We start from the raw sequence: 115,343 nt of genomic DNA on the forward strand, positions 1-115,343 counted from the left end.
TGTAAAAATTGGGCGTTTAAGCGGTATAGAAGTGGATCTTTTTAAGCGTTGTTTTGAAACTTTTAAAGAAAACTCAAATATTTGTAAAAATGCTAAACTTTTTATAGAACTTGCCCCACTTGAAATTTTATGTTTAAAATGCGATCAAACAAGTATTTTAGAAGAAAATGTTTTTAAGTGTCCTAAATGTCAAAGTATAGAATATAAAATCACACAAGGTGAGGACTTACATCTTATGCGACTTGTGATGGAGTGAAAGTAAAATCAATAAATGATTTTACTTTCTGCTTTCAAATGCTTTGATAATATCTGCTTTATATTGATAAATATCTTCTAATTTTTCTATATTATAACTTGCTCCATCCGGAAAACTAATAGATTTTTTGCTTGTATTAAAATATAATCTACATATCCACTTAGTAACTTTGCCTTGATATAAAATACTAAAATAGCTTAAAGTATCTTTGTAACTTACATCTTCAAGATTGGCGCTGACACTAGCAAGAATTGATTTTACTATATAGAAACCTTGTAATTCTTCTTCTGTTGTGACAATATCTTTACTTTCATCAATTTGCTCATCATTTTCATCATCGTTTATGTTTTGAAGATTGTTTTTAATACTTGTGATTTTTTCATAAGCTAAATCATTAATAATTTCTTTAAAAGATTTTTTAATGTAATTTTTGAATTCTTCTAAAACAGCACTAGTCATTCTTTTTTCTGTCATTTGTTTAGCAAAAAAACTTGTAAATTCATCGCTTGGATTTTCTATTTCACTTTTAAAAATTTCTTGTATACTTCGGTAATATTTTTTCTCCATAGCAATGCTTAGAATTTCATCTAAGTTTAAGTCAGTGCAAATAAAACGTTTTAGATCTTTAATATCTCTAGGTTTAAGTTTTTCAAGATTAACAACTAAAAATGGTATTTTATCCATAAGATTTTGTTGTTCAATATCTGTAAAAAATCTATATTCAATACCATTGGTAAGAATGGCAAATTTAATACTAGGATTAGTGTTAAAATATCTTACAAGCTGATTGTTATGATTATCTAAATTTTCAGTATGATTTTTAGCTTCAATTAAAATAAAAGGTTTTGAATCTTTGAAAATAGCATAATCCACTTTTTCGCCTTTTTTAGTTCCTATATCTGCTGTATATTCTGGCACAACAATACTAGGGTTAAAAACATCATAACCCAATGTTTTTAAAAAGGGCATTATAAAAGTCATTTTTGTAGCTTCTTCAGTATTGACAAGTGTTTTGCGTTCAGCTATTGTTTCAACGATAGCATTTATATTGATTTTCAAAATCCATTTTCATTCCTTTTGTTTTTATTAAAAGTATTATAGCAACATTTTTTAGTTTTATAATAAAAAAAGTGATTTTAATTTTTATAATTTTACTATTTAGCTTTTCAAAATCCTTGCAAGTTTAAGCAAATTTGAAATCAAAAATTCTTTTTTTACGAGCTTAGAATTGGTTTTAAGCTCGTATTCGCTTTTAAGCAAAAGAGTGAAAATTTCTTTATATTGTTCGATTTTTAAACTAAAGGCTTGAGAGCTTAAATTTTGTCCCACTTGAGGAGGTGGAGTATAGCCTAAAAGATCTTTAAAATCAATTTTACCATTGACTTTAGCATAAAGTGCGATTTTAAACAAACGATAAAAAGAATTATACAAAGAGTTGATTAAAGCAATTTCATTAAAATTATCTAAAATTTTTTCAAGTTCGCTTTTAAAGTCTTGTTTTTTTAAAATTTTCTCAAAAAAGCTTTCAAAACTTCCTGTATTCAAACTATAGCAGTATTGTTCTATGGTTTTTTCATCTACTCTTAAACCACTAAATTTATTAAGCTCACTCGCAGCAAGATATAAGTTTTCATCAAAACTTGTAAAAAGAGTAAATAAAGCATTTTGAGTGATTCCAACCCCTAGTTGTTTTGCTTTTATGCTTAAAAGCTCCACGCCTTCTTTAGCTCCGTTAGCTTTAAAAAATCTTACAAAATGAGGAGAGAAAATTTTTTCTATATCGCTTTGTTTAGAACTTTCATCATAAAGCTCTAAAAGAAAGAAATTGTCCGTATTGTTTTTACAAAGTTCGACTAAAATTTTAAGATCTTTTGTTGGAATTTTTTTAGAAGTTTTGATTTCTAGTAATTTTTTTTCGCTAAAAAGCGATCCTGCACTTAAAAAATCACTCGCACGAGTGAAGTTGTATTCTTCAAAAAAAAGTTTTAAAGTTTCATCGGGCTTATATTTTTCTTTTATAAATTCAGCATAAAGTTCGCTTTGAAAATTATCTGCTCCATAAAGAAAGAAAAAATTAGGTATTGAATCTTTAGAAAGTAGGGTTTGAAGCTCTTTTCTATACATTTTCTTCCTTTATAAGTCTTTGGGTGATTTTAGCATAAATTTTTGCCATAACTATATCCGCTTCCATGATTTGTACTTCAACATTTTCTAGCAAATTTACACGCGTATCATAAAGGATTATATCCGCTCCTTTGATTTCATCATCTAGTTTGGCTATGCAAACTCCATCATTTTGGACAACTAAAGCTTTAAATTTTTTGCCTATATTTTTAGCTGCCCATCTAGCAAATTTTCTATCCATAAAATCAAAAGCAACCTTATCCGCCTCTCTTTCAAGTGTGCTAAGATTCTCACAAGTGCTTTCTATGTTTAAAAGCAGATAGTTAAAAAGTTTTTCATCGTTTTTTTGCTTGGCTTTTAAAAGTCTGTGCAAAATAAGATCAGAATACCTTCTTATAGGGCTTGTAAAATGTGAGTATTTATCAAAACCTAAGCCAAAATGTCCCGCATTGACGCTAGAATATTCCGCTTTTTTTTGTGCTTTGATGATGAGTTTATCTACTTCTGCTCTTAAATTTAACTCATCGGCTAAAGCTTGTATGTCGCGTATGAGCTCAGGAAGATTGGGCTTAAAATTTACATCGATGCCTAGTTCGCGTAATTCATTTAAAAGCTTATCGATTTTTCTTACATCAGCACTTAAGTGATTTCTAAAAACACCTATATCTATGAGTTTTGCTGCGGCTTTATTGGCTAAAAGCATACAATCTTCGATCAAATTATGCGAAGGCGTGTCTTTTTCAAAAACTGTGCTTTTTAGACTTAAATTTTCATCTAAGTTCATTCTTAATTCTTCGGTGCGAAATTCAAAGGCATTTTTAAGACGCATTTTGCGTAAATTTTTTGTGATTTCAAAAAGCTCATAAAGCCATGAAAGCTCTTTTAAATCAGGTTTTTGTATCAAAATTTCATCAACTTCATCATAATTAAAACGGCGTTTTGAGTTGATAATACCTTCAAAAAGTTCTTCTTTTATGACTTTATTTTCATGATCGAGTGTGATTTTAAAACAATACGCTAAGCGATCTAAATGAGGTTTTAAAGAACAGATATTTTCACTTAAAGGACGAGGTAACATAGGTATAGCAATATGTGGAAAATAAATAGAAAATCCACGATTTCTTGCTTCTTTATCTATAGCACTATAAGCATAAACATATTCGCTAACATCAGCAATAGCTACATAAATTTCTCGTTTTTGAGTGTCAAAATAAATCGCATCATCAAAATCTTTTGCATGTATAGGATCTATAGTGCAAAAAGGCAAGGCTCTTAAATCCATGCGATTTTCATACATACTCGCATCAACGCTATCACCGTTTGCTAGAGCTTCTTTGATACAAGCGTCGCTAAATTCGTTATTTTTATTAAAAAGAGCTAAGGAGATTTTTTCATCTACGCTTTCATCATCGATATGTCCTAAAACTTCTATGATATTGTTATTTTCATTTTCTATTTTTAAAATTGTCCCTAAAGGTAGTGCTTTTAAGGATTTTTGAGAAGTTTTTAAGGCAGTGCTTAATCCTGTTTTGATATTCATTCCAAGCACGGCTTGGCCATACCTTTTGGTAATCACTAAAGAGGTTTCATTGGCTCTTTTTAGAACTAAAATCACCTTTGCACTGGGGCGTTTTTTCTTTAAAGGTAGAAGTTTTACTGCGACTATATCTTTATAGTTTGCACCTTTTAGGTTTTTGTTTTCTATCAAAAGATCTTTTTTGAAACTTTCATCAAAGCATTGTAAAAAACCTGTGCCTTTGCTCGAAATATCAAGTACTCCAAAGGCAAAACCATTGTTAAGATAATATTTGTTTTTGTGTTCTTTGATGATATGATTGGCTAAAAGCTCTCTTAAAATTTGTTTAAATTCATTGCTTACTTCATGAGAGTTAATGCCATAACTAAGACTGTTTAAAAATTCTTTCACTTTTGATACTTTATGATTTTTTGTAAAATTCTTACATAAAGTTTATAAAAAAAATATGAAATTTATACTTTAATTGCTATAATAATACCTTTAATTTTTGAATTTTTAAGGAGTGAATATGGCTATTACAGTATATTATGATAAAGATTGTGATTTAAATTTAATCAAATCAAAAAAAGTAGCAATTATAGGCTTTGGCTCTCAAGGGCACGCTCATGCGATGAATTTAAGAGATAATGGCGTAAATGTAATTATCGGACTTCGTGAAGGTAGTGTAAGTGCTGTTAAAGCAAAAAATGCTGGTTTTGAAGTAATGAGTGTAAGTGAAGCTTCTAAGACAGCAGATGTGATTATGATTTTAGCTCCTGATGAAATTCAAGCAGATATTTTTAATGTCGAAATAAAACCAAATTTAAGCGAAGGCAAGGCTATAGCTTTTGCGCACGGTTTTAATATCCATTATGGTCAAATTGTTGCTCCAAAAGGTATAGATGTTATCATGATAGCACCTAAAGCACCAGGACACACAGTAAGAAATGAATTTACTTTAGGAGGTGGAACTCCTTGCTTGATAGCTATTCATCAAGATGAAAGTAAAAATGCTAAAAATTTAGCCTTAAGTTATGCAAGTGCGATTGGGGGCGGACGCACAGGTATTATAGAAACAACCTTTAAAGCCGAAACAGAAACAGATCTTTTTGGTGAACAAGCCGTGCTTTGTGGTGGACTTAGTGCTTTAATTCAAGCAGGTTTTGAGACTTTGGTTGAAGCAGGTTATGAACCTGAAATGGCTTATTTTGAGTGTTTGCATGAAATGAAACTTATTGTGGATTTGATTTATCAAGGTGGTATTGCAGATATGCGTTATTCTATCTCAAATACTGCAGAATACGGCGATTATATTACAGGACCAAAGATTATCACCGAAGAGACTAAAAAAGCGATGAAAGGTGTTTTAAAAGATATACAAAATGGTGTTTTTGCAAAAGATTTTATCTTAGAACGCCGTGCAGGTTTTGCTAGAATGCATGCAGAACGCAAAAATATGAATGATTCTTTGATAGAAAAAACAGGGCGTAATTTGCGTGCTATGATGCCTTGGATCAGTGCTAAAAAATTAGTAGATAAAGATAAGAACTAAACATTGTCAAAGAAAAAATTAGTTCAAATTCAGCGTTATTTAATCATAGCTATACTTTTTTTACTTTGTATAGCTTTAGCTTTGGGAATTTTAGTAAAATATCAAAATTCCCAAGATGTTTCTTCTGTTAAGTCGGATTATTTTATTGATAAACAAGAAGACTTAATGTCATCAAACAAAGATCATTATGAAATTGGTATTTTTCAAGAGAATGAGTTTGATAATAATAAATCTGTAAGTATTTTAGAGCAAAAAATTCAAGAAATTGATGATTTAAACACAAGTTTAAATGAGCAAAATTTAAGCAATGTAGAGCAGAATTTAAGTTTAGGGCAAAATCAGAGTTTAGAACAAAATTTTATTCCAAAAGATACAAATTTAACCCAAGATCAAAATTTAACTTTTGATGAAGATATTCATTTAAATAAAATTTCTAAAAAACCAAAACTTGCTATTATTATCGATGATATGGCAAATGCAAGTCAGGTTAGAGGTTTAAAAGCTTTAAATTTAAAGTTAAATCCTTCTTTTTTTCCGCCAGATAAAAACCATAGTGAAACGCCAAAACTTGCTTTAAAATTTGATTTTTATATGGTGCATTTACCTTTAGCAGCGATTAATTATAATAAACCAGAAATTGATACTTTAAATCCAAATGATAGCAAAGAAAGAATTTTTAAAAAAATCAAGCAAATTAAAAAAGATTTTAAGGATTTAAGATATATCAATAATCACACAGGAAGTTTATTTACAAGCAATGAAGAAGCTATGAGAAAGCTTTATGAGGCTTTAAAAAATCAAAATATATTTTTTGTAGATTCTAAAACTATAGGCAATTCTAAGGCAAACAAAATCGCTAAAGAACTTAGTATCCCTTATATACAAAGAGATGTGTTTTTAGATAATGAAGATGATGTTAATTATGTTAAAAAACAACTCGAAAGCGCAGTAAAACTCGCACAAAAAAAAGGTTTTGTTATAGCCATAGGACATCCTAGGAAAAATACTTTTAAAGCCTTAGAGCAAAGTAAAGATTTGTTAAAAGGCGTTGATCTTGTGTATTTGAGTGAAATTTATGGCAAGTGAAATTTTGCCTGATGAATTTTTAGAACTTTTTAAAGATTTAAAAAAGCCTCCTAAAAAATTGCACTATAAAGGAAATTTATCTTTATTAAAACAAGATAAAATCGCTATTATAGGTTCAAGGCGTATGAGTGTTTATACGAGAAATTGTGTTTTTTCTTTAGCGAGTATGCTTAAAAATGCTCATCTTTGTGTGGTAAGTGGCGGTGCTTTGGGTGTGGATATCACCGCAAGTATGGCGGCTATGCCAAATACTATAGGTATTTTTGCCAATGGTTTAGATCAAATTTATCCAAGAACTAATGAAAAAATCATTAAGCAAATTTATGAAAATGCTTTAGCTTTAAGCGAATACGAAGATGATTATTTGCCAAAAAATTATGACTTTTTACTAAGAAATCGTTTGGTTATTGCTTTAAGTAAGGCCGTTGTGGTTGCACAAGCAGATATAAAAAGTGGTTCTATGCAAAGTGCAAAACTTGCTTTAGAACTCAATAAGCCTTTATATGTTTTACCGCAAAGACTAGGAGAAAGCACAGCAACTAATTTACTTTTAAAGGAAAATAAAGCAAAGTTAATTTGTGATTTTAAAGAATTTGTAAGTGAATTTGCAAGTATAGATATGAATCAAGATGAGTTTTTAGAGTTTTGTAAAAAAGGTGTGAGTGTTGATGAGGCTTTAAAAATTTATGGACAAAAAGTTTATGAATATGAACTTGAGGGAAAAATTTCCATAGAAGGGCTTTTTATAAGGGTTTTAGTATGAGAGCTTTGGCTTTAGATGTAGGTTTAAAACGCATAGGTGTAGCGCTTTGCATAGATAAAAAGATCGCTTTGCCTTTAGATGCAGTTTTAAGAAAAAATCGCAATCAAGCCGCTAATGAAATCAAAAATTTACTTAAAATACATGAAATTTCTTTACTCATTGTAGGCATTCCTAAGGGTGGATCAAGCGAAGAAGAAATGACAAGACGCATTAAGCATTTTGTTTCTTTGCTTGAATTTGATAAAGAAATTTGTTTTGTAGATGAAAGCGGAACAAGTAAAGAAGCTTTAGAATACGGCATAGCCGATACGCGCAAAAAAGATGGTAAATTAGATTCTTTAGCTGCTTTTATCATGATAAAGGATTATTTTGCTCTCTAGAATAGAAAAACTTTATACTAAAGATGAAATGCAAAATATTTTATCTTCTTTTGCTCAAGAAAAAAATGTTTGTGTATTTGCAAATACTTTAAAAACTAGCATTGAAGAATTAGAAAAAGAATTTTTAAAACAAAATTTAAAATTTAAAAAGATCAATGTTTATTGTTATTTGTTTGATGCCAAAGATAAGGCTATCTTAAGTTCTATGAAAGCTTTTAATGAGGCGCACTTTTATATACAAAATTATTCTTCTTATTTGTGTGCTTTAAATTTAGAGGTCAAAGCAGGGCAAAGTGTTCTTGATATGTGTGCAGCTCCGGGTGGCAAAAGTATCAATCTTGCAAATTTTATGCAAAATACAGGTTATTTAGCTTGTAATGAGATAAGTAGGGATAGATTTTTTATTTTGCAAAAAAATCTTAAAAATTACGGCGTGAATGCTAAAGTTTTTATGAAAGATGGTAAAAATATAGGCAATTTATGCCCTTTAAAATTTGATAAAATCTTACTTGATGCACCTTGTTCAACTTTTGCTAAAATAGGTTTTGATTTGGAAAAAAGTTATAAAGAAATCAAAAATATTGCAAAAACTCAAAAAAAACTTCTACATTCTGCTTTAAAGGCATTAAAAATAGGCGGAGAGCTTGTATATAGTACTTGCACCTTTACCAAGGAAGAAAATGAAGAAGTGATAGAGAATGCTTTAAAAAGCGAGTTTAAATTAGAGCTTTTAGATATTGATTTGGAAAATGTTGAGGCTAAAGCAGGGCAAAGTGAAGAATTTGCTGAAATTTCAAAATGCAGACGGATTTTACCAAGCTTAGACTATGATGGATTTTTTATAGCTAAGCTTAGGAAATTATGTTAATTGATAAAATTATTCACATTTAAATACAAATTCATAAAAAAACTTAAAAAACAATAAATAATTTTTTCTTTATTTTAAAGCTTAAAGTTCTATTTTTAAGTACTTTGAAAAGAAAATCACAGCGTGAAAAGGCTGTGAATAAAGTTGAAATTTTTTTAACCTTAAAAAGATGAAATTAGTCTGATTGTATTTTTTGCAGTTTTGGAGCTATTACAGCTTGACAATATCCTTGATTGGGATTATTTATAAAATAATGTTGATGATAGTTTTCAGCTTTGTAATAAGTTTGCAATCTTGAAATTTTAGTAACTATTTTTTTGCTAAATATTTTTTGCTGTTCTTCGATGAAATTTTGAGCTAAAATTTTATCTTCTTCATTTTCGTAAAAGATTATTGATCGATATTGTATACCAATATCTCCACCTTGTTTATCTATACTTGTTGGATCATGAATTTTAAAAAAGAGTGTTAAGATTTCAAGAAGAGAGATTTGTTTTTCATCGTAATTTATTTTGACAACTTCTATGTTGCCATCACCATTACACACGCTTTCATAGCTAGGATTTGGATTTCCTCCGCTATATCCAACTTCAGTATCGATTACACCTTTTAGGCGTTCAAATACGGCTTCAACACACCAAAAACAACCACCACCTAAAACGATATTTTTCATTGCGAGTTTTCCTTGAGTTTAGCCCTTTGAAGGGCTAGGATTATTTGTAGTTTTTGATTGCTTTTTCTAAAATTTCAATTGCAGCTTTTTCATCTTTGAAATCTTGCACTTTAACCCATTTATTTGGTTCTAAAATTTTATAAGTTTCAAAGAAATTTTTGATTTTATTTAAAGTTGCTTGTGGTAAATCTGTGTAAGTTTTTATATTGTCATATCTTGCATCTATTTTTGAATTTGGAACCGCAAGAAGTTTTTCATCCATTCCGCTTTCATCTTCCATGATTAAAACACCGATTAAGCGGCAAGAAATCACGGCTCCAGCTTGGATAGGATATTCATTAAGCACTAAAATATCCACAGGATCACCATCATCAGCCAAAGTATTGGCAATAAAACCATAGTTTGCTGGGTAAAACATCGCACTAGCCATAACGCGATCTACCATGATAGCACCACTATTTTTATCGATTTCGTATTTGATATTTGAGCCGTATGGAATTTCGATTACGGCATTGATTTTATTTGGAATATCTCCGATTTTGATTTTGCTTAAATCCATTTTTTCTCCTTATATACTTTGAATTTTTTTAATCAGTTCTTTCATGTCTGCAACGATAGGTTCGATAGTGCGTTCCCCGTCGATAATAAAATGAAGTTTTTTCTTTTGATAAAAATCTAAAATTTCATTTAAAGGTTCTGTATAAACTTTCATTCTATTATAAAACACTTCTTCATTATCATCTGCACCACGATTTCTGCCTAAAACTCTTTCTTTGGCAACTTCTTCGCTTACTCTTACTTCTATGACACCTTTAAGACAAATTTCATTTTGCTCGCTTAAAACCTTGTCAAATTCCATCATTTGTTCTACGCTTCTTGGATAGCCATCGATGATGATAGTTTTAGTTGGAGCAGCTTTTAGAGCATAAACTATAGTATTTACAACAACATCTAAAGGAACAAGATTGCCTTTGGAGATAAAACTATCTATAGTTTTTCCAAGCTCACTCCCACTTGCTACTTCAGCTCTTAAAAGATCCCCTGTTGAATAGTGTGTGATATTTGTCGCATCTGCTTGTGCAATTAAACTAGCATCGGTAGTTTTTCCACTACCTGGTGCACCTATGATTAAAAACAATTCTTTCATTTTATATTCTCCCTTAATTTGATTCCTAATTCTCTCATTGCTTCATTGCTAGCAGGCGATGGCGCATCTGTCATTAAGCATTGCGCTCTTTGGGTTTTTGGAAAGGCTATAACCTCTCTTATGCTGTTTGCTCCTGTAACTAGCATGATGAGTCTATCAAGTCCTATAGCGATACCTCCATGTGGTGGAGCACCAAAACTTAAAGCATCAAGTAAGAAACCAAATTTTTCTTTTTGTTGTTCTTCATCGATATTTAAAAGTTTAAATACTTTTTGTTGAATATCGTTTTTATGGATTCTTATACTACCTCCACCTAGCTCAATACCATTTAACACTACATCATAAGCAATAGATGAAATTTCTTCTAAATCATTTTCATTGATATTTTTTGGCATGGTAAAAGGATGGTGCATCGCAGAATAACTTCCATCATCATTTTGCTCAAACATAGGAAAATCAATAACCCATAAGAATTCTAAGGCATTTGGATCTATAAGATTTAACTCGTTGGCTAAGAAAATTCTAAATCTTCCCATATAATCAAGCACGGTTTTTTTAGCTCCTGCGCCGAAAAATACCACATCTCCTACTTCAAGTTCACAGCGTTTGCTTAGCTCATTTAAATCTTCTTCGCTAAAGAATTTACAAAGTGGACCTTTAAGCCCATCTTCTTTAACTTGTATAAAAGCTAAGCCTTGAGCACCAAATTTACGCACAAATTCTTCAAATCTTTGCATTTGTCTTTTTGAAAAAATAGTATCACCTTTTGGAACACGTATGGCTTTGATGCGATTTTTCTTTGTATCTTTGGCAATATTTGCAAAAATTTCATTATTTGACTTAGCGAAAATATCAATCACATCAATAAATTTAAGATCAAATCTTAAATCCGGCTTATCAGAGCCATAATTTTCCATAGCGTCTTTGTATTGCATTTGTCTAAAAGGGGTTTGAATTTCTTTGCCGCAAGCTTTGAAAATATCTTTTAAAAAAGTTTCAGCTACATTGATTACATCTTTTTGTTCGCAAAAACTCATTTCAACATCAATTTGTGTGAATTCAGGTTGGCGATCAGCTCTTAAATCTTCATCTCTAAAACATTTTGCGATTTGAAAATAACGATCAAAACCGCTACACATTAAAAGTTGTTTGAAAAGCTGAGGGCTTTGTGGAAGAGCATAAAATTCACCCTGATGCACACGAGAAGGCACGAGATAATCTCTTGCGCCTTCGGGAGTAGCTTTGGTAAGAATAGGGGTTTCAACTTCTAAAAATCCCATATTTGCCAAAGAATTTCTAGCTGCTATACAAGCTTTAGAACGCAAGGCAAAATTTTCATAAAGTTTAGGATTTCTTAAATCTAAAAAGCGATATTTTAAGCGTAATTCTTCATTTACACTTTCATCAGCGATAGCAAAAGGAGATACGGCACTTTCATTTTCTATGGTAAGTTTAGAAACAACTACTTCGATTTCTCCTGTTTTTAATTTAGGATTTACAAGTCCTTCGCCACGCGGACGAATAGTGCCTTCTGCAATAAGTACAAATTCATTTCTTGCATTGGAAGCGATTTCATGAGCTTCTTTGCTATCATTTGGATCACAAACAAGTTGGATAATACCACTTCTATCTCTTAAATCTATAAAAATAACTCCACCATGATCGCGGTAGCTATTTACCCAACCGCAAAGTTTAACGCTTTGACCAACATGGGAAATTCCCAAGTCTGTATTATAATGACTTCGCAAATTTATTCCTTGAAAAAAGATTTTTTAAGATAATGAGCAAAATTATAGTATTTTTATTCTTTTGCTTTGCTAAGATTTGATATAATTTTTTATGCAAAATAAAATAGATTATAAAAATATTAAAAAAATTGGACTTGTTACACGACCCAATGTGAGTTTAGATAAGGAAATTTTAAAACTTCAATCGATTTTATCTATATATAAAGTTGAACTTGTATTGTTTAAAGAAAGTTCTGAAATTTTAGATTTGCCAAAGTATGGATTGGATGATTTGTTTAAAATATCTGATTTTGTTATTTCTTTAGGTGGAGATGGAACTTTGATTTCTTTATGTCGTAAAGCTTGTGAATATGATAAAGCAGTTTTAGGAATTCATGCTGGACATTTAGGTTTTTTAACAGATTTTAAAGTTGATGAAGCTGAAAATTTTTTTCAAGCTTTTTTTCAAGGAGAATTTAGAATAGAAAAGCCTTATTTGTTAAGTGTTTTTTTAGAAGATAAGCAAGGAAAAATTTTAGAAAAATTAGCTTTTAACGATGTGGTCATCAGTAAAAACAATCAAGCTTCTATGGCTCATATAGAAGTTTTTAGAAAAGAAAAGAAATTTAATGAATATTTTGGAGATGGGCTTATTGTTGCAACTCCTGCGGGTTCAACAGCTTATAATTTAAGTGCAAATGGGCCCATAGTTTATACTTTAGCTCAAGCTTTTATCTTAACTCCTGTTTGTTCTCATTCTTTAACACAACGCCCTATTGTCTTACCAAAAGGTTTTGAAATAGAGATTATGGCAAAGGATTGTATACTTTGCATTGATGGGCAAGAAAATTATAAAATGAATGATTTTAAAAGTATAAAAGTGGGTTTAAGTGATAAAAATGTGGCTTTAATTCATCCAAAAAATAGGGATTATTTTCAAATTTTAAAAGAAAAATTACACTGGGGAAATTGATGATAAATAGAATTTTTATGAAAGAAAATCTTGGTTTTAAAAAGGCTGAGCTTGAAATTTCTAAAGGGCTTACCGTTTTTACAGGCCTAAGTGGAGCTGGAAAATCGGTCTTGTTTAAAGGAATTTTATCCGCATTTTCTTTGAGTGAAAGTGAGGCTAAAATTGTCGAAATAGAACTAGATGATAAGTTGGATTTAGAAAGTTTTGGTATAGAAAGTGAAGAGGAGAATGTTTTTAAGCTTTTAAAAGAAAAAAACACAAAATATTTTATTAACAATCAAAGCATAGCGAAAAAAAGTTTGCAAAATTTAAGTAAAACTTTTATTAAGTATTTAAGTGCAAAGGAAAATAACGAATTTGGAAATGAAAAATTTTTAAATCTCTTAGATGCCTTGGAGATGCAAGAAAATACAAATTTTGTTTCCTTTTTAGAAGATTTTAAAAAAGATTTTAATGCTTATAGTCAAATTTCTAATGAGTTTAATGTAATTTTAGAAGAAGAAAAAAAAGTAGAAGAATTAAAAGAATTAGCTAGAGTACAAATTGAAAAAATTTCAAGCATTAATCCTAAAATAGGTGAGTATGAAGAGCTTTTAATACTTAAAAAAAAGCTTTCTAAAAAAGATAAATTAGAAGAAGCTTGGAGTAAGACAGAGCATATTTTTGAGCTTGAAAAAGTTGTTATTGAAGCTTTAAATTTAAGCGAAGTTGATCCGAGTTTTTTTAGTGAATGTTTAAATGAATTGCGTGTGATTTGCGAAAATCAAAAAATGGAAGATTTGGATTTTGATGTGGAGACACTTTTAGATCGCATTGAAAATTTATCCTATCTCATCAAGCGTTATGAAAGCATAGAAAATGCTTTAGAAGTTTTAAAACAAAAAAAACATGAACTAGAACATTATGAAAATTTAAGTTTTGAAAAAAAAGAACTTGAAAAAAAATTTCAAGAATTAAAACAAAAATTAGAAGAAAAAGCACAAATTTTAACTCAAGCAAGAAAGAAAAACCTTAAAAAATTAGAAAAATGTTTAAATAATTATCTTAAAGATCTTTATATGAAAGACGCAAGTTTGACACTTAAAGAAAATGAAAAAATTTCAATTTTAGGTAAAGATGAGATAATACTAGATATTAATTTAGCTCATTTAAAAAATTTAAGTTCGGGTGAATTAAATCGCTTAAGACTTGCTTTTATAGCCACAGAATGTAAAATTTTAAATGCAGGTAAAGGGATATTATTTTTAGATGAAATTGATGCAAATTTAAGCGGAAAAGAGGCTATGAGTATAGCCAAGGTTTTAGAGGAGCTTTCTAAGTTTTATCAAATTTTTGCTATTTCTCATTTGCCTCAACTTTCCTCTAAGGCGCATAATCATTTTTTAGTTGAAAAAAATGGCGAAGAAAGTAAGGTAAAAAAGCTTGATCAAGAAGAAAGAATTAAAGAGCTTGCTAGGATGGTAAGTGGAGAGCTTGTTAGTTATGAAGCAATCGAATTTGCTAAGACCTTGTTTAAGAATTAAGCGGATTTTTTATTTTGCTATGTTAAAATATACAACTATAAAATTTCCTTTCTTTTGAAACAAATATATTAAAAATTTTAGATATAAAGGTATTTTACACACTATGAATAAGAAAATTTTAATTATTGATGACAATAAAATGCTCGGCAAACTTTTAGCTAAAAAAATTCAAATGACTTTAGATTATGAGGTAGATATTGCTTTTGGTTTTGCCGAAGCTAAGGAATTAATGAATAATGATTATTTTTTAGCTTTTGTGGATTTATGTTTGCCAGATGCCCCAAATGGTGAAGTTGTGGATTATGTTATTGAAAAGAAAATTCCTGCTATTGTTCTTACAGCTAGTGGCGATAAGGCTACTAAAGAAAAATTTATGGATAAAGATATATTAGATTATATTTTTAAAGAAAGTGAAACTTGCATTGATGAGATTATTAGTTCTATTGTAAAACTTAATCAATATGCAAAAACTAAAGTGATTTTAGCTATGAGCAAGCTACCTGAACGTAATGAAATTAAAAAAATACTTACTCAAAGACAATTTAATGTTTTAGCTGCAGCTCATGGTGAAGAAGCAATGAGTTATTTAAATGATAATAATGATGTTAAGCTTATTATAGCAGATGTCAATATGCCAGTAATTAGCGGTTTTGAGCTTTTGACTCAAGTAAGAGAACGTTTTAGTGATGATGAATTAGGTGTGATTCTTTTGGGGGATTATAATGATTCATTTGAAGCGAATTCTTTTAAAAATGGAGTTAATGAGTATTTGTTTAAGCCTTTAAGCAAGGAAAGTTTTAATTGTCGCTTAGATCGTTGTTTATCTTACATGGATGATAAAAAATTTTTAAGCACTTATAATGTTTTAGATCCTGTATCTGGGGTTAAAAATTATAATGCTTTAATCGATGGAATAGATGATTATTTTAACGAAATAGCAACAAAAGACGAGGAATTTGCTTTTGCTTTTTTAGATATAGATAATCTTCAAATGATTAACGATGAATACGGCCGTGAAGTTGGTGATGAAGTAATTAAAATCTGTGCTAATGAAATAGTTAATGAAACTAAAGGAAGAGATCTTGTAGGTAGATATAGTGCAGAAAAAATTTGCATTTTGCTTAAAAATATATCCCAAGAAAGAGCGATTAAAATCTTTTCTCGTATACGAGTAAATATAAAAAAGGCTGGTGTTTTAGTTAATTTAGATGAAGTCTTTTTTACAGCTTCTATAGGCGTGGTTTTTGGAAAAAGTGGAGATAAGATTGATTCTTTGGTTGATAAAGCAAGTAAAATATTGTCTCAAGCAAAAGATAATGGCAAGGATAGAGTTGAAGTATGTTCTTAAATCTTGATTTTCAAGATGGTTTAAGGATTGTTGATACACATTGCCATCTAGACAGTGAAGCATTTAAAGATGATTTAGATGAAACTTTAAATCGTGCTTTTAAAAATGGTATAGAGAAAATCATCATACCTGGTGCTGATATAAAAGATTTGCCCTATGCAGCTACAATTGCTCATAAATATAAAAATATTTTTTTTGCAGCAGGAGTGCATCCTTATGAAATTGATAATTATGATGAGAAAATTTTAAGGCAGTATTTATGCGATGAAAAATGTGTAGCTGTAGGTGAATGTGGGCTTGATTATTTCCGTTTTAAAAGTGATCTTGCTGAAGAAATTCAAAAAGAAAAAGAAAATCAAAAAAAGATTTTTATCGCACAGCTTGAACTTGCTATTGAATTTAAAAAACCTGTTATCATCCACTCAAGAGAAGCAAATCATGATACCTATGAGATTTTACATGGGTATTCTAAGGATCTTGTAGGAGGAGTTTTACACTGCTTTAATGCAAGCGAACATTTGCTAACTCTTTTTGAAGATGGATTTTATTTTGGTATTGGGGGAGTTTTAACTTTTAAAAATGCTAAGAAATTAGTTGAGATTTTGCCTAAAATTCCAAAAGATAGACTACTACTTGAAACTGATGCTCCATATCTTACTCCAGAGCCTTATCGCGGTAAAAGAAATGAACCTTTGTTAACTCAATTTGTAGCAAACAAAATGTGTGAAGTATTGAATTTATCAAGAAAAGAACTTCTAGAAATTTGTTTTAACAATTCTGAAAAATTATTTTTTAAAGGTTATTAATGAAAAAAATTTTATTGTGTTTTTTAATATGTTTTAATTTTCTTTTTGCACAAATTAATACTCCTGAATTTTATGAAAGACAAATGAATGTTTTAAGAAATTTAGATATTAATCCAAGTTTTATCAGTGATTTGATTTTTGTGCAAACTCAACAAGATATAAAATCAAAACATGCTCAAACTTTAATAGATAGCATGCAAAATTTTTCAAAAGTTACTCCTATGATAAGAAAAATTTTAGCCCAGCAGGAAGTTCCTGATGAGATTTTGTATCTAGCTATGGTTGAATCAGGCTTGAAAACTCATAGCGTTTCTAATGCCAAGGCTGTAGGGGTTTGGCAATTTATGCAACCAACAGCTAGAAATTTGGGTTTAAGAATCGATGCTTATGTTGATGAAAGGCGTGATCCAGTCAAGTCAACTTATGCCGCTACAAATTATTTAAAAGAGTTAAAAGAAGAATTTGGCAAATGGTATTTGGCACTTTTAGCTTATAATTGCGGAAATGGCAAGCTAAGACAAGCTATCAAGCAAGCAGGAAGTGATGATTTAAGTGTTTTATTGAACCCTGATAAGAAATATCTTTCTTTAGAAACTAGAAATTTTATAAGAAAGATTTTAACGCTTGCTTTTTTAGCTAATGATAGGGATTTTTTACTAGATAAAGATGCGTCTTTAATGAATTATGCTTTAAGCAATGAATTTGCAAAAGTTGATGTGCCTTCTTCTGCATCTTTAAAAGAAATAGCTAAAAATTTAAATATGGATCTTGCAACTTTTAAGAAATATAATCCACAATTTAAACATAATTTTACGCCTCCTGGTAAAGGGTATTATATGTATATACCACTTAATAAAGTAGCATTTTTTGATAAAAATTTTAAAGCAGAAAAACTTGCGAAGGTTGATACAACTATACCTATGACAAGAACTTATACCGTTAAGTCTGGTGACTCTTTATATAAAATAGCAAAAAATTATAATATAAGTGTTGATGAAATTCGAGAATTCAATAAAATAGCAAAAAATCATCTTAGTATTAATCAAAAATTAATTATACCAATCAAGGAGAATAAAAATGCAAATAAAAACAATTACACTAAAGTTGTCAGCCGTTAGTCTAGGGGCTTTATTTTTTAGTGGTTGTTTAGGCACTAGTTTTTTTTCTAGCTTGGATAATGCTCAAGTGTATTATCCTTCAAATGATTTTAAAAGCAGTCCTAGTTCTTCAGGGACTAAAGGAACGATGAAGCCTTATACTATCAATGGTAAAACTTATTATCCTACTGTTGTAGCAGTAGGCGAAACTGCTGATGGTATTGCGAGTTGGTACGGGCCAGGCTTTCACGGCAAGAAAACCTCTAATGGCGAAACCTATAATCAAAATGCTTTAACCGCGGCTCATAAAACTTTACCTATGAATACCATCTTAAAAGTAACCAATCTAAATAACAATCGTCAAGTTACCGTTCGTGTGAATGATAGAGGTCCTTTTGTAAATAATCGTATTATAGATTTATCAAAAGGAGCTGCTAGTCAAATTGATATGATTGCTTCAGGAATAGCTCCAGTAAGGCTTGAGGTTATAGGGTTTGGATCAAGTAATTCGGGTAATAATATTGTGCATTCTAATGTAAACTATGGAAATAGTGGAGAGATTGCAAATAATGGACAAATTTATGAAGGTGGAAATTTTATGGTTCAAATTGGAGCCTTTAAAAACCCAGCTGGAGCACAAACGATAGCAGCAAGATATAAAACTTATAGAACTTATAGCTCTACTATACGCACAAGCTCAGTAGATGGCTTAAATCGCGTTTTCTTAACAGGCTTTAGAAGTGAAGATGAAGCAAGAGATTTTGCTGCAAGTGGTGCATTTGTAGGTGCATTTGTTGTAAGAGAGTAGAAATTATGACAGAATTGATTTTTTTGGATGTAGATGGCTGTTTAACTGATGGAAAAATTATTTATACTTCTAATGGAGAATTTATTAAAGAATTTGATGTAAAAGATGGAGCGGCTATCGAGGCTTGGCTAAAGCTTGGTAAAAAAATTGCTATTATTACAGGTAGAAATTGTCCTTGTGTTGAAAAAAGAGCTAAAGATTTAAAAATAGAAATTTTATATCAAGGTATTAAGGATAAGTTAGCTTGCGCAAAAGAAATTTTACAAAAACTTAATTTAGATTTTTCTCAGTGTGCGGCTATTGGGGATTATTTTAACGATAAGGCTTTGCTTGAAAGTGTAGGACTTAGTTTTAAGCCAAAAGATGGTCATAAAGATTTAAATGTAGACATAATGCTTAGCAAAAAAGGTGGTAAGGCTGCTGTAGCACAGATGATAGAAATTTTAGTAGAAAAAAATCATCTAGAAGAAGAATGGAATAAGCTTTGGCTATAAAAATTTTTGGAATTTTAATTGCTCTTTTTACAATTACTTTTACGATTTTAAGTTTGCAAGATCCGTATTCTTTAAATTTGCAAACTAATGCTTTAAATTTTAAAAATATTGAGGCTAAAAATTTGAAAGCTTATGAGAGTAATGCTAGTACAATTAAGGCATATTATAAGGCAAATTCTTGGGTGAGATATGCAGATAGAGATGAATTTAATGATTTTATTACTTTAAATTTAGATTTTAATCTTAGTGCGAATCGTTTAGAGTTTTTCAATAAAGATATGAGCAAGGTTTTGTTTGAAGGAAATGTTACTTATATAGGTTCTAATAATGTCAAAATTATTTCTCAAGAGGTAGAATACCAACCTAAGGATAAAATTTTACACACAAATACTAATTTTAAAGCTCTGATCAATGGAAGTATTATTAACGGAAATACTTTAAACTATGATGTAAAAAACAAAATTTTAAATATCCAAGGAGTAAATGCGTGGTTGCAAGACAAATAATTTTATTGTTAGCTTGTGTAAGTGTAACTTGGGCAACTCAAATTGAAGTAAAAGCTTTAAATTTTTACTCAGATGAAAATAAGGGTGAAAGTATTCTTAGTGGAAATGTAGAAGTAATTAGAGGTGATGATATTTTAAATTCTGAAAAATTGATTATTTATACGGATAAAAATCGCAAACCTATTCGTTATGAAGCAATGCAAAATGCTAGGTTTAAGATTGTTTTAAAAGGTAAAACTTATAAAGGTAGTGGAGATAAATTTATTTATAATGTTATTAAAGATACTTACGAGATTAATGGTCATGCTTATATAAATGAGCTTGGAAGCAATCAAAAACTTTTTGGTGATAAAATAATAGTCGATAGAAAAGCTAATATTTATCGAGTGGAGAGTAAGGATCAAAAACCTGCTCGTTTTGTATTTGACCTTAAAGACAAATGATAATTAGTGCTAAATTTATCACTTCTTTAGTGAAATTTGATGAGAATTTGAGCTCAAATTTTAGTGAAGTAGCATTTTTGGGGCGTTCTAATGTCGGAAAAAGTTCTTTAATCAATTCTTTGTGTAAACAAAAAAATTTAGCCAAAAGTTCGGCAACTCCTGGAAAAACTCAGCTTATAAATTTTTTCGAAGTAATTTGCAAAAGAAATGAAGAAAAATTTAATATCAATTTTATCGATTTGCCAGGGTTTGGTTATGCAAAGGTTTCTAAAAATTTAAAAGAAATATGGAATCAAAACTTAGATGAATTTTTAAAATTAAGAACCTCGATAAAGTTATTTATACATTTAATCGACTCAAGACATACTCATTTAGAGATCGATGTAAATTTAAATGACTATTTGAAAAGATTTTTACGACCTGATCAAAAAATTTTAAAAGTTTTTACCAAATGCGATAAATTAAATCAAAGTGAAAAAGCTAAGTTAAAAAATGAATTTAAAGACTCTATTTTAGTTTCAAATTTGAATAAATTTGGCCTTGATTCTTTAGAAGATATTATTATCAATCAAACTTTAGGTCTTGATAAATGAGAAGAAATTTAAGTGCTTATAAAGCAAAATTTAATGGAGCTTATGTCTTTTTAGGATTTTTTTTTCTAATTTATCAGATTCTTGGTTCGACTTTTGTATATACCCCGTTACTTTATGGGATTTTTTTCTGTTATATGTTTTGCTTACTAGAAGAGAGAGAAAGAACTTTTTCAAAGCTTGATTTTAGATGGTATTTTTCTTTATTTTTTTTATTTTTTACTGATATAACTTATAATTTTTTTATTTTTTCATCTTGGTTGGCATTTTTTATTTTTTATTATCTTTGTGCAGATTGGATTAAGACAAATTTAAAAATTGGTAAATTTATCCCTGTTGTTTTTGTGCTTTGTGCTTACGGCATTATTTTGTTTTTGGATATGATATTGTCTTATATTGGAGATGAAAAAATTAAAATTTTAGGATGGGCGTATATTGTTTCAGTTTTTATAGAATGTTGTTTAGCTTATGTGTTTTTTAAAGGTAAAATTTAAATGAGAATGCGTTTAGTTGTTGGATTTATACTATTGTTTTTTATATTTTTATTAAGTCGTGTGTATTATTTGAGTATAAAATCAAATGTATATTATGAAGAACTTGCCAAACAAAATGCCATAAAAACCGAATTTTTAGCACCTGTTAGGGGTCAAATTACAGATAGAAATGGAACTTTATTGGCTATTAATGATTTGGGTTTTAGTATTTCTATTAAACCTTATTTAAGTATTAAAAAGTCAAATAAAGGAATTTTGGATAAAGAATTATCTGAACTTACAAATTTATTTCCCGATTTAAATGCTAGTAAATTAGCAGAAATTTATAAGAGAAATGATTCTTACTATAATCAAGATTTTATTAAAGTTGTAGATTTTATACCCTACGATGAGATTATTCCGCATTATTCAGAGTTAAATCTTAATAAAACAATAAAAATAGATCCTGTTGTAAAAAGAAAATATCCTTTTGGAAAATTAGCTTCGCATATTATTGGGTATGTAGGTAAGGCAAATTTGCAAGATGTTCAAGAAAATGAAATAGCAAAACTTTCTAACTATACGGGAAAAAGCGGTATAGAACGCTATTATAATGATATTTTACAAGGAGAAAAAGGAACTAGAGTTTATAAGGTTAATGCCTTAAATCAAGAAGTAGAACAGCTTTCTTACACTCCTGCTAAGTCTAATGATATAGAACTTACGATAGATATAGAGCTTCAGTCTTATTTAACTTCATTGTTTGAAGGGAATGCTGGGGCTGCTATAATTATGAATGTAAATGATGGATCTATTTTAGCTGCAGGGAGTTTCCCTGAATATGATCTTAATCCTTTTGTAACAGGGATTTCTTTTAAGGATTGGGATGAGCTTTCAAATAGTCTTGATCATCCTTTTACAAATAAACTTATAAATGGATATTATCCTCCAGGTTCTGTTGTAAAAATGGGAGTAGGGCTTTCTTTTTTAAATTCTAAAAATATTAGCCCATCGACTCAATATGTTTGCAATGGAAGCATTGAGCTTGGAGGCAGGTTTTTTAGATGTTGGAATCGATCAGGCCATGGACCTGTGGATTTAAAACATGCGATAAAATATAGTTGTGATGTTTATTTTTATAATGGCAGTTTGCAAGTTGGAATCGATCAAATAAGTGAAACTTTATCTCGCATTGGCTTTGGAGCGAAAACAGGGGTAGATTTACCTAGTGAATTTGTAGGGACTTTACCAAGCAAAGAATGGAAGATGCAAAGATATAGACAATCTTGGTTTCAAGGTGATACTTTAAATACAGCCATAGGTCAAGGTAATTTTCTTGCAACACCTATGCAAATTGCTAGATATACAGCTCAAATCGCAAAAGGTGGAGAGGTTATACCTCATTTTTTAAAAAGCATAGAAAATAATAATACAACCATAGAAAATCAAATGGATGAAAATAAAAAAGAAATTTTTACTTTGTTTGAAAAGAGTCAATTGTCTTATATAAGAGATGCAATGTATGCCGTTGCCAATGAGCAAGGAGGAACCTCTTATCGTTATTTGCATAATCTTGATGTGAAAGTTGCAGCAAAAACAGGAACCGCTCAGGTTGTGGGATTTTCACAAACAGATAAAAATAGAGTCGATGAAAAACAATTTGAGTATTATACTAGATCTCATGCGTGGCTTACTTCTTATGCTCCTTATTCTAAGCCAAAATATGTAGTTACCGTTCTTTTGGAGCATGGTGGGAGAAATATTACTTCAGGGGCAACTGTAGCTAAAATTTATCAAAAAATGATTGATCTTGGATATTTTAAATAATTTTTAGTTGTAAATTGAGTTTTTCAAAAAAAACTTTTTTAGCAATTGGTTTAAAAATCTTGTATTAAACAAATTATAAGTTTAATACAAGGAAAATTTATCTATGTTAACAAAAGTATCTTAAAAGATGGCTTTTGTTCTTTTTTCAAGCCAAACTAGAGCTTTTGGATAATCACCTAGCTTAGGAGAAAGTTTTTCAAATACTTCTTTGTGATAATTGTTTAACCATTCTTTTTCTTTTTCATCTAACATTTTTGTATCAATACAAGATATTTCAAAAGGACAAAGAGTAACAGGTTTAAAGTATAAAAACTCTCCAAAATCTTTATTTTTAGGATTTTCTACTTTGGTATGAATAACTAAATTTTCAAGTCTTATGCCCCATTTACCTACTTTATAAATACCTGGCTCTATGGAGGTTAGCATACCTTCTTTGGCTTTTGTTTTTTCAAGCACAGGGGATAGATAAGATAAAACTTGTGGACCTTCATGGACATTTAAAAAATATCCCACGCCATGTCCTGTGCCGTGTATATAGTCAATTTGTTCTTTCCATAAAGGTGCGCGTGTGATTGCATCAAGTAAGGGCATAGCTATATCTTTTGGAAAAATTGCACTGGAAATGGCAATATGTGCTTTTAAAACCAAGGTATAGTCATGAATTTGTTCTGCATTAGCCTTTCCTATTGGTACAACGCGTGTAATATCTGTTGTGCCGTTTTTATATTGTCCACCAGAATCAATAAGTAAAAGCCCATCTTTTTTAAGATAAGCAAAACTCTCTTTTGTGGCTTTATAATGTGGATATGCTGCGTTTTCGTTAAAACCTGCTATAGTGGCAAAACTATCACTTATGTAGTACTTGCTTTGTGCTCTAAATTCGCTTACTTTAGCATCTATGTCTAATTCGCTTATTAATTTTTTATTTTCTATTGCTTCTTCAAGCCATGCAAAAAATTTACATAAAGCCACTCCATCTTCTATCATAGCATCTTGTATATGCGCTATTTCTTTTGTATTTTTAGCTGCTTTTAAGTGAGTGCTTAGATTAATTTCTTGAATGATTTTTACGCTTTTATCTAAAGAATTTATGAGTAAAGCGGTCATTTTTGAAGGTTCAATAAGCAAATTTGTATTTGCAAGTTTTTCAAGCTCCATGATGATTTCATCATAATTTTTAAGCCAAAACCCATCTAAATTTAATTTTTTTTCAAGTTCTGAATTTACTTTTTTCTGATCAACAAAAAGCAAGGCTTTGTCTTCCAAGATTAGCAAATGACTTAAAAATACAGGATTATAATTTACATCATTCCCTCTTAAATTTGTAAGCCAAGCTATATCATCAAGGCTGGAGATTAAATGAGAGGTAACATTTAAATTTTTCATTTTTTGACGCACTAATGCTAATTTTTCTTTTCTTGAGTAAGAGCAGTATTCTAGTTCGTGTTCATAAATTTTTTCTTGTGGTAAAGTGGGACGATCTTTCCAAAGTGGACTTATCAAATCTATATGTTTTAAATTTGCCTTGCAATTAATCTTTAAATCTTTTTGCAAAGATAAAGGTAAAAGTGCAAAATCGATGCCTAAAATTTGATCTTCGCTTAAATTTTTTTCCAACCATTTGGTAAAAGTATTTTTAGCATCTTGCTTTTGTAAAAGTATGCCACTACCTTCTAATTCCTTTTGTGCTTGAAGCCAATATCTTCCATCTACCCACAAAAAGCCCTCTTCTTGTGTGATAAGAACTGTTCCAACAGAACCCTTAAAGCCACTGATAAAGACTCTGTTTTTGTAATATTCTGGTAAATATTCGCTCAAATGCGGATCCGCGCTTAAGATGAGATAGGCGTCAATATTATTTTCTTTCATTAATCTTCTAAGTTCTAATACTCTTTGTTTGTAAATACTCATATTTTCTCCTTAATATTAATTTTTTAGTATTTTATTGATAGGTTTTTTGAGTATAAGTAAAATTATAACAGCACCAAGTAATATCCACATACATTGGTAAAATAAATTTGGCAAATAAGCTATATTTTCTTCACTTGCTTTACCACCTATGAATCCAGCTAAAGCATTGCCTAATGCACTTGCTACAAACCAAAGTCCCATGACTTGAGATTTAATTAAATTAGGTGCAATTTTTGTCATTATAGAAAGTCCCACAGGGGAAAGACAAAGCTCTCCTAAAACCATAAGCAAAAAGCTACTGACAAGCCACCAAGGTGAAACTAAAATAATTTGTGATGAATTTTCTAAATTTTCTCTTAATGTATTAGCATCGCCATTTAAACTAATTGCATGATTTGAAGCTAAAGCCATTATTAAAAATGCCAAAGCTGCACCCAAAAGTCCTAATGCAAATTTAATAATAGATGAAATTTCTTTATTATTTTTGGCACATATAGTCCATATAAAAGCACTAAAAGGTGCAAAAAGTATAACAAATAAACCTCCAAGAGATTGAAACCATATTGTAGGAATTTCATAATTTAATATGGTTTTATCTGTTAATTTTTCTGCAAAAAAATTAAAAGAAGTGTATTGTTGCTCATATACTGACCAAAATAACGCAGCCGCTAAAAATAAAACAATAAAAATAATTAAATTTCTTTTTTCTTCTATTTTTAAAGAAGTAAAAGCGAAAAGATATAAAAAATAAATTCCAGCACAAGCTAAGATAGTTAGAATAATATTTTTATTAATAACTTGTGCATCTAATTTTATAAAACCACCAAGGATTAAAAATATTGCTCCAAGCAAAACAATACCTGATACAATGATGATGTAAAATGCGTTTTTGCTTTTTTTGCTTGGTCTATCCCAAGTAGAGTCTATGCCAACTTTTTCATCAAATTCTTTTAAATCAGGCATAGTTTTTAGGTAGAAAATAATTACCGCTAAAAGCATACCAATCCCACCTGCACCAAAACCAAAATGCCATCCGTATTCTTTTTGTAAAAAGCCGCAAATTAAAGGAGCTACAAAAGCACCAAAATTAAAGCACATATAAAAAAGAGTAAAACCAGAGTCACGCCTTGCATCATTTTTTTTATAAAGCATTCCAACCATTACAGAAGCACAAGTTTTAAAAAGTCCTGTACCTATAACCAAAAAAACCATACCAACAAAAATCATTTTATTGTTAAAATAAGAAAAGGCTATGCACAAATGTCCAAATGCTATAGTTAAAGCACCTAGTAAAATTGCTCTTTTTTGTCCTAAGTAATTGTCCGCAAGCCATCCACCTGGCAAAGCAGCAAGATATAAACAACTTGCAAAAATTCCCATAATTGCACTTGCTTCTTCAGGTTTTAAGTTCATTCCACTTTTTTCAAAACTTGCTATCATAAAAAGGTAAAGCAAGGGACGAATTCCGTAAAAAGAAAATCTTTCCCAAAGCTCAGTAAGTGAAAGAGATAAAAGTGGTTTTGGATGTCCAAAAAATGAAGTATCTAAATTTTTTACATTTTTACTCAATTTATATCCTTTGTGTATTTTTATTTATAAATTATAGACAAGAAATTAAAAAATATGTATAACTTTGTAATATTTTTAAATGATTTATATCATAATGTTACTTTTTTGCAAATATAAAAAAAAGAAATATTAAGATCAATTTTCAACTTTGGTGTATTTTGTATTTTAAGTTTAGTTAGATAATTGCTTATTTTTTTTGTTAAGATGGTTTTTTAGCAATAAAAAGCAAAAGTGCTACAACAAAAAGCATCCACATGCATTGTCCAAAAATATTAGGAAGTTGATCGATGTTTTTAATATTGACATTTCCTCCTATAAGTCCTGCAACAAAATTTCCAAGCGCACTTGCTACAAACCAAAGTCCCATGATTTGATTTTTGATTAAATCAGGGGCAACCTTAGCCATTATAGAGAGTCCAATAGGAGACACGCATAATTCCCCAAGTGTTAAAAAGAATATACTTATGATAATCCAAGCCATGGATATTGGCAAACCATTGTTGTTTATTAGATTTTGTGAAGCAAAGGTCATCATCATAAAACCAATACCGGCAAATAATATTCCTAAAGTAAATTTTCCAATGGAAGAAAAATATATATTTTTTTTCTCTAAAAATATCCAAATATAACTTGCTATAGGAGCAAGTATGATGATAAAAATTGGATTAAAAGATTGAAACCAGTTTGTTAGAATTTTCCAATCAAAAATATTTCTATTTGTAAAATCTTGCGCAAAAAGATTATAAGCAGTAGGTTTTTGTTCAAAAGCACTCCAAAAAAAAGTGGCTGCAAAGAATAAAACAATTAAAATTGTTAATTGCTGTTTTTCTCTTTTATTTAAAGCTTTAAAAACAAAAAGATATATGAAATAAATTACCAAACATAGTAAAATTACAATTAGAAGTTTTTTTGATAGTATTATATGGGATTAATATTTACAAGATTAATAAACATTAGAAAAAATCCAATAATACTTAACAAGCTTATACTTAGTATAAGAGTTAAATTTTTTACTTTTTTAAATGGTTATTCCCAGTTTTGCTTTAAGGTTCAATTTTTATGAAATTCTTCAAGCTCAAGGGCAGCTTTAAAATATAAAATAAGCAAAGAGATTAGCATACCTAAACCTCCTATGACAAATCCTAAATGATAATTCCATTTTGCTTGAACAAAACCACATATAAGAGGAGCAATGAATGCTCCAATGTTAATTCCTATATAAAAAATCGTATAGCCAGTATCGCATCTTGTATCATTTTGTTTATACAACATTCCAACTGTTACAGAAGCGTTAGTTTTAAAAAATCCAGTACCAATAACGATAAAAGTAAGCCCTAGGAAAAACATAGGTGTGCTTAAAATAGATAAGGCTATGCTAATATGTCCTAAAGCTATAATAAAAGAACCTAAAAATAAAGCCTTTTTTTGCCCTAAATAATTATCAGTAATCCAGCCTCCAGGAAGTGCTGCTAAATACAAGCATCCTGCAAAAATGCCATAAATTGCCGAGGCGTATTCAGTGCTTATTCCAAGTCTACCTTTGCTTATGGTTGTTGCCATGAAAAGCACAAGTAAAGATCGTATGCCATAAAAAGCAAATCTTTCCCAAAGTTCTACCATTGATAAAGAGAATAAGGGCTTGCGATGACCTAGGAAATTTGTATCGAGTTTTTGTATTTCTTGTTTAGTCACTTCCCAATACCTTTCTTTTTTTTATGCTTAAAATATTTTAACTAATAGTAATAGAAAAATAATTAAATTACAATATTTTTAAATATTTTTTTTATAATAATATTTAAAAATATAATATTTTAATATTATTATAAATTAACAAATTTAAACATTAAATCAAGCTTTAATTTTAAACCCTGTGTATTGTATAGTTTTATTTTATCAATTTTTAAAGCTATAGGAAGATTTTCTAAATTTTGTATAAAATTGAGTAAGTCTTTAAAGTTGCCATTTAAACTTAGAAAAACATAATTATAGTGGATAAAATTTTTGTTTTCTTGGGAAAATTTTATTTCATTAATGGTTAAATTTTTGGATAAATTATTGATTTTTTTATTGAAAAAATCTTTATCATAAAAAAATAAATGCAATTTTTCTTTATAGTATTTTAATTTTTCTTCCTCTGTTTTTATCTGTTTTGTTAGCTTTGTCTCTATTTCTTTAAGATGTGAATTTTCTATTTTTGCTTCATTTAATGCAAGGTAATTATGTTCTACTAATGTTTTTTGAAAAATATCTTCCAAAAAGCGATCATGAATTTTAAAAGCTAAAAACAAAGCACAAAGGCAGATAAAAGAAATAAAAAGAAATTTTTCCCTAGGATTTAAATTTTGCAAAAATACTTCTATTTTATTCATGTATGACTTCTAATATGATATTCAATGTTTCTTCATTTTTATCAAGGAATTTAAAAGTAGAATTTAGATTTTCTAATGCTCTTTTAAAGTGGTTTTCATCGATAAAAGAAAGAATGATTTTTGTTTGTTCAAATTCAAGATTTGTGATTTTAAGTTCATTGGAATTAAGCCATGATATGATTTGATTTAGAATGATTGCCTTATTTTTATCTAAATTGATTTCTTTTGTTATGGTGGATAAAATATGAAATTGTTGTTGTGTAGATGATATTTTATTGGAAAGAGTAAAGTTTAAATCTTGTATGTTTGTTAATAATTTTTGCTTATCTTGTTTTAGTTTAGAAATTTCTTCTTGTATGATAAAATTTTTATTTTGAATTTCCTTATTTTGTTTGTACTCTATAAAATCTTTAAATAATAAAATCATCATGCTAAGACTAAAGCTAAAAATAAATATTAATATAATTTTAAAAGAAATAGATATTTTTATTTTATTATGCTTGATAAAATTACAATTTTGATCTAGATTTTTTATACTATATGAACTTAATTTCAATAAACTATTTTTATCAAGAATATCATTTAGATTTAAACATTTTATTTGAGATGAGAAGTAATGTTTGATTGTATCCAAATCCTGATAAAGTAGCAATTTGCTTTCATAGTGTTTTAAAAGTTCTATAAATCGATTTTGTTTAAAAAATAAATCCATATTGCTTGGGTTGAAATTTTCGATTTTTTTAAGATTGATAAATTTTCCCTCTTGGTAAAAATATAAATATAAAGTTTGATCATATAAATTTAAAACACAATAATCACTTTCCTCAATAAATCTTTCATCAAATAAAGCTTGAAAAATTAAAGGCTCGGGAAAGCAAAAACGACTTTTTTTCAATTTGTAAACAGGTGCTAAAAAACAATGATAAATTTCATTATGTTTAAAAAAAGCTATTTGATAGTCAAAGGGTTTGCTTAGCTTAAAATCTGCAGTTAAATTGTTAAAAAGTTCGTCTTCTTTGGATATTCCCGTTCTTTGAGCATAAAGTAAATCTGTAGATTTTATAAAATTTATTTTATTTAATGAATTAATTTTCATCATTTAGAAGTTTTTTTAAAAATTCTTCATCTTTTTGCCAGTTTTTTTTCACTGTTACAAAAAGCTTTAAAAGTACCTTTTTTTGGGCAAGTTTTGAAATTTTAAAGCGTGCATCTTTGCCTATTCTTTTTAAAGTTGCCCCTTCTTTTCCTATAAGCATACCCTTGTGAGAGTTTGTATCTGTGATGATATTGGCTTCTAGGATTAAAAGATTAGGTGTGTCTTTGGTGCGATGGATAAGCACTTCGCTACTATAAGGAAGCTCATCGCTTAAATTTTCATAAATACTTTCAAGTATGAAATCTCTATAAATTTCTTTTTCGCTACTCGCACTTAAAAATTCAGGATCATAAAAATATTCATGTTCGTCAAGATATTTTACTATCTCATCTAACAAGCCTTTTTTATAGCTTTTTTTCTTAGAAGAATAAGGAATGATAGCCTTAAAATGTTGGCTAAATTTTGCATATTCGCTAAGTTTTTTTAAAAGTGTAGCATTGTCGGTTAAATCTACTTTATTTAAAGTGATGATATGTGGTACTTGTGGGTTTAGACTAAGAAAATTTTCATAGTCTTTTGTACTATCAAAAACACTCGCCACAAATAAAATCACATCACAATCCCCCATGGATTTAATAGCACTTTGGACAAGCAGTTGATTAAGCGTAGCACCGCTTTCGTGAAGTCCTGGGGTATCGATGAAAATGATTTGATTTTTTTCATGCATCACTATGGCTTTGATTTTACGCCTTGTGGCGTTTTGTTTGTGAGAAACTAGGGCGATTTTTTCTTCTAGTAAGGAATTGATTAAAGTACTTTTTCCTGCATTAGTACGCCCTATGATACTAACAAAGCCACTTTTCACAAAATATACCTTGCAAGATCTTTATTTTCTATGATATCTCCGAGTTTTTCTTCTACCATTTTTTTATCCACTACGAATTTTTTACCCGCATACTCATCAGCTTCAAAACTTAGATCTTCAAGTAATTTTTCTATCACAGTATGTAAGCGTCTAGCACCTATATCTTGCATTTCTTCATTGGCTCTTGAAGCTATTTTTGCTATTTCTTTAATGGCTTCATCATCAAATTCAAGTTCTAAATTTTCAGTTTTTAAAAGCTGAGAGTATTGTTTTAAAAGTGAATTTTTAGGGCGTGTTAAAATTTCATAAAGAGCTTTATCATCAAGACTATCTAATTCCACTCTTAAAGGAAAGCGTCCTTGCAGTTCAGGGATAAGATCACTTGGTTTGCTAAGATGAAAAGCCCCTGCAGCGATAAAAAGAATATGATCGGTTTTTAAAGTACCTATTTTTGTTTGTACATTTGATCCCTCGACTATAGGAAGTAAGTCTCTTTGCACCCCTTCTTTACTTGGATCTTGGCGGTTTGAATTTCCGCTTGAAACAGCGATTTTATCGATTTCATCAATAAAAATAATACCTTCATTTTCCGCTCTTTTTAAGGCTTCGCTTTTGATGCTTTCTTGGTCGAGGATTTTTTCTCCTGCTTCATTTTTTAAAGCATTTTTAGCGTCTTTGATTTTCATTTCTTTTTTGACTTTTTTACTGCCAACGCCTATAACCTTAACTATATCTTGCATTGCACCCATTTCAGGAGGTAGGTTGGGATTGGTATCAAACATATTTTGTGAAATTTCTATCTCTATGGTGCTTTCATCAAGATCGCCATTTCTTAGTTTAGTTCTCATTTTTTCAAGACTGTTTTTATATTCTTCTTGTTTTTCATCGCTGATACCCTTTGGTAAAGGTGGTAAAAGTTTTTCTAAAATTTTATTTTCTATAAATTCATCGATTTTATCTTTGTTTTTTTCTCTTTGCTCATTTTTTACCAAATTTAAAGCCGCATTGGCAAGATCTCTTACCATGCTTTCTACATCACGACCTACAAAACCTACTTCAGTATATTTACTTGCTTCGATTTTGATGAAAGGAAAACCCATCATTTTAGCTAAACGCCTAGCGATTTCTGTTTTTCCTACACCTGTAGAACCTATCATCAAGATATTTTTTGGCACTATATCATCTTGCAACTCAGGGCTAAGTTGCATTCTGCGGTAGCGATTTCTTAAAGCTATAGCTATGATTTTTTTAGCTTTTTTTTGTCCTATAACATAATCATCTAAAAATTTAACGATTTCTTTTGGAGTTAGATTCATTTCTCATCCTCAATTACATAAGTTTTGATATTGGTATTGGTATAAATGCAAATTTCACCTGCGATTTGAAGACTTGATTTTACAAGTTCTTCTTCATCTAAATCGGTATGTTTTGCTAAGGCTCTAGCAGCTGAAAGCGCATAGTTTCCACCACTTCCTATGGCTGCGATTTGTCCATCTTCAGGTTCGACCACATCGCCTGTACCAGAAAGTAGAAAAATGTGATTTCTATCAAGTACGAGCATCATGGCTTCAAGTTTTCTTAGGTATTTGTCTTTTCTCCATTCTTTAGAAAAGTCAATTGCTGCTTTTAAAAGATCGCCTTTAGAACTTTGAAGGAGATTTTCAAACATATCAAAAAGATTAAAAGCATCAGCTGTTGATCCTGCAAAACCTGCTAAAACTTTGCCATTGTTGAGTTTTCTAATCTTTACAGCATTGCCTTTTAGCACCGTATTTCCAAAGCTTACTTGTCCATCTCCGCCAATTACGGATTTATTTTTACCTTTGTAAGCTAAAATCGTTGTTGCGTGAAACATTATTCTGCCTTTATATTTATGTTAAATTTAGCATGGATTGCGTGTCCAAGTTTTACGCTTACTTCGTGGATTCCTAAGCTTTTTAAGGTATCACATTCTAAACTTTTTTTATCGATTTCTATATGGCTTTGTTCTTTTAGGGCGTGAGCGATTTCATCTTTGGTTACGCCACCAAACAAACTTCCATTTGCACCTACGGGTTTTGAAATTTCAAGAGTGATTTTGCTAAGTTCTTCTTTGAGTTTTTCTAAATTTGCGATTTCAAAGCGTAAATTTTCAGCCTCTTTTTTCTTGTCGCTTTCATATTTTCTTAAAACTTCATTAGTAGCTGCTTTAGCAAAGCCTTTAGCGATTAAGAAATTTTGTCCATAGCCGTCTTTTACTTCTTTTATTTCTCCTGCTTTTCCAAGTGCTTTTACATCTTTGATTAATAATACTTTCATTTCATTCCTTTATTAAAATTTTCTTCCATTTTTTCCTGCGATGATAAAACGCAAAGCATTAAGCTTGATAAAGCCTGCTGCGTCTTTTTGATTATACACTTCATCTTCTTCAAAAGTACAATAAGCTGCGTTAAACAAGCTATCGTTCGCACTTTCGCGTCCTATAACCATCACATTGCCTTTATAAAGCTCGAGCTTTACTCTGCCATTGGTGTGAATTTGAGACTCATCGATTAAGGCTTGAAGCATCATTCTTTCAGGCGAGAACCAATAGCCATTATAAATTAAACTCGCGTATTTTGGCATGAGTTCATCTTTTAAGTGTGCTGCTTCTCTATCAAGCGTGATGCTTTCAAGCGCTCTATGTGCTTTTAAAAGTATAGTACCGCCTGGAGTTTCGTAACAACCACGGCTTTTCATGCCTACATAGCGATTTTCTACTATATCAAGGCGTCCTATACCGTGTTTGCAGCCTAGTTCGTTAAGTTTGGTTAAAAGTCCTGCAGGACTTAGTTTTTCTCCATTTATCGCTACTAAATCTCCTTTTTGGAAATCAAGTTCTATAATTTCACTTTCATTTGGAGCGTCTTTTGGGCTTTTACTCCATCTCCACATATCTTCTTCAGGTGCGTGTGCAGGATCTTCTAAAACAAGTCCTTCGTAAGAAATATGAAGTAAATTTGCGTCCATAGAATAAGGGGATTTTCCTTTTTTCTTAGAAATATCAATGCCATGTTTTTGCGCATAAGCAAGGAGTTTTTCACGACTGTTTAAATCCCACTCACGCCATGGAGCGATGATTTTTAAATCGGGACTAAAAGCAAGATAACCAAGTTCAAAACGCACTTGATCATTTCCTTTGCCTGTGGCGCCATGACTTACCGCATCAGCACCTGTTTGCAGGGCAATTTGTGCTTGAGTTTTTGCTATGAGTGGTCTTGCTATACTTGTTCCTAAAAGATACTCTCCTTCATAAATTGCATTGGCTCTAAACATAGGAAATACATAATCTTTAACAAATTCATCTCTTAAATCTTTAATGAAAATATTTTCTTCTTTTATGCCTAAAGAAAGGGCTTTTTTTCTCGCAGGTTCGAGTTCTTCGCCTTGACCAATATCTGCTGTAAAAGTTACAACTTCACAATTATACTCATCTTGAAGCCATTTTAAAATAATGCTCGTATCAAGCCCCCCAGAATACGCTAAAACTACTTTTTTTACTTCATTTTTCATAAGATATCCTTTGTTAAAATAGATTTGAAAATTGTAAAATTGTATCCAAATTTCATTAAAGAAAAGTTTTTACTTGCTATTTTCTTAAAAAATAAAGCAAAGGCATAAGCAAATTTTGTTCCAAAAATTGATTTTTTTTGCTAAAATTGCTTTTATGAGAGTAGATAAATTTTTAAATGTAGTTAATATCACGAAAAGAAGAGCTATTTCTGAAGATATGTGTAAAAGTGGTGTAGTGGGGATTAATGGCGTTATTGTTAAGGCGAGTAAAGAGGTTAAGGTGGGTGATATCATCACTTTACATTTTACTGAATACACTCAAAAATATAAAGTCCTAGCTATACCTAGCACGAAAAGCATTCCTAAAAACGCACAAAATGAATATGTGGTAAAATTATGAAAGAATTTATTTTAGCAAAAGATGAGATCAAAACGATGCTTCAAATAATGCCTAAAGAAGGTGTTGTTTTGCTTCAAGGAGATTTGGCTAGCGGAAAAACAAGCTTAGTACAAGCTTGGGTTAAATTTCTTGGTCTTGATGCAAGGGTAGATTCTCCAACTTTTTCCACTATGCAAAAATATGAAAATCATGATATTTGCATTTATCATTATGATATTTATCAAGAAGGTTTAGAAGGACTTTTAGCGAATGGTTTATTTGAAAATTTTTTTGAAAAAGGTTTGCATTTGGTTGAATGGGGCGGTGAAAATTTGAAAAAAACTTTAATGAAATTTGGAATTTCTACTATCCAGATTAAAATTAGCATTAAAGACGACAAAAGAAAGTATGAAATTTATGAGTAAATTAGAAATTGTAAATTTAGAAAAAATTATTAAAAAAACTAAGATTATACATGGAATTTCTTTAGAGGTTAATAGCGGAGAAGTTGTAGGACTTTTAGGGCCAAATGGTGCAGGAAAAACGACAACTTTTTATATGATATGTGGACTTATTTCCCCAAGTAGTGGAAAAGTTCTTTTAGATGGTTTAGATGTGACAAAAGATCCTTTAAATAAAAGAGCTAGATCAGGGATAGGTTATTTACCTCAAGAAAGTAGTATTTTTAAGGATTTAAGCGTAGAAGATAACCTGCTTTTAGCGGCTCAGATTTTTTATAAAGATAAAAAAATTTTACATGATAAAGTTGAGCAAATGCTTGAACTCTTAAGTATAGAGCCTATTCGTTTAAGGAAAGGTTTAAGTTTAAGTGGAGGTGAAAGAAGGCGTTGTGAGATCGCTAGAAGCTTGATGTGCGAACCTAAGTTTTTGCTTCTTGATGAGCCTTTTGCAGGTGTTGATCCTATAGCAGTGGCTGAAATTCAAACTTTAATTAAAGAGCTTAAAAGATTGGGGATTGGGGTTTTAATTACCGATCATAATGTGCGTGAGACTTTGGCTATTTGTGATAGAGCTTATGTTATAAGATCAGGTTCTTTGCTTGCTAGTGGAAATGCTGATGAAATTGCAACCAATAAAGACGTGAAAAAGTATTATTTAGGAGCGGAGTTTAAACTCCTTGATTGATGTTAAAGCAAAAAATCACCCAAGCACCCAAGACTAAAATTTCTCAAACTTTACGCTCTTGGTTGCCGATTTTACAAGCAAATATAGAGGATTTAAAAGAAAATTTAGATAAATTTGCTGAGGATAATCCTTTCTTAAATGTTCAAGATTCGATACAAACTCATGATAAGGGTAAGAATTATTTTGATTCATTTTATAAACATAATGTAAATTCGGCTTTTGTGGATAGTAAAGGACTTGCCAAAAAAAGTGTTTATGAGCTTTTAAATGAACAGATTCTTCCTCCTTTGTTTCCTACAAACAAATCTCAAGAACTTGCAAAAAAAATTATAGAATGCTTAAATGAGGAAGGATATTTTGAATACGATGAAGAATTTTTAAAAGAGTATTCTTTGGAAGAAATTGAGCGAGTAAGAGCAAGATTTAAATTTTTAGATCCTGTAGGAGTGGGAGCTAAAGATTATAAAGAAGCATTTTTATTTGCTCTTGAAAATATGGAGTTAGATGAAGATATTGATGAGTTTTGTAGAATGTTGATTATGGATTTTGAAAATATACAAAACTATACCAAAGAGCCTTTATATAAAGAAGCATTGGCTGTACTTAAGCGTTTTAGCACTCCTCCTTTTTTGGAATATTTTGAAGATTCTCGTATAATTGTTCCTGATATTTTTGTTTATAAAGAAAATGGTGAAATTAAAGTAAAAATCAATGATGATTATTATCCTGAAATTTCAATCCAAACTGATGGTTTAGAGCATGATTTTTTAAGTCATTACATCAAAGAAGCAAAAAATTTAGTTGATGCTTTAGCGATGAGAAAAGCTACTCTTTATAAAATAGGGCTTATGATAGTAGAATATCAATATGATTTTTTCATGGGAAAAGAGATAAAACCTATGACTTTTAAGGATTTAGCACTTGATTTAGAACGCAATGCTTCGACTATATCAAGAGCTGTGGCAAATAAATATTTAAGTTGTGAAAGAGGACTTATCCCCTTGCGTGATTTTTTTGCTTTTGCTCTTGATGAAGAGGGAGAGACTTCAAATGTAGGTGTTAAAGAATTTGTAGCAAATTTAGTAAAGAATGAAGATCGCAATAAACCTTTAAGCGATAGTAAAATTTTAGAATTAATCAAAGAAGAATTTAAAATCGATATAGGGCGAAGAACTATTACAAAATATCGCAAACATCTCAATATAGCAAGTTCTACGGATAGAAAAAAATTATATGAACTTGAAGGATAAAATTCTATCAATCTATCAAACCCATTACACTTTTGTTTTATATTTAAATTTAATTTAAATAATATAAAAAATTATTGTTTTATTTTTAGAAATATTATTCTTTAATTTAAAAATGTGATACAATAATAACTGTTTTTAAATATCAATTTTCAAAGGAGTTAAAATGGACTTTTTAACAAGCCTTAGTGAGGGAGGGCAATTTGCAATCCAAATCATTATCGTTTTAATTTGTCTTTTTTACGGTGCAAAAAAAGGCGGCATAGCGCTTGGTTTACTTGGTGGTATAGGTATTTTAATGCTTGTATTTGCTTTTCATATAAAGCCTGGAAAACCAGCCATAGATGTTATGCTTACGATTTTAGCGGTAGTGGTTGCGAGTGCAACTTTGCAAGCAAGCGGTGGTTTGGATGTTATGCTTCAAATAGCAGAAAGAATTTTAAGACGCAATCCTAAGTTTTTAACAATACTAGCGCCTTTTGTAACCTGCTTTTTGACCATACTTTGTGGAACAGGACATGTGGTTTATACTATTATGCCTATTATTTATGATATAGCGATTAAAAACGGTATTCGTCCTGAGCGTCCAATGGCAGCAGCTTCTATATCATCACAAATGGGTATTATTGCATCTCCTGTATCTGTGGCTGTTGTAAGTTTGACTGCTTTGCTTTTAAATGCTAATCATAAATTAGCAGGTTTTGATGGTTATATTAATCTTCTTCAAATTACCATACCTAGTACATTATTTGGTGTATTGTGTATAGGAATTTTTTCTTGGTTTAGAGGAAAAGATTTGGATAAAGATGAAGTATTTCAAGAAAAACTTAAAGATCCTGAATTTAAAAAATATGTTTATGGGGATTCTAAAACACTTTTAGGTGTTAAACTCCCAAAAAGTAATTGGGTTGCAATGTGGATTTTCTTAGGAGCTATTGCTTTAGTGGCTTTATTAGGTGTATTTGATTTCTTGCGTCCAAACTGGGGGCAAGTTGTAAAAAATGGCATTCCTCAAGTAGATGCTTTAGGCAATCCTAAAATGGATGTTTTATCCATGGTTTCAGTTATTCAGATGTTTATGCTTTTAGCAGGTTCTTTGATTATCATCTTTACTAAAACAGATGCAAAGAAAATCGGCTCTAATGAAATTTTTAAATCAGGTATGATAGCACTTGTTGCGGTATTTGGAATTTCTTGGATGGCTGATACTATGTTTGCAGTTCATACTCCTATGATGAAAGCAGCGCTTGGAGATATAGTAAAAGAGCATCCTTGGACTTATGCTGTAATGCTTCTTTTAATTTCAAAATTTGTAAACTCTCAAGCAGCGGCTATTTCGGCTTTTGTTCCTTTGGCTTTAGGAATTGGTGTTGAACCTGGTGTAATTGTTGCTTTTGCGGCTGCTTGTTATGGATATTATATTTTACCAACTTATCCAAGCGATTTAGCTACTATACAATTTGACAGATCAGGTACTACTCACATCGGTAAATTTGTTATCAATCATAGTTTTATTTTACCAGGTCTTATAGGTGTAATCACTTCTTGTATAGCAGGATATTTTATCGCTATGGCAGCAGGTTATCTTTAACAATTTTTAGCAGGATTTTTCCTGCTAAATTCTTCATTTGTCTTTTTATTTAATATAGATAAAAATTATAAATAAATCATAAAATTAGTATTAATCAAAATATAAGCTTAACAAGGATAGAATAAATCCTATTTTGAATCAATGAGAAAGGGCTATCCTATGGATGTTATCTTTGCTTTGCTTCTGCTTTTAGCTTTTGGTAGTTTATGGTTTTTTATCCGTTTTTGTGAAATTCAAACTAGGACACGCGGATGATATTTTTACTAGTTTTAAGCTTAATACTTGCTCTTTATTTATTTTATGCTCTATTATATCCTGAAAAATTTTAAAGGAAAAATATGCTAGAAATTTTAATAACACTGATTATAGCTTTTATATTGGCTTTAATTTTTGGAAATTATCTTTATAAAATTGCAAGCTGTAAAAAAACTATTTTTGATTTTATTTTTAATCCAATTGATAACTTAATTTATAAAATTTGTGCAATTGATAGAAGAAATATGACTTGGCAAAAATTATTCTTTGCATTTAATTGCTTTTAATGCCTTAGTGGCTATTTTTTCTTTCGTGATTTTTTATTTACAAGATAAACTTTTTTAAATCCTAATTCGATAGATTCTATGAAAGGGGATTTGAATTTAAACACTGTAATTAGTTTTATTGCAAATACAAACCTTCAGCATTATAGTGGAGAGAGTGCTTTAAGTTTGCTTTCGCAAAATACAGGCATTTTACTTGCTATGTTTGTTTCAAGTGCGAGTGGATATTCTGCTTGTATGGCTTTTTGTCGTGCTTTATGTGGTATGCAAATGGGAAATTTTTATGAAGATTTTACGCGTATTATTACGCGTTTGATGTTGCCTTTAAGTTTTATTTTGGCTGTAATTTTTATCTCTGAAGGCGTGGTGCAAAACTATCACGCAAATTTTAGCGTGCTTACTTTAGAAAATAAATTTCAAAGCATTGCCACAGGTCCTGTTGCAGCTCTTGAGTCTATAAAACATTTAGGGACAAACGGGGGTGGTTTTTTTGGTGCTAATTCAAGCATGCCTTTTGAAAATCCTGCTTTACTTACAAATTTTTTGCAAATTTTATCCATGATGCTTATTCCTAGTGCCTGTGTTGTAGCTTTTGGATTGATGGTTTATCATAGAAAAGAAAGACAAGGTTTTGCTCTTATGGGAAAAGAAGGGGGAGTTATTTTTGGTGCAATGGGGATTATTTTTATCATTTCTTTGCTTTTAATTTATTTTAGCGAAAAAATGTCAAATCCAAATTTGGATTCTTTGGGTTTAAATGCAAATTTGGGAAATTTAGAAAGTAAAGAAATAAGATTTGGCACAGATGGTTCGAGTTTATTTAGTGCTGTAACTACTGCTTTTACTACAGGAAGCGTCAATAATATACACGATAGTTTAAATTCTTTTTTGCTAAATATGATGTTAAATGTGGCTTTTGGTGGCGAAGGAGTAGGGCTTATGAATATGATATTTATGTGCTTTTAACCGTGTTTATTTGTGCATTAATGATAGGCAGAACTCCAGAATTCTTGGGTAAAAAAATAGAAAGTGCACAAATGAAGCTTATAGCTTTGGTAATTCTTATCCATCCTTTATTAATCCTTGTTTTAAGTGCATTAGCTGTTGTTTTTGCAAAAGATAGTATAAGCAATCCTAGCTTTCATGGCTTGGCTCAAATTTTGTATGAATTTAGTTCTTCGGCAGCAAATAATGGTTCAGGACTTGAAGGTTTAAAAGATGATAATTTATTTTGGAATTTAAGTACAGCTTTTGCTATGTTTTGTGGGTGTTATTTGGTTTTAATAGCTCAGCTTGCTATAGCTGGATCGCTTTTGGTTAAAAATACACAAGAAAATACTGCAAATTCTTTAAAAACGGATAATTTAACTTTTATGTTTGTGCTTGTTTGTATTATATATATTTTTGCTGCACTTACTTTTTTTCCAGTGCTTACTTTATCAAGCGTTGCAGAATATTTATCTTTATGGCATTAAGGAGAGTCAATGTCTAAAAAACAAAATAAACTCATTACAAAAGAAATTTTAAATAATGCCATAAAAGGAGCATTTTTAAAATTTGATCCACGCTTTATGGTAAAAAATCCTGTTATGTTTATGGTGGAAGTTGGATTGATTCTTACTTTAATTTTAAGTATTTTTCCTACTTTGTTTAATGGAAATTCTGATGAAAGAATTTATAACATCTTAATCACTTTTATTTTATTTGTAACCTTGCTTTTTGCAAATTTTGCAGAAAGTATTGCAGAAGGAAGGGGTAAAGCCCAAGCAGCTACCTTAAGACAAAGTAAAAAGGATCCTAAAGCTAGACGCATAAAAAGTGATGGCAGTGAAGAAATGCTTAATTCTAGCGAGTTAAAAATAGGTGATATAGTTTTAGTTAAAGCAGGTGAACTTATACCTAATGATGGAGAAATTCTAGAAGGTGCTGCAAGTGTTGATGAATCAGCTATTACAGGTGAAAGTGCACCTGTTATGCGTGAATCGGGCGGTGATTTTTCTTCTGTTACAGGCGGGACTACGGTTTTAACTGATTTTTTAAAGATTAAAATTTTAGTTGGAGCTGGGGAAAGTTTTTTAGATAAAATGATCAATCTTGTAGAAGGTGCTGCACGTCAAAAAACTCCAAATGAAATTGCTCTTAATACTCTTTTAATTGTGCTTAGTTTGAGTTTTTTGGTGGTGGTTGTAAGTTTATATCCTTTTATGCAATTTTTAGGCGTGAGTTTGCCTATTTAGTGGTTAGTAGCATTGCTTGTATGTCTTATTCCTACAACTATAGGGGGCTTTTTATCAGCTATAGGAATAGCAGGTATGGACAGGGTAACGCGTTTTAATGTGATCGCACTTTCAGGCAAGGCTGTTGAAAGTTGTGGTGATGTTGATACTATTGTATCAAATTACAATACAAGTGATACAAATGAAAGCAGTGTAAGTTCAGGTGGATTTAATTATGCTATGTCAAATCCTGCTTTAAAAGAGCGTGTGCAAAAAGATTTGCAAAAATTTTTAGATGAAAATTCGCAAATTACAAAAGAACAAATTCCTTTAAGAGAAAACCTGCTTTGGTTTTAGTAGATGAGCTTGCACACACTAATGCTAAAGGCTTGCGTAATGAAAAGCGTTTTCAAGATATAGAAGAACTTCTAAAAGCAGGGATTGATGTTTATACTACTTTAAACATACAACATTTAGAAAGTTTAAATGATTTAGTAGCTAATATTAGCAAGATAGAAGTTAAAGAGTGTACTCCTGATAGTATTTTTGATGAGGTTGATCAGGTTGAACTTGTTGATATTGAACCTAATAAGCTTTTAAAAAGAATGCAAGATGGCAAAATTTATAAGGAAAAACAAGCTAAACTAGCACTTGAAAATTTCTTTTGTCAAGAAAGACTTATAGCTTTGCGTGAGATTGCCTTAAGAAGACTTGCTTCAAGAGTGAATTTAAGAGCAAGTGAACAAAGGCTTATTAATGATGATTTAGCTTATCATACTGGAGAGCATATTTTAGTTTGTATTAATGCTTCAAATGCAAAGGTTATTCGTGCAGCTGCAAGACTTGCTTTAGCTTTTCATGCTAAATTGAGTGCACTTTATATAAAAAATCCCAACTAAAAGTTTTGATGCTGAAATCATTAGCGTATATGATGATATAGCAAGACAAATTGCAGAGTATTCAAGCCTTAGCAATGTTTCTAAAATTGTTTTAGGTAAAAATAAAGATAAAAAAGTTTAAAGAAGAGATTTTTGAAGCTGTTGCTAAAAAAGCACCCAATATTGATTTATATCTTGTTAATGAAAATCAAATTTCTACTCCTAAAATACGAAGTAAAAAAGGTTTTGATTTTTTAGGTTTTTTAAAAATCACAGGAGTTTTGCTTTTAGTAACTTTTATAGCTTTTGTATTTCATAAATTTAATACTCAGCCAAGTAATATGGTTATGATTTTTATTTTAGCAGTTTTTGCTTCTTCTTTTATTTCTGATAATAAAATTTTCGCCTTTTATTCTTCTTTGGTAAGTGTTTTGATTTATAATTTTTTCTTTTTAGAACCTATTTTTAGTCTTAAAGTTCATGATAGTGGAAATATTATTACTTTTACAACCATGTTTATAGTTGGATTTTTAACAGCTGTTTTTACTAGAAGATTAAAATTGCAATCTAAAGAACTCACTAAAAGAGCTTATAGAACAGCTATTTTGCTTGAAAATAGTGAAAAGTTAGCAAGAGTGAAAAGCAAACAAGAGCTTTGGGAACAACTTGGAAATCAAGCTTTAAAATTATTAAATTTACCTATTATTATTTATCCTATAAATAAAAACAATATTTTATCAAAACCTTTGTTGTTTTTTAACGATGATAAGCAAATGTTAAAAAATTGTTTTAGTGCTGATGAGATTGCTATTGCTCAATGGGTTGCAACAAATAAAGAAAGAGCAGGTGTTTGTACAAATACCCTGCCTAATGCTAATGCTATGTATTTACCTATAGAAGATGGGAAAAAACTAAAGGGGTCATAGGTATAGTTTTAAAAGAAAAACGTCCCTTACAAGACTTTCAGTATGAAATTTTAAGTGCTTTACTTAATGAGGCAGGAGTTAGAACAAGGGATATATTTTTATTATAAATCCCTTAATTTATTAATCTCATCTCTAATTGCAGCAGCTTTTTCAAACTCAAGTGCTTTAGCTGCTTCAAGCATTTGTTTTCTTAACTCTTTGACAAGTTTTGCTCTTTCGCTAGCAGGCATTTTTTCTAGTTTTTTACCTTTGCGATAAATTTCACCTAAATCCTCTTCATTTTTCAAACTTTCTTCAATATGGCGTTTGACTGAAGTTGGCGTGATATTGTATTTTTTATTATAAGCCATTTGAAGTTTGCGGCGTTCATTGGTAGTATCCATAGCTTCTTGCATAGATTTTGTAATCTTTTTGCAAAAAAGCAAAACCTTACCATTGACATTTCTAGCTGCTCTTCCCATGGTTTGGATTAAACTTGTAGTACTTCTTAAAAAGCCTTCCTTATCTGCATCCATAATGGCAATGAGTGAAACTTCAGGCAAATCAAGTCCTTCTCTAAGTAAGTTAATGCCAATTAGCATATCAAAAGCACCACTTCTTAAACCTCTTATGATTTCATTGCGTTCTATAGCATCGATATCTGAGTGCATGTATTTGACTTTTATACCAAGCTCTAAATAATACCTTGTAAGCTCTTCAGCGAGTTTTTTAGTCAGTACAGTTACTAAAACCCGTTCGTTTCTTTGTATGACTTTTTTAGCCTCATCAAATAAAATTTCAACCTGATTATCACTATCTTTTAATTCTATTAAAGGATCAAGTAGTCCCGTAGGACGCATGATTTGATGAAAGATGTTTTCTTTACTCAGTTCAAGTTCTAAAGGTGCAGGTGTAGCTGAAACAAAAAGAAATTGACAATTTTTATGGATAAATTCATCAAACATTAAAGGACGATTATCCAAGGCTGAAGGCAAACGAAAACCATAATCCACCAAGGTTTGTTTTCTACTTCTATCTCCTGCAAACATACCTCTAAATTGCGGTAAAGATACATGGCTTTCATCGACTATGACAAGAAATTTTCTATTTTTAATCGCAAAATAATCAAAAAGCGTATAAGGAGTATCACCTTCTTTAAGCCCTGTTAAATGCCTTGCATAGTTTTCAACTCCTTTACACATTCCTGTGCTTGTAAGCATTTCAAGATCAAATTCAACCCTTTGTTTAAGGCGTTGATATTCTACGAGTTTATTTTCATGTTCAAAATAAGCAAGGCGTTCGTTAAGTTCTGCTTTTATGTCTTTTATCGCTTGTTTTAATCTTGTTTCGCCCACGCTAAACTGGCTTGTAGGATAGAGTATGAAGCGTTTTAAATCTTTACCTTTTTTATTTTCTAAAACATTGTAATGATACATAGCATCAAGCTCATCGCCAAAAAATTCAAGTCTTACTACTTCATCTTCATAATAAGCTGGATAAATGTCTATAATATCTCCTTGAACTCTAAAATCTGCACGATCAAAAAAATTATCATTTCTTTTATAACCCATATCTACAAGTTTTTTTAAAAGTTCTTTTTGTGAAATTTGCATACCTAGTTCAAAGATTAAAACCATGCCTATGTATTCATTTGGATTACCAAGTCCATAATTTGCCGAAACGCTAGCTATGCAAACTACATCTTCATAACTTAAAAGAGAAGCAGTGGCACTCAGTCTTAAACGCTCTAAGTCTTCATTAGTGGAGCTGTCTTTTTCTATGAAAACATCAGTGCGTGGGATATAGGCTTCAGGTTGATAATAATCATAATAAGATATAAAATATTCCACATGATTTTTAGAAAAAAAGCCTTTAAATTCGCTATAAAGTTGTGCACAAAGGCTTTTGTTGTGACTCATGATAAGAGTAGGTGTATTAAGTTCTTTAATGACATTTGCCATGGTAAAGGTTTTTCCACTTCCTGTAACGCCTAGTAAGGTTTGATATTTGTTGCCTTTTTTTATACTTTTTACTATGTCTTTTATGGCTTCTTGTTGATCGGGACTGGGTTTAAATTCGCTGGTAAGTTCTAACATTTTTCTACTTTATTTTTATTTTTGAAAAAATTTTAAAAGAAAATGCTTTAATTAAAAATTAATTGACAATAAAAACCTAAATTTAAATTTTTTTCTGCTACAATATCAAACAATATTTTCCATAAATTACAAATTTCTTAAGAAGGCAAAAATATGTTTGATGAAAAAATAATCAATACTATGACAGATAAAGTAAATGAATTAATTGAAAAGTATAACGAAGTTTGCGAAGCCAATGAGGCTTTAAGAAATGAGCTTGTAAGCGTTAAAGCACAAAATGAAGCAAAAAGTAATCAAATCATGCGTTTAGAAGAAGAACTTAAATCTCGCAATATAGAAAGCGAAGATATTTATAAGAAAATAGAGGCTGTTCTTGGCAGATAATCTAAAACAAGTCATTGTTAATGTTAATGCAAAAGATTTCATTGTTAAGTGCAGTGAAGAATTTGCAAATTTTTTAGAAGATGATATCGCTTTGATTTCTGGCGGCACTAAAAAAATAGAACTTAAACGCTTTGTAGATGCGTTTGTTAAAAGAAGTTATGAAAATTATATTTTAGAAAGAGAACTTAAGAAACTAATAAAAGCTATCAATGAAGAACTCCCGACAAAATGAGTAAAGCTTTTACTCTGCTTGAGCTTGTTTTTGTGATTTTGATTTTGGGAATTTTATCAAGCTTGTCTTTATCTTTTATCAATACTACAAAAGATGAGGTTAAAATTTTAAAATTAAAAATGGACTATGAAATGTTAAGCTCAGCTCTTGCTTTAATGCGTAGTCAAATGAGACTTAAAAATTTAAATTTTCCAGAAATTTTAGATAATGCACAAAACAATCAAGCCAAAGAAAAACTCTTTTATTGTTTAAATGATTGTGATTATTCTTTGCTTGATACACCTATTTATTCTGATTTTAAATCTTGGATAAAAATAGGTAAAAATCACTATAGATTTGCATTAAACGCCAAAGAGATGGTTGAATTTATTTATGATTCTAAAGAAGGTTTGTTAAAGTGTATAGGAAGTTCTAGATGCAAAGATCTGATATAAGATATTATGAACTTGCAATTTGTGGTTTGTATTTGGATAATTTAACTTTTCATAGTTTTGATGAAATCAAACCTTTAACACAAGTATTAGTGGATTTAAAAACTAAAAAAAACCTTAAAGCTATCGTGCTTAAAGAATGTCAAAAACCTGATTTTAAAACCGTAGAAATTAAAGAAATTACAGGGTATTTTCTAACTCCTTTGCAGTTTGAATTGGCAAATTTTATTGTTTATTATTATGCTTCAAAACTTGGTTTTGTTTTGGGTTTTTTTGAAACTAGTCCTAAGTATGAATGTCACAAAATGTTTTTTAAAGATACTCCTAAACTAAGCAATCAACAACAAAATGCCTTAAGTTTTCTTCAAAAAGAAAATAATTCCTTGCTTTTTGCTGATACGGGTAGTGGCAAGACTGAAATTTATATTTCTTTGATAAAAGAGTGTTTAGAACAGGGTAAGCAAGCTTTGCTTTTGATGCCAGAAATCGCACTTACTCCACAAATGCAAAAGCGTTTAGAAGTGTATTTTAAGGATAATTTTTTCCTGTGGCATTCTAAAATTTCAAAGAAAAAAAAGCAAGAATATTTAGAGCGTTTTTGCAAGGGAGAAGTGCTTTTAGTAGCGGGTGCAAGATCGGCTTTGTTTTTACCTTTTAGAAATTTAGGACTTATTGTAGTAGATGAAGAACATGATAATTCTTATAAGGCTTCTAACCAGCCTTTTATCAATGCAAGAGATTTAGCACTTTTTTTGGGTCAAAAAAATAATATTCAAGTGGTTTTAGGTTCTGCAACCCCATCTTTAACGAGCTTTTACAAACAAAAAAGTTTTAGATTAAAAGGAACTTTTTTTGAGAGTAAAAAACATTTTTTATATGATGAAAATGAGCTTGGTATAACGCCTATGCTTTTAAGTGAATTAGAAAAAAGTTTAAAACATCAAAAGCAAGCTATAGTGTTTTTACCTACAAGGGCTAATTTTAGGCAAATCATTTGTAAGGATTGCGGAGAAACGATAAAATGTCCTTTTTGTTCTATTGCTATGAGTATGCATAAAAAGAAAAATGTTTTAAAATGTCATTATTGTAATTATACTTCTTTAATAGAGCAAAATTGTCCAAGTTGCAAAGGAGAAATGTTAGAAGCTAGAAAAATGGGGACTGCTGAACTTTTAGAGCTTTTGCAAAATGCTTTGCCTTTAGCAAAAATAGCAAAATTTGATAGCGATGAAATCACAAGTGTTAAAAAGCTTAATACTATTTTAAAAGACTTTAATGAAAATAAGATCGATATACTTATTGGCACCTCTATGCTTGCTAAAGGGCATGATTATCATAGCGTGGATTTGAGTGTGATTTTAGGGCTTGATGAGTATTTGTTGCGTCCTAGTTTTAGAGCGAGTGAAGAAACTTTAGCTTTAGCTATGCAAGTTGCTGGTAGGGCAGGGCGTAAAGGCGAAGCAAGAGTGCTTTTGCAAACAAAAAATAGAGCTTTTTTTGAAAGGTATATAGAGGATTATGATGCTTTTTTAAAAGATGAGTTAGAAAATAGAAAAGATCTTTACCCCCCATTTAAACGCCTTTTAAGAGTTCTTATAGAAGATAAAGATCAAAAAAGTGCACAAAAACTTTGTGAAAAATTTGCTTCTCAATTTAGAAATATCAAACAGGTAGAATTGGTAGGCTATGGAATTTGCGGAGTTGAAATGCTGCATGGAAAATATCGTTTTTATTTATTGCTTAGAAGTGAAAATCATAAAGCTTTAGTGGCAATTGAAAATTATATTTTGCAATTTAAAAATGCAAGTGCGGATATTGATCCTATTGATTTTGCGTAAGCGATATAATTATTTATCTTTGCACATTTTTTCAAATTCTTGATAGTATTTCCAAGAGTCAATAATATGAGGATGTGTTTGTTTTAAATGATTTAGATCATTTTCAAAAATATTAAAAAAAGTGTGAATAAGTGATTTATTTTTTATAAAATAATCTATTACATCTTTTTCTTTCATCATTTTTGATTCTGTTTCATCTATAGTTATTTTAATTTGATATAAAAAATCATACAAATAATGTTTAATTGTTGAAAATAAAAGATTGTTTTGTTCTAATTGTTTAAAATCATTTTTGTCAATATATACACCCATATCATTACATAGGTCGTTTTTTATAATTTCTTGTATTATGTCTATTTTTTCATGATTGATATGTTTTCTGTCTAAAATTATGGGAATGCTAGAAGTTTTATCAATATTAAAATTTTTATTATTTTTAGGAGTATTAAGATAAAAGGTGTTATTAATATCTTTAGAATTTGCATAGAGCGTGATAGGAAAAAGATAGCGAATATAACCTCTAAATTCTTTAATTTTAAATAAATCTAATTTATCTTTATGGGGGGGGGGTAAAATTAAAATTTATAGCAAGTAAATTCATAGTATTGAAGGCCTTTGATTGGCGGATTTCTTCCATATCAAGATAGTATACATTGTCTTTGTTAAAATATTTTAATAAATAAGAGATGATAAAAACTCCTTGTTGTAGTTCGTTTATATCGATTTTAATTTTATGATTTTGATGAGTAAGATAGTCAATATAATAACGCCAATCATAAGTTAGATTAAATTCAGAGGGATAGTTTCTTAAAACTTTACTCCAATCTCTTCCCCAATTATGCTTTAAAATTCCTATTGGATCGCGAACTCCACAAATAATTTTAGAGTTAAAATCCAATAAAGATAGATATTTATCAAAATAAGGTAGATTAATTTCTGATATATTAATAGCATATTGAGTAATCGTATTGTCATTTAGACACATGTAATTAAGACAATATCTTTCTTTGGCATCAGGCGGTAAAACCCAGGAGGCAAAACAAGTTACATCGCAACATTGATTAAGGTATCTTAAAAATGCTGCTGCTCCAACGCCATGTGGAGAAATATAGATAAATTTATAGTGTTTAGGTAGGGGTAAATTTAAATCCCAAGCTAATTCTGCACAATGCCTACTTGCATCTATTTCTATAAAATTAGGATTGATTAAAGGTGGATAAGGATGTTTTATTGATAAATATCTATTCTTAAATTCGCTAGAATTGAGCCAAGTGCAAATTGTTTCAATATTTTCCAAAACAAAGGTAAAAAATTTTTCATTATTCGAATTTTTTAAAGCTTGTAAAAGAATTTGAGCTAGGGTTGGAGTTAGGTTATTTTTTATATAGAGTAAAAGATTTTGCATATAACCTCTTTTAATTGTATTTAATTTATATATAATTCATAAATATTTAAATGTCATGAAATTTAAATATATTATCAAAAATAAACTTTAATTAAAGCAATAAAAAGTTAAAATTTGATATTAAAATTTTTCAAAGAGTGAAGTTATGGAGTATAAAAGATTTAAAACCAGACAAATCAAAGTAGGAAATGTTTTAATAGGCGGTGATGCACCCATTTCAGTTCAATCTATGCTTTTTACTAAGACAAGAGACATAGAAGCTTCTTTAGAGCAAATCAATCGTCTTTATTTTGCAGGGGCAAATATAGTGCGTTTAGCATGTTTGGATATGGCAGATGCAAGGGCTTTAAAGGAGATTAAAGCAAAAAGCCCCCTGCCTTTAATCGTAGATATTCATTTTAATCATAATTTGGCTGTATATTGTGCTGAATTTATCGATGGAGTGCGTATAAATCCTGGCAATATAGGTTCTAAAGAAAATATCAAAGAAGTGGTAAAAGCATGTAAAGAACGTAATATCCCTATACGCATCGGTGTAAATCACGGCTCCATAGAAAAACAATTTAGCGATAAATTTGGCTATGGTGTCGATGCTATGCTAGAAAGTGCGATGTATAATATCAAGCTTTTAGAGGATTTAGACTTTTTTGATATTAAAATTTCCATGAAGACTTCAGATGCTCAAAAAACTATAGAAGCTTATGAGAGATTAAGACCGCTTTGTGATTATCCTTTTCACTTAGGGGTAACTGAAGCAGGAACCAAATTTCATAGCACTGTAAAAAGTTCTATAGCTTTAGGAAATTTACTTCTTAAAGGTATAGGCGATACTATGCGTGTTTCTATGACGGGCGAACTTGAAGAAGAAATTCGTGTAGCAAGGGCGATTTTACAAGATAGCGGAGTGCAAAAAAGCGGAGTAAATATCATCTCTTGTCCAACTTGCGGTAGGATTCAAAGTGATTTGTTAAGTGCGATTAAAATCGTAGAGGAAAAAACCAAGCATATAAAAGAACCTTTAAATATCAGTGTCATGGGTTGTGTGGTAAATGCTTTAGGTGAAGCTAAGGGCGCTGATGTGGCTATAGCCTTTGGGAAAAATCAAGGACTTGTTATAAGACATGGTGAAGTTGTAGCTAAACTGAAAGAAAGTGAACTTGTAGATAGATTTTTAGCTGAAGTTGAAGATGAGGTTAAAAGTAGGGCTGTAAAAGAATAAAAGCCAAGAAGCAAGTTTAACCTTGCTTTTAGAATGGCCATATCGCTTCTATAACTTTGCTACCCCAAGGTTTTCTTGTGCTTCTATCCACTTCACCTTCTGTTTTATAAAGAATTTTAGCATCTGCTATATATTTACTATCTATAGTATTGTCTTGACCGATGTCATAAGGACGAATAACACCGCTTAATTGTATGATTTGTTTCTCTCCGTTGATTAAAAGCTCTCTTGAGCCTTCGATAAAATAATTACCATTTGATAAAATTTTAATTACACGCGTTGAAATTGTAGTCTTGAAACTTTCATTTCTGCTTTGTGAGCCTGTTCCTGTGTAGTTGTTTGAACTATTGGTTTGAAAGCCTATATTAGAATAAGCATTGACTTTATTAAGAGCATTAGCTACCACTCCTGAACTTCCTGTTAAAGCACCTCCGCCTAAATTTGAGGTATTAGTTCTACTTGTTGCTTTATTAGCTTGTGTGCTTTGAGTGGTACTTTCTTGTATAACAACTGTAACTAAATCATTTACATTCATAGCTTTTTTATCTGAAAATAAAGGATTATCCCCTTTGCCAAAAAGCGATCCTGGTGCACTTTCTATATTATTACTTTGTTTTGGTGCAAGTTCTTCTACATAAGCAGGTGGTTTCATTGAAATTTGCGGATCAACCGTTGCAGAACAACCAAAAAATGCAAACGGTAACACATAAAATAAAACTTTTTTCATTTTCGTCCTTTAAAATATGAATTTTTATTTTTCTTTGTTAAAATTAGAAAAAGCAAAGAGTGTTCCACATTTATAAATTCAAGGAGAAAATGATGGCAAATCTTTATTTGATGAGATCTAGAAGTGATGAGTTAAATACTATTATTAGTACAAATTTGCTTAAAAATTATAGCAAAATTTACAAAAATATCGCAATTTATTGCCCTGTAATATACATACATCGCGTCCCTGTTTTGCAAGGTTGGTTGGAAGAATTTAATATCAATCAAACCGTAAAAAGCGCTTATGGTTTTACCTTTAGAGAGGCAATGGAGGAATTTAGCAAAGATCCTCATAATTTTTTTAATGTTATTTTAGAAGAATACGAAGAGTTAAAACGCAAATACGATTTTGTGCTTGTAAATAGTTTTTGCGAATTTGGAATACTTGATGGATTTGATCTTAGTATAAAATTGGCTAAAAATCTTAATACCCCTATCGCTGCTATTATTAACGATGAAGATAAACTTATAGCTCAAAAATATTTTGATCATGCTCTAGATGGTCGTAATTATGTTTTGATTAATGAAAATTTTAATTTTGAAGAAGTGCAAAAACTTAAAGAATATGATTTTATAACTCCTCATCGTTTTAAATATGAATTAATCAAACAAAGTATAAAAAATAAAAAAACCGTTGTTTTGCCAGAAAGTAATGATGAGAGAATTTTAAAAGCTGCTGAAATTTTATTAAAAAGTAAATTTGTTGATCTTATTTTATTGGGCGATGAAGAAAAAATCAAACAAGATGCTACTAGATTAAGTCTTGATTTAAGTGCTATGCAAATTATGAATCCACTTAATTCAGAATATAATCAAGAATTTACTTCTATTCTTTATGAAGCAAGAAAATCTAAAGGCATGAGTTTAGAAGAGGCTAAGATGCTAGTTCAGGATAAAACTTATTTTGGAACTTTGCTTATACATACTGGAAAAGCTGATGCTATGGTTAGTGGAGCATCAACTACTACAGCTGAAACGATTCGCCCAGCATTACAGCTTATTAAAACCAAAGAAGGTATTAGTTCCGTTTCAGGAATTTTCTTTATGGGGCTTGAAGATCAAGTTTTAGCTTTTGCTGATTGTGCTGTAAATCCAAGTCCAACTGCCGAACAGCTTGCAACTAGTGCTTATGTAAGTGCTATGACTGCTAAATCTTTTGGACTTGAACCAAGAATAGCTTTGCTTTCTTATTCTAGTGGCGATAGTGGTAAAGGGGAAAGCGTAGATCTTGTAAAAGAAGCATTAAAGATTGCTAAAGAAAAATACCCTGAGTTAAATATAGATGGTCCTATGCAGTTTGATTGCGCTTATGATCCAAAGACTGCAGCAAAGAAAATGCCAAATTCTAAGATAGCAGGCCATGCAAATGTATATATTTTTCCTGATCTTAACGCAGCAAATATTTGTTACAAAGCAGTTCAAAGAACTGCTAATGCTTTAGCAATCGGTCCTATTTTGCAAGGTCTTAAAAAACCTGTTAATGATTTAAGTCGTGGATGTTTGGTAGATGATATTGTAGATACTGTTATTTTAAGTGCTATACAAGCTCAATAGAAAGGAATAATAAATGAAAATTTTAGTTTTAAATTCAGGTTCTTCATCGATTAAATTTAAATTTTTTGATAATAAAATCATTAAAGCAAGTGGTTTAGTAGAAAAAATTGGAGAGCAAAATTCAAAGGTTGTATTAAAAAATACTTTAAATAACGAAAGTTTTGAAAGAGAATTAACAATAAATAATCACGAAGAAGGACTTAGTATAGTCAACGAGCTTTTTAAAGAATCAGGAATTTTAGCAGATTTAAATGCGCTTGATGGCTGTGGTCATCGTATAGTTCACGGGGGAAGAAATTTAAGTGAGCATTGTTTAGTAGATGATTATGTTCTTAAAGAGATAGATAGGGTTAGTATTTTTGCTCCTTTGCATAATCCTGCCCATTTAGCAGGTATAAAAACAATGATCAAAGCTGCACCTAGTGTTGCTAATGCAGCTATTTTTGATACAGCTTTTCATCGCACTATGCCTGATTTTGCTTATATGTATGCTTTGCCTTATGATTTTTATGATAAGCATAATATTAGAAGATATGGTTTTCATGGGACTTCTCATGCTTTTGTCAGTTCTAGAGCGGCAAAATTTCTTCAAAAAGATCAAAATGAATTAAATGTCATCTCTGCTCATCTTGGAAATGGTGCAAGTGTATGTGCTATAGAAAAAGGTAAGAGTATGGATACTTCTATGGGCTTTACTCCGCTTGAAGGACTTATTATGGGAACGCGTTGTGGAGATATAGATCCTGCTATTTTACCTTTTATTAGTCATCTTAAGGGTTTAACTATAGAAGAAATAGATACACTGATGAATAAAAAAAGTGGAGTATATGGAATTTGCGGTTATAATGATTTTAGAGATATAGAAAGAGAGATAGAACAAGGTAATGATAAAGCACGCTTGGCTCTTGATATGTTTTGTTATCGTCTTGTTAAATATATAGGATCCTACTTTGCTGTGTTGCCAAAAACCGATGCTATTATTTTTACAGGTGGTATAGGAGAAAATGATAGTTTGGTTCGACAAAAAGTATGCGAGAGATTAGTTCATCTTGGTATCGAGTTAGATTTTGAACTTAACAAACAAAGGATTTCGGGCGAAAGAATGATAAATCATGCAAATTCTAAAGTTAAAGTGCTTGTTATTCCTACAGATGAAGAATTAGAAATCGCTAGAATCACAGGAGAACTTATCGGTAAAAATTAAATTTTAAAAACTATATAAATCTTTCATTTATATAGTTTTTAGCAAGGTTGTATATTCACTTTGCTTTTCATTTAAAACTTTAAAAGTGCTTATTATGTAAGAAAATTCATCATCACTTAAATCATAAAGTTTTTTAACCAATAAATCATTTTTTGCTCTTAAGATATCATAAGCCTTTTTAGTTTTTGGAATTTCTTCATTTTTTATATTAAATTCTTGTTTTAGCTCATCAAAATGATGATTTTTATCATTGTAAAGCTGTAAAAGCAAAGCATTTTTAGCGAGGGTTTTATAAATTTCATTGTTTTGATTTTCTTCATCACTTGGTTGAGGCAGAGGAATTCTTTCTAGATAGGTTTTACTTACATTGATTTGCACCATATTTCTTATGATAAAATCAACCACTAAAGAATTTAACAAAGCCAAAACAAATAAAATCTTTTCATAAGGCATTATATCCATGCAAATTTCATCATCTTTTACAATATATTGTTTTGGTGCATTTGCAAACATACTATGTCCAAAACCACAATTTTTTGGCAATAAAGAAGCTATCAAAGTTCTTTCGTTAGTGTCACTTGCAACAGCTCTATATCCAAGTCTAAAAAATTCTCTATCGTATTTTATCAATTTAGGATTTAATTCTTTCCCAGTAGCTTTTTTAGCTCTTGAAAGTTCTTTACTTTTTAAACGCTCATCCAATTTAGCCTTTTCTAAAAAATAAGTAGCTTGGCTAAAATTTGCATTAAATTGATGTATCATTTTACCTTCATATAAGGGTAAAAGTCCTTCCCTAAACTCTTCTATAAACAAATCTTTATCACTAGTCATATTTAATTCTTGTCTAAAATCTATATAATCAAAAGACAAGTTTTGAAAAGCATTGTAGCATTTTCTTAGAATTTTTAAAGCCTGCTTGTCTTTTAACTCCATTAAAGCTAGGTGAGTTGGGCTTAGCTTTTTGATATCTTTTAAACTTAGAGTTAAAATTTCATCTTTGTTTTTTAATGAGTTCATATCTGTTTTATAAAACATCGTTTTGATTTTGTGAGTGTGATTTGCTTGTGTATTTTTTATAAGCATAAGAGCAAATTTATACCTTGAATCCACATCAGCAAATATAGCTTGTCTATTTTCAAAACTATAAAAATATTCTAAAGTTTTATTTTCTAAAATTTCTTTTCTTAAAGTTAAGCTTCCATCTTCAAACATCAAAGCACTAGGAAGTACATAAGCTAAATTTCCATCTTGTTTTAAAAGAGAAAGATTTTTTTCTACAAAAAGACGAAATAAATTAATATCTTTTGTTAAAGAATTAGACATAAATGTGTTTTTATAATAAACATTAATTGCATCTATATGTGCTTTTTGTTTTTCATAATTTTGCTTTATATAATCTTTCGCTAGCAAATTGTCTTGAATTTCTTTTTTCTTGCTAGCGATTAAGCTTCTATAATCGCTTTTATATTGTGGAAAGAAATCATTATCGCTAAATTCTGACTTATCCCAAGGTGGATTACCTATGATGATATCAAAGCCTTTAAAGACTTGATTTTCTATGATTTCAGGAAATTCTAACTCATAGTTAAAGAAGTTAAATTCTTTTTGATATTTGCTAATGATAGCTTTTGCTTGTTCATTTTGGCTTAAATTTTGTATATCATCTTGACTTAGGGCTTTTAGAATTTGTAATTCTTCTTTGTTGACAAAATGAAGCGTGTTGATATAGTTTAGATATAAATTTAGTTTCTTAAGTTTTGGTGTGATTTCATTTTGATAGATTTGTTTAGATTGTTTGATTTGTTCTTCGTTGGTATCTTTTAGATTATCAAGTTTTTCAAATACTTCTTGTAAAATTTCAAATTCTTGTGTTATGGAATTTGTAAAAAGGTTGCTTGAGTTTTGTTTTATCAAATCTTTAAAATCACTTAGATTAGAATTTATCAAAGCATTGCCGCACTTTATGTGGTGTTCTATAAAAGAAAGTGGGGTTCCAAAGATAAAACTATCTATCCAAAGGCTAAGTTTAGTAAGCTCTATGCTAAAAGGGTTTAAATCCACCCCATAAATAATGCGTTTTAGTAAAAGTCGTTTTAAAATATCACTCTCATCTACTTCATAGTCTTGCACAAAATCTTTTATATAGTTTAAAATATTTTCTTTTTCTTCTTCGTAAAGTTCTTTTAAATTTGTAAAATGATCAAAATCTGATAAAACAATGTGTGTAATAGCATTTAAAACTCCAACTAAAAAATGTCCACTACCGCAAGCATTGTCTAGTATTTTAAATTTCAAGATATTTTCATTGTTTAGTTTGTCTTTTAAAGCACTTTGGATTAAAAAATTAGCTATGGATTGAGGTGTGTAAAAGCTTGCGCTTGCTTTTCTTGAGTTGCTAGTATTTTTAAGGTAAATTTGTCCTTTTTTGTAAAAGGTGTATTTTTCTACTTTTTTTGATTTTTCTAAAATTTTGAAATCATAATTATCAAAATAACATTCTATTTCTTTTGATTTTTCTTTATAGCTTACATAGTAAATATCTTCATTTGCTATTTCAAAAAAATAAGAAAGCAAGCCTTCATAAATCGTGCCTAAATGTTCTACACTTAAAGTTTTGTAATCTCTTTTAAAGCTTAGATTTTTATCTTTAAAATTTAATAATTGGTTTAAAATGAATTTTAAATCTTTATCGTTAAAGATTTTTGGCGCGCTTAAAAGAGCGGTTTTGCTCTCATCAAACAAACCGCCATTAAAAACAGGCATGTCAAAATTGCCTTTGCCTTTGTTGTAAATGTTGAAAATATTTTCAAGTTCTCCAAAGCCACCACTTGAGCTTTCATCTTCTTGTAAATTTTCAAGTAAGGTTCTAAGACTGATTTTACTTTTAAAATACTTATGTTTTTCTAGTATAATTTCAAATTTATCTTCAAAATAAGCAATAAATAAAAGCCTAAAGATAAAATATAAAGAATTTTCATAGATTAGTTTTAAATCCGCCTTTGTTTTATTGTAAATTCTAGAGCCTATGAATTCAAATAAAGATTCATTTCCATTGGTTCCGTAAATGATAGATTTTAAATCATCTTCTATTTTGATTTTTGAAAGTTTATTGTTTTGTAGAGTTATTTCTAAATGATCTTCTTTTTCTGTGAAATTAAAAGCGCTAAATACACTATAAAAATACGCAAAAGCTTCAATATTTTGATCTTCAATGATTTTTTCTAGATTGATTTCGTAAAAAACTTTGTTTGAATTCAGTATAGAATTATCATAAAAACGCCAAAATCTACCATTGGTTAAAAAACCATAATTTTTCTTAAGATTGCCTAGATATCTTAGAATTTGAAAGTGGGGGTTGTCTTTTACTTTTTTATTGTCTATTTCTATATTATAAGCTTTTGACTCTAAAATGATTGTGAAATCATTGCTTGATTTTTTTGTTTCTTTGTCTAAATTTTCGTATTTTGTTTTTAATTTTTCATTGCTAAAAAGTAGAAAATCAGGTTTTTCCAATTTTCCTTGTATGATTTTTTCATCTTGTCTTACAAAGCACCACCCTAAAATTTCTAATACTTTTGATATAAATTCATCTTCAAATTGATGTTCGTTTTGTTTTATAAATTTGTTTTTGTCGTAAATTTTTGTAATTTTAGTTAAAATATCTCTAAAGGCTTTTTGATTTGCGTTGAAATTATAAATCTTAGGAAAGTCAATTTCTAAAGAATAGCTTGTAAAAAGATTATTGTTGAGGTATTTTTTAAGTTCTTGATAGTAATTCATGGCTTTCTTTCTAAAGTATTTTTAAAAATTTGACATTTTAAATTATATCTAAAAAATTTAAAGACTTGTGCTTATTTATGAAAATGATTTTTTAGTTGGAATTAATTTTCTTTGGATAAAATTTTAATTAAAAAATAAAGCGTGGATTATGAAAAAATTTAAAGAATTTAGCCTTCGTTTTTTATTTAAAGTATCAGAGCAACCTGTTCTTATAAGAGATTTATTAGAGGCAAATGCACTTTTAAACGATGGAATGCTTGTAGATCCTTCTAAGCTAAATTTTAATTTCAAAATTCTAAATTCTTATATTTATTTTGGTGTTTTTTGCGCTGTGATTTTATTGCCATTGCTTTTGATTACTCATTATTTTTTAACAAAGCTTGACTTTCATATAAGCATAGTGAGTGCTGTTATGGTTACTGCTTGTGTATTTATAGGATATGATATTTTTAAAGTTTATACTCGCAAAATAATCTCAAAAAAAATAATACAAAAAGCCTGGGCTTTACACTTTCCTTATTTTGCTTATGAAAAGTACTCTACAATGGCGGGTGAATTTTATAAAGAAGCTTTAAAAGAAGAAATTCCAAAAGCAAATTTAGAGCAGTATGTTTTAGATAAGATTATTCATTCTAAATAATCTAAAATTTGATTTTGGAATCGCATATTTTCAAGTCTTCTTTTTAAGTCTTTATTTTCCTCGTTTAAAACACTTTCTTCTGTTCTTAATGTAGCAATTTCTCTACTAAGATAATAAATTTGATTTCTAATATAAATTTGTGGAGCAAATAAAAATAACGCAAAACTAACAAGTAAAGCCGCAAAAAGAAGATGATTGAAATTTAGGTTTCTATCTTCTTTAGTGGCATTAGAGAAGCCTTCTAGTAAAACATTTTTTGCCTTTTGAGCATCTTCATCATTTTGTTGTTTTTCTTGAGCTTGATTAGATGGTTTTGGAAGTTCTTGTTTATTTTCTTGTGGTGTTATTTTTTTTTGTAAATTTTCCAAACTTTGTTTAATATCGGGTTGTTTTTCTATAGTTTGAGAATTTTGTATCTTAGGTTCAGTTTTTTGAATTTTTTCTATAGAATTTGTAAGTCCCTTTTTTTCTTGTTTTGTTTGAGTGGTAGCTTGATTGCTTTTTGTTTGAATTTGTGTTTTGGTTTGGATATTTTTTATTTCGTTTGCTTTTTTTCTGCTAAATAAAAATTTTTTTTTAGTTTTTTTATTTTCTTCTTTTCTTCTTTCTTTCATTTTGGAAAAAATTTTTTTAGCAAGAGATTGCTTTTCTTCTAATTTAACATTGATCAGATCTTCTTTTAAATATATATTTGATTTTTTAGTATGTTTTGACTCATACTCTTCATCGAGTTCTTCTAAGAATTTATTAGGAGTCTTTTTTTTAAAACGACGTCTTAAAATATCATCGCTAGAAATTTCATCTCTTAAATCATCATCAAGCGGTTTGCCTTGATTTATGGCGCGAGAAAATTTCAGCATTTTTTGGCGTATGTTTTGGCGTTCTTTTATAAAATCATCTTCTAGCATTATTTATTGTCCAAATTATTAAAATAAAAAGCCCGCATTTTAGCACAACTAGAGCGAGAATTTTTTAAAAGTTCTTCCTTGCTCGCACTTATAGCTTTTTTAGTTATTATTTGTCCTAGGCTATGGTTATTTCCACATTCGCAACGCATTATTTTTTCATTACAAATGCAGTTTTTTGACCATTTTTTGAAAAATTGTTTTACTATTCTATCTTCTAAAGAATGAAAGCTAATGATAGCTAAAATGCAATTTTTTGGTTTTAAATTTTCTAAATGTTCAAGAAAATCTTTAAGCACTTTAAGTTCTTGATTTACTTCTATTCTAATGGCTTGAAATGCTAAAGTAGCTTTGGAAATTTTTCTATGATTTTGTTTACCTTTTCCTATGATTTGATAAAGCTCTTTGGCGCTTTTGATTGGATTTTTACTTCTTTCTAGGCAAATTTTTTCAGCAATAAAATGTGCATCATGTAATTCTCCATAATCTTTAAAAATGGAAGTTAATTGCTCTTTTGTATAAGTATTAATAATCTCATAAGCTGATATTTTGGAGTTTTGATTCATTCTCATATCCAAAAAGTCAGAATTTACACTAAAACCTCTTTCGTTATTATCAAGCTGAAATGAAGAAATTCCAATGTCTGCTAAAATACCTCTTAATTCTTCTTTGTGTGAAATTTTTTCTAAAACTTCACTAAAATTACTTTGTATAAAAGTTATCCTATTGTGAAAATCTTTAAGACGTTTTTTAGAAAATTCTAAAGCTTGTTGATCTTGATCGCAAGCAATGAATTTAAGATCAGGATGATTTTTAAGCAAAGCTTCACTATGTCCGCCAAATCCTAAAGTGCAGTCTAAAAAATAACCTGTTTTAAGATTTTTAAAAATCTCTTGAACTTCATTAAGCAAAACTGGGATATGAGGAATTTCCAAAATCAATCCTAATAAATTTTTATAAATTATAATTATAACTAAATTTCATTGTAAAAATCATAAAATTTAAAGAACAAATATTTTTTGGTAAAAATTTTATAATTAAACTCCACTTAAACACTTCTACGATACAATATCTAGTTTAAATTTAATCAAGGAATGATATGCTTACTTGGATGCAACATCACAAAAAATATCTTGTTGTTACTATATGGGTTAGTACTATAGCTTTTGTTGGCGCCGGCTTTTTAGGTTGGGGTGCTTATGATTTTAATCTCAATAGAAGTTCAAGTGTTGCAACCGTAGGAAATGAAAAGATAGGTTTTAGCGAATTTGATACTAGATATAGACAAATTTTAAGTTATTATAATCAAATTAGCAATGGTGCTTTAACTCCAGAAAATGCTGAGCAACTAGGCATTAAAAATATAGCTTTAAGCTCTCTTGTTGAAGATAAGCTTTTGTTAAATTTTGCTAAAGATTTGGGTATTGGCGTAAACGAGAATGAAATTTTACAAAAACTTGCAAATACTAGAGAATTTCAAGATCCTACAGGGGAATTTAACAAAACAATTTATTATGAACTTTTAAATGCCAATAATTTAATTCCAAAAGATTATGAAACACAACTTGCAAATGAAGTAATTACTGATAAACTTAATCGAATTTTTAATATTCCTAGCAAAGATGAGGAATTAAAAATGTTAGCTTCTAGTTATTTCATGCAAGATGCTTTAAGTATTGCAAAAATTGATTATGACAAAAAAAATATTAAGATTAACGAAGAGGATTTAAAAAAGCTTTGGAATAAACATAAAGAAGATTATAAAACTAAAAAAATATATGAAATTTCAACTTATTTTTTGCCAGTTAGCAATGAGAAAATTGACGACAAAGAATTAGAAAAATTTTATAATCAAGATGAAAATAAACTGAAATATAAAGATTTTGCAGGTAAAGTGATGGATTTTCAGTCTACTAAAAATGAAGTTGCTAAAGATTACGCCTTAATGCAACTAAAGAATGTGGCTAATGCTAAATTTTTAGATTTAAAAAACGGGAAAGATAATTTTCAAAAAGATCAAAATATTAGTGAATCTGATGTTTATTATCCAATTGATCTTTTGAATAAAGCTAAAAATGGAGATGTTTTACGACCGGCACCTTATAATAACGGATATATCATAGTTAAACTAAATAAAGTAGATCCTATAAGAAATAAAACTTTTGAAGAAGCTAGAGAAGAAGTTTTACCTATGTATTTAAGCGAACAAGCTAGAAAAAATTTAGAAGAAAAAGCCAAAAATAGTTTAGTAAATTTTAAAGGCGATGATATAGGCTTTGTAAGTCGAGATAGTTCTCGCGAGAGTGTAAAGCTTAGTGATAAGATATTAAATGATCCTGAATTTGCTTATTTTTTAATGAATGTATTTAATGCTGATCAAAATAGTTCTTATGTGGTCATTAACAACAATAAAGCAATATTATATAAAATAAATAAACAAAAATTAGATATGAACTCCGATAAATTTGAACAATACAAAACTATGCTTGAGCAAAATTTGCAAAATTTAAAAGCAAATGAGCTTAAGCAAGAACTTGTTGATGAACTTAAAAAGATATATCCGATAAAAATTTATTATAAAGGGAATTGATTTTGAATATATTAGGAATTGACTTAGGCTCAACCCAGACTTGTGCCATTATTGCTCAAAAAGATGAAGATGGATTAAAAATTATTGGTTTTTCCAAGTCGAAAACCAACGGGGTTAAAAAAGGTGCCATTACCAATATAGAGCTTGCTTCTAAATCTATTGAAGAAGCTGTTAGAAGTGCTGAGATGATGAGCGGAGTTCATTATGATAAGGTTGTGGTGTCTATATCAGGTGCTTATACTAAAAGCGTTGATAGCATAGGTGTTGTTAATATTCCAAATCATGAAATAGGCATTAAAGAAATTCATCGTGCTGTAAGTACAGCTAAGCATACTGCCAATCTACCAAGTGGTTATGAAATTATCCATGTTTTGCCTTATAATTTTAAGGTTAATGATCTTGAACATGTTGATGATCCTTTGGGAATGAGTGGCAATCGTTTAGAAGTTTCAACCCATATAGTGATTTCACAAGAATCTCATATTAAAAATCTTAAGAAAGCAGTTGAATTAGCTGATTTAAGAGTGGATAATATAGTTCTTTCAGGATATGCTTCAGCTATAGCTTGTTTAGATGATAGTGAAAAGGAATTAGGTGCTGTTTTGATTGATATGGGTGGAGCGATTTGCGATATGGTTGTTCATACTGGAAATTCAATTAGATATAATGATTGTTTGCAAATTGGCTCGATTAATATCACCCAAGATTTATCAATGGCATTGCATACACCTTTAAAAGAAGCAGAAAAAATCAAGCTTAATTATGCAGCTCTTTCGCAACAGCCTAATACCCTTATACAAATTCCTTCAATGGGTGATGAAAGAAAGGTTAATGAAGTTTCTTTGGATATTATTTCAAACGTAATTTATGCAAGAGCGGAAGAAACTTTGATGATTTTGGCAAAAATCTTAAGTGATAATCGTTATGCCAATGCTATAGGCGGTGGAGTTGTTTTAACAGGTGGAATGACTAAGTTAGCAGGTATTGATGAGCTAGCTCCTGCAACATTTGATAATCGCTCAGTTAGACTGGCTACTGCAAGAAAAGATTTGATTACTGGTTTTAGTGAAATTTTTAATGATCCTGAAAATACTTGTGCTATAGGACTTTGTTTATATGGAGCGGGGTATTTTACGCCTTATGAACTTGATTCTAATGAAAAATTAAGATATAAAGGGGAAATTGAAAATTTTAATCGTCAAATTAAACAAGATATTGTTTTGCAAAAAGATGCAGAAAGTGAAATAAAATCTGATTTTTTTGATGAAAATTTGCAAGAAAATGATACAATTGCAATACAAGAACAATTAGATTTTAAAGAGCCAAAAGAAAAAAAACCTAGCGTTTTTTCAAATATCTGGCATAAAATTATGAATCAATTTTAACAAGGAGAAATTTTTATGAGTGAATTTTTAGTAGAAGAAATGCAACATAATAAAGGTGCAAAAATTAAGGTTATAGGCTGCGGTGGCGGTGGCGGTAATATGATCAACCATATGGTTAAAATGGGATTGAATGATCTTGATTTAATTGCAGCAAATACTGATGCACAAGCTATTTCAATTTCATTAGCAAAAACTAAAATTCAACTTGGCGAGAAAAAAACTAAAGGTTTAGGTGCTGGTATGCTTCCTGAAGTAGGTGCAGAAAGTGCTAGAGAAAGTTTTGAAGAAATAAAAGCAAGTCTTAGTCAAAGTGATATTGTATTTATTGCTTCAGGTTTTGGTGGAGGTACTGGAACGGGTGCCACTCCAGTTATTGCACAAGCAGCTAAAGAGATTGGAGCTTTAACTGTTTCTGTTGTAACTATGCCTTTTGCATTCGAAGGAAAACAAAGAAAAAAACTTGCTGAAAGCGGTCTCCTTGAGCTTAAAAAAGAAAGTGATTCTATTCTTGTAATTCAAAATGAAAAATTATTGAGCATTATTGATAAAAAAGCAGGCATTAAAGATGCTTTTAGATTGGTTGATGATATTTTAGCTCGTGCTGTAAAAGGTATGGTGTCTATCTTGCTTGATAATGGAGATATTAATGTTGACTTTGCGGATGTAAGAACCATCATGAGTCATCGCGGACTCGCGCTTATGGGTGTTGGTAGCGCTAGTGGTGAAAATGCTATAGAAGAGGCTCTTTCAAACGCTATAGAATCTCCTTTGCTTGATGGAATGGATATTAAAGGTGCCAAGGGAGTTATTTTGCATTTTAAAACAAGTTCTAATTGCTCTTTGTTTGAAATTTCGGCAGCAGCAAATAGTATACAAGAAATTGTTGATGAAAATGCTAAGATTATTTTTGGTTCTACTACAGATGATAGCATGGAAGATAGAGTTGAAGTAACTATTATTGCGACAGGGTTTGAAGATAAAGATACAGTAGCTAAAAAATCTACCGAAGAAGCTCAAGCTTCTAAGAAAAATCCTTATTTAAGTCTTAAAAAGGTAAGCGGTGGTTATGATGAAGAGATAATGGCGCAAATTGAAACACCAACTTTCTTGCGTCGTCAAATGGATTAAAATTGATTTTTAAAGCAAGATTGAGTCAAATCTTGCTTTTTATAGTTTAAAATTCTCTCCTAATAATCTTTCAAATATTTATTTTTCTTTGTTTTTAAAAGTTGGAACACTCTTTGCTTTTATAGCTATAAAATCTTAATTTTATAGGTGAAAATATGCAAAATGGATATTATCAAGCAACTGGCGGAATGGTAACTCAGTTTAATAAACTTGATGTGATTACTAATAATCTTGCCAATATTAATACAAGCGGATACAAAAGAGATGATGTGGTTATTGCAGATTTTAAAAGGATTTTTAAAGAAACTCAGGATGAGTTGCCTATAGAAAATCACACAAGAGATGCATCTCGTTTTGTAAATACTACAATAGATGGAATCCCACAAGTTTCTCAAGAATATACGGATTTTAGCCTAGGTTCTTTAAAGGCCACAAACAATCCTTTGGATTTGGCAATGACTAGAGAAGATGCTTTTTATTTGGTTCAAACCAAAGATGGAGAAGTAAGATTAACTAAAGATGGAAATTTTCAACTTGATGATGAGGGTTATTTGGTAAATAAGCAAGGATACAAGGTATTAAGTAGTGATTATTTTAATAATCCTCAGAATGCTGGCATACGCATTCCTAATGGTGCTGTTCAAATTAGCGTTGATAAAAACGGAAGCATTGAGGTTGATGGAGCTCAAAATGCAAGATTATTTGTAGCACAAGTAGATGATATAAGAGCTTTGCAAAAAGATGGGGATAATGTCTATAAAATAGATGATCTAACCCGCATTAGAGATTTGGAAAACTCCAATGCTATTCGCCAAGGTTTTTCTCAGGGATCAAATGTTAATCCAGTTACTGAAATGGTAGGACTGATTGAAGCAAACAGAATGGTAGAAATGTATCAAAAAGTTATGACAGCTCATATGGATGACTTAAATCAAGAAGCTATCAATAAGCTTGCAGCTGTTAAATAATTTAAAATAAAATAAAAAAGGATTAAAAATGATGAGATCACTTCATACTGCTGCTACGGGAATGGTAGCGCAGCAAACACAAATTGATGTTACTTCAAATAACATCGCCAATGTTAATACAGCAGGTTTTAAGAAAAGTCGCGCAGAATTTGCTGATCTTATGTATCAAGTTATGAAGTATGCAGGAACTTCAACTTCAGCTACTACTCTTTCTCCTTCGGGTATAGAAGTGGGTGTGGGTGTGCGTCCAACAGCGGTAACTAAAGTTTTTACTGAAGGAAATTTAAAATCAACAAGTACTGATGGTCTTGATATGGCTATTGCAGGTAATGGGTTTTTTCAAATACAACTTCCTGATGGCACTATAGGATATACTAGAAATGGGCAATTTACAAAAGATAATGAAGGTAATATTGTAAATTCAGATGGTTATAGACTTTTACCTGAAATGACAATACCTGAAGGCGCAACAGCAATTAATGTTGCTACAGATGGAACCGTTTCTGTAATGCTACCAGGGGAGCAACAAGAAACTCAAATTGGCCAAGTGGAGCTAGTTCAGTTTATAAATCCAGCGGGTCTTCATTCTATGGGTGATAATCTTTATCTCGAAACAGGAGCAAGTGGTGCACCTGTTGCGGGTATAGCAGGACAAGATGGGCTTGGAACAATAAGACATGGATTTATAGAACTTAGTAATGTTCAGCTTGTTGAAGAAATGACAGATCTTATCACAGGACAAAGAGCTTATGAAGCGGGTTCTAAGGCAATTACAACAAGCGATGATATGCTAGGAATTGTAAATCAGCTTAAGCGATAGTTGATATAAAATAAATAATTTTTAATTCTTTTTTGTTTAATGGCGTGTTAAACGCCATTAAATTTTTAGCAAGAGTAGCAAGTTTTAAACTCATAAGCAGTTGGACGAGCTTCTACTGGCCAAACTTGTGTTTCAAATTTTAAATGCTGATAGTCATCGATAAAAATATCGCTCATTACAGGTTTTAAATAAGAATTATGTCGGATTAAAGCTTCTAAACTTCCTCTTAGAGTATGCGGTAATTGCTCTATCCCTTTTTCACGTATTTCATCCAAAGTAAGATCAAATAAATTTTCATCCATAGGACCTACAGGAATGGTTTTATTTTTGATTCCATCAAGACCTGCCATTAAAAGACTAACAAAAGCTAAATAAGGATTAGCAGTGCTATCAGGGAAGCGAATTTCTATACGAGCTGAATTTTTACCTATGCCATAAGGAACGCGACAACTTGCTGATCTGTTTTGACAAGAATAAGTTAAAATACAAGGAGCTTCAAAGCCAGGAACTATTCTTTTGTAAGAGTTGGAACTTGGATTTGTAAAAGCTGCGACACTTCTAGCATTTTTTAAAATTCCACCTATATAATTTATAGCAGTTTGACTAAGTCCACTGTATCCATCTTTATCGTAAAATAAATTTACCCCATCTTTCCATAAGCTCATATGAACATGCATACCATTGCCATTATCTCCGTATAAAGGTTTTGGCATAAAAGTGGCAGTTTTGCCATTTAAATGAGCTACCATTTTTACAACATATTTATAAATTTGAACATTGTCAGCTGCTTCTACAAGCGTGCCAAAATTTACTCCTATTTCAGCTTGTCCTTGTGCAACTTCATGATGATGAACAAAAGTTTTAAGGCCTACTTTTTCAAGAGTTTGAACCATTTCAGAACGAATATCTACTAAAGAATCAATTGGCTGAACTGGAAAATATCCACCTTTGTTTCTTGGCCTGTGTCCAGTATTGTAGCTATCAGTAAATTCTCTATCATCATTCCACTCTCCTTCTTCGGTATCAACTTCATACTTAGAACAATGAGTAGTATCAACTATTTTTACACTATCAAAAACAAAGAATTCATTTTCTGGTCCAAAGTAAGCAGTATCAGCTATGCCACTATTTTTAAGGTGTTCCATTGCTTTTTTTGCTATGCTTCTTGGACATTTTTCATACATTTGTCCTTTGTAAATATCATATACATCACAAAACACTATGATAGTAGGGTCAGCTGTAAAAGGATCTAAAAAAGCACTTTGTACATCAGGTTTTAAAATCATATCTGATTTTTCTATAGGTTGCCATCCATGGATTGAGCTTCCATCAAATGGAATACCAGTTTGAAATGTTTCTTCATTGATTGCATGAAGATTATAGGTAATATGATGCCAAGTTCCTATCATATCTGTAAAACGAAAATCAACAAAAAGCACTTCATTTTGTTTGCAAAATTTGAAAAAATCATCTATATTATTAACAAATTTTCCCATATTTTTACTCCTTTTATGTAATTAAATTTATAAAATTATATCATAAAATTTTTAATTAAGATTTAATTAATATATTTTTTTTAATAAATTTAAAAATTTAATTTAAAAAGATTAAAAAATAAAAATTTATATTTTTGTTTTAGATAAAATTGATTATAATTTTGAGCAATTATTGAAAATCTAGATTTAAAAAAGGAAAAAAATGACTCAAGAAGAGCTTGATGCTTTGATGAATGGTGATGTTGATCTTGATTCAGAGACAGAAGCAGAGGTAAAAACCGAAGAATCAAATACCGAAGAAGATGCTTTGATGTTAGAAGATGTCAAAATAGCTGATTACAAACCTAATTCTAATGTAGTATGGCCACCACCCCCACCAAATCAGGAGTATAAAGTTGTACATCAGTTAGATGATGTTACAAAAGATAGCGAGCTTAAAGCAACGGAAATGATGGATAAGCTTGAAAGTATTAATAATTTTTTTGCGGATTCTGAAAGTTTACTCAAAGAAATAAATAAAGCAATAGAAAAAAATATTGATATTTTTTCTAAGCTTAATGAAAAATTTCCTAATGTGGAAAGTTTCAGTGAAGCTTTAGAATTAAACAATCAAGCTAAAAAAAGTTCTAAGGAGATTGTCGGAAATCTTCAAAGCGGACAAGATGAAGTGATGATGGCAATGGATGCAATGCAGTATCAAGATATACATCGTCAAAAAATCGAACGTGTTATTAATGTAATGCGTGCTTTAAGCCGTTATATGAGTTCTTTATTTGAAGGTAAAATTGATGATAAAAAACGCGTAAGTTCTGCAGTGCATATTGAAGGTGATAGTACTGCTGATGTTGTAAGTAATGATGATATAGAAGCTTTAATTGCAAGTTTAGGGCAAAAATGATCATTCCTGAAATAGTAGCTCCTGCGGGAAATTTCACAAAATTAAAAATTGCTTTGGCTTATGGTGCAGATGCAGTTTATGCGGGTGTGAATAATTTTTCTTTAAGATCACGCACTGCAAGAGAATTTAATTATGAAAGTTTTGAAGAAGCTATCAAATATACTCATGAGCGTGGTAAGAAAATTTATGTTACTTTAAATGGTTTTCATTTAAGCTCTCAAATTGAAGGCTTAAAAAGACATATATTAAAATTACGCGAGATGAAACCCGATGCTTTTATTGTAGCTTCTGTTGGAGCTATGCGTCTTGTTAAAGAACTTGCACCTGAAATTTCTTTACATGTTTCTACTCAGGCAAATATTTTAAATTATTTAGATGCTCAAGTTTATAAGGATATGGGTGCTAAAAGGGTTGTAATTGCCAGAGAACTAGGGCTTAAGGATGCTAAAAATTTAAAGCAAAATTGTGATATAGAATTAGAAGCTTTTGTGCATGGTTCTATGTGTTTTGCTTATTCTGGGCGTTGTTTAATAAGCTCTGTGCAAAGTGGAAGAATGAGCAATCGTGGATCTTGTGCAAATGATTGTAGATTTAATTATGAGCTTTATGCTAAAAATCCAGAAAATGGCACTTTATTTCGCTTAGAAGAAGATGAAAATGGTACTCATATTTTTAATTCTAAAGATTTAAATCTTTGTTCTTATATAGAAAAAATCATGCAAGAAAATTGTATCAGTGCTTTTAAAATAGAAGGGCGTACTAAAAGCGAATATTATGTTGCGCTTACAACAAGGACTTATAAAATGGCCATACAAGATGCTTTAGAGGGTAAATTTGAGTCAAGTAAGTATGAAAAAGAGATTGCTACACTTAAAAATCGTGGTTTTACAGATGGCTATCTTGTTTCGCGTCCTTTGGAAAAAACCGACACGCAAAATCATAATACAAGCATAGAAGAAGGTTCTCATCAAGTGCATGCTATAAGCGAAGATGGAAGCTTTTTTAAATGTAAAGGGAAAATCGTTTTAAACACGCCTTATGAAATTTTAGCCCCTTTAGGCGATGTGATTCAAACTTGCGATAATGAACTAGGTAAAATTTATCAAAAAGAGGATAAATATTTTATAGAGTTTAAAAAACTCATTGCTAAAAACAATAAAGAATTTAGCGAAATTCATAGCGGTAATGAACATGAAATCCAATTACCAAATAAAATCAGTGCATTAAGTTTTTTAAGAAAGGAAATATAGATGAATTTTGTTTCTATTTTAATGGGAAGCAAGAGTGATTATGAGACTATGAAAGAGGCTGCTAAAACTTTAGAAAGTTTTGGGGTAAAGTATGAACTTATCATCTCATCAGCTCATCGTAGTCCAAAAAGAACAAAAGAGTATATTGCAAATGCTGAAGAAAAAGGTGCGAAAGTTTTTATAGCAGCAGCTGGAATGGCAGCACATTTAGCTGGAGCTGTTGCAGCTTATACAACAAAACCTGTTTTGGGAGTGCCTATGCCAGGAAGTAATCTTGCAAGTATGGATTCTTTGTTTTCTACGGTGCAAATGCCTAGCGGAATTCCTGTGGGAACTTTAGCTATTGGTAAGGCTGGAGCAATCAATGCTGCTTATTTGGCTATGCAAATTTTAGCTATTTATGATGTTGATTTAGCACAAAAGCTTAAAGAAGATCGTCTTGAAAAAGAAAAAAAACTTGTATCTGATTCAAAAGAAGTAGAAGTTTTATTATAAGGGATAAAAATGCAAACCTATCTTGAACTTGAAGAATTTTGTAAACTTGTGCATTTAAATGAAGATGTGGTTAAGGGTATGATGGCCAATGGGGCTTTAAATTTTAAAGAAGAAGAGGGTAAAATTTACATCGAAGCTCATCAAGGTACTTTTAGTGTAGTGCCTAGTTCTGCAAAATCTCAAACTGCAATGGTAAATTCAATGACTTTAGCAGGAGAAAGTTTTGTTGAAAAAACAATAGGAACTATTTTAAATTTACATGAAAAAGTTTTAGATGCTAAAGATGAAACACTTGAAGCATTAAAAAATGAGAATAAATTTTTAAAAGATGCCCTTTATTCTATGCAAGAACTTTATGATGAAGATAGAAAAACTATAGAAACCTTAAACAATGAGCTAAAACATGCGCGTGAAGAGATAGAATTTCTCAAGCGTAAATATAAATTAATGTGGAGTAAAACCGCAGAAATTTTTGGAGCTAAGACAGAGCCTGATTTGGAAATGAATAAAAATTTAGAAAAACCTATTGAAAATATGGAACAATAAAGAGAGATACAATGACTTTTTCACAAATGATACTTAATTTACAAAATTATTGGCAAGAGCAAGGTTGTGCGATTATGCAACCTTATGATATGCCAGCAGGTGCAGGAACCTTTCATCCAGCAACTTTTTTAAGAAGTTTAGGAAAAAAACCTTGGGCAGCTGCTTATGTGGCTCCAAGTAGAAGGCCTACTGATGGACGTTATGGTGAAAATCCTAATCGCTTAGGTGCTTATTATCAATTTCAAGTTTTGATTAAACCTAGTCCTGATAATATCCAAGAATTATATCTTAAAAGTCTTGAAAATTTGGGTTTTGATTTAAAAAGTCATGATATTCGTTTTGTTGAAGATAATTGGGAGAGTCCAAGTTTGGGTGCTTGGGGTTTAGGCTGGGAAGTATGGCTTGATGGTATGGAAGTCACTCAATTTACTTATTTTCAGCAAGTTGGTGGTATAGCGGTAGATTTAGTAAGTGCTGAAATTACCTATGGTCTTGAAAGAATAGCCATGTATCTTCAAAATGTTGATAATGTTTATGATATAGTTTGGAGTGAATTTAATGGAGAAAAAATTAAATACGCAGATGTGCATAAGCAAAGTGAATATGAATTTAGTAAATACAATTTTGAAGTAAGTGATGTTAAAATCTTGAATGAGCAGTTTGAAAATTCTTACAAAGAATGTAAAAATATTTTAGAACAAGGACTAGCTTTACCTGCTTATGATTATTGTATGCTTGCTGCACATACTTTTAATCTTTTAGATGCAAGAGGAGCAATTTCTGTAGCACAAAGACAAGATTATATGTTAAAAATTCGTGAGCTTTCGAAAAATTGTGCTGAAATTTATAAGAAAAATTTAAATGAAGCTGAGTGAAATTTATAATTTTTTAGATCAATTAAGTCCCTTTAATATCCAAGAATCATGGGATAATAGTGGAATTTTGCTTGGAGATAGGGATAATGAAATTTCAACTGTTTATTTAAGTTTAGATATTGATGAAAATATCATTAAAGAAGCGAGTGAAAATTCTTTAATTATCACACACCATCCTTTGATATTTAAAGGTTTAAAAGATTTATATGACAAGACTTATCCTAGAGCTTTTATTAAAGAAATGATTTGTAAAAATATTTCTTTAATCAGTATGCATACAAATTACGATTTAAGTCATTTAAATACTTATTTTACGGAAGAAATTTTAGGTTTTAAAATTTCTTTTAAAGACGAATTTTTAATTTATGTAGAAAATTCTATGTCTTTTGAAGCTTTGTGTGACTGGGTGAAAAAAAAGTTAAATTTGCAAATTTTACGTGTAAGTGATTGTGGTAAAAAAGACATTAAGCGTATTGCTATATGTACTGGAAGTGGTGGGGATTTAATTTCTAAAGTAGATGCGGATTGTTTTTTAAGTGGAGATTTTAAATATCATCAAGCTTTAGAGGCGCTTAGTAATCAAATCAGTCTTATTGATTTAGGTCATTTTGAAAGTGAGAGATATTTTTCTCAATGTTTAGCAAAAGACTTGAAAAATTTGCCGCTACAAGTTATAATAACAGTTTCAAAAAATCCATTTCAATATTTTTAAGGAAAATAAATGAATAAATATCTCGAACAATTAGTGCTTTTATCAAAAATAGATCAAGAAATTGATAGTTATGAACCAAAAATAGACAGTATTAATAAGACTTTAAAAGATGCTGAGTTAAAAATAGGAAAAATCAACACAGATTTAGAAAAAATCGATGAAGAAATCAAAGATATAGAAAATCAAAAAGTGCAAAATAATGCTCATATTTCCGAGTTCTCGGCAAAAATTAAAGAGCTTTCTAAAAAAAGTGGTGCAGTAAAAACAGAAAAAGAAGCTAATGCTTTAAAAATTGAAGAAGATATTGCAAAAGAGCAATTAGACGCTGCAAATGATGAGATTGTAAGACTGGATAAAATTTTAGAGAATAAAGAAACTTATAAAAAAGAACTTGAAGAAGAAAAAATCAAACAAAAGCAAAATATTAATGAGATTAGAGTAAGCATTAAATCTGAAATGGAAGTTCTTGAAAAAGATAGAATGAGTGTTTATGATAAAAAAACCAAACTTGTGGGCGAGATGAATCAAAAAGTTTTAAGTTTTTATGAAAAAATTCGCAAATGGGCGAAGAATACTGCTGTAGTTCCTGTTAAAAAACAAGCATGCTATGGATGTTTTATGAAAATTTACGATAAGACTTATCTGTCTGTTGTAAAAGGTGAAGAGATTGTAACTTGTCCTCATTGTGGAAGAATTCTTTATAAAGAGCAAGAAGAACAAAATTGATCTTTTTTTATTATTTTTTAACTTGGACGGCATTTTTATTTTGTGCCGTCTTTATTCTTTTGCTTTCTTTTTTAAAATCCAAATACAAAACTAGTTTAAAATCCCGATTTTTTCTTTATAAAAATTTACATCAAGAAAAAGCTGATGTACATTTTCATGCTTGTTCTTACGGGGAGGTAAGAAGTATTAAAACTTTGGTTTTGAAATTTGATTCAAGAATAACTACTATTACTCAAACAGGTTTTGAATGTGCAAAAGAATTTTGTAAAAAGGTAAATTATCTTGCTTTTGAAAATTTTTTGCCTTTCTGGTTCAAGCCTTGTAAGGTTTTGGTAATTTTTGAAGCAGAATATTGGCTTATGCTTGTTTTTATGGCACGTATTTATAAGGCTAAGATTATTTTGCTTAATGCAAGAATATCTGATAAATCTTATCATTCTTATCAAAGATTTTCTTTTTTTTATAAAAAAATTTTTTCTTATATTGATGAAGTTTTTGTTCAAAGTAAATTAGACAAAGTAAGACTTGAAAGTTTGGGAGCTAAAAATGTTAAAATTTTTAAAAATATTAAGGCAAATTTAGAAATTAAAAATAATAAAATTTATACCAAACCTAAGGAAAAACTTATCATTTTTGCCAGTACTCATAAGGACGAAGAAGAGCTTTTGCTTGATCATTTTAAACTAGAAGAAAATGAAAAACTCATTATCGCCCCACGACACCCTGAGCGTTTTAAAGAAGTTGAAAATTTGCTTTTAAACAAAGGTTTGGAATTTGAAAAATTTAGTTCTTTAAAAGATGAAAATAAGAAATTTTCTAAAAAAATTTTGCTTTTAGATACTTTAGGGGAGCTTGTAAATTTTTATGCAATTTCTGATGTTGTTGTGCTTGGAGGTTCTTTTATAGAAGGCATAGGAGGACACAATCCTATAGAAGTGGCATATTTTGACAATGTATTAATCAGCGGGAAATTTATTCATAATCAAAAGGCTTTATTTGAAGAAGTAGAAAATGTATATTTTTGCGAAAATTTAAAAGATTTAAATGATAAAATTCATTATTTAAATTTAAAAGCTAAAATTTCCAAAAAAGAAAATTTAGATCTTATCATACAAGCCATACAAAAGGGAATTGATGCAAGAAAAAGCTTATAAACTCTTAGCTTTGCAAGAAAAAATTTCAAATCGTGAAGCTAAAGATTTGATTGATAAGGGTTGTGTTTTTTCACATGGGAAAAAAGTTGTGGTTGCTAGAGCTTTGATGAGCGATAAGGCAAGATTTAATGTGATAAAAGCTAAAAATCCTCAAATTATTTTTGAAGATGATAAGATTATTGCTATTAATAAACCTTATGCTTATGTGAGTGAAGACTTGGAGAAAAAATTTAACGCCAAGCTTTTAAATCGTTTAGACAAAGAAACAAGCGGTGTGATTTTGCTTTGCAAAGATGAAGATTTTAGAAAGCTTTGTATAGAAGAATTTAAAAAACACAGAGTTTATAAAAGTTATATTGCGGTTTTAGATGGGGTTTTGGCTGAAGAGGTTGAAGTGAATGAGCCTATGTTTACCATAAAAACAAAAGGCGGGGCATTAAGTAAAGTTTCAAAAGATGGTTTAAGTGCTTTAAGTATCATTACTCCTATTATGATGCAGTCAAAAAAAACCTTAGCAAAAATAGTCATTCAAACAGGTAGAACTCATCAAATCAGAGTACATGCTAAATTTATAAAACATGGTGTTATAGGCGATGAAAAATATGCTAAAATTTCAAGTGATAGAATGTATTTACACAGCTATGAAATTAAAATTTTTGATTATCATTTTAAGGCTAATTTGGATAGTGGTTTTACAAAATTTGGCTTTGAGATAAAAAATTTAGATTTTTAAAGCCATTTAAGAAAAAATTTTGTATAATGCAAGGTTTAATTTAAAAATTTTATTTTATAGAAAGGTGATAAAGTGTTTGAGTTAGTTAGCGAATCTTTTAAATCAGCGATTAATAAATTACGTTTTGTTGATGATGAAAAAGCACTTAAGAATGCTTTAGAAACCTTAAAAAAAGCTCTTTTAAAAGCAGATGTTCACCATAAGGTAACTAAAGAGCTTTTGACTTTGATAGAAGAAGATGTAAAGCAAAACGGAATAGGTCAAAAACAATTTTTAAATGCCATTAAAGTAAATTTAGAAAATATTTTAAGTGTCAATGGCAAAAATCAAGGTTTTGTTTTTGCTTCTAAACCCCCAACAGTAGTTCTAATGGCAGGTTTGCAAGGGGGCGGTAAGACTACAAGCACTATCAAACTTGCAAATTATTTAAAATTACGCAATAAAAAAGTTTTAGTTGCAGCTTGTGATTTACAGCGTTTAGCGGCAGTGGAGCAGCTAAGACAACTTTGTGAAGCTAATGAAATTGAACTTTTCTTCATAGAAAATGAAAAAGATCCTATTAGAGTTGCTAAAGAGGCTTTGAAAAAGGCTGAAAGTTCTATGGTAGATGTTTTGCTTGTGGATACTGCTGGACGTTTGGCTATAGATGAAGCTTTGATGGATGAGTTAAAAGCGGTTAAAGATGTTTTAAATCCTGATGAGATTTTCTATGTTGCTGATGCAATGAGTGGTCAAGATGGGGTCAAGACTGCGGCTAGTTTTAATGAAGTTTTGAATATCAGCGGGGTAATTTTATCAAAATTTGATGCAGATACTAAAGGTGGAGTAGCCTTGGGTATAGCAAAACAAATCGGTATTCCTTTAAGATTTATTGGTGTAGGTGAAAAAGTAGCAGATTTAGAAGTTTTTATACCAGATCGTATAGTAAGTCGTATCATGGGTGAGGGTGATTTGGCAACTTTAGCTGAAAAAACTGCTGCAGTGATTGATGAAAAAGAAGCTAAAAAACTCAATCAAAAAATCAAAAAAGGTGAATTTAATTTTAATGATTTTCTTAATCAAATGGAAAGTATTAAAAAATTAGGAAGTATGAAATCTTTAATTGGCATGATACCAGGACTTGGCGGAATGGCAAATGCGGTAAAAGATATAGATTTGGATAATTCTAAAGAAATTATACGCATTAAAGCAATGATTTCTTCAATGACTCCAAAAGAAAGAGAAAATCCTGATTTGTTAAATAATGCTAGAAAACGTCGTATAGCAGATGGAGCGGGTCTTTCTCAGGTAGAAGTCAATCGTTTTTTAAAACAATTTAGCAATGCAGCAAAACTTGCAAAAAGATTTTCAGGTAAAAAAGGAATGGAGAGTTTGACGCAAATGATGAGTCAAGCTAGAAGACAATTTTAAATTTTATTTATAAATACTTTTTATAGTATCTATAAATAAAATTTTTAATTTTTAAGGAGTATAAATGACAGTTATTAGACTTACAAGAATGGGTAGAACTAAAAGACCATTTTATCGTATTGTAGTTACAGACAGTAGAAAACGTCGTGATGGTGGTTGGATAGAAAGTATTGGGTATTATAATCCTATGGTAGAACCTGAGGTAATTAAAGTTGATGCAGAGCGTTTAGCTTATTGGAAAAGTGTTGGTGCAAAACTTAGCGATAAAGTTACTTCTATCACTAGCAAATAATTATGGTAGAGAATTTTCTTAGAGAATACGCAAAATTAATTGCAGATTATCCTGAACAGATTGACACTCAAAAAATTGAATTAAGTGAAAATTTTTTTGAGATTGTTCTTTTTGCACATAAGGTTGATACAGGTAAGCTTATAGGTAAAAATGGAAAAATGATCAATGCTATAAAAACCGTAATCTCTGCTTATAAGAGTAAGGATGCAAGTTCTTATAGAGTAACGGTAAAAGCACTTGAGTGAAAAAGATTTTGTTCAAGTTGCAAAACTTGGTAAAACTGTGGGTCTTAAGGGTTATGTAAAATTGCATAACCTGAGCGACTTTTCTTCTCAATTTAAAAAAGATGCTACTTTTTTTATAAAAAACACCAAAGAAATGTTAAAGATTAAGCATTATAATGCAAGCAATTCTACTGTTTTATTTGAAAATTATGAAGATATAGAAAAGGCCAAAGAATTAACTAATCTTATTCTTTTTCAGAGTATCGAGAAAAGCAGACAAACTTGTAAATTAAAAAAAGATGAGTTTTTTTATTTTGATATTTTAGAGTGTGAAGTTTTTGAAGAAAATAAAAGATTAGGTAAAGTGGTTGATATCTTGGAAACTGGAGCTTCTTATTTATTTGAAATTCAAAGTGATGAAAAATGGGTGGAAAAAAAATATCCTAAAATATTTTTTATTCCATATTTAGATAAATTTGTTAAAAATATAGATATAGAAAAACGACAGATTTTTTGCACGCAAGATGCTTTTTTAATTTTAGAAAATTCATGAAATTTAGTTTCGTTTCTTTGTTCCCTAATCTTATGGAATTTTACTTTCAAGATTCTATACTTGCAAGAGCAAAAGAAAAAAAACTTTTCAAACTTAATTTTTATAATCCTAGAGATTTTTCTAAAAATTCTTATCATAAAGTCGATGATTATAAAATAGGTGGCGGAGCTGGACTTTTGATGCAAGCTGAACCTATGTATGAGGTGCTAAGAAGTATTCAAGAAAAAAAAGAAAATCCCTATTTTATTTTTTTAAATCCAAGTGGTAAAACCTTTAATCAAAAAGACGCCAAACGCTTAAGTAAAAAAGAACATATAGTTTTTGTATGCGGGCGCTATGAAGGTATAGATGAAAGAGTGCTTGAAATTTTTGCGAATGAAGTTTTTAGCATAGGGGATTTTATTTTAACAGGAGGAGAATTACCTGCGCTTGTAATGTGTGATGCGATTTTAAGAAATGTTAACGGGGTTTTAGGAAATATGGAAAGTTTGGAAGAAGAAAGCTTTGAAAATAATTTACTCGAAGCACCTGCTTTTTCAAAACCTTTTATTTTTGAGAAAAAAAATAAAAAATTTTATACTCCTTCAGAGTTTTTAAAGGGTAATCACGCTAGAATTGCAAGTTTAAAAATTACTTTGGCGTCTTGCAAAACGAAATTTTTTCGTCCAGATTTATTTTTAGAGCATGAACGCAAAAAATAAGGGATTTTTTATGAAAAATAAATATATAGAACAATTTGAAGCAAAACAAATTGAAGGTAAAAATGTTCCAGATTTTCGTGCTGGTGATACTTTAAAGCTTGCAATTCGCATCAAAGAAGGGGATAAAACAAGAATCCAAAATTTTGAGGGTATTTGTATTGCTAGAAGAGGTAATGGCGTAAGTGAAACTTTTATCGTGCGTAAAATGGGTGCTAATAATGTTGGCGTTGAGAGAATTTTCCCTATTTATAGTGAAAGTTTAGAAAGTATTACTGTTTTGCGTCGTGGTCGTGTACGCCGTGCAAGATTATTCTACTTAAGAGATAGACGCGGTAAAGCAGCGCGTATTAAAGAGCTTAAAAAATAATTTATAATTATTTTTTATTATAAATCTAACAATTAAATAATTATAATTAATTTATAATTTTTATTATTTGATTTTAATTATTAATAATACTCTTGTATAATATTCCTTGTAAATATTGTACAAGGAGAGAAAATGTTTTCTATTAAAAAAACTTTATTAATATTAGCAAGCGTGCCAATGTTTTTGAGTGCTACTGAATATCAATTAAGTACTCATGTCTTGGATATTACTTCTGGACAACCTGCTCCTAAAGTAAAAGTTGAGCTTTATAAGTTGGAAGCAAATCAACAGTGGAAAAAAGTAAGTGAAGAATTTACCGAAGAAAATGGTAGAATAGGAGATTTATTACCATATGAAAAAGCTGAAAATAGGACTTTTGGAATTTATAAGCTTAAATTTTTCACAAAAGACTATTACACATCACACAAAATAAATACTTTTTATCCTTTTGTAGAGGTAAGTTTTGAGCTTTCTAAAGATCGAAAACATTATCATGTTCCAATAACCCTTTCTCCTTTTGGTTATTCAACTTATAGAGGAAGCTGATAAATAAAACGAAAGAAAAAACCATGTGGACTAAGAATTCTTGGAAAAACTATCCTATAAAACAGCAACCTATCTATCCAGATCAAGAGGAAATGAATAGAGTTTTAGCAAGACTTGAGAAACTTCCTCCTTTGGTTTTTGCTGGAGAAGTGAGAAATCTTCAAAAGTCTTTAGCAAGAGTTTGTAAAAAAGAAGCTTTTTTACTTCAAGGTGGAGATTGTGCTGAAAGCTTTGAAAATTTTGGTGCTGTAAATATCCGTGATATGTTTAAAATTTTACTTCAAATGGCTATAGTGCTTACATTTGCCGGTGGATGTCCTGTTGTAAAAATTGGTCGTATTGCAGGGCAGTTTGCCAAGCCAAGAAGTAGTGATTTTGAAGAGTTAAATGGTATAAGTCTTCCTAGTTATCGTGGTGATATTATTAATGGTTTTGAATTTAGCGAACAAGCACGCATTCCTGATCCACATAGAATGCTTGAAGCTTATTATCAAAGTGCAACAACGCTAAATTTGTTGCGTGGATTTGCTAAGGGTGGTTTAGCAGATTTGCATGGAGTACATCGTTGGAATTTGGGCTTTTTAAAAAAGAGTGAACTTCATAAGCAATATACTGATATCAGTGAAAAAATTTCACAAGCTTTAGCTTTTATGGAAGCTTGTGGAATTAATACAAGTAATACTCCAAGCCTAAGAGAAGTTAGTGTTTATACTTCACATGAAGCTTTGCTTTTGCCTTATGAAGAAGCTTTAACTAGAGTGGATAGTTTAAGTGGGGAAATTTACGATTGTTCAGCTCATATGCTTTGGATAGGCGAAAGAACAAGGGCACTTGATGAAGCTCATGTACATTTTTTAAGAGGAGTAAAAAATCCTTTAGGGGTTAAAATAGGACCTAGTGCAAGTGCAGATGATATCATAGCTTTAGCAAATGTTTTAAATCCAAATAATGAAGAAGGAAGATTAAATATTATTATCCGCATGGGTGCAGATAAAATTATCAATAATTTGCCAAAAATTTTCTCTAAACTTAAAAGTGAAGGTTTAAATTTAGTATATAGCATAGATCCTATGCATGGAAATACAGTAAAAGCAGGTAATTTTAAAACACGTGAGTTTGATAAAATCATGCAAGAAGTGAGATCTTTTTTTGAGATTGCAATAAGCGAAGGAGTTTATCCAGGTGGGGTGCATCTTGAAATGACTGGGAAAGATGTAACAGAATGCACAGGTGGTGCAAGCAATGTTACTGCTCAAAGCTTGGAAGATCGTTATGAGACTCAATGCGATCCAAGACTTAATGCGGATCAAGCATTAGAACTTGCTTTTTTAATCGCAGATTTGGTAAAAAAGGCTAGAAAATGAAACTTTATGGTATTAAAAATTGTAATTCTGTAAAAAAAGCTATGGATGCTTTAACACAAAAAGGCATTGTGTTTGATTTTATGGATATTAAAAAGATTAATCAAGATATTTTATACACATGGTTAAAACAAAAATCTTTTGAAGAACTTATCAATACTGCTGGATTAACTTCTAAAAAACTTGGTTTAAACAAAGAAAAAGTTAAAAATTTAAATGAAAAAGAACTTGAAAAAATTGTATTAGAAAATCCAAGTTGTATTAAGCGTCCTATTATCGAGTATGAGCAAAACATATATATTGGTAAGGAATATGAGAAAATATTATGATAGAGTGTTTGATTACACTCTATTTTTTATTAATTGATTAATTTCATTTTGATATGGAAATCTTTCACTTTCGCAATTAATAAGTTGTGTTTTAGAGAAGATAACTTTTCCGTCTACTTCAACGATAAAATCACCTCTGCCGCCAATTTCAAATTCTACTTCAACATCTTTGAAATCGCTTTGTAGTTCTTCTGCAACCCTTGCAGCTTGTGGGCGATAATTTCAAAGATTGCAATAAGCAATTTTTACTTTCATCATTTCATCCTTTGAAAAGTTCTTTTTATTAAGATTAAAATCTTAGATTTTATTATAGTTTATTTTGGCTGAATTTTTGCCTTTTTTGTAAAATTTAAGTTGAAATTTAGGGTCAATTTCTTTCAAATTCAGCGAGAAAAATTTATAATTTTTATCAAAATTAAAATAAGCTTTAAAAAACTAAAGGAAGAAAATGAGTCAATTTACACACTTGCATTTACATACAGAATATTCTTTGCTTGATGGAGCTAATAAGCTTAAAGAATTAGCTTTGACTTTAAAAGAGCAGGGTGCTACAAGTGTGGCTATGACAGATCATGGAAATATGTTTGGGGCAATTGATTTTTATCAAACAATGAAAGCACAAGGTTTAAAACCTATCATTGGTATGGAAGCGTATTTACATAATCACGATGAATTAGATGATAAAAGTTCTCGTCAGCGTTTTCACCTTTGTTTGTATGCAAAAAATGAGATCGGATATCAAAATTTAATGTATTTAAGTTCTCAAAGTTATATTAAAGGTTTGTATTATTATCCGCGTATCAATAAAAAGCTTTTGGAAGATTATAGCGAAGGTCTTATTTGTTCTTCTGCTTGCTTGCAAGGTGAAGTAAATTGGCACTTAAATACTTATAGTGAAAGAAATGTGCGTTTTGGTGCAAAAGGCTATGAAGCAGCAAAAGAAGCAGCATTATGGTATAAAAAAGTTTTTAAAGATGATTTTTATTTTGAAATCATGCGTCATGGTATAGGTGATCAAAGAATGATAGATGATGATATTATCAGACTTTCTAAAGAATTAAATATAAAAATCATTGCTACAAATGATACGCATTATACTTTTAAAGAAAGAGCGGCTGCCCATGAGGTTTTTATGTGTATAGCTATGGGAAAAAAACTTAATGACCCTGATAGAATGCGTCATAGTGTGCATGAATTTTATGTTAAAAGCCCTGAGCAAATGAGTGAGCTTTTTGCAGATATTCCAGAAGCTATAGAAAATACACAAGAAATCGCGCAAAAATGTAATTTAGAGCTTAATCTTGGCAATCCCACTCCACCGAATTTTAAATTTACAAGAGAATATGCTAAAGATCATAATATTATCTTACCTGAAGAAACAAAAGAATTTAGCTTTGATAATGATGACATAGTTTTTGAAGAACTTTGTAAAAAGGGACTTGAAGAGAGATTAAAATTTATCGATGAAAGCAAGCATGAAGAATACAAACAAAGACTTGAAGTAGAAATTAACATCATTAAAAATATGAAATTTTCAGGTTATATGCTTATTGTTCATGATTTTATTAAAGTGGCTAAAGATAAAGGTATTCCAGTAGGCCCTGGAAGAGGATCAGCTGCAGGAAGTTTGGTTTCTTATTGTTTAAGGATTACGGATTTAGATCCTATTCCTTATAGTCTACTTTTTGAGCGTTTTTTAAATCCTGAGCGTGTGAGCATGCCTGATATTGATGTGGATTTTTGTCAAGACAGACGTGCTGAAGTGATTGACTATGTGATTGATAAATATGGAGCGGATAAGGTTGCACAGGTGATTACCTTTGGTAAACTTTTGGCTAAAGGGGTGATACGTGATGTGGCTAGAGTTTGTGATATGAGTATTCAAGATGCTGATGAGCTTGCTAAACTTGTGCCTGAAGAGCTTAAAATCACTCTTGATGCTGCTTATGAAAAAGAACCTAAAATCAAAGAATTTATTGATCGTCATCCTAAAGGTCCTGAAGTTTGGGAGTATGCAAGAGCTTTAGAAGGATTAAATCGCAATGCGGGTATGCACGCAGCAGGTGTTGTAATTTCTAATGAAAGTTTATGGAAGAAAACTCCGCTTTTTAGACAAAGTAAAAATGATGAAAGACATTTGGTAACGCAGTATTCTAAAGATCATTTAGAAGATGTGGATTTGATAAAATTTGACTTTTTAGGTCTTAAAACCTTAACAGTAATCAATAATGCGATCAAGCTTATTAAAAAGCGTTACAATAAAGACATTATTTGGGAAACTATAGATGTAAATGATAGCAAAGTTTATAAAACCATACAAAGTGGAAATACTTTGGGAATTTTTCAAATCGAATCAGGCGGTATGCAAAGCTTAAATGCACGCTTAAAACCAGAGCGTTTTGAAGATATCATTGCGGTTCTTGCGCTTTATCGTCCAGGCCCTATGGAATCAGGAATGCTTGATGATTTTATCGACAGAAAGCATGGTTTAAAAAGTATAGAATATCCTTTTGACAGTTTAGAAAAGGTTTTAGAGCCTACTTATGGGATTATTGTTTATCAAGAACAGGTTATGCAAATTGTTCAAATTGTAGGTGGCTTTTCTTTAGGAGGTGCTGATGTAGTGCGTCGTGCTATGGGTAAAAAAGATCCTGAGAAGATGAAAAAGCTTAAAACTGATTTTGCAGATGGAGCAGAAAAACAAGGATATGATAGAGCAAAAGCTGAGGATTTATGGGAGCTTATCGTAAAATTTGCAGGATATGGTTTTAATAAATCTCACTCTGCGGCTTATGCGTTGATTACTTTTCAAACAGCTTATTTAAAAACTTATTATCCTAGTGAATTTATGGCAGCGCTTTTAACAAGCGAAGAAAACAATGTGGATAAAATTGCTGTTTATATTGATGAGATGAAAAAAATAAATATTAAACTTTTACCTCCATCGATTAACAAAGCGATCCGTGAATTTAGTGCTTTAGAGCAAGATGGCAAGGATGCTATTATATACGGACTTGGGGCTATAAAAAGTGTGGGTATTCCTGCAGTTGAAAATTTACTTGAAGCAAGACAAGATGGAGAATTTAAGGATATTAATGATTTCTTAGGTAAGATAGATCCTACCAAAATAAACCGTAGAACATTAGAAAGTCTTATTAAGGCAGGGGCTTTTGATGAGTTTGGTTTTACTAGAAAAGCTTTGTTTGATAATATGGAAAATCTTAGCGAAGCATCGCGTAAAATGGCTGAAGTAAGAAAAAATGCTGCAAGTTCTCTTTTTGGTGAAGAGGAATTAACTTCAGGTGTTCAAGTAAATTTTACTCCCAAAAATGAAGAATTTGAAGTGATGGAAAAATTAGGATATGAAAAAGAAATTTTAGGAATTTATGTTTCAGGCCATCCTTTAGATCGATTTTATGAACAAATTAATGCCATAGATTATGTTAAAAGTTTAGATTTTGAAAGTTTAAAAAACAATGGAGAAATTTTAAGTATAGGTAAAATTGAAGATTTCAAATCCATGATGAGTAAAAATAATAAGCGTTATGGTAGAATTGAAATTTTGGATTATTATTCTTCGTTTGATGCTACTGTATTTGAAAGCAATGTAGAAGAAATAGAAAACATCATCAAAGATGAAAATTTAAAAAATAATGCCTATGGTTTTGTATTGGGATTTAAAGCTGAGGGAGGGGAGAAGCCTAGCTTTTTTTTAAAGGCAATTAAAGATTTACAAAGTCTTGAAGATGGCGAGATTAAAGCTATAAAAAAATTTGGAGCAAAAAAAGATTTCAAAAATAAAGAAGAAAATCATTTTACCGCAGAACCTAAGGAATTTGAAAAAAATATCATAGAGCTAGATTTGACAAGATTAAATAGAGAATTAATCTATGAAATTCATGAAATTGCTAGAAATGCACATAATCCTAATGAAAAAAATAATAAAAAACTTGTTTTAAAAGTTATTAGCGCGGGATCTTGCTTGCTTTATCATACAGATTTTATTATCTCTGATAGTATAGTAGAAGAAATTTCTAATAAATATGCTTAAGTAAGATTGTTCTTACTTAAGATTTTTAAATAAAATGCTTCCGAGTCTTACTAAGTTAGATCCGCATTTTATAGCAATTTCAAAATCATTACTCATCCCCATAGAGCAAATTTTAGCCCCATGTTTTTGAAGAATTTCATAAATTTTAAATGTAGTTTCAAAGCTTTTTATAATACTTTCTTTATCTTGGCTGTGTGATCCTATACTCATTACGCCACAAAGATTTAGATTATAGCATTCTTCTTGTATTTGTAAATATTCTTCTACAGCTTGATTTGGATCTAGACCGCTTTTGCTATTTTCATTTGCACTATTGATTTCTAATAAAGTATTTAATTTATAATCAAGTCTTTTGTCCATAGCTTTAGCTATTTTAATACCATTGCAAGAGTGCCATAATATAGGTTTTTGTTTGATTAAGAGATTGATTTTGTTGCTTTGTAGCGTTCCTATAAAATGCCACTTTATGTCTAGTTTTTTTTCATCAAGATTTTCTTTTTTTTGTGTTAGAGCTTGGACTTGATTTTCTCCAAATTCTACTATACCTTGATCAAAAAGCTTTTCAATTATACTTGCATCGACATACTTGCTTGCGGCTACAAGACGAATGTTTTTGGTTTTTTCTAAAATTTGTTCTAAAGTCATTTTGATAAAGAAATAAGCCTTATTTAGGGCTTATATTATTGTAACAAATTAGCAATTTTGCTTTGAAGCTGTATGTTGGATTGTGCAGCAACAAAAGCAGCAGCATTTTCTTTTAGATAATTGGCATTAAAATCATTAACATTTTTTGCCATGTCATTATTTAGTAAATTATTTTCAGCTGCTTTTGAGTTGATGCTGTTTTGAACACTTGTATTAATATTTGATGTAATGGCATTGATACCTGAGCCTATTTCACTTCTTAAACTTCCAAGTTGATCCATAAAATTTGTAATACTATCTTGATTATCTATGCTTAATCCACCTGTTGCTAATGGATTTAAATTTGTAGTTTCAGTTCCGCTACCTACTACAAAATTCATAGTTTGAAAGACATTTTTTCCATTATAAGTTGCATTATTAAAAGAATCATTGATGGATTCTTGTATGCGTGTTGCTTCTGTTCTTAGCATTCCTTTTTGAGAATCATTAAGTGCAGCATTGTTCATTTTCACTGAAAGTTCATTAAGTCTATCTGCGCTTTGAGAGATATTGGTAAGGCTAGCATCTGCAATTTGTAAAACCCCTATAGCATCATAAGCATTTGCGACACCTTGATCTATAGTGCTTGATTGAGATCTTAAAGAATCAGCAATAGCTAAATTGGCACTATCAACTCCACTTATTGCACGAACAGCCGCAATATTTTCTAAAGCTTTATCACTAGCTTTTTGTGCATTGTTTAAATAATAATTTTGTTGCATCATAGTTGCATCAGAGATCATCATGGCCTACTCCTTCTCTTTTGGATTTATTTAATATTCTATCATTTTTTTGCTATTTTAAAGCTTAAGAAATATAAAAAAACTTGCATTATCAAGATGATTTTAATCACTATTTCACTTGCATTATGGATACTGATAAATTCTTGAGTTTTTGTAGCGTTTTCGCCTAAGTTTTGGAGTTCAATTATGGTATTAGTAAAATAAAAAACAAATATTAAGCTTAAGATCAAAATAAGCAAACTCAGCATAAATTTTGACAATTTTATTTGAAATTTCATTTCATCTTTTATAAGAGAATAAATTTCATATAAAAAATTAACCACTGAAACAAAAACCAGTAAATATCCCATCTTAATAAAAATTCGCGTCATCATTAAGCCACTTTGAAAATGGCTCAACACTCCTTCTCCTATAAGATTTTGAGGAAAAAAAATTGTTGGTGCAACAACTATTCCTAGTATGAGTTCAACCCCTATGATGGAGGCAAGTAAAAATAAATTAATAGCTTTCAAGAGTTTCTCCTTTTATTTTTTATCATAACGCATATTTGTAAATTTAGCTACAAAAGCACGATTATAACCTTGTTCATCTTTGAAAAAATCAACAATGAAATTATTTTGATATAAAATTTTTTCCAAAATTTCTTTTTGATCATAGCCAAATTCGCAAGCTAAAAATTTAACTTTTTTATCAAGGGAAAAATGTATGATTTCTTCTAGAATTTCATATCCTTTTTCTCCACCAAATAAAGCCTCTTTGGGTTCTTTTTGCACCCAAATATCTATAGGATATGAATTTTTAATATAGGGTGGATTTGAAAAAATAAAATCATAATTTTCTTTAATTTGCTTAAAATTACAAAGTTTAAAGTCAATCAAGTGATCGACTTTGTGTAATTTGGCATTCTCTAAAGCTAATTCTAAGGCTTTGGGATTGATATCGCAGGCTGTGATTTTTAACCCAAGTTCTTTGGCTAAAATAATGCTTAAAATTCCGCTTCCAAATCCTATTTCTAAAATCCCATTAAAAGTATTTTTTTTGCATAAATTTAAAATTTGAAAAAGTAAAATTTCACTATCGTAGCGAGGGATTAGAACACCTTTTTTTATATTAAATTCTAATCCCCAAAAATCCACTTTTTCAAATATATATTCAAAAGGTTCTCCAGATTTAAAACGCCTTATAAGCTTAAAATAAGGTTCATGATCTATTTGTATATCTTGGTTTAAAAATAACCAAGCTTTATCTTTTTTTAGATATTCACAGAGTATAAATACTGCTTCATTTTCATAACCTTTTAAGCTAGATTTAGCCTCCATAAGAGCATTTTTTATAGTCAAGAAAGAGCCTTGATTCTATCACTAATACTTGGATGGCTGAGATAAAAAAATGCATATATTTTACTTGTTTTGATAAAAGCTTTATTTTCTCTTGCTAGGGCTATCAATGCATTTTTCATATCTTCTTTGCTTGTAACTTTAGCTCCGTGTTGATCAGCCGCAAATTCATTTTTTCTACTTAAGGCATTAAGCATAGGAGAGATTAAAAAGCTAAAAATATTCGCCAAGATAAACAAAAGAGCAAACACGCCACCATTTACTCCTTCTAGATGACTTTCTAAGTAAATAAATTCAGGTAAATTTGCAAAAACAAAAAAAAGTAAAAACATGGTTATAGCGCCGTTAAATAAAGCTTTGATAATATCCTTATGAACAAAATGTCCAAGCTCGTGTCCTAAAACAGCTAAAAGTTCTCTTTCATTTAAGGCTTTTAATAATGTATCAAAAAGCACCACTCTTTTGCTTTTAAAAAGTCCACCAAAATAAGCATTTAAACGCTTATCTCTTTTGCTTGCATCAATAACATAAACCCCATTTGCACTAAACCCGCATTGTTTCATTAAAGAGCTGATTTTTTTCAATAAATTTTCATCGTCTAGTTTTTCCATTTTATTAAAAATAGGTGCTATCAAGGTAGGGTAGATGAGATTTATAATCACTATAATGCAAAAGGCAAAAATAAAGGCCGCAATCCACCAAAAAATTCCAAAAAAATCATAGCAAAAAAGCAAAGCATAAAGGATTAAAAATCCAAATATTAAAGTTAAAATAAGACTTTTTACAGTGTCTTTGATAAAAAGTTTTACAGTCATATTTGAAAAACCATGGGCTTTATCTTTGATAAAACTTTCATAAATACTTAAAGGTAGATTTAAAATACTTGTGATTATTAAAAAAGATAATAAAAATAAAGTATTTTCAAAACGAGTGTTGTTTAAGATAAGCAATTCTTTAAGATATAAAAATCCAAAACCTATCCATGCAATATTGATGATTAAATTATAAAAATTGGAAAATAGTTTAAATTTTTCATTTTCGATGGCAATATCTGCTGCATTTTGATAGTCTTTTTCGCTTAAAATTTGAGCTTGTTTGTCTTTTTCTCTTTCTAAGAAACAAATTTGAGCATAGGAAATCCAAGATAAAAGTGCTGTGTAAAGACATAAAATTGCAATTAAAGTCATTATTTTTCCTTGATTGGTTTTTTGCGAATTCTAGCTTAAAATAATGAAATAAAGTTAATAGTTTAAAATCTAAAATAATATTCTTTTCAACTAAGTTGGTGTATATTTATAAAAAAGGATTAAAGAATGTTTTTTAAGAAAAAGATTTCACAAAAGCAAAAAGAAAAGCCTAAAATTCCAATCAATGATGTGATTTTAGATGACAGGCTTTGTAAGTTTAAAAATAAAGTGCAAAAGATAAGTAAAGATGAGGCTTCAGCAAGTCTGCTTGCTAGACAATTAAGCAGACTTGTTAGGGCTAATAAATTTTAATTTTGACATTTTTTCTTAGGGCGAAAAACCTTAATAACTTCATCATTTGCTTCTATATAAGCACCTTCTATCAAATCGATACAGTAAGGTATAGCCGGAAAAACAGGCTCTAGGCATTCTTTTATAGCCTTAGGATTTCCTGGTAAATTAATGATAAAAGATTTATTGCGAATTCCTGCACTCTGTCTTGAAAGTATAGCTGTTGGGACATATTTTAAACTTTCTAAGCGCATAAGTTCTCCAAAACCTGGCATCATTTTATCACACACGGCTTCCGTGGCTTCTGGGGTTACATCACGAAGTGCTGGACCTGTACCTCCGCTTGTAACAATCAAATCGCATTTTTTTTCATCTGCTAGATAAAGTAATTTTTTAATGATCAAATCATAATCATCAGGGATTAATTCTTTATGATAAATAATATCATTTTTTATATATGAATTTAACACTCTTTCAATTTCAGCAGTGGCTTTATCTTCGTATATACCACTACTTGCTCTATCGCTTAGGGTTAAAATTCCTATGTTTATTGTATCCATTGTTTCTCCTTAATAAATTTTTATAACCATCCTTTTTTCTTGAAAACAACTAAAGGCAAGATGATAGAAATTACCATCACGCCAAGCACTATGGGATAAGCATAGTGAAGTTCAAGTTCGGGCATGAATTTAAAATTCATACCATAAACAGTTCCTATTAAAGTAGGTGGCATCATGGCAACAGTTGCAACGGTGAAAATTTTAATGATTTTATTTTGTTCTATGTTGATTTGGCTGGCTAAAATGGTTTGGATATTATCTAAGATATTAAGTTGCGAAACACTAAATTCAACCAAAGAATTTAAGTCTTTTAAAACTATAGTGAGATTTTGTTTTATATCTTTATCAATTTTATCGCTTTTTAGCAAAGAAGTCATAGCGCGACGCTTATCAAATAAAGAATCTCTTACGCGCATATTAAGCTCTTGCAAACTTGAAATATCCTTTAGCATTTCATCATAACTATATTCATCTTTTTTTTCTAAAACACTTGTTCTTAAGCGTCTTGCTTCTTTATCTATCCATTCTAGTAAATCCGCATCTTTTTCAACGCGCACTTCAAACATTTTATCAATAATATCAAAACCATCTTCAAAATTCTTCGGACTAGCTAAAATCCTTGCTTGAATTTCTTCAAAAGTGCTAAATTCGTTATATCTTATAGTAAATAAGATATTTTTAGCTGTAGCAAAAGTAACAATTTCTGTGCGAAGCTTGATTAAATTCCTATCTTCTTCATCGCTTTTAAGATCTCTTACTAAAAAATGAGCATTGATGGTTATTGTCGCATTATCTTCCCAATATTTTGCACTAAGCTCTATTTCTTCCCTTTCTTCTTTTGTAGGAAACTCAAGATTAAATTCACTTGATATAAAAGCAATTTCTGCTGCACTTGGATGAAGTAAATCAATCCATAAAATATTTTGTGGTAGTTCTTGACTATCGAGATTAAAATTGATTCTTTGAACTAAAGCATTTTGAGTTTTGATATAAATATAAAGCATGATTGCTCCTTGTTTATGACTTTAAAATTATAACCTTGTTTGCTTAAAAATTAACTTGTTTCTAAAATGTTTCTAAAACTCATTAAATTTCCAAAATATTTTTTGAAAGGAAAAAAATGAGTAAGAAATTTTTCTTAAGTTTAGGTCTTGTTGCCTTATTGTTTTCAAATTCACAAGCTATTGATGAGAATTTGATTAAAGCTGTGCAAGCAGAAGGTAGGGTAAATTCTTTAGCTATGCCTGATACTTGGGCAAATTGGAAGGATACTTGGGCAGATCTTAAAAGTCTTTATGGTATAGAACATAGTGATGCAGATATGAGTTCAGCTCAAGAAATTGCTAAATTTAAAGCCGAAAAGAAAAAAGCAAGCGGTGATATAGGGGATGTAGGAGCTTCTTTTGGAGAGATAGCGGTTAAACAAGGAGTAGCTCAGCCTTTTAAGACAAGCTATTGGGATCAAATTCCAACTTGGGCTAAAGATAAAGATGGAAATTGGCTTTTAGCTTATACAGGAACCATAGCTTTTATAGTCAATAAAGATGTAGTAAAAGATATACCTAAAACTTGGCAAGATTTGCTTAAGGGAAATTATAAAATTACCGTGGGTGATGTAAGCGTAGCAGCTCAAGCTGTGAGTGCAGTTTTAGCAGCTAATTATGCCTTAGGTGGAGATGAAAAAGATTTAAGTCCTGCTTTAGCTTTTTTTAATACTTTAGCCAAACAAGGAAGACTTGTAAATAATGATGTAAGTATAGCCAATCTTGAAAAAGGTGAAGTTGAAGTGGGTTTAGTTTGGGATTTTAATGGTTTAGGCTATAGAGATAAAGTGGGCCAAGATCGTTATGAAGTTTTAATCCCTGCTGATGGTAGTGTTATTTCGGGTTATACAACTATTATCAATAAATACGCAAAACATCCAAACGCAGCTAAATTAGCCCGTGAGTTTATACTTTCTGATAAAGGACAAATCAATCTAGCAAAAGGTTATGCAAGGCCAATAAGAATTGATCATATTACCTTGCCAAATGATATAAAAGCTAAACTTTTACCAAGTGAGCAATACAAAAATGCAAGAGCAATCAAAGATCAAAAAGCTTGGGAAAAAAGTGCTAAAGAATTGCCACAACTTTGGCAAGAAAAAGTTATAGTGGATATGAAATAAAGGAGATTGGATGAAAAAGGTTATTTTAACAAGTGCTATGCTTTGCAGTGTTTTATTTGGAGTTCAAGAGTATGAGGCCAATTTAGCAGGGCATATTATCATAGATTCTAAAAGTACAGTAAAACCTCCTAAGGATGCTCCTGATTTTTTTAAAACTTATGGGAAATTTGCAAATATCACTAGAGAAGAAAAAATTGGAACTTTTAAATCCAAGGGAAACAGGGAAACAGATTTTTATTTACCTTTTAAAAATCAACCTATACAAGGACATAGTGGGATAAAATATATTCCAAAAAAAGATGTTTTTTGGGTGATTAGTGATAATGGCTTGGGTAAAAAGTATAATTCTTATGATGCTATGCTTTATGCTCACGAGTTTAAATTTGATTTTAAAAACTCAAAATACGAACTTTTAAAAACAGTTTTTTTAAAGATAGTGATAAAAGATACCCCTATCCTATAACCACCGAAACAACTAAAGAGAGGTATTTAAGTGGGGCTGATTTTGATACTGAGAGTATACAGGTTATCAATGATGAATTTTATATAGGTGATGAATTTGGTCCTTATTTGCTTCATTTTGATAAGAATGGGAATTTAAAAGAAGTTTTTGATGTGTATGTGGAGGGTAAAAAACTTATTTCTCCTGATAATCCAAGTTTAAAATTTAGCGATAAGCCTGATGGAGAAAATGAGAAATTTAATATCAAGCGTTCTAAAGGCTTTGAAGCTATGGCAAGCTCTAAAGATGGTTCTAAACTTTATTTGCTTTTAGAAGGAAGCATTTATAATAACAACGCTTATGAGAATGAAAAAGGTAAAGAATATCTAAGAATCATAGAATTTGATGTAAAAAATAAAAAATTCACCGGAAAACTTAATAAATATTTCTTAGAAGATAAAAGCCATTCCATAGGTGATTTTAATATGATAGATGATAAATACGGCATCATCATAGAAAGAGATCAAAAAGAAGGCGCTAAAGATAAAGCTTGCAAAGAAGATGAAGATACTAAGCATTGTTTTAATAATGTAGCTCAATTTAAAAGAATTTATAAGGTTAAATTAGATGATAAAACCCATGAAGCTCAAAAAATTTCTTATATAGATCTTTTAAATATTAAAGATAGAAATAAAATTTCTAAAAAGCCTTTGGTAAATGATAAATTTGTTTTTCCTTTTGAAACCATAGAAGGTGTGGATATAGTAGATGACTCTCACATAGTCGTAGAAAACGACAATAACTTTCCTTATTCTTCAAGCAGAGAACCTAATAAAACTGATGATAATGAGTTTATTTTACTTGAAGTAAAAGATTTTTTAAAGAGTAAATGATATCCAAAGTTATTTTAGTTGTGCTTGATGGCTTAAATTGTAAAAGCGCTAGTATAAATATGGGATATTTAAATGCGCTTTGCAAAGAGAATTTGGGCAAATTTTATTCTTTAGAATGCGAACTTCCTAGTATGTCTCGTCCTTTATACGAGTGCTTATTAACAGGCGTAAAGCCTGTTTTAAGTGGGATAATTAATAATAAATTGAGTTTTTCAAAACAAACAAGCATTTTTGACCTTTGCAAAGAACAAGGCTTAAAAGCTGGAGGCGCAGCTTATCATTGGGTTTTTGAGCTTTATAATAAAAAAGAATTTATTCCTTCTTTACATCGCCATATAGAAGATGAAAATTTAACTTTGCCTTATGGACATTTTTATTATGAAGATGATTATTTAGATTCTCATTTATTTGCAGATGGGGAGCATTTAAGAAACAAATATAATCTAGATTTTACTCTTATACACTCTATGAATATAGATGATGCAGGACATAAATTTGGCTCACACTCTATTGAGTATGCTAATAAAACCAAAAAAGTTGATATTTTGATTTCTGAGTATTTGCCTACTTGGTTAGAACAAGGTATTAATGTAATCATCACAAGCGATCATGGTATGACAGAGGGTAAAAGTCATGGAGGCTTAAGCGAAGATGAAATTTTAGTGCCTTTTTTCACTTTTGGTAGTGCTTTTTCGTATGAAAATGCCAAGATAAAACAGGATGAAATTTGTGGCAGTATCTGTGAAATTTTAGGACTTAAACACGATAAGAGATATAATGATGAAATTTTAAAGGCCAAAAAATGAAAGAAAAATTTCTAGCATTTTTAAGTATTTTACCTTTTTTTATAGTTTTTACTTTTTTTATGATAGCACCTTTGATTTGGATTGTTTTTAATGCTTTTTATATAGAAGAGGATGAAATTTATTCTTTAGCCAATTTTATACATATTTTTGAGTCCAAATTCTATCTACAAAGCATTATAAATTCTTTACAAATCAGTTTTATTTCTAGTATTTTTGGACTTTTAATAGGGCTTTTGGCGAGCTATTCTTTATTTGTTTTAGCTCCATCAAAAATATGTAAATTTCTTTTTTCTTTAAATACCATGATAAGTAATTTTTCAGGAGTTCCTTTAGCTTTTGCTTTCATTATAGTTCTTGGAAGCAATGGTGTAGTTAATGTGTTTTTGAAAAATTTAGGCATAGAGCCTTTTGTTAGTGTTTATGCTAATTTCGGGGTAAATATTGTTTATGTGTATTTTCAAATTCCTTTGGCAATCTTGCTTTTGCTTTCCAGCTTTTAAAAGTCTTGAAAATTCACATTTAAATGCTTGTAAAATGTTAGGTGGAGGCAATTTTTTATATTGGTTAAAAATAGCTTTGCCTTTGCTCGCTCCTGCTTTGTTTGGTGTTTTTGTGATTTTATTTGCCAATGCTTTTGGAGCTTATGCGACTATTTATACTTTAAGTTCGGGAAATTTTAATGTCGCTCCTGTAAGAATCGCTGCTTTAATCGCAGGCGATATCAATCTTGATCCTTATATGGCTAGTGCTTTAAGTATCATTATAACTATTATCATGCTTGTTGTTACCTTTATAGCCAATTTCCTTTATCATGCTTGTTGTTACCTTTATAGCCAATTTCCTTTCTAAAAAATATAATTTTAAGGTGCTTTAAATGAATGAAAATTTGAGTTTAAAAGCTAAAATTTATCATTATGCAGTTTTGTTTTTGGTTTTTTTGTTTTTAGCTTTGCCTTTAATGGCTACTTTTTTATATTCTATTTCCACTTCTTGGGGTGTAAGTGTTTTGCCTGATGATCTTACGCTTAAATGGTATCAAGAACTTTTTCATGACGAAAGATTTTTACTTGCTCTTTGGCATTCTTTGCTTGTTTGTGTGGGTAGTATTTTACTTTCTGTGATTCTTGTTTTTCCTTTGGTTTTTGTGTTAAATTATTATTTTTTAAAATTAAAAGCCTTTGTAAATATACTTATTATCATGCCTTTTGCCGTACCTCCTATAGTTAGCTGTGTGGGGCTTTTGCAACTTTATGCTGACAATATAGGAGGCACAGCTTGGATACTCATTTTTACTTATTTTACTATAGCTTTACCTTTTATATATAGGGCTTTAGATAATGCTATATCTAATGTCAATTTAAATGAACTCATCGCATCTAATGCTATGCTTGGAGGTTCTTTAATGGGAGCGATTTTTAAACTTGTCTTGCCTAACTTAAGAAATGGAATTTTGGTGGCAGTTTTTTTAAGTTTTTCTTTTTTAATAGGCGAATTTTTATACGCAAATATTCTTGTAGGAAGTGCTTATGAGACTTTGCAAGTTTATCTTTATAATATTAAAAATCAAAGTGGGCATTATTCTAGTGCTTTGGTAATAGTTTATTTTGTGTTAATTTTTATAACAACTTTTATAGCTAGTTTGATTAAGGAGTGAAAAATGGCTTATTTAAAGATTAAAAATTTTAAAAAAGCTTATGGGGATAAAATTATTTTCGAAGATATTGATTTTAGTGCTAAAAAGGGTGAGTTTATAACCCTTTTAGGTCTAAGTGGCTGTGGAAAATCCACTCTTTTAAGGTGTATAGCAGGGCTTAGCCAAATTAATGGAGGAAAAATTTCTTTAAATGATAAAGATCTTACCAAATTAAGTCCTCAAAAAAGAAATATAGGTATGGTTTTTCAAAATTACGCTTTTTTTCCAAATCTTAATGTTTTTGAAAATGTAGCTTTTGGTTTAAAGATCAAAAAAATGGATAAAAAGGACATAGAAAAAAGAGTGAAAAAAATGTTAAAACTCGTCGAGCTTGAAGAATACGCTAAAACTTATCCACATAAGCTTTCAGGCGGACAAATGCAAAGAGTGGCTTTAGCAAGATCTTTGGTGACTAAACCTGATTTACTTTTACTTGATGAGCCTTTATCGGCACTTGATGCTAAAATTCGTAAGCATTTAAGGGTGCAAATTAAAGAAATTCAAAAAGAACTTGAACTCACCACTATTTTTGTAACGCACGATCAAGAAGAAGCTTTAGAGTTATCCGATACGATTATTTTAATGAATGAGGGTAAAATCATACAAAATTCCAACGCAAATAATCTTTATCTTTTACCAGAATCTCATTTTGTGGCTAGCTTTATAGGAAATTACAATATTTTAAGCCCTAAAGAGCTTGATAGCTTGGGTTTAAAACACGATTTTAAAAAAGATATAGCCTTACGTCCTGAAACCATAGAAATTTCTAACGAAGGCTTAGAGGCTAAGATCAAAGAAAAATCATTGTTAGGCAATATCATACGCTATAGGGTTAGAGTGCAAGAAATTGAATTTAAGGTAGATACTTTAAATTTTAGCACTCATAGTACTTATGAAGCAGGTGATAAAATCGCTTTAAAATTCAATCTTTCTTTAGCAAAAGAGTTAAAATGAAACTTGTTTTATTTGATTTAGATGATACTTTAATACAAGGCGATAGTGCTAAACTTTGGCTTAAATTTTGTGTTGAAAAAGGTTTTTTACCTCAAGAATATTTAGAAAAAATCGTTTTTTATCAAAAACAATATCAAGAAAAAAAGCTCGATATGGATGAATTTATGACTTTTTTCTTCAAAGCGTTAAGGGTAAAAATGAAGATAGAATTTCATCTTTAGTAGATGAATTTATAAAAATTTATATAAAACCTTATGAAAAAGCTAAAGAACTTATAATCAAATATCAAGATCAGAGGTGTATTATAATTTCAGCTACGGCTGAATTTTTAGTTAGAAAAATCGCCTCTTTTTTGGGAGTGAGAGAAAGCATAGCCATAAAATGCGAGCGTGTGGGTGATAAATTTAGTGGAAAAGCTTATGGGATTTATAGCTTTAAGGAAGGCAAGGTTTTAAGACTTAAGGAATATTTGGGTAAAGATTATGAAAAATGGATGAAAGATTCTTATTTTTTTAGTGATTCTATCAATGATTTACCTTTACTAGAGTCTGTTAGCAAAGCCTTTGTATGTAATGGTGATGAAAAAATTTTAAAAATTGCAAAAGAGAGAAAATATGAAATTTTAACTTTTTAAGCTATAAGCGTGAATTTTCACGCTTATTCTAATTCATATTTTTTAATTAAAGTATCATAAAATCCATCAGTTTTTGCTTCATCTATGCCTTTGTTAAATATTTCAATAATATCTTTTTGTTTATTTTTATCAAAAGCAAAACTAAAGCCTTCTCCTCCATCTGTTTCTTGGTAGAAACTTACCAATTCTGGATTTTCAGCTAAAAAACCTTTAGCAGTATCTTGATCAGCTACAATAGCATCGATTTTGTTGTTTTTTAGTGCTAAAACAGCTATGTTTAAATCTTTATTGCTTTGTACTTGTGCATTTTTGATAGCTTTTGCAGTATTTTCTTGTAAAGTTCCTAATTGAACTCCTATTTTTTTACCTTCTAAATCATTTTTTGTTTGAAGAGAGTCGTTGTTTTTTAGCTTAAGATAAAGATTTTTACTCATATAGTAAGGTTTGGTAAAATCAACACTTTGTCTTCTTTCATCAGTTGCGCTCATAGCTGAGGCAATCATATCGATTTTGCCAGCTTTTAAAGCAGGAATCAATCCATCGAAATTGGTTTCAACCCAAACAATTTTAATACCATTTTTTTTGGCAATCTCTTCAACCAAATCAGTATCAAAACCTGTAAGTTTTGAGTTTTCTTTATAATTAAAAGGTTTATAATTTGGAGCAGTTCCAACCTTTAATTCTACACTTGCATTTGATTCTTTATTTTTAGAATCACTACAAGCACCTAAAAATAAACCAACTAAAGCAACTAGAGCAATGCTTAATATTTTTTTCATTTTTTTCCTTTGATATAAAATGTTTTAAAATTATACTTATTTTAAATTTATATTTAATTAAGTCTGGATCAATTTTTAGAAAAGTTATATTAATGTTGTGCTTTCAGATAATATTTAAATAATTATAAAAGTATTTTTTTAATATTTAAAATAAAATTTTATTTAATAATATATTAATATAAAATTTGTTAAATTTTCATTAAATTTAAATATTGAAAAATAAAATATCAAATTAATATTTTATAATCAACTCAGGACATACGGGATAGTGTTGCAAATAATCAATTTGCGATAAATCAAAAGGTTTTATTTTAGTGAGAAATGAGATGAAAAAATATTTTAATATTTTTAAAATTTTTACAAATAAGACAAATTCAAAATTTGGCTTGGGCGTTTGTAGTGTGGTTTTATCTTCTTCGGTTTGTTTTGCGGCGGTTCAGGCTACAAGCAAGGATGGAAAAATTTTTTATATTTCTGAACATTCTTTTAAGGATAATCAAGTTTATGATCCTCAAGCAGAAATTTTTAAAAAAATTAATGGAAAAAATTTCTATGCTTCTAAGTCAAAATACCCTATATCAAATTTAACTATGATTTATAATAACCCTAAATCTGGAAATAAAAATTTATCCAAGCTTGAAATTTTAACTCCGGATACTTCAAAAGAAGAGATCATAACAGCTTTTAGTACTTTAGGAACCGTATCTTCAGATACTCAAGCCGTTCCTAGTTCTTTTATACCTTTTATTGTAACAGCTTATGCTCAAAATACAAATGCAACAAATAATAAACTTATATTAGAAAATGGAGAATTGTCTTCTGTGTATTTTTGCAAACCAAGCATAGGGGATTGTGGAGTACCTAATAATTCTCAAAAAGGCGATCGTTTTAAGTATTTAATTACTGCGGCGTTTACTGACAGGGAGGGGGATTTAACAATCAAACCATTTTAAAAGAAAACTCCTATATCAATATGGGTGTAGAAAATATCTACACCTTGCCCTTAAATGGAGCTCCTTATATTTCAGGATCTGTAGCTTTTGATGGTGAAGCTAAAGACAATAAATTAATCTTAGAGTCAAATACAAAAATTGACCTTCATAATTCCCAGTATTTTTCAGATGAAGAAGGTAAGGATATTTATGATGAAAGAATTACTCGTTTAATGGGAGCTTTTGGCATAAATTCTAATTTACAAAACAATAAAGTTCTTATCGATTCAGCCAATATCGTCCTTCATGGGCCAGATGGTGAGTATACAGCTCGTTCGACCTTTGAAATTTTAGGTGCTTTAGCTGATGTAAATAATCTTAAAAAATACAATGTAAGTAAAAATTCCGTAATAATTAAAAATTTAAATTTAGATTTAATGGTAAATTCGCAAAATAAAATAACTTTTTATGATGCTGTTTTATTTGGAGAAATTTACGGTGGAAGAACATTACAGGGTAATGCAGAGAAAAATTCTATAGAAGTTTATCATTTTAACTCATTAGATCATCTTAATAAAAACATTAAAACACATGCATCGTTAAACCTCTATGGTGGGTATTCTAATGATGGTGAAGCTAATGGAAATAAAATTGTATTTCGTCTTAAAAAACCTTTAAAAATCAGTGATAATTTTTATGGAAAAAATTATTACAATCTTTACGGAGGTTTTGCTACGGAGGGTGCGAATTTTAATGTTTTTGATATACAAAATGATTTAACCTATGAAAAAGTTCCACAAAATTATTCTGATAAATTTACCGTATATGCAGCAAGAACTTTAAGCGGAAAAGCAAATAATAATACCTTAAGTATAAAAGATTCTGTTATTTCATTGCCCTTATATGCTTTTATTACAAGTGAAACTACGCTAGATGGTATTAGACTATATCGCCGATGAATCAAACAATAATGAAGTAAATTTTGAAAATATTAAATCATCTAAAAATTTAAGTTTGATGATCAATGCTAAAAATGTTTCAAATAATAAAATAAATTATAATCTCATTCAGAGTTTAATCGAAGCGAGTTCTTTAGGAAAGGGTTTAAAAATTATTTTAAAAGCAACTCAAAATGCAAACAACAATCTTATAAAGCTTAAAGATTGTTCTTCGGCTGCCGTGGAAAGTTCGTGCATTATAAAAGCAGATAAAGAAAGTGCTTTTAATAAAATCATCATCAACAACACAGCTTTTAGCACTGCCTCAGATAAAAGACAAGGTTATGTGGGGTTGATAGCTGGAGTGTCTGCAAATTCTCATGATAATATCATGGAATTTGTTAATTTAAACATAGATGAGTATAAAAATCAAGATGCTATATTTTTAGCTCCATCTGGAACTTCGGATATTTCAAATTTTAAATCTTATAACAATACTTTATATTTAGGTGGAGAGTTGAATTTCTTTAAAGATGTAAATATCGATTTGCTTTCTGGTTCTGTTTTTCATGAAGTAAATAAAAAAGGTAAAATAATCACTCAAATTCTACCGCATCAAGAAGATTTTTCTAAAAACAATCGTTTGATTATAGATACTCAAGATGTCAAATCAGAAGTGGTAAATAACTTTGAAAATTTTACTTATTTTACCAAATAAAATAAAAAATCCTATCTTGACTATAGAAAAACTTATCAATCTTCCTGCAAATGGAAGTATGGAAATTTTTACTAAAAATAAACCAACAAAAGGAAAATATATTCTCATACAAAGTGATGTTGGAATTTATGATGGTGACAATGGATTGTTAAATCAACAAGAATTAGAAAATTTGTTAGAAAAAATGAAAAATAATAAAAATAAATTTAATTACAACAAGATAGAAAAGTTAGCTAAAAGTACATTGAAAAATGTAAATTTTAGCTTTGAAGTTTCAGATGATGCAAAAATAATTTATATCAACATACTTTAAAGGAGAGTAACATGAAAAAGATGAGTAAACATATAGTTTTATCATTTGTGGTGAGTTCTTTGCTCTTTTCTCAAGCTTATGCTTTACCAAGTGGAGGTAAATTTACTCATGGTTCAACAGGAAGTATAAGTTCAAGCAATGGCACGATGAATATCACAGGAAACAAAGGAGCTGGAACTGGTGGAAATAACTTTGTTATCCAATGGGGTGGCGGTTTTAATATAGGACAAAATGAAAGTGTAAATTTTAACGGCAAAAATCAAAACTACCTAAACATTGCTTATCAAAAAGATGCTTCTAAGATAGACGGAGCTTTAAATGGCGGGAATAACAATATCTTTTTAGTTAATCCCATGGGAGTTTTGATTGGCAAAACAGGAACTATCACTGCGGGAAAATTTGTAGCTAGCACGACAGCTTTAAAAGATTCAGATATCCAAAATTTTATTTCTCAAGGGATGAATTTTTCTCCAGCATTTGATGTAAGCAAGCAAGCAAGGAAATATTATAAATCTTGGAAAGATCAATGCAGATAATATTGTTTTAATAGGAAATTATGTTTATGTTAGCGTAGGAAAAGATAAAGAGAATAAAAATACTATTAAAATTGATAAAGATGGCTTCAAAGGCACGGCTATTGTTGAGGGATTTATGCAAAGGGATATGACAAGTTTTGCAAATGATAAATATCAATTTGGAGATTTTGGTACTATTTTAAAGTCATCTTGCAATGGAAAAGAGAGTCAAAATTTTTACAAAGCCATCACTATTGGCGGTTGGGAAAATGATAAAAATATTTAAGCATGGATTTTATTTTCAAATGGTTGGAATAAAGATGAATTAAATGGAATTTTTAAAGATGATTTAACAACTGTAAGATTGGTTAGCAATATAGATTTTGGATATAAAAATGCAGTGGATCCTGTGGGTGCAAGTAAATATGCCTTTAGTGGAATTTTTGATGGTGGAAATTATACTTTAAAAAATATACTTATCAATGCTCAAAACACGGACAAAGGATGGAATACTGGTATTTTTGGTAAAGTTGAAGGAAAAGATGGTAATAATAAGGCTAAAATTTATAATCTTAATGTCGATGGTTTGAAATTTAGCGGAAAAACAAATTCTGGAGGAGCTTTTGTTGGGCAAAGCTCTAACGCAGATTTTAGCAATATTCATTTAAAAAATATTGGAGATTTAATTTTCTTTGACCCAAATTCCAAAAATGGAACCGGTGGATTTCTTTATGGTGGTGGTTTTGTAGGTTATGCCAAAAGTGGTTCTAGTTTTAATCGTATTAGTTTAGATAATTTTTCTAAAATCGCACTACAGCCAGAGGGTAAATTTAGCAGTGCGTATCATTGATATTTACTTAGGTGGTTTTGCTGGCTATTCAGAAGGTAGTAATTTTTCTAATATTTTATTAAACAATATTGGCGGAGTAACGATTTTAGGTTCGGAAACAGGTGGTAATATTTTTGCAGGTGGTTTTGTAGGTTATGCTGGAGATAAATCATATTTTTCTCAAATTGATTTAAAAAATATAGGTAGTGTTCAAGCAGATGGTAAAACTTTTGTCAAGCATGCTGGCGCAGGAGGTTTTGCTGGAGCTATAAATGGAACTAACTCTTTTGAAAAAATTTCTTTAATAAATTTTTGGAGATATTATTGCGAAAAGAGGATATGTTTGGGTTGTTAACGGTAACTTTAAAGTAGGTTCTGGCGGTTTTATAGGACTTTTAAATCCTTTAGATGATAAAATTTTATATGTTGATTTTAAAAATATATTATTAAACTTTGATCAAAAAATGCAAATTTACGCTAAAGCTGGAGATGGAGCTTCGAGCTATTTTCCAGATTTAAATAACTGGGAGTATAATTTTTTTGGTGGATTTTTTGGGGATTGTTTACATCAAAAGTTGGGAGAGCAAATTTTAATAATATTCAACTTAAATTTGGGCAAGATGTGAGTATTATTGCTCAAAAGTTTCGTTCAAATCCTAGTGAAAAGTATCAAGTTTATTTTATGGGTATTCTGTGAAAAATTGGAATGATGGAATTATGAAAACGGATAATGTTGCTATCTATTATGAAAAAAAATATAACACTAAGCAATATAATTGGTATTATCAAGATATTAAAGATGGCTTTTTTGGGAGGGGAGTGCTATAAATGGTTATGCTTATAAAGATGGTAGATCATATGAATTTTATGATTATAATATAATGAAAGATAGGGAGATAAATAAACAAATTATAGCTATTCTTGAAAAAGATGGAGTGATTAGTAAAGATTATAACAATGGATATGTTTCTTATTATGATGGTAATGCAAAAATTACTCCAGAAGTGCCTGATTTTAAAGATCCTGTATTATCCAAAGACGACTTTGATCCAAAATTGCTTCAAAGAATTTTAGATGATTTGATGAATGGAAAATGCACTTATGATTTTGATACCAAAACTTGGACTTACACAGATAGTAAGGGTGTGGTAGGAAAAGATGAAGCCAGTGAGATCACTCAAAGTTTAAATTTCTTAAATGCGTTTAAAGATACTGGAGTAGAACAAGAATTTTTAAAGTTATGGCAAGGTTCGCAAGAACAAAGTTATAAAAATTATACCAATCTTTATGAAAAATGGACGCAAAAGAAAACTGCTATGGATAAAATCAAAACCGGCGAAGGTTATTTCGCTAGTTTTAAAGAAGAATTACAAAAATACCAAGAAGCCTTAGCTCAACTTGACAAAGAAAATAAAAACTATGAAAAAATCAAAGAATCAGGCTTAGTTAGCGATGAAACGCTTAGAGTTATGTATGCAAAACTTTTAGAACAAAAAGAAGCTCTTGAAAAGCAGTTTGCGGATCTTAGTGGAAATGAAAGATTTCACTATAAGCTTGAAAATGAGATTCTAAATTCTCAAGGTTTTGCTATAAATGGAAGCGATGTAGATGGTAAAGTATACACTGGAAATTATAAATTCGAAGGAAAATTAGCCTCATTGCCAGAAAAATCAAATATATCTATCTATGAGCCAGATAAACAAAAAAAGAGGGAGGGGGTGAAGATCCAGACAAACCTTCTGTATTGCCGCCTGAAATTCCTGAAAAGGTTGTAGAAGCTCCTATAAAAATTCAAACTAAAGTAGACACAAAAAAAGAAGATGATGATCAAGTGGACATAGGAGAAGCAGATGCTAGAAGTAGTGGTTTGCGTTGTATTGTAAGTGATAATTTTAAGACAATGAACATTTGTGTAAATGCAAAATAGGAAATAAAAATGAGAAAAATTTTAGTTGTTTTAATCTTATTGTAAGTATTTTCACATGCTGAAGAGCTAAATAATAATAAAATAAGAGAGCTTATAGAAAGCTCTTCTGAAGCAAATGGACCACAAAATAAAAATTAAAAAATACATTAAAAAATCAAAAAAGCCCTGTAAATTTTAAAGAGCAAAATACTACAAATATTGCAAATTTACAAACTGATCAAAATGAAGCTAAGGTTTTTGTAAGAGAGTATGTTTTGCATATCGATAATAAAGATTTGACATTTAAAAAATTAAGAATTAGCGAAAAATAAATTCAAGATGCAATAGCTGAATATCGCAACCAAGAATTAAGCTTACAAAATTTAAAAGATATAACAAACATTATAGCTTATTATTGTCAAGTAAGTGGCTATCCTTCGGCAACTGCTTATATACCACCGCAAGATTTAAGTTCTAACAAAGTGCAAATTAACATAGCTTTTGGAACTTTAGGAAAAGTAATCATTAAAAACAACTCAGGTGTGAGAGATTATGCTTTAGAGAGTAAATTGAACAAAAATCTTAAAGGGAAAGTTATCACAACTAAAAATGTGGAAAATGAAATTTACAAAATCAATGAAATATACGGAATCTAAACCAATGCTAATTTACAATCAGGTGATGGTTATGGAGAAAGCGATGTTATTATAGAAGTAAACAAAGGTGATAGTGCAACTTTAACTTTATATTCTAACAACTATGGGACTAAAGAAACAGGTCGTTTTAGAGCAGGAATGAGTCAAAGTTTAAACAATATAGCAAGACAAGGGGATAACTTAAATTTTTATCTTCAAGATAGCGATGAAAATCAAATAGATTATGGGATTAATTATAGTACTTTTATAGGAAATTTAAAAATTACTCCATTTGCAACTCAAGGACATTATGTTCTTGGTGGAATTTATAGAAATCTTGGTTTTTATGGGGACTCTATGAATGTTGGGGTAAATTTTTCTTATCCCGTGTTTTTATATACCGAGTATTCTTTATATCTTGTTTCGGGTTTTACTCATAAAAAGATTAAAGATTATTATCTTGATGGTTTAGTAAGTAATGAAAAAGCGAGCAATAGTGTAAATTTAGGCATAGAAGGAACCTATAAAGGTTTAGAGAATAATGTCCTAAGTTATACCTTAAATTTTACATATGGCAATGTTGAAAACGATGGTGATTCTTCTGGATTTAATGGAGTAAATTTAGGGAATTTTGGAAAAATGAATTTAAATTTAAGCAACGAATATCAATTCCAAGAACGCTTAACTCACATTTTTCAACTCAATTATCAAAAAGTTATCGGTGGTGCTGTTTTAGATAGTAGTGAATCCGTGTCTTTAGGTGGACCTTATGGTGTGCGTGCTTATTTAGAAGGCGAGGGGAGTGCGGATAATGTTGTTTCTGGCACCTTAGGAATAAGATTTCAAACACCTTTAGAAGGGCTTTACTTGACTCCTTTTTATGATATAGGATATTCTTGGTATGAAAATAAAGAATATCAAAGCGAAAATCATTATTTTATGGATGCAATGGGTATGCAAATACTCTATACAAGAAGTGCTAATTTTTATGTAAAAATGGATGCCGCAAGAGCTGTTCATCGGTTTAAACACGATGGAGAACATCGAGCAAGAGTTTATGTAAGCCTAGGAAAATACTTTTAACTTTGTGGGGTGATTGGAGAAATTTCTACCCCCCCCCCATTTTTCAACCCACCAAATACTTAATATAAATACTTACACAAATATTTATACTATTTAATCCTTTATTTAATCCCCTTTTAAGTTTAATTGGTTATACTTTCATTTCCTTTTTTGAAAAAAGGACTTAAAATCTTTTAAATTATAAAGTTTCACTAGCTTAGTAGATTTTATAAATTAACTCTTTTGGTTTTTATCTTATAAACTAAAAGCTTTTTTATAAATCTTGTTTTTTAATTTAAAAACTTTTCTTTTAAAAATGGTTTTTTGTTTTGTTCTTTTAAATTAGTATTGTTATTCAAATCTTATTAGTCAATCTTTGAAATCTAAATAAGTGATCGATTGAGCCAGAAAGATTTAGGCATAAGCAATTATGTAAAATCTATTCAATCTAATAATTAAAAAGATTAAAAACTTTTCTTTTAATCTTTCATAACTTTTTCTTTGAAGAAAAAGATTAAACTATCTATAATTTTTATGGAGAGTTTGATCCTGGCTCAGAGTGAACGCTGGCGGCGTGCCTAATACATGCAAGTCGAACGATGAAGCTTCTAGCTTGCTAGAAGTGGATTAGTGGCGCACGGGTGAGTAAGGTATAGTTAATCTGCCCTACACAAGAGGACAACAGTTGGAAACGACTGCTAATACTCTATACTCCTGCTTAACACAAGTTGAGTAGGGAAAGTTTTTCGGTGTAGGATGAGACTATATAGTATCAGCTAGTTGGTAAGGTAATGGCTTACCAAGGCTATGACGCTTAACTGGTCTGAGAGGATGATCAGTCACACTGGAACTGAGACACGGTCCAGACTCCTACGGGAGGCAGCAGTAGGGAATATTGCGCAATGGGGGAAACCCTGACGCAGCAACGCCGCGTGGAGGATGACACTTTTCGGAGCGTAAACTCCTTTTCTTAGGGAAGAATTCTGACGGTACCTAAGGAATAAGCACCGGCTAACTCCGTGCCAGCAGCCGCGGTAATACGGAGGGTGCAAGCGTTACTCGGAATCACTGGGCGTAAAGGGCGCGTAGGCGGATTATCAAGTCTCTTGTGAAATCTAATGGCTTAACCATTAAACTGCTTGGGAAACTGATAGTCTAGAGTGAGGGAGAGGCAGATGGAATTGGTGGTGTAGGGGTAAAATCCGTAGATATCACCAAGAATACCCATTGCGAAGGCGATCTGCTGGAACTCAACTGACGCTAAGGCGCGAAAGCGTGGGGAGCAAACAGGATTAGATACCCTGGTAGTCCACGCCCTAAACGATGTACACTAGTTGTTGGGGTGCTAGTCATCTCAGTAATGCAGCTAACGCATTAAGTGTACCGCCTGGGGAGTACGGTCGCAAGATTAAAACTCAAAGGAATAGACGGGGACCCGCACAAGCGGTGGAGCATGTGGTTTAATTCGAGGATACGCGAAGAACCTTACCTGGGCTTGATATCCTAAGAACCTTATAGAGATATGAGGGTGCTAGCTTGCTAGAACTTAGAGACAGGTGCTGCACGGCTGTCGTCAGCTCGTGTCGTGAGATGTTGGGTTAAGTCCCGCAACGAGCGCAACCCACGTATTTAGTTGCTAACGGTTCGGCCGAGCACTCTAAATAGACTGCCTTCGTAAGGAGGAGGAAGGTGTGGACGACGTCAAGTCATCATGGCCCTTATGCCCAGGGCGACACACGTGCTACAATGGCATATACAATGAGACGCAATACCGCGAGGTGGAGCAAATCTATAAAATATGTCCCAGTTCGGATTGTTCTCTGCAACTCGAGAGCATGAAGCCGGAATCGCTAGTAATCGTAGATCAGCCATGCTACGGTGAATACGTTCCCGGGTCTTGTACTCACCGCCCGTCACACCATGGGAGTTGATTTCACTCGAAGCCGGAATACTAAACTAGTTACCGTCCACAGTGGAATCAGCGACTGGGGTGAAGTCGTAACAAGGTAACCGTAGGAGAACCTGCGGTTGGATCACCTCCTTTCTAGAGTACAAAGTAATAAGTCTCACAACTATTACTTCAATATATAAACTCAATTGATTCTTGTTTAGATTTCAAAGATTGATGATAAAGCTAATTGTTTATGGGGAATTAGCTCAGCTGGGAGAGCGCCTGCTTTGCACGCAGGAGGTCAGCGGTTCGATCCCGCTATTCTCCACCATCTATTAAGGGCCTATAGCTCAGCTGGTTAGAGTGCACCCCTGATAAGGGTGAGGTCACAAGTTCAAGTCTTGTTAGGCCCACCATAAAAAAGATTTGAATAAAAAAGCTTTAAAATCTAAAGCAAGTATATAAAGTAGATTAAATATAAAATACAAACTCTATACTTAGATTTATTTTTATCTTTAACTATAAAAGAATATACTTTAATAAATATAAATAACATATACATTATGTATTTATATTTATAATGAGATTATTTAATATATATGCTTCCTTTAGGTTTTAAACCTAAATGTTCTTTTTAATTATCATTGTTAAGAGTCACAAGCAAGTTTTAATAAAAACAATTTTACAGGACTTGTTAAAGGATAAAACCTATTTATCTTTTCTTTGGTTTAACTTATATCTTTTAATTATCTTTATTTCTATAATAAAGAGAATATTAGATTTAAGATTTATAAATTAAAGACAAGTTTCAAACTCACAGCTTAGTTGAGACTAAATCATTTAGTTTTATATTAAGTGTTTGAATGCTTTCCGTCTTAAGATAAAGAAGTCTTATCATAAAAACTTTAACAAGGAAGTGATGCGTTTTAGAATCAATAATAAAAGGTAAAAAAAGGTAAGCTACTAAGAGCGAATGGTGGATGCCTTGACTGGTAAAGGCGATGAAGGACGTACTAGACTGCGATAAGCTACGGGGAGCTGTCAAGAAGCTTTGATCCGTAGATTTCCGAATGGGGCAACCCAATGTATAGAGATATACATTACCTATATAGGAGCGAACGAGGGGAATTGAAACATCTTAGTACCCTCAGGAAAAGAAATCAATAGAGATTGCGTCAGTAGCGGCGAGCGAAAGCGCAAGAGGGCAAACCCAGTGCTTGCACTGGGGGTTGTAGGACTGCAATGTGCAAGAGCTGAGTTTAGCAGAACATTCTGGAAAGTATAGCCATAGAGGGTGATAGTCCCGTATGCGAAAAACAAAGCTTAGCTAGCAGTATCCTGAGTAGGGCGGGACACGAGGAATCCTGTCTGAATCCGGGTCGACCACGATCCAACCCTAAATACTAATACCAGATCGATAGTGCACAAGTACCGTGAGGGAAAGGTGAAAAGAACTGAGGTGATCAGAGTGAAATAGAACCTGAAACCATTTGCTTACAATCATTCAGAGCACTATGTAGCAATACAGTGTGATGGACTGCCTTTTGCATAATGAGCCTGCGAGTTGTGGTGTCTGGCAAGGTTAAGCAAACGCGAAGCCGTAGCGAAAGCGAGTCTGAATAGGGCGCTTAGTCAGATGCTGCAGACCCGAAACGAAGTGATCTATCCATGAGCAAGTTGAAGCTAGTGTAAGAACTAGTGGAGGACTGAACCCATAGGCGTTGAAAAGCCCCGGGATGACTTGTGGATAGGGGTGAAAGGCCAATCAAACTTCGTGATAGCTGGTTCTCTCCGAAATATATTTAGGTATAGCGTTGTGTCGTAATATAAGGGGGTAGAGCACTGAATGGGCTAGGGCATACACCAATGTACCAAACCCTATCAAACTCCGAATACCTTATATGTAATCACAGCAGTCAGGCGGCGAGTGATAAAATCCGTCGTCAAGAGGGAAACAACCCAGACTACCAGCTAAGGTCCCTAAATCTTACTTAAGTGGAAAACGATGTGAAGTTACTTAAACAACCAGGAGGTTGGCTTAGAAGCAGCCATCCTTTAAAGAAAGCGTAATAGCTCACTGGTCTAGTGATTTTGCGCGGAAAATATAACGGGGCTAAAGTAAGTACCGAAGCTGTAGACTTAGTTTACTAAGTGGTAGGAGAGCGTTCTATTTGCGTCGAAGGTATACCGGTAAGGAGTGCTGGAGCGAATAGAAGTGAGCATGCAGGCATGAGTAGCGATAATTAATGTGAGAATCATTAACGCCGTAAACCCAAGGTTTCCTACGCGATGCTCGTCATCGTAGGGTTAGTCGGGTCCTAAGTCGAGTCCGAAAGGGGTAGACGATGGCAAATTGGTTAATATTCCAATACCAACATTAGTGTGCGATGGAAGGACGCTTAGGGCTAAGGGGGCTAGCGGATGGAAGTGCTAGTCTAAGGTCGTAGGAGGTTATACAGGAAAATCCGTATAACAATACTCCGAGAACTGAAAGGCTTTTTGAAGTCTTCGGATGGATAGAAGAACCCCTGATGCCGTCGAGCCAAGAAAAGTTTCTAAGTTTAGCTAATGTTGCCCGTACCGTAAACCGACACAGGTGGGTGGGATGAGTATTCTAAGGCGCGTGGAAGAACTCTCTTTAAGGAACTCTGCAAAATAGCACCGTATCTTCGGTATAAGGTGTGGTTAGCTTTGTATTAGGATTTACTCCGAAAGCGAAGAAACTTACAACAAAGAGTCCCTCCCGACTGTTTACCAAAAACACAGCACTCTGCTAACTCGTAAGAGGATGTATAGGGTGTGACGCCTGCCCGGTGCTCGAAGGTTAATTGATGGGGTTAGCATTAGCGAAGCTCTTGATCGAAGCCCGAGTAAACGGCGGCCGTAACTATAACGGTCCTAAGGTAGCGAAATTCCTTGTCGGTTAAATACCGACCTGCATGAATGGCGTAACGAGATGGGAGCTGTCTCAAAGAGGGATCCAGTGAAATTGTAGTGGAGGTGAAAATTCCTCCTACCCGCGGCAAGACGGAAAGACCCCGTGGACCTTTACTACAGCTTGACACTGCTACTTGGATAAGAATGTGCAGGATAGGTGGGAGGCTTTGAGTATATGACGCCAGTTGTATATGAGCCATTGTTGAGATACCACTCTTTCTTATTTGGGTAGCTAACCAGCTTGAGTTATCCTCAAGTGGGACAATGTCTGGTGGGTAGTTTGACTGGGGCGGTCGCCTCCCAAATAATAACGGAGGCTTACAAAGGTTGGCTCAGAACGGTTGGAAATCGTTCGTAGAGTATAAAGGTATAAGCCAGCTTAACTGCAAGACATACAAGTCAAGCAGAGACGAAAGTCGGTCTTAGTGATCCGGTGGTTCTGTGTGGAAGGGCCATCGCTCAAAGGATAAAAGGTACCCCGGGGATAACAGGCTGATCTCCCCCAAGAGCTCACATCGACGGGGAGGTTTGGCACCTCGATGTCGGCTCATCGCATCCTGGGGCTGGAGCAGGTCCCAAGGGTATGGCTGTTCGCCATTTAAAGCGGTACGCGAGCTGGGTTCAGAACGTCGTGAGACAGTTCGGTCCCTATCTGCCGTGGGCGTAAGAAGATTGAAGAGATTTGACCCTAGTACGAGAGGACCGGGTTGAACAAACCACTGGTGTAGCTGTTGTTCTGCCAAGAGCATCGCAGCGTAGCTAAGTTTGGAAAGGATAAACGCTGAAAGCATCTAAGCGTGAAGCCAACTCTAAGATGAATCTTCTCTAAGCTCTCTAGAAGACTACTAGTTTGATAGGCTGGGTGTGTAATGGATGAAAGTCCTTTAGCTGATCAGTACTAATAGAGCGTTTGGCTTATCTTTAATAAAGCATCACTTCCTTGTTAAGGTTTTTAAGAATACTTTAAATATAGATAATATTTAGAGTTTAGTAGAAATCTTTCAAGTAGAGTTTGTATTAGAACTTGCTCTTAACATTGTTTTTTAAGTATTCTATATAAAAACTTATCAAAGATAAAAGATAAGAAAAAAGTAAAGAAATAAAAGATTAGGCTTTATTCTTAAATTCAATCTTTCAAAGAATATTTAAATAACAATGTCCGTGATTATACAGATGTGGAAACGCCTTGCTCCATCCCGAACCAAGAAGCTAAGCACATCGTGGGTGATGATACTACGCCTTACTGGCAGGGGGAAAGTAGCTCATTGCGGACTTGTTAAATATCTTCATTACTTACTTTATACATAAATCCTATGTTTATTTTTATTGTTGTTTTAGATGGTGCTTAGAATCGTGTTTAAAAAAGAGTTTGTTGCTGGTTAGGGTTTTTAGAGAGAATAGGGTGTTTTTAGGGGTTTGGAAGGTAATAGAGGATAAAAATTTAAAATTTTCTAAGTTAAAATTACGTAAAATATATCAGCAATATTTTTGAAAAGATGTCGAACAATTTGAAGGCATCAAAATGGATTTTATAAAATTTCTTAATCATTTTCAACCCATATCTAAATCTTCTCAGCAAGCTAGTGTATATAAATCTTTTAAGTTGAATTTAAAACCAAAGATTCTTAATGAAAAAGACGAAAATTCCTCTTCATTTCAAGATCAAAAAACAGATGTAGCTCAAACTATGCTTCAAAGATTGGAAGATGAAAAAGTTTTCAATCAAAAGGTGAGTGATAAAGTAAAAAAAGCTGAAAGAGGTATGACTACTATATATTTTAGAGATCCTATTACAAATAAACTCGTTCGTAGTGCTTTAAGTTCAACAGCTATCAATAAAATGGGAATTAAATTTGATAAAGAAGATATGACTAAAAGACTTGATGGATCATATATATTAAGTGGAAAAGCTGAAAATTTTGTGGCTGGATGGTATGCTGATATAGCATATACTAGAGCTTATGTGGCTAGCGATAGAAATAATGATGGATATTTAGAAGATTATGAGCTTGAAGATACGAAAAGTGGTTTTGTAGCACAGGCAACAAATTTAGGACTTTTTGTGCAATCTTATATACAATTAAATGGTAGTGTAGATACTCTATTTGGTTTTGAAAAAGATTTTAGAGAAATGCGTCCAGATGATACTAAAGATACAGATTATGCTGGTAGAACTATAGGTTTAGAGCTTGATAAAATGATAAGAAAAGATGGAGATTTTGATGGAGAGCTTAGTTTTAGCGAAACTGGCATGCAAGCAGTAAAAACCAAAGCTTCAAATTCTGGATGGACTGAAAGTGTAGGTATATTAACTTTAACTAAATTTGATCAAACTAATACAATGGAAATTAAAGATATCTTGGATAAATTAGGTAAAGGTGTAAAATATGATGATTTAAGTGAAGATGAAAAATCTCTACTTAAAATGCAATTATCTGATAAAATTTTTGATGAAGTTGAAGATAAAGAAACTGGTAATAAAAAACTTGTTTTTAATCTGGATAAATTTAAAATTTTCTATGAAGGTTTTGTGGATTTATTCAAACAAAGAAGTGCAAAAATGCTAGGTTTAAAACCTGAAGATGCAACTAAACTTAATTATGACAATCTTGGTGAAATTATCAACGAAATGAAGCAAACTTATTTTGATACAAATTCTACAAGTTATGGAAAAATAGCTGATTTAATTAAAATTTGGGCTTAGTTTTTATAATTATCTTGTAAAATATATTGTTATTTTTATTTTGATATATTGTATTCTTATAAAAAAGTAACTAATAAAAGTTTAGTCATATAGACTAAATAAAATTAAGTATATTTTTTTATATTTATACTTGACAAAATAACACTCAATGTTGTATAATACTTCTAGCAATCAAAAAATAGAGTGCTAAAAATTTAAGGAAAGAGCTATGAAAAGCCGAGATAAAAAGGATTTGATTTTAGATTCTATCATCCAAACTTATCTTTTAGATAATGTTCCTATTGGTTCAAATGAATTGAATTTAAATCTTTGCATCCCTGCTTCAACTATACGCGTCTATCTTAAAAGGCTTAGCGACGAGGGTTTGATCACTCAGCTTCATATAAGTAGTGGTAGAATTCCTACTATTTTGACAATGCAAAATTACTGGCAAAGTTTTTGGAAAAAAGAACAAGATCAAGATATCAATATCAAAAGTGAGAATTTTTTAAAAGAGTTGAGTAAAGAATTTGAAATTTACTGTCTTGTTTATGGTGGTAGAAGCTTAGTGCTTAAAGAAGTGCTTGATCTAAATGCTAAGTTTATAGTGCTTGATTTTAAAGAAGAAGAGCTCGTTTTAAAATATGAAAAAGAAGCATGGAATTTTTTACAAAGTCTTATAGGATTGGATCTTTTTAGTATAGAAAAAATAGCTTTGAGGGTTCATTTTATGGATCTTGTAGAAAAAATAGCTAGCTTAAGGCAAAATTTGATTTGCTATAGAAGCAATGAAGAAAGAGCTTATCAAATTTATCAAAATGATGAATTTGTTAAGCTCTTAGATTGCGGAGTTCATCGTTATTTCAAAGAAAGTCTTGAATTTGAACCTTTATTTAAAGAAGGTTTTATGGGGCTTAAGGTGGATGCGCAGTTTTTGGGCGAAGATGTAAATATTATCTTAGCAGGTAGTGTTTATACGGATTATAAAAAAATATTACAATACATAAAGGAGGCGGCGTGAGCGAGCAAAAGCAAGAATTTGAAAACGAAAACGCGGAAAATTCTGAACATTTGCAAGATGAGAATTTGCAAAATATCGAAGATGTTGAGCAAAACAAATTGCAAAAAGACTATGATGAATTAAAAGACAAATATATGCGTGCAAACGCTGAATTTGAAAATATTAAAAAAAGAATGGAAAAAGAAAAGTTAAGCGCTATGGCTTATGCAAATGAAAGCTTTGCTAAGGATTTGCTCGATGTTTTAGATGCTTTAGAAGCTGCTGTTAATGTCGAATGCCAAGATGAAATTAGCTTAAAAATCAAAGAAGGAGTGCAAAATACTTTAGATTTATTTCTTAAGAAACTTGAAAAACATGGAGTGGCTCTTATTAAAGAAGAAAAAGAGTTCGATCCAAATTTACATGAGGCAATGTTTCATGTAGATAGTGAAAATCATCAAAGTGGTGAAGTGGTTACCGTGCTTCAAAAAGGCTATAAAATAGCCGATCGCGTGATCCGCCCAAC

Annotated in this window: 108 protein-coding genes, 2 tRNA genes, 3 rRNA genes and 10 pseudogenes (2 of these 123 cut by a window edge); 89 read left to right on the top strand and 34 right to left on the bottom strand. The window is 30.6% G+C overall.

Annotated features, from left to right (window positions below):
• Nucleotides 1-256 carry the 3' portion of a hydrogenase maturation nickel metallochaperone HypA gene (gene hypA, locus AT682_RS03030; RefSeq protein ID WP_002776349.1) on the top strand. The gene continues 89 nt to the left of window position 1, outside the view, so 256 of the gene's 345 nt are visible here — the last part of the coding sequence; its start codon lies beyond the left edge, outside the window; its stop codon occupies nt 254-256.
• A gap of 21 nt (nt 257-277) precedes the next feature.
• On the opposite strand, the pseudogene AT682_RS03035 reads toward hypA, so the two are convergent.
• The 3 genes and pseudogenes from AT682_RS03035 to AT682_RS03045 form a co-directional block, all read right to left on the bottom strand.
• A pseudogene (locus AT682_RS03035) lies at nt 278-1,322 on the bottom strand (type I restriction endonuclease).
• A 92-nt stretch (nt 1,323-1,414) separates the two neighbouring features.
• Nucleotides 1,415-2,380 (bottom strand): DNA polymerase III subunit delta, encoded by a 966-nt coding sequence (holA, locus tag AT682_RS03040; protein WP_002882549.1) that lies wholly within the window; start codon nt 2,378-2,380, stop codon nt 1,415-1,417.
• Entirely contained in the window at nt 2,373-4,307 is a 1,935-nt protein-coding gene (locus AT682_RS03045) for an RNB domain-containing ribonuclease (protein ID WP_002882550.1), read from the bottom strand. The genes holA and AT682_RS03045 overlap by 8 nt, the downstream gene beginning before the upstream one ends.
• A 118-nt stretch (nt 4,308-4,425) precedes the next feature.
• Here AT682_RS03045 and ilvC point away from each other — a divergent pair, with 118 nt between their 5' ends.
• From ilvC to AT682_RS03070, 5 genes are read left to right on the top strand one after another with little or no spacing between them, the layout of a single operon-like run.
• Nucleotides 4,426-5,448: a ketol-acid reductoisomerase gene (gene ilvC, locus AT682_RS03050; RefSeq protein WP_002855220.1), complete on the top strand. Its 1,023-nt coding sequence runs from the start codon at nt 4,426-4,428 to the stop codon at nt 5,446-5,448.
• 3 nt (nt 5,449-5,451) lie between these two features.
• Nucleotides 5,452-6,534, top strand: a complete 1,083-nt coding sequence (locus AT682_RS03055; protein WP_002882551.1) for a divergent polysaccharide deacetylase family protein — start codon at nt 5,452-5,454, stop codon at nt 6,532-6,534.
• On the top strand, nt 6,524-7,297 hold the full coding sequence (gene dprA, locus AT682_RS03060) for a DNA-processing protein DprA (protein WP_002882553.1): 774 nt from the start codon (nt 6,524-6,526) through the stop codon (nt 7,295-7,297). The genes AT682_RS03055 and dprA overlap by 11 nt, the downstream gene beginning before the upstream one ends.
• Complete coding sequence (ruvX, locus tag AT682_RS03065; RefSeq protein ID WP_002854812.1) at nt 7,294-7,677, top strand: Holliday junction resolvase RuvX; 384 nt, start codon at nt 7,294-7,296, stop codon at nt 7,675-7,677. Before dprA ends, ruvX begins: the two co-directional genes overlap by 4 nt.
• A 28-nt stretch (nt 7,678-7,705) precedes the next feature.
• Nucleotides 7,706-8,545: an RsmB/NOP family class I SAM-dependent RNA methyltransferase gene (locus AT682_RS03070; protein WP_079263865.1), complete on the top strand. Its 840-nt coding sequence runs from the start codon at nt 7,706-7,708 to the stop codon at nt 8,543-8,545.
• Between the two features lie 175 nt (nt 8,546-8,720).
• Here AT682_RS03070 and msrA read toward each other — a convergent pair whose 3' ends face one another.
• From msrA to aspS, 4 genes are read right to left on the bottom strand one after another with little or no spacing between them, the layout of a single operon-like run.
• Nucleotides 8,721-9,218: a peptide-methionine (S)-S-oxide reductase MsrA gene (gene msrA / locus AT682_RS03075; RefSeq protein WP_002855174.1), complete on the bottom strand. Its 498-nt coding sequence runs from the start codon at nt 9,216-9,218 to the stop codon at nt 8,721-8,723.
• 40 nt (nt 9,219-9,258) lie between these two features.
• A complete protein-coding gene (gene ppa / locus AT682_RS03080) occupies nt 9,259-9,777 on the bottom strand; it encodes an inorganic diphosphatase (RefSeq protein ID WP_002882557.1) in 519 nt (172 codons plus the stop codon).
• Between the two features lie 9 nt (nt 9,778-9,786).
• Nucleotides 9,787-10,365: an adenylate kinase gene (adk, locus tag AT682_RS03085; protein WP_002872374.1), complete on the bottom strand. Its 579-nt coding sequence runs from the start codon at nt 10,363-10,365 to the stop codon at nt 9,787-9,789.
• The gene (aspS, locus tag AT682_RS03090; protein WP_002882559.1) at nt 10,362-12,113 is read right to left on the bottom strand and encodes an aspartate--tRNA ligase; all 1,752 of its coding nucleotides are present in this window, start codon (nt 12,111-12,113) and stop codon (nt 10,362-10,364) included. The genes adk and aspS overlap by 4 nt, the downstream gene beginning before the upstream one ends.
• A gap of 91 nt (nt 12,114-12,204) precedes the next feature.
• Between aspS and AT682_RS03095 the strand changes: the two genes are divergently transcribed.
• From AT682_RS03095 to mrdA, 12 genes are all read left to right on the top strand, one after another.
• On the top strand, nt 12,205-13,065 hold the full coding sequence (locus AT682_RS03095; protein ID WP_002866499.1) for an NAD(+) kinase: 861 nt from the start codon (nt 12,205-12,207) through the stop codon (nt 13,063-13,065).
• Entirely contained in the window at nt 13,065-14,588 is a 1,524-nt protein-coding gene (gene recN / locus AT682_RS03100) for a DNA repair protein RecN (RefSeq protein ID WP_002882560.1), read from the top strand. Before AT682_RS03095 ends, recN begins: the two co-directional genes overlap by 1 nt.
• A 103-nt stretch (nt 14,589-14,691) precedes the next feature.
• Nucleotides 14,692-15,936, top strand: coding sequence for a bile resistance response regulator CbrR (gene cbrR / locus AT682_RS03105; protein ID WP_002882561.1), 1,245 nt, complete (start codon nt 14,692-14,694; stop codon nt 15,934-15,936).
• Entirely contained in the window at nt 15,927-16,742 is an 816-nt protein-coding gene (locus AT682_RS03110; RefSeq protein ID WP_002852210.1) for a TatD family hydrolase, read from the top strand. Before cbrR ends, AT682_RS03110 begins: the two co-directional genes overlap by 10 nt.
• A complete protein-coding gene (locus AT682_RS03115) occupies nt 16,742-17,860 on the top strand; it encodes a lytic transglycosylase domain-containing protein (protein ID WP_002852087.1) in 1,119 nt (372 codons plus the stop codon). The genes AT682_RS03110 and AT682_RS03115 overlap by 1 nt, the downstream gene beginning before the upstream one ends.
• Nucleotides 17,820-18,647, top strand: coding sequence for a septal ring lytic transglycosylase RlpA family protein (locus AT682_RS03120; protein WP_002859989.1), 828 nt, complete (start codon nt 17,820-17,822; stop codon nt 18,645-18,647). The genes AT682_RS03115 and AT682_RS03120 overlap by 41 nt, the downstream gene beginning before the upstream one ends.
• 5 nt (nt 18,648-18,652) lie before the next feature.
• Nucleotides 18,653-19,141 carry an HAD-IIIA family hydrolase gene (locus AT682_RS03125; protein WP_002859584.1) on the top strand — a complete coding sequence of 163 codons (489 nt, stop codon included), beginning with the start codon at nt 18,653-18,655 and terminating at the stop codon, nt 19,139-19,141.
• The gene (locus AT682_RS03130) at nt 19,132-19,647 is read left to right on the top strand and encodes an LptA/OstA family protein (RefSeq protein ID WP_002859585.1); all 516 of its coding nucleotides are present in this window, start codon (nt 19,132-19,134) and stop codon (nt 19,645-19,647) included. The genes AT682_RS03125 and AT682_RS03130 overlap by 10 nt, the downstream gene beginning before the upstream one ends.
• Complete coding sequence (locus AT682_RS03135) at nt 19,629-20,090, top strand: LptA/OstA family protein (protein ID WP_002859586.1); 462 nt, start codon at nt 19,629-19,631, stop codon at nt 20,088-20,090. The genes AT682_RS03130 and AT682_RS03135 overlap by 19 nt, the downstream gene beginning before the upstream one ends.
• Entirely contained in the window at nt 20,087-20,683 is a 597-nt protein-coding gene (gene yihA, locus AT682_RS03140) for a ribosome biogenesis GTP-binding protein YihA/YsxC (RefSeq protein WP_002867727.1), read from the top strand. The genes AT682_RS03135 and yihA overlap by 4 nt, the downstream gene beginning before the upstream one ends.
• A complete protein-coding gene (locus AT682_RS03145; protein WP_002852364.1) occupies nt 20,680-21,174 on the top strand; it encodes a membrane protein in 495 nt (164 codons plus the stop codon). Before yihA ends, AT682_RS03145 begins: the two co-directional genes overlap by 4 nt.
• Nucleotides 21,175-22,980 (top strand): penicillin-binding protein 2, encoded by a 1,806-nt coding sequence (mrdA, locus tag AT682_RS03150; RefSeq protein WP_002882562.1) that lies wholly within the window; start codon nt 21,175-21,177, stop codon nt 22,978-22,980. It abuts the gene before it with no gap.
• Nucleotides 22,981-23,100: 120 nt separating this feature from the next.
• On the opposite strand, the gene AT682_RS03155 is transcribed toward mrdA, so the two are convergent.
• The 11 genes from AT682_RS03155 to argG form a co-directional block, all read right to left on the bottom strand.
• Nucleotides 23,101-24,891: an aminopeptidase P family protein gene (locus tag AT682_RS03155; protein ID WP_002856718.1), complete on the bottom strand. Its 1,791-nt coding sequence runs from the start codon at nt 24,889-24,891 to the stop codon at nt 23,101-23,103.
• 15 nt (nt 24,892-24,906) lie between these two features.
• Complete coding sequence (locus tag AT682_RS03160) at nt 24,907-26,460, bottom strand: peptide MFS transporter (protein WP_002867729.1); 1,554 nt, start codon at nt 26,458-26,460, stop codon at nt 24,907-24,909.
• A gap of 199 nt (nt 26,461-26,659) precedes the next feature.
• Nucleotides 26,660-27,340, bottom strand: coding sequence for an oligopeptide:H+ symporter (locus AT682_RS10090; RefSeq protein WP_002852310.1), 681 nt, complete (start codon nt 27,338-27,340; stop codon nt 26,660-26,662).
• A gap of 170 nt (nt 27,341-27,510) precedes the next feature.
• Nucleotides 27,511-28,152, bottom strand: coding sequence for an oligopeptide:H+ symporter (locus tag AT682_RS10095; RefSeq protein WP_002852151.1), 642 nt, complete (start codon nt 28,150-28,152; stop codon nt 27,511-27,513).
• A gap of 128 nt (nt 28,153-28,280) precedes the next feature.
• A complete protein-coding gene (locus AT682_RS03170) occupies nt 28,281-28,829 on the bottom strand; it encodes a hypothetical protein (RefSeq protein WP_002852208.1) in 549 nt (182 codons plus the stop codon).
• Nucleotides 28,822-29,928: a hypothetical protein gene (locus AT682_RS03175; RefSeq protein WP_021034203.1), complete on the bottom strand. Its 1,107-nt coding sequence runs from the start codon at nt 29,926-29,928 to the stop codon at nt 28,822-28,824. The genes AT682_RS03170 and AT682_RS03175 overlap by 8 nt, the downstream gene beginning before the upstream one ends.
• Nucleotides 29,915-30,790: a GTPase Era gene (gene era, locus AT682_RS03180; RefSeq protein WP_002852114.1), complete on the bottom strand. Its 876-nt coding sequence runs from the start codon at nt 30,788-30,790 to the stop codon at nt 29,915-29,917. The genes AT682_RS03175 and era overlap by 14 nt, the downstream gene beginning before the upstream one ends.
• Nucleotides 30,787-32,106, bottom strand: a complete 1,320-nt coding sequence (gene hslU, locus AT682_RS03185; protein WP_002852226.1) for an ATP-dependent protease ATPase subunit HslU — start codon at nt 32,104-32,106, stop codon at nt 30,787-30,789. Before hslU ends, era begins: the two co-directional genes overlap by 4 nt.
• A complete protein-coding gene (hslV, locus tag AT682_RS03190; protein ID WP_002781630.1) occupies nt 32,103-32,645 on the bottom strand; it encodes an ATP-dependent protease subunit HslV in 543 nt (180 codons plus the stop codon). Before hslV ends, hslU begins: the two co-directional genes overlap by 4 nt.
• Nucleotides 32,645-33,088, bottom strand: coding sequence for a 50S ribosomal protein L9 (rplI, locus tag AT682_RS03195; RefSeq protein WP_002781628.1), 444 nt, complete (start codon nt 33,086-33,088; stop codon nt 32,645-32,647). The genes hslV and rplI overlap by 1 nt, the downstream gene beginning before the upstream one ends.
• 12 nt (nt 33,089-33,100) lie before the next feature.
• Nucleotides 33,101-34,321: an argininosuccinate synthase gene (gene argG / locus AT682_RS03200; protein WP_002883218.1), complete on the bottom strand. Its 1,221-nt coding sequence runs from the start codon at nt 34,319-34,321 to the stop codon at nt 33,101-33,103.
• A 154-nt stretch (nt 34,322-34,475) separates the two neighbouring features.
• On the opposite strand from argG, the gene AT682_RS03205 reads away from it, so the two are divergent.
• The 11 genes and pseudogenes from AT682_RS03205 to AT682_RS09760 all read left to right on the top strand — a co-directional run bounded on the left by AT682_RS03205 (nt 34,476) and on the right by AT682_RS09760 (nt 43,243).
• Entirely contained in the window at nt 34,476-34,721 is a 246-nt protein-coding gene (locus AT682_RS03205) for an RNA-binding S4 domain-containing protein (RefSeq protein ID WP_002860004.1), read from the top strand.
• Nucleotides 34,718-35,125: a tRNA (adenosine(37)-N6)-threonylcarbamoyltransferase complex ATPase subunit type 1 TsaE gene (tsaE, locus tag AT682_RS03210; RefSeq protein ID WP_002854905.1), complete on the top strand. Its 408-nt coding sequence runs from the start codon at nt 34,718-34,720 to the stop codon at nt 35,123-35,125. The genes AT682_RS03205 and tsaE overlap by 4 nt, the downstream gene beginning before the upstream one ends.
• Nucleotides 35,118-35,846 carry an LPS export ABC transporter ATP-binding protein gene (gene lptB, locus AT682_RS03215; protein WP_002855252.1) on the top strand — a complete coding sequence of 243 codons (729 nt, stop codon included), beginning with the start codon at nt 35,118-35,120 and terminating at the stop codon, nt 35,844-35,846. Before tsaE ends, lptB begins: the two co-directional genes overlap by 8 nt.
• Entirely contained in the window at nt 35,846-37,096 is a 1,251-nt protein-coding gene (gene rpoN / locus AT682_RS03220) for an RNA polymerase factor sigma-54 (RefSeq protein ID WP_002883214.1), read from the top strand. The genes lptB and rpoN overlap by 1 nt, the downstream gene beginning before the upstream one ends.
• Before the next feature lie 163 nt (nt 37,097-37,259).
• Nucleotides 37,260-38,684: an anaerobic C4-dicarboxylate transporter gene (dcuB, locus tag AT682_RS03225; RefSeq protein WP_002856715.1), complete on the top strand. Its 1,425-nt coding sequence runs from the start codon at nt 37,260-37,262 to the stop codon at nt 38,682-38,684.
• A gap of 141 nt (nt 38,685-38,825) precedes the next feature.
• Nucleotides 38,826-39,013, top strand: a pseudogene (gene kdpF / locus AT682_RS09165) (K(+)-transporting ATPase subunit F).
• Between the two features lie 9 nt (nt 39,014-39,022).
• A pseudogene (gene kdpA, locus AT682_RS09385) lies at nt 39,023-40,698 on the top strand (potassium-transporting ATPase subunit KdpA).
• Between the two features lie 9 nt (nt 40,699-40,707).
• Nucleotides 40,708-41,616: pseudogene (locus AT682_RS03240) on the top strand (HAD-IC family P-type ATPase); the annotation flags it as partial.
• A pseudogene (locus tag AT682_RS09495) lies at nt 41,608-41,772 on the top strand (potassium-transporting ATPase subunit C); the annotation flags it as partial. The pseudogenes AT682_RS03240 and AT682_RS09495, both read left to right, overlap by 9 nt.
• Nucleotides 41,773-41,786: 14 nt before the next feature.
• Entirely contained in the window at nt 41,787-42,338 is a 552-nt protein-coding gene (locus tag AT682_RS09755; protein ID WP_236017573.1) for a histidine kinase, read from the top strand.
• A gap of 260 nt (nt 42,339-42,598) precedes the next feature.
• Nucleotides 42,599-43,243: a DUF4118 domain-containing protein gene (locus tag AT682_RS09760; protein WP_236017572.1), complete on the top strand. Its 645-nt coding sequence runs from the start codon at nt 42,599-42,601 to the stop codon at nt 43,241-43,243.
• Nucleotides 43,244-43,344: 101 nt separating this feature from the next.
• Here AT682_RS09760 and uvrB read toward each other — a convergent pair whose 3' ends face one another.
• Nucleotides 43,345-45,318: an excinuclease ABC subunit UvrB gene (gene uvrB, locus AT682_RS03250; RefSeq protein ID WP_002883210.1), complete on the bottom strand. Its 1,974-nt coding sequence runs from the start codon at nt 45,316-45,318 to the stop codon at nt 43,345-43,347.
• A 153-nt stretch (nt 45,319-45,471) separates the two neighbouring features.
• Between uvrB and AT682_RS03255 the strand changes: the two genes are divergently transcribed.
• Genes AT682_RS03255 through priA form a run of 4 tightly spaced genes read left to right on the top strand, consistent with a single transcriptional unit; the run spans nt 45,472 to nt 48,203 of the window.
• Nucleotides 45,472-45,702 (top strand): hypothetical protein, encoded by a 231-nt coding sequence (locus tag AT682_RS03255; RefSeq protein ID WP_002852327.1) that lies wholly within the window; start codon nt 45,472-45,474, stop codon nt 45,700-45,702.
• Complete coding sequence (locus tag AT682_RS03260; protein ID WP_002883209.1) at nt 45,692-45,934, top strand: hypothetical protein; 243 nt, start codon at nt 45,692-45,694, stop codon at nt 45,932-45,934. Before AT682_RS03255 ends, AT682_RS03260 begins: the two co-directional genes overlap by 11 nt.
• The gene (locus AT682_RS03265) at nt 45,931-46,368 is read left to right on the top strand and encodes a prepilin-type N-terminal cleavage/methylation domain-containing protein (RefSeq protein WP_002883208.1); all 438 of its coding nucleotides are present in this window, start codon (nt 45,931-45,933) and stop codon (nt 46,366-46,368) included. The genes AT682_RS03260 and AT682_RS03265 overlap by 4 nt, the downstream gene beginning before the upstream one ends.
• Complete coding sequence (gene priA / locus AT682_RS03270) at nt 46,350-48,203, top strand: primosomal protein N' (RefSeq protein ID WP_002883207.1); 1,854 nt, start codon at nt 46,350-46,352, stop codon at nt 48,201-48,203. The genes AT682_RS03265 and priA overlap by 19 nt, the downstream gene beginning before the upstream one ends.
• Before the next feature lie 9 nt (nt 48,204-48,212).
• Here the strand turns inward: priA and cipA are convergent.
• Nucleotides 48,213-49,608, bottom strand: a pseudogene (gene cipA, locus AT682_RS03275) (DUF2972 domain-containing protein).
• A 145-nt stretch (nt 49,609-49,753) separates the two neighbouring features.
• On the opposite strand from cipA, the gene ispG reads away from it, so the two are divergent.
• Complete coding sequence (gene ispG, locus AT682_RS03280; RefSeq protein ID WP_002883372.1) at nt 49,754-50,827, top strand: flavodoxin-dependent (E)-4-hydroxy-3-methylbut-2-enyl-diphosphate synthase; 1,074 nt, start codon at nt 49,754-49,756, stop codon at nt 50,825-50,827.
• Nucleotides 50,828-50,855: 28 nt separating this feature from the next.
• Here the strand turns inward: ispG and flgH are convergent, their stop codons facing one another.
• Entirely contained in the window at nt 50,856-51,554 is a 699-nt protein-coding gene (flgH, locus tag AT682_RS03285; RefSeq protein WP_002883373.1) for a flagellar basal body L-ring protein FlgH, read from the bottom strand.
• 89 nt (nt 51,555-51,643) lie between these two features.
• On the opposite strand from flgH, the gene pta reads away from it, so the two are divergent.
• Both pta and ackA read left to right on the top strand, forming a co-directional pair.
• Complete coding sequence (gene pta, locus AT682_RS03290) at nt 51,644-53,149, top strand: phosphate acetyltransferase (protein WP_079263888.1); 1,506 nt, start codon at nt 51,644-51,646, stop codon at nt 53,147-53,149.
• A gap of 13 nt (nt 53,150-53,162) precedes the next feature.
• Complete coding sequence (ackA, locus tag AT682_RS03295) at nt 53,163-54,353, top strand: acetate kinase (RefSeq protein WP_002883375.1); 1,191 nt, start codon at nt 53,163-53,165, stop codon at nt 54,351-54,353.
• Nucleotides 54,354-54,380: 27 nt separating this feature from the next.
• Here the strand turns inward: ackA and AT682_RS03300 are convergent, their stop codons facing one another.
• Entirely contained in the window at nt 54,381-58,133 is a 3,753-nt protein-coding gene (locus AT682_RS03300; RefSeq protein ID WP_058207849.1) for a class I SAM-dependent DNA methyltransferase, read from the bottom strand.
• Between the two features lie 148 nt (nt 58,134-58,281).
• Between AT682_RS03300 and AT682_RS03305 the strand changes: the two genes are divergently transcribed.
• Nucleotides 58,282-58,773 (top strand): hypothetical protein, encoded by a 492-nt coding sequence (locus tag AT682_RS03305; RefSeq protein ID WP_002869819.1) that lies wholly within the window; start codon nt 58,282-58,284, stop codon nt 58,771-58,773.
• Here the strand turns inward: AT682_RS03305 and AT682_RS03310 are convergent.
• A complete protein-coding gene (locus AT682_RS03310; RefSeq protein WP_058207850.1) occupies nt 58,761-59,681 on the bottom strand; it encodes a hypothetical protein in 921 nt (306 codons plus the stop codon). The two genes, AT682_RS03305 and AT682_RS03310, sit on opposite strands and share 13 nt — an antisense overlap.
• On the bottom strand, nt 59,681-60,619 hold the full coding sequence (gene rsmH / locus AT682_RS03315) for a 16S rRNA (cytosine(1402)-N(4))-methyltransferase RsmH (RefSeq protein ID WP_079263864.1): 939 nt from the start codon (nt 60,617-60,619) through the stop codon (nt 59,681-59,683). Before rsmH ends, AT682_RS03310 begins: the two co-directional genes overlap by 1 nt.
• A gap of 158 nt (nt 60,620-60,777) precedes the next feature.
• Between rsmH and AT682_RS03320 the strand changes: the two genes are divergently transcribed.
• The 5 genes from AT682_RS03320 to flgG all read left to right on the top strand — a co-directional run bounded on the left by AT682_RS03320 (nt 60,778) and on the right by flgG (nt 66,569).
• Nucleotides 60,778-62,268: a peptidylprolyl isomerase gene (locus AT682_RS03320; RefSeq protein ID WP_002882496.1), complete on the top strand. Its 1,491-nt coding sequence runs from the start codon at nt 60,778-60,780 to the stop codon at nt 62,266-62,268.
• Nucleotides 62,265-63,653 carry a cell division protein FtsA gene (ftsA, locus tag AT682_RS03325; RefSeq protein ID WP_074469321.1) on the top strand — a complete coding sequence of 463 codons (1,389 nt, stop codon included), beginning with the start codon at nt 62,265-62,267 and terminating at the stop codon, nt 63,651-63,653. The genes AT682_RS03320 and ftsA overlap by 4 nt, the downstream gene beginning before the upstream one ends.
• A gap of 15 nt (nt 63,654-63,668) precedes the next feature.
• Nucleotides 63,669-64,781, top strand: coding sequence for a cell division protein FtsZ (gene ftsZ, locus AT682_RS03330; RefSeq protein WP_002852071.1), 1,113 nt, complete (start codon nt 63,669-63,671; stop codon nt 64,779-64,781).
• 155 nt (nt 64,782-64,936) lie between these two features.
• Complete coding sequence (locus tag AT682_RS03335; protein WP_002854829.1) at nt 64,937-65,749, top strand: flagellar hook-basal body protein; 813 nt, start codon at nt 64,937-64,939, stop codon at nt 65,747-65,749.
• Between the two features lie 28 nt (nt 65,750-65,777).
• Nucleotides 65,778-66,569, top strand: coding sequence for a flagellar basal-body rod protein FlgG (gene flgG, locus AT682_RS03340; RefSeq protein ID WP_002852142.1), 792 nt, complete (start codon nt 65,778-65,780; stop codon nt 66,567-66,569).
• A gap of 65 nt (nt 66,570-66,634) precedes the next feature.
• Here the strand turns inward: flgG and glnA are convergent, their stop codons facing one another.
• Nucleotides 66,635-68,065, bottom strand: coding sequence for a type I glutamate--ammonia ligase (gene glnA, locus AT682_RS03345; RefSeq protein WP_002882497.1), 1,431 nt, complete (start codon nt 68,063-68,065; stop codon nt 66,635-66,637).
• A 202-nt stretch (nt 68,066-68,267) separates the two neighbouring features.
• Between glnA and AT682_RS03350 the strand changes: the two genes are divergently transcribed.
• The 18 genes from AT682_RS03350 to AT682_RS03435 all read left to right on the top strand — a co-directional run bounded on the left by AT682_RS03350 (nt 68,268) and on the right by AT682_RS03435 (nt 81,237).
• Complete coding sequence (locus AT682_RS03350) at nt 68,268-68,963, top strand: hypothetical protein (RefSeq protein ID WP_002883083.1); 696 nt, start codon at nt 68,268-68,270, stop codon at nt 68,961-68,963.
• The gene (locus AT682_RS03355; protein ID WP_002883084.1) at nt 68,960-70,213 is read left to right on the top strand and encodes a peptidase U32 family protein; all 1,254 of its coding nucleotides are present in this window, start codon (nt 68,960-68,962) and stop codon (nt 70,211-70,213) included. Before AT682_RS03350 ends, AT682_RS03355 begins: the two co-directional genes overlap by 4 nt.
• Nucleotides 70,214-70,708, top strand: a complete 495-nt coding sequence (gene purE / locus AT682_RS03360) for a 5-(carboxyamino)imidazole ribonucleotide mutase (protein ID WP_002866547.1) — start codon at nt 70,214-70,216, stop codon at nt 70,706-70,708.
• Between the two features lie 9 nt (nt 70,709-70,717).
• Nucleotides 70,718-71,254: a DUF3972 domain-containing protein gene (locus AT682_RS03365; protein WP_002852251.1), complete on the top strand. Its 537-nt coding sequence runs from the start codon at nt 70,718-70,720 to the stop codon at nt 71,252-71,254.
• Nucleotides 71,255-71,265: 11 nt separating this feature from the next.
• Nucleotides 71,266-72,129 (top strand): glycine--tRNA ligase subunit alpha, encoded by an 864-nt coding sequence (gene glyQ / locus AT682_RS03370; protein ID WP_002852069.1) that lies wholly within the window; start codon nt 71,266-71,268, stop codon nt 72,127-72,129.
• Nucleotides 72,116-72,841 carry a Nif3-like dinuclear metal center hexameric protein gene (locus tag AT682_RS03375; protein ID WP_002883085.1) on the top strand — a complete coding sequence of 242 codons (726 nt, stop codon included), beginning with the start codon at nt 72,116-72,118 and terminating at the stop codon, nt 72,839-72,841. The genes glyQ and AT682_RS03375 overlap by 14 nt, the downstream gene beginning before the upstream one ends.
• A gap of 9 nt (nt 72,842-72,850) precedes the next feature.
• On the top strand, nt 72,851-73,567 hold the full coding sequence (locus AT682_RS03380) for a zinc ribbon domain-containing protein (protein WP_002883086.1): 717 nt from the start codon (nt 72,851-72,853) through the stop codon (nt 73,565-73,567).
• Nucleotides 73,564-74,721 carry a lipid IV(A) 3-deoxy-D-manno-octulosonic acid transferase gene (gene waaA, locus AT682_RS03385; protein ID WP_002883088.1) on the top strand — a complete coding sequence of 386 codons (1,158 nt, stop codon included), beginning with the start codon at nt 73,564-73,566 and terminating at the stop codon, nt 74,719-74,721. Before AT682_RS03380 ends, waaA begins: the two co-directional genes overlap by 4 nt.
• Complete coding sequence (locus AT682_RS03390) at nt 74,702-75,454, top strand: RluA family pseudouridine synthase (RefSeq protein WP_002883090.1); 753 nt, start codon at nt 74,702-74,704, stop codon at nt 75,452-75,454. Before waaA ends, AT682_RS03390 begins: the two co-directional genes overlap by 20 nt.
• 72 nt (nt 75,455-75,526) lie before the next feature.
• A complete protein-coding gene (gene ffh / locus AT682_RS03395) occupies nt 75,527-76,864 on the top strand; it encodes a signal recognition particle protein (RefSeq protein ID WP_002883091.1) in 1,338 nt (445 codons plus the stop codon).
• A 64-nt stretch (nt 76,865-76,928) separates the two neighbouring features.
• On the top strand, nt 76,929-77,156 hold the full coding sequence (rpsP, locus tag AT682_RS03400; RefSeq protein ID WP_002883092.1) for a 30S ribosomal protein S16: 228 nt from the start codon (nt 76,929-76,931) through the stop codon (nt 77,154-77,156).
• A 2-nt stretch (nt 77,157-77,158) separates the two neighbouring features.
• Nucleotides 77,159-77,401, top strand: a complete 243-nt coding sequence (locus AT682_RS03405; RefSeq protein ID WP_002852144.1) for a KH domain-containing protein — start codon at nt 77,159-77,161, stop codon at nt 77,399-77,401.
• Nucleotides 77,394-77,933: a ribosome maturation factor RimM gene (gene rimM / locus AT682_RS03410; RefSeq protein WP_002883093.1), complete on the top strand. Its 540-nt coding sequence runs from the start codon at nt 77,394-77,396 to the stop codon at nt 77,931-77,933. The genes AT682_RS03405 and rimM overlap by 8 nt, the downstream gene beginning before the upstream one ends.
• Entirely contained in the window at nt 77,930-78,634 is a 705-nt protein-coding gene (gene trmD / locus AT682_RS03415) for a tRNA (guanosine(37)-N1)-methyltransferase TrmD (RefSeq protein WP_002883094.1), read from the top strand. Before rimM ends, trmD begins: the two co-directional genes overlap by 4 nt.
• A gap of 10 nt (nt 78,635-78,644) precedes the next feature.
• Nucleotides 78,645-79,001, top strand: coding sequence for a 50S ribosomal protein L19 (rplS, locus tag AT682_RS03420; RefSeq protein WP_002854824.1), 357 nt, complete (start codon nt 78,645-78,647; stop codon nt 78,999-79,001).
• Between the two features lie 132 nt (nt 79,002-79,133).
• On the top strand, nt 79,134-79,547 hold the full coding sequence (gene uraH / locus AT682_RS03425) for a hydroxyisourate hydrolase (RefSeq protein WP_002882291.1): 414 nt from the start codon (nt 79,134-79,136) through the stop codon (nt 79,545-79,547).
• Between the two features lie 23 nt (nt 79,548-79,570).
• A complete protein-coding gene (locus tag AT682_RS03430) occupies nt 79,571-80,911 on the top strand; it encodes a class II 3-deoxy-7-phosphoheptulonate synthase (protein WP_002882292.1) in 1,341 nt (446 codons plus the stop codon).
• Nucleotides 80,908-81,237 (top strand): arsenate reductase family protein, encoded by a 330-nt coding sequence (locus AT682_RS03435; RefSeq protein WP_002882293.1) that lies wholly within the window; start codon nt 80,908-80,910, stop codon nt 81,235-81,237. The genes AT682_RS03430 and AT682_RS03435 overlap by 4 nt, the downstream gene beginning before the upstream one ends.
• Before the next feature lie 12 nt (nt 81,238-81,249).
• Here AT682_RS03435 and AT682_RS09175 read toward each other — a convergent pair whose 3' ends face one another.
• Nucleotides 81,250-81,492: a SelT/SelW/SelH family (seleno)protein gene (locus AT682_RS09175; RefSeq protein ID WP_257406500.1), complete on the bottom strand. Its 243-nt coding sequence runs from the start codon at nt 81,490-81,492 to the stop codon at nt 81,250-81,252.
• Nucleotides 81,493-81,685: 193 nt separating this feature from the next.
• On the opposite strand from AT682_RS09175, the gene dnaE reads away from it, so the two are divergent.
• Nucleotides 81,686-85,288 (top strand): DNA polymerase III subunit alpha, encoded by a 3,603-nt coding sequence (gene dnaE / locus AT682_RS03440; RefSeq protein ID WP_002882294.1) that lies wholly within the window; start codon nt 81,686-81,688, stop codon nt 85,286-85,288.
• A 12-nt stretch (nt 85,289-85,300) separates the two neighbouring features.
• Here dnaE and AT682_RS03445 read toward each other — a convergent pair whose 3' ends face one another.
• From AT682_RS03445 to AT682_RS03465, 5 genes are read right to left on the bottom strand one after another with little or no spacing between them, the layout of a single operon-like run.
• Nucleotides 85,301-85,933, bottom strand: a complete 633-nt coding sequence (locus tag AT682_RS03445; protein WP_002882295.1) for a YggS family pyridoxal phosphate-dependent enzyme — start codon at nt 85,931-85,933, stop codon at nt 85,301-85,303.
• Between the two features lie 35 nt (nt 85,934-85,968).
• Nucleotides 85,969-86,718 (bottom strand): flagellin C, encoded by a 750-nt coding sequence (gene flaC, locus AT682_RS03450; protein WP_002882296.1) that lies wholly within the window; start codon nt 86,716-86,718, stop codon nt 85,969-85,971.
• Nucleotides 86,719-86,756: 38 nt separating this feature from the next.
• Nucleotides 86,757-87,227 carry a DUF4149 domain-containing protein gene (locus tag AT682_RS03455; protein ID WP_002882297.1) on the bottom strand — a complete coding sequence of 157 codons (471 nt, stop codon included), beginning with the start codon at nt 87,225-87,227 and terminating at the stop codon, nt 86,757-86,759.
• Between the two features lie 12 nt (nt 87,228-87,239).
• Nucleotides 87,240-88,055: a HemK/PrmC family methyltransferase gene (locus AT682_RS03460; RefSeq protein WP_002873008.1), complete on the bottom strand. Its 816-nt coding sequence runs from the start codon at nt 88,053-88,055 to the stop codon at nt 87,240-87,242.
• Nucleotides 88,052-89,239 (bottom strand): M48 family metallopeptidase, encoded by a 1,188-nt coding sequence (locus AT682_RS03465; protein ID WP_002882298.1) that lies wholly within the window; start codon nt 89,237-89,239, stop codon nt 88,052-88,054. Before AT682_RS03465 ends, AT682_RS03460 begins: the two co-directional genes overlap by 4 nt.
• A gap of 126 nt (nt 89,240-89,365) precedes the next feature.
• On the opposite strand from AT682_RS03465, the gene AT682_RS03470 reads away from it, so the two are divergent.
• Nucleotides 89,366-89,551, top strand: a complete 186-nt coding sequence (locus tag AT682_RS03470; protein WP_002776553.1) for a hypothetical protein — start codon at nt 89,366-89,368, stop codon at nt 89,549-89,551.
• Here the strand turns inward: AT682_RS03470 and mog are convergent.
• On the bottom strand, nt 89,548-90,090 hold the full coding sequence (mog, locus tag AT682_RS03475; RefSeq protein WP_002842823.1) for a molybdopterin adenylyltransferase: 543 nt from the start codon (nt 90,088-90,090) through the stop codon (nt 89,548-89,550). The two genes, AT682_RS03470 and mog, sit on opposite strands and share 4 nt — an antisense overlap.
• 20 nt (nt 90,091-90,110) lie before the next feature.
• Nucleotides 90,111-91,094, bottom strand: a complete 984-nt coding sequence (gene corA, locus AT682_RS03480) for a magnesium/cobalt transporter CorA (protein WP_002799370.1) — start codon at nt 91,092-91,094, stop codon at nt 90,111-90,113.
• A 116-nt stretch (nt 91,095-91,210) separates the two neighbouring features.
• On the opposite strand from corA, the gene AT682_RS03485 reads away from it, so the two are divergent.
• From AT682_RS03485 to AT682_RS03515, 7 genes and pseudogenes are all read left to right on the top strand, one after another.
• A complete protein-coding gene (locus tag AT682_RS03485) occupies nt 91,211-92,257 on the top strand; it encodes an ABC transporter substrate-binding protein (RefSeq protein ID WP_002882300.1) in 1,047 nt (348 codons plus the stop codon).
• Between the two features lie 10 nt (nt 92,258-92,267).
• A pseudogene (locus AT682_RS03490) lies at nt 92,268-93,592 on the top strand (esterase-like activity of phytase family protein).
• Complete coding sequence (locus AT682_RS03495) at nt 93,589-94,398, top strand: alkaline phosphatase family protein (protein WP_002882301.1); 810 nt, start codon at nt 93,589-93,591, stop codon at nt 94,396-94,398. The pseudogene AT682_RS03490 and the gene AT682_RS03495 overlap by 4 nt, the downstream one beginning before the upstream one ends.
• Nucleotides 94,395-95,272 (top strand): annotated as a pseudogene (locus AT682_RS03500) (ABC transporter permease). The gene AT682_RS03495 and the pseudogene AT682_RS03500 overlap by 4 nt, the downstream one beginning before the upstream one ends.
• Complete coding sequence (locus AT682_RS03505) at nt 95,273-96,052, top strand: ABC transporter permease (RefSeq protein ID WP_002878002.1); 780 nt, start codon at nt 95,273-95,275, stop codon at nt 96,050-96,052. It begins immediately after the preceding pseudogene.
• A gap of 3 nt (nt 96,053-96,055) precedes the next feature.
• A complete protein-coding gene (locus tag AT682_RS03510) occupies nt 96,056-97,045 on the top strand; it encodes an ABC transporter ATP-binding protein (RefSeq protein ID WP_002883628.1) in 990 nt (329 codons plus the stop codon).
• A pseudogene (locus tag AT682_RS03515) lies at nt 97,042-97,679 on the top strand (HAD family hydrolase). Before AT682_RS03510 ends, AT682_RS03515 begins: the two are co-directional and overlap by 4 nt.
• A 23-nt stretch (nt 97,680-97,702) precedes the next feature.
• On the opposite strand, the gene hisJ reads toward AT682_RS03515, so the two are convergent.
• On the bottom strand, nt 97,703-98,458 hold the full coding sequence (hisJ, locus tag AT682_RS03520) for a basic amino acid ABC transporter substrate-binding protein (RefSeq protein WP_002854837.1): 756 nt from the start codon (nt 98,456-98,458) through the stop codon (nt 97,703-97,705).
• A gap of 326 nt (nt 98,459-98,784) precedes the next feature.
• On the opposite strand from hisJ, the pseudogene AT682_RS03525 reads away from it, so the two are divergent.
• The 20 genes and pseudogenes from AT682_RS03525 to grpE form a co-directional block, all read left to right on the top strand.
• Nucleotides 98,785-99,502: pseudogene (locus AT682_RS03525) on the top strand (hypothetical protein).
• Nucleotides 99,432-100,349 carry a hypothetical protein gene (locus AT682_RS10100; RefSeq protein WP_463604326.1) on the top strand — a complete coding sequence of 306 codons (918 nt, stop codon included), beginning with the start codon at nt 99,432-99,434 and terminating at the stop codon, nt 100,347-100,349. Before AT682_RS03525 ends, AT682_RS10100 begins: the two are co-directional and overlap by 71 nt.
• On the top strand, nt 100,324-101,046 hold the full coding sequence (locus tag AT682_RS10105) for a hypothetical protein (protein ID WP_463604327.1): 723 nt from the start codon (nt 100,324-100,326) through the stop codon (nt 101,044-101,046). The genes AT682_RS10100 and AT682_RS10105 overlap by 26 nt, the downstream gene beginning before the upstream one ends.
• Entirely contained in the window at nt 101,018-101,359 is a 342-nt protein-coding gene (locus AT682_RS10110) for a hypothetical protein (RefSeq protein WP_456251280.1), read from the top strand. The genes AT682_RS10105 and AT682_RS10110 overlap by 29 nt, the downstream gene beginning before the upstream one ends.
• Nucleotides 101,360-101,370: 11 nt before the next feature.
• Nucleotides 101,371-101,895 (top strand): two-partner secretion domain-containing protein, encoded by a 525-nt coding sequence (locus AT682_RS09500; RefSeq protein ID WP_002882581.1) that lies wholly within the window; start codon nt 101,371-101,373, stop codon nt 101,893-101,895.
• Between the two features lie 115 nt (nt 101,896-102,010).
• The gene (locus tag AT682_RS09505; protein WP_169313238.1) at nt 102,011-102,160 is read left to right on the top strand and encodes a hypothetical protein; all 150 of its coding nucleotides are present in this window, start codon (nt 102,011-102,013) and stop codon (nt 102,158-102,160) included.
• Nucleotides 102,161-102,238: 78 nt separating this feature from the next.
• A complete protein-coding gene (locus tag AT682_RS09510) occupies nt 102,239-102,724 on the top strand; it encodes a hypothetical protein (RefSeq protein ID WP_016818273.1) in 486 nt (161 codons plus the stop codon).
• On the top strand, nt 102,711-103,058 hold the full coding sequence (locus AT682_RS09395; RefSeq protein WP_016818272.1) for a hypothetical protein: 348 nt from the start codon (nt 102,711-102,713) through the stop codon (nt 103,056-103,058). The genes AT682_RS09510 and AT682_RS09395 overlap by 14 nt, the downstream gene beginning before the upstream one ends.
• Nucleotides 103,059-103,584: 526 nt before the next feature.
• Nucleotides 103,585-104,478: a hypothetical protein gene (locus AT682_RS03545; protein WP_002882585.1), complete on the top strand. Its 894-nt coding sequence runs from the start codon at nt 103,585-103,587 to the stop codon at nt 104,476-104,478.
• Nucleotides 104,448-104,630, top strand: a complete 183-nt coding sequence (locus AT682_RS09765; protein WP_002882587.1) for a hypothetical protein — start codon at nt 104,448-104,450, stop codon at nt 104,628-104,630. Before AT682_RS03545 ends, AT682_RS09765 begins: the two co-directional genes overlap by 31 nt.
• Before the next feature lie 371 nt (nt 104,631-105,001).
• Nucleotides 105,002-105,265: a hypothetical protein gene (locus AT682_RS09770; protein ID WP_508605196.1), complete on the top strand. Its 264-nt coding sequence runs from the start codon at nt 105,002-105,004 to the stop codon at nt 105,263-105,265.
• A 51-nt stretch (nt 105,266-105,316) separates the two neighbouring features.
• A complete protein-coding gene (locus AT682_RS09775; RefSeq protein ID WP_236017592.1) occupies nt 105,317-106,327 on the top strand; it encodes a ShlB/FhaC/HecB family hemolysin secretion/activation protein in 1,011 nt (336 codons plus the stop codon).
• 510 nt (nt 106,328-106,837) lie between these two features.
• Nucleotides 106,838-108,350, top strand: a 16S ribosomal RNA gene (locus AT682_RS03555).
• Nucleotides 108,351-108,452: 102 nt separating this feature from the next.
• Nucleotides 108,453-108,528: transfer RNA gene (locus AT682_RS03560), tRNA-Ala, on the top strand.
• Between the two features lie 8 nt (nt 108,529-108,536).
• Nucleotides 108,537-108,613, top strand: a tRNA-Ile gene (locus AT682_RS03565).
• Between the two features lie 537 nt (nt 108,614-109,150).
• Nucleotides 109,151-112,057: ribosomal RNA gene (locus AT682_RS03570) — 23S ribosomal RNA — on the top strand.
• 234 nt (nt 112,058-112,291) lie between these two features.
• Nucleotides 112,292-112,408: ribosomal RNA gene (gene rrf, locus AT682_RS03575) — 5S ribosomal RNA — on the top strand.
• The 16S, 23S and 5S rRNA genes sit together here with 2 tRNA genes alongside, the layout of an rRNA operon.
• Nucleotides 112,409-112,656: 248 nt before the next feature.
• Complete coding sequence (locus tag AT682_RS03580; RefSeq protein ID WP_002882522.1) at nt 112,657-113,838, top strand: hypothetical protein; 1,182 nt, start codon at nt 112,657-112,659, stop codon at nt 113,836-113,838.
• Nucleotides 113,839-114,046: 208 nt separating this feature from the next.
• Nucleotides 114,047-114,838, top strand: coding sequence for an HrcA family transcriptional regulator (hrcA, locus tag AT682_RS03585; protein WP_002856966.1), 792 nt, complete (start codon nt 114,047-114,049; stop codon nt 114,836-114,838).
• Nucleotides 114,835-115,343 carry the 5' portion of a nucleotide exchange factor GrpE gene (grpE, locus tag AT682_RS03590; RefSeq protein WP_002882524.1) on the top strand. It continues 22 nt past the right edge of the window, so only the first 509 of its 531 coding nucleotides appear in the window; the start codon lies at nt 114,835-114,837; the stop codon falls past the right edge of the window. The genes hrcA and grpE overlap by 4 nt, the downstream gene beginning before the upstream one ends.

This window comes from Campylobacter jejuni, assembly GCF_001457695.1.
In the GTDB taxonomy this organism is placed as follows: Bacteria; Campylobacterota; Campylobacteria; order Campylobacterales; family Campylobacteraceae; genus Campylobacter_D; species Campylobacter_D jejuni.

Excerpts from the sequence above, each read along its gene's own strand:
- rpsP (WP_002883092.1), top strand. The coding sequence starts at position 76,929 with ATGACAGTTATTAGACTTACAAGAATGGGTAGAACTAAAAGACCATTT.
- mrdA (WP_002882562.1), top strand. The coding sequence starts at position 21,175 with ATGAGAATGCGTTTAGTTGTTGGATTTATACTATTGTTTTTTATATTT.
- AT682_RS03545 (WP_002882585.1), top strand. The coding sequence starts at position 103,585 with ATGAAAGATAGGGAGATAAATAAACAAATTATAGCTATTCTTGAAAAA.
- AT682_RS03470 (WP_002776553.1), top strand. The coding sequence starts at position 89,366 with ATGTTTTTTAAGAAAAAGATTTCACAAAAGCAAAAAGAAAAGCCTAAA.
- AT682_RS03430 (WP_002882292.1), top strand. The coding sequence starts at position 79,571 with ATGTGGACTAAGAATTCTTGGAAAAACTATCCTATAAAACAGCAACCT.
- trmD (WP_002883094.1), top strand. The coding sequence starts at position 77,930 with ATGAAATTTAGTTTCGTTTCTTTGTTCCCTAATCTTATGGAATTTTAC.
- ilvC (WP_002855220.1), top strand. The coding sequence starts at position 4,426 with ATGGCTATTACAGTATATTATGATAAAGATTGTGATTTAAATTTAATC.
- rpoN (WP_002883214.1), top strand. The coding sequence starts at position 35,846 with ATGTTAAAGCAAAAAATCACCCAAGCACCCAAGACTAAAATTTCTCAA.
- AT682_RS03335 (WP_002854829.1), top strand. The coding sequence starts at position 64,937 with ATGCAAAATGGATATTATCAAGCAACTGGCGGAATGGTAACTCAGTTT.
- glyQ (WP_002852069.1), top strand. The coding sequence starts at position 71,266 with ATGACTTTTTCACAAATGATACTTAATTTACAAAATTATTGGCAAGAG.
- ppa (WP_002882557.1), bottom strand. The coding sequence starts at position 9,777 with ATGGATTTAAGCAAAATCAAAATCGGAGATATTCCAAATAAAATCAAT.
- lptB (WP_002855252.1), top strand. The coding sequence starts at position 35,118 with ATGAGTAAATTAGAAATTGTAAATTTAGAAAAAATTATTAAAAAAACT.
- AT682_RS03435 (WP_002882293.1), top strand. The coding sequence starts at position 80,908 with ATGAAACTTTATGGTATTAAAAATTGTAATTCTGTAAAAAAAGCTATG.
- corA (WP_002799370.1), bottom strand. The coding sequence starts at position 91,094 with ATGCTTTATATTTATATCAAAACTCAAAATGCTTTAGTTCAAAGAATC.
- AT682_RS03365 (WP_002852251.1), top strand. The coding sequence starts at position 70,718 with ATGCAAACCTATCTTGAACTTGAAGAATTTTGTAAACTTGTGCATTTA.
- adk (WP_002872374.1), bottom strand. The coding sequence starts at position 10,365 with ATGAAAGAATTGTTTTTAATCATAGGTGCACCAGGTAGTGGAAAAACT.
- priA (WP_002883207.1), top strand. The coding sequence starts at position 46,350 with ATGCAAAGATCTGATATAAGATATTATGAACTTGCAATTTGTGGTTTG.
- AT682_RS10105 (WP_463604327.1), top strand. The coding sequence starts at position 100,324 with ATGGTATTAGACTATATCGCCGATGAATCAAACAATAATGAAGTAAAT.
- AT682_RS03580 (WP_002882522.1), top strand. The coding sequence starts at position 112,657 with ATGGATTTTATAAAATTTCTTAATCATTTTCAACCCATATCTAAATCT.
- ruvX (WP_002854812.1), top strand. The coding sequence starts at position 7,294 with ATGAGAGCTTTGGCTTTAGATGTAGGTTTAAAACGCATAGGTGTAGCG.
- uvrB (WP_002883210.1), bottom strand. The coding sequence starts at position 45,318 with ATGTTAGAACTTACCAGCGAATTTAAACCCAGTCCCGATCAACAAGAA.
- AT682_RS03355 (WP_002883084.1), top strand. The coding sequence starts at position 68,960 with ATGATCATTCCTGAAATAGTAGCTCCTGCGGGAAATTTCACAAAATTA.
- AT682_RS03320 (WP_002882496.1), top strand. The coding sequence starts at position 60,778 with ATGCTTACTTGGATGCAACATCACAAAAAATATCTTGTTGTTACTATA.
- AT682_RS03485 (WP_002882300.1), top strand. The coding sequence starts at position 91,211 with ATGAGTAAGAAATTTTTCTTAAGTTTAGGTCTTGTTGCCTTATTGTTT.
- ftsZ (WP_002852071.1), top strand. The coding sequence starts at position 63,669 with ATGAGTGAATTTTTAGTAGAAGAAATGCAACATAATAAAGGTGCAAAA.
- AT682_RS10100 (WP_463604326.1), top strand. The coding sequence starts at position 99,432 with ATGGGTGTAGAAAATATCTACACCTTGCCCTTAAATGGAGCTCCTTAT.
- AT682_RS03510 (WP_002883628.1), top strand. The coding sequence starts at position 96,056 with ATGGCTTATTTAAAGATTAAAAATTTTAAAAAAGCTTATGGGGATAAA.
- AT682_RS03155 (WP_002856718.1), bottom strand. The coding sequence starts at position 24,891 with ATGAGTATTTACAAACAAAGAGTATTAGAACTTAGAAGATTAATGAAA.
- argG (WP_002883218.1), bottom strand. The coding sequence starts at position 34,321 with ATGAAAAATGAAGTAAAAAAAGTAGTTTTAGCGTATTCTGGGGGGCTT.
- ispG (WP_002883372.1), top strand. The coding sequence starts at position 49,754 with ATGGAGTATAAAAGATTTAAAACCAGACAAATCAAAGTAGGAAATGTT.
- cbrR (WP_002882561.1), top strand. The coding sequence starts at position 14,692 with ATGAATAAGAAAATTTTAATTATTGATGACAATAAAATGCTCGGCAAA.
- AT682_RS03120 (WP_002859989.1), top strand. The coding sequence starts at position 17,820 with ATGCAAATAAAAACAATTACACTAAAGTTGTCAGCCGTTAGTCTAGGG.
- AT682_RS09500 (WP_002882581.1), top strand. The coding sequence starts at position 101,371 with ATGAAAAAGATGAGTAAACATATAGTTTTATCATTTGTGGTGAGTTCT.
- dnaE (WP_002882294.1), top strand. The coding sequence starts at position 81,686 with ATGAGTCAATTTACACACTTGCATTTACATACAGAATATTCTTTGCTT.
- AT682_RS03300 (WP_058207849.1), bottom strand. The coding sequence starts at position 58,133 with ATGAATTACTATCAAGAACTTAAAAAATACCTCAACAATAATCTTTTT.
- AT682_RS03115 (WP_002852087.1), top strand. The coding sequence starts at position 16,742 with ATGAAAAAAATTTTATTGTGTTTTTTAATATGTTTTAATTTTCTTTTT.
- uraH (WP_002882291.1), top strand. The coding sequence starts at position 79,134 with ATGTTTTCTATTAAAAAAACTTTATTAATATTAGCAAGCGTGCCAATG.
- dcuB (WP_002856715.1), top strand. The coding sequence starts at position 37,260 with ATGGACTTTTTAACAAGCCTTAGTGAGGGAGGGCAATTTGCAATCCAA.
- flaC (WP_002882296.1), bottom strand. The coding sequence starts at position 86,718 with ATGATGATCTCTGATGCAACTATGATGCAACAAAATTATTATTTAAAC.
- AT682_RS03380 (WP_002883086.1), top strand. The coding sequence starts at position 72,851 with ATGAATAAATATCTCGAACAATTAGTGCTTTTATCAAAAATAGATCAA.
- hisJ (WP_002854837.1), bottom strand. The coding sequence starts at position 98,458 with ATGAAAAAAATATTAAGCATTGCTCTAGTTGCTTTAGTTGGTTTATTT.
- pta (WP_079263888.1), top strand. The coding sequence starts at position 51,644 with ATGATGGCAAATCTTTATTTGATGAGATCTAGAAGTGATGAGTTAAAT.
- hslU (WP_002852226.1), bottom strand. The coding sequence starts at position 32,106 with ATGAATCTAACTCCAAAAGAAATCGTTAAATTTTTAGATGATTATGTT.
- AT682_RS09505 (WP_169313238.1), top strand. The coding sequence starts at position 102,011 with ATGCAAAGGGATATGACAAGTTTTGCAAATGATAAATATCAATTTGGA.
- AT682_RS03405 (WP_002852144.1), top strand. The coding sequence starts at position 77,159 with ATGGTAGAGAATTTTCTTAGAGAATACGCAAAATTAATTGCAGATTAT.
- AT682_RS03125 (WP_002859584.1), top strand. The coding sequence starts at position 18,653 with ATGACAGAATTGATTTTTTTGGATGTAGATGGCTGTTTAACTGATGGA.
- dprA (WP_002882553.1), top strand. The coding sequence starts at position 6,524 with ATGGCAAGTGAAATTTTGCCTGATGAATTTTTAGAACTTTTTAAAGAT.
- AT682_RS03110 (WP_002852210.1), top strand. The coding sequence starts at position 15,927 with ATGTTCTTAAATCTTGATTTTCAAGATGGTTTAAGGATTGTTGATACA.
- flgG (WP_002852142.1), top strand. The coding sequence starts at position 65,778 with ATGATGAGATCACTTCATACTGCTGCTACGGGAATGGTAGCGCAGCAA.
- AT682_RS03310 (WP_058207850.1), bottom strand. The coding sequence starts at position 59,681 with ATGCTAGAAGATGATTTTATAAAAGAACGCCAAAACATACGCCAAAAA.
- yihA (WP_002867727.1), top strand. The coding sequence starts at position 20,087 with ATGATAATTAGTGCTAAATTTATCACTTCTTTAGTGAAATTTGATGAG.
- AT682_RS03390 (WP_002883090.1), top strand. The coding sequence starts at position 74,702 with ATGCAAGAAAAAGCTTATAAACTCTTAGCTTTGCAAGAAAAAATTTCA.
- rplI (WP_002781628.1), bottom strand. The coding sequence starts at position 33,088 with ATGAAAGTATTATTAATCAAAGATGTAAAAGCACTTGGAAAAGCAGGA.
- tsaE (WP_002854905.1), top strand. The coding sequence starts at position 34,718 with ATGAAAGAATTTATTTTAGCAAAAGATGAGATCAAAACGATGCTTCAA.
- hrcA (WP_002856966.1), top strand. The coding sequence starts at position 114,047 with ATGAAAAGCCGAGATAAAAAGGATTTGATTTTAGATTCTATCATCCAA.
- purE (WP_002866547.1), top strand. The coding sequence starts at position 70,214 with ATGAATTTTGTTTCTATTTTAATGGGAAGCAAGAGTGATTATGAGACT.
- AT682_RS03265 (WP_002883208.1), top strand. The coding sequence starts at position 45,931 with ATGAGTAAAGCTTTTACTCTGCTTGAGCTTGTTTTTGTGATTTTGATT.
- AT682_RS03205 (WP_002860004.1), top strand. The coding sequence starts at position 34,476 with ATGAGAGTAGATAAATTTTTAAATGTAGTTAATATCACGAAAAGAAGA.
- hslV (WP_002781630.1), bottom strand. The coding sequence starts at position 32,645 with ATGTTTCACGCAACAACGATTTTAGCTTACAAAGGTAAAAATAAATCC.
- ackA (WP_002883375.1), top strand. The coding sequence starts at position 53,163 with ATGAAAATTTTAGTTTTAAATTCAGGTTCTTCATCGATTAAATTTAAA.
- AT682_RS03495 (WP_002882301.1), top strand. The coding sequence starts at position 93,589 with ATGATATCCAAAGTTATTTTAGTTGTGCTTGATGGCTTAAATTGTAAA.
- AT682_RS03305 (WP_002869819.1), top strand. The coding sequence starts at position 58,282 with ATGAAAAAATTTAAAGAATTTAGCCTTCGTTTTTTATTTAAAGTATCA.
- AT682_RS03350 (WP_002883083.1), top strand. The coding sequence starts at position 68,268 with ATGACTCAAGAAGAGCTTGATGCTTTGATGAATGGTGATGTTGATCTT.
- msrA (WP_002855174.1), bottom strand. The coding sequence starts at position 9,218 with ATGAAAAATATCGTTTTAGGTGGTGGTTGTTTTTGGTGTGTTGAAGCC.
- AT682_RS03445 (WP_002882295.1), bottom strand. The coding sequence starts at position 85,933 with ATGACTTTAGAACAAATTTTAGAAAAAACCAAAAACATTCGTCTTGTA.
- recN (WP_002882560.1), top strand. The coding sequence starts at position 13,065 with ATGATAAATAGAATTTTTATGAAAGAAAATCTTGGTTTTAAAAAGGCT.
- AT682_RS03170 (WP_002852208.1), bottom strand. The coding sequence starts at position 28,829 with ATGAATAAAATAGAAGTATTTTTGCAAAATTTAAATCCTAGGGAAAAA.
- AT682_RS03095 (WP_002866499.1), top strand. The coding sequence starts at position 12,205 with ATGCAAAATAAAATAGATTATAAAAATATTAAAAAAATTGGACTTGTT.
- AT682_RS03505 (WP_002878002.1), top strand. The coding sequence starts at position 95,273 with ATGAATGAAAATTTGAGTTTAAAAGCTAAAATTTATCATTATGCAGTT.
- holA (WP_002882549.1), bottom strand. The coding sequence starts at position 2,380 with ATGTATAGAAAAGAGCTTCAAACCCTACTTTCTAAAGATTCAATACCT.
- mog (WP_002842823.1), bottom strand. The coding sequence starts at position 90,090 with ATGGATACAATAAACATAGGAATTTTAACCCTAAGCGATAGAGCAAGT.
- flgH (WP_002883373.1), bottom strand. The coding sequence starts at position 51,554 with ATGAAAAAAGTTTTATTTTATGTGTTACCGTTTGCATTTTTTGGTTGT.
- AT682_RS03465 (WP_002882298.1), bottom strand. The coding sequence starts at position 89,239 with ATGACTTTAATTGCAATTTTATGTCTTTACACAGCACTTTTATCTTGG.
- AT682_RS03375 (WP_002883085.1), top strand. The coding sequence starts at position 72,116 with ATGAAGCTGAGTGAAATTTATAATTTTTTAGATCAATTAAGTCCCTTT.
- AT682_RS03255 (WP_002852327.1), top strand. The coding sequence starts at position 45,472 with ATGTTTGATGAAAAAATAATCAATACTATGACAGATAAAGTAAATGAA.
- glnA (WP_002882497.1), bottom strand. The coding sequence starts at position 68,065 with ATGGGAAAATTTGTTAATAATATAGATGATTTTTTCAAATTTTGCAAA.
- rplS (WP_002854824.1), top strand. The coding sequence starts at position 78,645 with ATGAAAAATAAATATATAGAACAATTTGAAGCAAAACAAATTGAAGGT.
- AT682_RS03145 (WP_002852364.1), top strand. The coding sequence starts at position 20,680 with ATGAGAAGAAATTTAAGTGCTTATAAAGCAAAATTTAATGGAGCTTAT.
- AT682_RS03175 (WP_021034203.1), bottom strand. The coding sequence starts at position 29,928 with ATGATGAAAATTAATTCATTAAATAAAATAAATTTTATAAAATCTACA.
- AT682_RS03070 (WP_079263865.1), top strand. The coding sequence starts at position 7,706 with ATGCAAAATATTTTATCTTCTTTTGCTCAAGAAAAAAATGTTTGTGTA.